Below are 95,372 nucleotides of genomic sequence, written 5' to 3' on the forward strand. Positions count from 1 at the left end.
GTATATTCGATCGAAGAACTCATCAGGCGGACGCCGCAATTGATATCATACCCGATGCCGCCGGGAGAGATCACGCCATGCGGAAAGGCCGTTGCCGCGACGCCCCCAATGGGAAAACCATATCCCTGATGGACATCCGGCATGACCACCACCGGCCCGACCAGACCGGGCAAGGTCGTCACATTGACGGCCTGTTCAAGCGACAGGTCATCCAACGCAGCTTCCAGCAAGAGCTCGGAGGCGAACAAATGCACGGCCACCCGCATATCGCTGCGATAGGTTTTCGGAATTTCCCATTCGTACTGGCTGAGCTTCTTGAAGGTCTTTTTTAACATTCCACCGGCTCCCTTCGCGAATGGCCAGGTCATCCCTAGACATCAAAAACGATTTTGACTTTCCAGCCATCTTCCGCCTGCAAAATCGCCAGGTCATGATAAGTTACGGCCTTGACCAATCGGGCTTGGGCAACCAACGGCTTTTCTTCGAATTGCGCTTGAAGAGATAAGCCGTTGCATTGCAGTATAATGCGATCGAAGGCCACTCGCCGGGTTTCGGCCCGGAAGAGCAGCTCGGACAGAAATGCCACCAACAGGCTTTCCGGATCGGCGCTTGAGACTTCCAACTGCCGGCTTACCCCGGGGGCATCCGCCAGGCGCACGCCCATCAATCGATACAGCCCCAGGGCCGCCTGGGTGAACAGCCCTTCCAGGTCCGGTGCCCAGACTTCCATGGCCCAATCCGCGGTGTGTTCCACCTCGCGAAATCCTGAACTATTTTTCTTTTCCATATTCGCTTTATAATTATAAGGTATGAGATCAACTCTTGAACAAATCGAACGTAGTCTGAAAACCATCATCGAAGCCAGCGCCGGCCTTTTCGGACACGCCAACCGCCAGGAGCAACTGGCCCGGCAATTAGCCACAGCATTGTACGAGCAACTTCCCGAGCAACTGAACGGGAAGGCAACTGCTCCCGATCAATTTACGATCTACCTGAATCCCGAGAATATCGCCGTCTGGCAGCAACCGCAATGGACGGAATGGCTCAACCAGGTCATTTGTAATGCGCTTCAAGACTCCGGCTACGACTCTGCACCCCGCCCCAGCATCCAGCTCGCCGCGGAAGCCGACTTGCCCATTGACCGCCTGCGCGTGACGGCCGTTCATTCTACAGACCAGCTCGGCTCCACGGCCGCCATGCCGGTGACGACCGATCCGCATTCCAGGGTCGATTCGGTCGATAACCTGCCCGCCAATGCGTATCTGATCGTCCAGGGGACGCAGACGGTGATCCTGGATCGACAGATCTTCAATATCGGCCGCCGCACGGATAACGACCTGGTCCTCGACGACCCGCACGTCTCACGCACCCATCTTCAAATTCGCGCTATCCGGGGACGCTTCGTCCTATTCGATTTGAACTCCACCGGCGGCACACTGGTCAACGGTTCTCCAATTCGCGAGCATTTGCTGGCCGCGGGCGATGTCATCCTGATCGGAAGCATTTCTCTGATCTATGGCGAAGACTCGCCGGCCTGGCCGGATGATCCCAGTCAATCCACCTCCCCGATCGAAGCTTGAGCCTATGAGTGCATTTATCGTTCTCTTCCTCCGCTTGGTGCTGGCAATCAGCCTGTATGTATTCTTGATCTGGGCGCTGTATACGCTTTGGCGTGATTTTAGAGCCCAGACACAACTGGTCACCAGCCGAGAAATTCCAGCCTTGGTCCTGGCGCTCGATCAGGACGAAATCACGATCGATGAAAAATTTACCCAACCCGAAGTCATCATCGGCCGGGACCCGGCGACTACTTTTCCGATCAATGACGAAACCGTATCTGCGCACCATGCCCGAATGAGTTATTATAAGAAACAGTGGTGGCTGGAAGACTTGCATTCGACCAACGGCTCCTTTCTCAATGATGAGCGGGTAATTTCACCCGTGGTGGTCACTTCCGGCGATATCGTGCGCTGCGGTCAGGCCGAGGTGTTGGTCACAATTTTGTACAAATCCTGAATGCGATTCCGCAAAGAGAAGGTGGGACATCCATGAACAATCGACCCATTCTAGGCATCATCGGCGGCTCTGGACTATACGAATTTACAGCCCTCAAAGACGTCGAAACCATCGAAATTGACACCCCTTTTGGAAAACCCAGTTCCCCGATCGTCATCGGAACCCTTTCCGGAAATAAAGTCGCGTTTCTGGCGCGCCACGGCATCGGGCATTTCCTTTCCCCGACCGAAGTCAACTACCGCGCCAACATCTTTGCCTTCAAGAAGCTGGGAATTCAATGCCTGATCGGCATCAGCGCCTGCGGATCGCTGCGTGAAGATTACGCGCCCGGCCATATCGTCGTTCCGGATCAATTGGTGGACAACACCAAAGACCGCGCCCGGACCTTCTTTACGGATGGGCTGGTGGTGCATGTGGGCGTCGCCGAACCCTTCTGTCCTGAGCTTTCCAGGCTGCTCTATTCCGCCGTTGCCGAAGCCGGCGCGACGGTCCATTCGGGTGGCACTTTGATCACCATCGAGGGACCTCGTTTCTCGACGAAGGCCGAATCGAATATGTACCGCTCCGAAGGGATCTCATTGGTCGGAATGACAGCCTGCCCCGAAGCCTTTCTGGCGCGCGAAGCGGAACTCTGCTACACGACCATGGCGCATGTCACCGATTACGACGTCTGGCATGTGACCGAGGAGCCCGTCAGCGTCGACATGGTGGTGCGAACGCTGGCGAAGAACACGCAAATGGCCCAGCTTGCCATTCAAAAGTTGGTCGAGATCATGCCCGAAGAAATGACCTGCAGCTGCTCGAACGCGCTGGCCAACGCCATTATCACTCGACCTGAATGCGTGCCGCCCGAGACCTGCGAGCGGGTCAAACTACTGATTGGTAAATACCTGGAGTCGTGAACCTCCTTTTTCCTGTTTCTCCTTTGCAAAAAGACCGCGTCCAAAGCCGGCTGTTTTCGATTGCAGCGCTGGTTTTGATTGCCTATGCGGCTGCGCTGACCCTTTCGCCGGCCGTCCGGCTGCATAGCTGGGCGGTTTCGTATCGCTGGCAACACTGGGCAGGCGTCGTCGTCTGGCTGGCTGGCTTCTCACTCCTGCACCGCATCCTGATGCGGCGAGCTCCGGACCGCGATCCGTATATCGTTCCCATTGCCAGCGTGCTGGTCGGACTGGGCATTCTGACGATCTGGCGGCTCAACATCAATCTGGGCGAACGCCAGACGGTCTGGTTGGGGTTGGCCATCCTCGGTTTCGCGATCGGCCTGCGTTACCCGCAAATCTTGAGCCTGCTACGAAAGTACAAGTATCTCTGGGCAGTGGGCGGGCTGATCATCACCGGCCTGACATTTTTCTTCGGCACCTATCCGGGCGGCGTCGGTCCGCGCCTCTGGTTGGGATGCTGCGGCGTCTATTTCCAACCCTCTGAAGTCCTCAAGCTGTTTCTCATCGTTTATCTGGCCGCTTATCTGGCCGATCGCACGACTTTCGATCAGGGATTACTCCAACTTCTGGCCCCAACCCTGATCGTGGCCAGCGCGGCATTGATTCTGCTGGTTGCCCAGCGCGACCTTGGAACGGCATCGCTGTTCATCGTTCTGTATACCCTGATGGTTTACCTGACCTCCAGCCGGAAACGCGTGCTCATCATCGGGGCCGTCCTGCTGGCATTTGCCGGCATTATGGGGTATCTCACCATTAGCGTAATTCACGTCCGCGTGGACGCCTGGCTAAACCCGTGGCTCGATCCATCCGGCAAATCGTTCCAGATCGTTCAATCCTTGATTTCCGTTGCCGCCGGCGGCGTTTTTGGTCGCGGACCGGGCCTGGGAAGCCCCAGTGTGGTGCCGGTGGCATTCTCCGATTTCATCTTCACCGCCATCGGTGAGGAATTGGGCCTGACCGGCACCCTGGCGATCCTGATGCTGGTGGGACTGCTCACCATTCGCGGTCTGCTCATTTCGATTCACGCTTCCAATAATTACCAGCGCTTTCTCGCCGCAGGGATCTCCTTTTACCTGGCTTTACAGACGATCCTGATCGTCGGCGGGAATATCCGGTTGCTGCCGTTGACCGGCGTGACACTGCCTTTCACCTCCTATGGCGGATCTTCACTGCTCACATCCTTCCTGGCGTTGTTATTGCTGACCCTGATCAGCAACCAGCCCGATGAAGAGATTTCTCCATCTTTTTCCTCGAAGGCTTACCTGGTTACCTCGGATTTCCTGCTGATCAGCCTGCTGGTGTTGGGTCTGGGAAATGGTTACTGGTCCTTCATCAAATCTGGCGATCTTCAGACTCGAGCCGACAACCCTCGTCCGGCGATCAACGATCGGTATGCCCTGCGCGGCAGCCTGTTGGACCGGCACAACGAACCCCTGGCGGTCACACAGGGCGAACCCGGCAGCCTGACTCGCCGGCTGTTGTACCCCGACCTGGGGCCGACCATTGGATACAACGACCCCCTTTACGGCCAGAGCGGTCTGGAAGCCAGCCTGGATGATTACCTGCGCGGCATCGACGGCACACCCGCCTCCATGGTATGGGCTTCGCAACTTCTGTCCGGCCAGCCGCCCAAAGGTCTGGATGTGCGCCTGAGCCTGGACGCGAGCATTCAATCGACCGCCGACCGGCTGCTGACCGATAATAAAGGCGCGCTGGTCCTCATCAACTCCTCGACCGGAGAAATCCTGGCCCTTTCCTCCCATCCTGGGTTCGACCCCAATACGCTGGAAGAACACTGGACTGAATTGAACGCGGATCCCTCGGCGCCTTTCGTAAACCGTGTCACCCAGGGCGTCTACCCGCCCGGTACAGCACTGGGGCCTTTCCTGTTGGCGAACCGGTTGAATAAAAGCTCCCTCCCTGCGGTGCCCACCGAGCTATCGGTCGGTTCTTCTCTATGCGCCACCAACCCCGGCGCGACGCTTACATGGGGGTCGATCATCCGCAGCGGCTGTCCGGCCGGGATGCTCACCCTGCTCAATCAATCTTCGTCTGCCCAAACGATCGAACTGTACGATAAACTACGCTTTTCCGTCCAACCCGAAATTCCGCTGCCGGTCAGCCCGGCCGCCTCGCTGCCCACCGCTGCGACTCTGGAGGCAAATCCGCTCAACCCCGCAGGCTGGCAGATTACGCCCCTCCAGATGGCTCTGGCGGCGGCTACCCTGAGTTCAGGGGGAAAACTACCCGCGCCCCGATTGGCGAGCGCTGTGGACACCCCAAGCCAGGGGTGGGTCATTCTTACGGCCGGCGCAGCAACCAATGCACTGGCTTCACCCGGCACGGTTCAGGCCGCCGAACAACTGGCCCGCAACGACAGCCCCGTCTGGGAGGCCTACGGAATCGGAAGCAATGACACATCCACGGCCAGTTGGTATCTCGCCGGTACGCTGCCGGATTGGCAGGGAACACCGCTTACCCTGGTGGTCGTGTTGGAAGGGGAAGATTCCAAAGCCGCCGGCGAAATCGGTTTTACCGTATTACAGGCCGCGATGCAGCCCGATTAGCGGCCAAACAGGTCTTCCAGAGCGGGCCGCAGGCTGGCATGGTGAAAAGAATAGCCTGCTTCGAGCAGCCGGGCCGGGAACACGCGTTGGCCTTCCAGGACGACCGTCGCCATTTCGCCAAAGAGCAGCCTTAAGAAAAAAGCCGGAACCGGCATCCAGTACGGCCGTCTCAGGACTTCGGCAATCGTTTTGCCAAATTCAGCATTGGTTAATGGTTGCGGAGCGGTCAGATTGTAAACGCCGCCGGCGTTCTCCGATTTCAGCAGGAAGAGCATCCCATCGACGATATCCCGCCGCGAAATCCAGGAGATCCATTGTTTGCCGCCTCCAACCGGGCCGCCGACAAACAGACGAAATGGCAACAGCATGCGCGGCAGGGCCCCTTCGCGATCATCGAGAACGATTCCCTGTCGGGCGATGATGCGCCTGACGCCCAGTTCATCGACCGGTTGAATGGCATTCTCCCATTCCACGACCAATTGAGAAAGCCGATCCAGACCAGGGGACGATTTTTCGTCCAGTACCTGATCCTCGGCAATGCCGTAATAACCCACCGCAGAGGATTGCAGCAAGACAGTCGGACGGTGGGAAGCTTCGCGAATGGCCTGCAGGATGGCCTGCGCCGGCTCGATCCGGCTTGAACGCAGCAAGGCCATCCGTCTTTTCGTCCAACGGCTGGCGCCGAGGTTTTCGCCGGTCAAATTGATAATCGCATCTGCCTGTTCCACCAAAGGCTGCCACCCCGCGGAAGTCTTCCCATCCCATTTTACAACCCTCACCTGGGTAGGGAATTTGGCCTTTCCGGGGTTTCGACTGAGCACCCACACCTGGTGATCCTCTTCGAGCAAACGGCTCACCAGCAGCCGCCCAATCAATCCTGTTCCGCCAGCAATGATCAATTTCATGGTTACCTCGCTAACGGGCAAATGAATTGTTGACTGATGCGCTTTTTTTCATCCTCATGCTATAATTTCATCAATGTCAACGTTGGTTTTGGTGCTCAATTTGAATTATGAGCCGATCAATGTCTGCAATTTACAGCGAGCAATCGGCCTGATGGTCTCTCGCAGGGCTTCGTTGGTCAGTAACGGCCGCGGTGAGATCCATTCGGCTTCGGCTGTATTCCCGATCCCATCCGTCATTCGCCTGGAGAATCTCGTTTACCGTCCGCGGCCGCGCGTCAAATTAACTCGCCGCGAAATCTTCCGTCGAGATAATTATACATGCCAGTATTGCGGTCGGCGCGCCCTATCGCTGACTGTCGATCACGTCGTTCCACGCCATCTGGGTGGGGCTGAAACCTGGACGAACCTGGTGACCGCCTGCAGCGCCTGCAACCACCAGAAAGGCGGCCATACGCTCGACGAAGCGCATATGAAACTGCTGCGTCCCCCCAAAGAGCCGCCCGCATCCAACCTGTATATCTTCGGACGCCACCTGAATGACAACCAGGAATGGTTGCCATACTTATCCGGCTGGTAAACGCACCCCTTTATGAAATTCAGATCTCAGTGCGTTGGTAATCCGTGGCCAACGACACGGGGCCATCGAAAGCCTCTTTCGCTTCCCGAAGCCATTTTTCGCTGTCCGCATTCGTCGGGTAGTGGATGAGAGACAGCGTTTTTGCCCCGGCCATTTGAGCCACCTCGCCCGCCTGTCTCGGCAGGCTGTGCCCGAAAGATGAGCCGGTCGCTTCGTGAATCAGCAGATCGGCCTGTTGGGCCAGATCGATCACGCTCTGGCAGGGTTCGGTATCGCTCGAAAAGGCCATGACCTTGCCGGTGCGTTGGAATTCCACCCGAATTCCCAGGGTCGGGATCAGGTGTTTGACCGGAGATGCCGTGATCGCGAAATCTTCATCCCGGAGAACGGCTACCTGATCTTCCTCCGGGAGCGGATGGTAGAGGATCGAGAAGAAATTCGGCCAGTCGCGCCAATCATATAAATCCATCATCGATTTCATACGGGTGACCGTATCGGCCAGACCATGGATGGTGATGGATTTTCTCCGCCCGAGCAGCCACAGGTCCATCAGTAGCAGGGGGACGCCTGAGACGTGATCGGGGTGAAAATGGGTCAGGATGATATCCGTCAGGGCATCCGGGCTCACCCCGGTGCGGTTGAGTTCCGCGATCGGATTTCCCGTACAATCAACGAGAACGGCGCGGTCGCCTTCCTGAATCAATAGGTGGGTATTCTCATGATACTGGTCAGGTACCGCATTCGCTGAACCCAAGATCACAATCGTTCCCATTCTTCCCTCCCTGATTTTGTTATGAATGCGATCAATGCAGCAAGAGTAGGGCAATTCGGGGGGTTACCCAGGCTTCCACTGCTGCGCCGACCAGCAACAAAGGGATAACGAGTCCTACCATGATTTTAGCCCAATCTGCCAGAGCCGAAATCGAAACCTCGCCAATGGTTTTTTCGGGATTGTTGGTGGCCAGCAAAACTCCGAACTGGAAAATCGCCGCCGTCGCCAGGATCAATGCGGGTATTTCAAACAGGCTGTGGGGCAGAAAAAATCCGACGATCGCTGGCAGAAGCGGCACGCCGTTTTGATACAGGACGCCAACCAGATAGCCACTGATCCCCAGCCCCGCCAGGATGGGCATAAAACCCAGGATGCCGAATGAAAATACCCCCAGCACCAATCCAATGAACTGAACGCGGATGTTCTGTGCCCAGATTGCGAGCAATGAGTTGGCCGAAAAGGCCGGCAGAAGAGTCGTTATCTGATCGAGGCGTGCGCCGAAATCGATACCGCTCAAATCGAGTGGAAAGCGCTGAAACTGGGCTGCGCCGATCCACACTGAGATCAACGCAAAGCCGGTCGTCAACAGCACCGCTTTTCCCATTTTTCGCACGGCAGCGGGAACGACCTTCAGATACCAGGCCGGCACATTGCTGGCGCCGCCGCTGAACTGGCTGCGAAAAACGCGCCAGCCCCAGCAGAAATTAAGGACGTCGATTTCACGCCCCAGCAGCTCTTCACGCCGGAAGTGCGCCAGGCCGACCCGGACCAGCAAGACCGACAGCACCAGCAGGCCAAAAACGGCCCACCAGAGGGTCGCATATGTACCCCAAAACATCATGATGCTCTCGCCTTGGATGAGCAGCGCAATGGGAATGATGATGAAGCTGGAGAGTAAATTGGATGCCCGCACGGAGGTTGCCTGGCTGGAAACCACCACCGCCCCGCTGACCATCACAACCGCCTGAACGCTCGTCAGGACGATGATCAACACCGTCAACTGGATTTCGGGCAGGGGCACGCTCTGCAGGGCCAGGCCGCTCAGGTACACGCCCATCCCCAGATAGCTGCCGGCCAGGCAGGGCACAATTGCGGCCAATAGTTTTCCGAGATAAAGCTGCCAGTCCTGGAGAGGTGTATTCAACAGCGGCTCGATACTGCCGCGCTCCTTCTCGCCCACGAAAGTATCCAGTGCAATCACCAGCGAGCCAGAGAGCGGGAAGAAACCGACGATCATCATCAAAAACGGCACCATGCGTTCACCAACGATGTTCGCGCCGTACCCTCTTACGAAATCCAGAATTTGCTGGGCAGTAAAATTCATCAAGAACGGAAAGAGCACGGTCAGGCCGACGATGGGGAAGATGATTCGCCAATCGCGGAAAAGATCGCGAACTTCGCGTTTTGCGATAATCCAAACCGGCCGCAGCGCTTCAGGCATGTCGAACCTCACCATTCGGGTGATTTACCGCTTCCAGATACGCCGATTCGAGGCTGCGGCCGACTTCGCGCAGGGTCACAACCGGCAGGCCGTTGTCCATCAGGGATCGCAGTAGAAGCGGATTCTGAACAAACGGGTCCGGCGACCGGAATCGCACCCAGTCGCAGCCGCGTTCGCTGATGGCCAGGTCCGGCGGAAAACCAGAAAAATCCTGGATGGGCGATGCAAACCGGATTTCGTATTCCGGAACGCCCAGATATTGTTCTTCGAGTTCGGCCAACGTACCGTAGGAAATGATCTTTCCACGCCGGATGATGGCAATCTGGTCGGCCAGCTCTTCGGCTTCGCTCAAATTATGGGTGCACAGGACGATCGTCCGATCCCGCGAGCGCAACGAAAGAATGGCATCGCGCACCATGCGCGCCGATTCAGGATCCATGGCCGAAGTTGGTTCATCCAGAAGGAGCACGGGAGGATTGTGGATCATCGCGCGCACCAGGGCCAACTTTTGGCGCATGCCTTTCGAATACTCTCCCAGCCTGCGCCGGGCGGCATCTGCCAGGCCGAACATCTCCATCAAATCCGCGGCGCGTCTGCGGCGCTCGCTGGCCGGCATGCCGTACAATTCGCCAAAGAAATCCAGATACTCCAGCGCATTCATACGCCGGTACAGGCCGTGACTTTCGGTGAGCACGCCCACGGATGCGCGCACTTTATCCGCCTGGCTGACGACGTCGAAACCGGCCACTTTTGCCGTACCGCAGGTCGGGGTCAGCACCGACGTCAACATGCGCACCGTGGTGGTTTTTCCGGCGCCGTTCGGGCCCAGCAGAGTCAAAATCTGGCCGGAGGCGACGTCGAGATCGACGCCGTCAACGGCCAGCAGATCGTTGAATTTTTTGGTCAGGTTCCGAGTAAAAATCATCGCTGCCCTGATTTTACTCCCCCGGTATGTACGGCTTGCCTAAGCTTTCAAATCTGAAGAGTCGGGGCCTTCATTCTCGGAGGATGAATGATCTGCGCCAGGTTCCGGCTCGCTGGATTCATCCGGAACTTCTCCGGCTTCCGCAACCGCGGCGGTCCGGGCGCCAAAACGGTGGCGCAAGATCAAAGCAATCGCAGCACCCACGGCAATGACTGCCATGAGGGTCTGGTTGGCATTGATGCCTGCGATCGGAGAAGGATCCAGACGCAAGAACTCGAGGAAGAATCGCCCAACCGGATAGATGATCAGGTACGTCAGGAAGATATCGCCGTCTTTCAGGCGGTTGGCAAAGCGCTTCCCGATCCACAACAAAATGCCCATGTTCAGTAGGTTGTAGAGGAACTCATAGAAAAATAGCGGGTGGTAATAAGCCACATCCGCGTATTCCGGCAACCGGTGAGCGGGAGAGATAAATAATTTCCAGGGCAGATCGGTGGGCGCGCCGTAGACTTCCTGGTTGAAGAAATTACCCCACCGCCCCACGGCCTGAGCCAGCGCCAGTCCGGGAGCGATGATATCGACGAAGACGGGGAAGCTGATTTTGTGTCTCCGGGCATACACATAAAGGGCAATCGCCCCGCCGATGACTGCGCCGGGAATGCCCAGGCCGCCGTTGCGAATCTTCAACATGTCCAACGGGTGAGTCAGATAGTAATACGTCGTAATTCCCTGTTCCACCATCGAAGCCGGCGGCGTGAGGATATGCCAGATACGCGCGCCGACGATCCCGGCGATCAACAACCAGGGCAACATATCCCAGATCAAATCCGAATCCAGGCCTCTCTTCCTGGCCCGGACGGATGCCAGCCAGGCTGCCATTAACGCACCGCTAAGGATGATCAAGGCGTAAAAATAGATCTTGAAGGTGCCGATATAAAATCCATCTGGGATCATAATTGCTCCTGAGTACGGGTTCGAATTTGTCTCATTTTACTCGAAACCGGTTAATTATTTATGAACCGCGTTCTGTTCATAAGCCTGTTTTCGAACCGCCAGAATTCGCTGAAAGGCCGTGATGTTGGCAAATACCGCCAAAATGACGATGGCCACCTTGGGAATGTTGAAGATCAAACAGGGCGCCATGATCAGGTAACGTTCGACCCGCGTCAGCAGCCCGACCTTGGCTTCGAAATTCAACGCTTCGGCACGAGCCTTGACATACGAGACCAGCACCGAGCCGGCCGCCGCCAGATAAATCAACCCGGCGAACAACGCGTCACCGGCCCGCAAATAATATACCAGCAGGCCCAGCAGGATGACCAGCTCGGAATATCGATCGGTGACCGAATCCACGAACGCCCCGAACCGCGAGGGTTGGCCGCGCAGGCGGGCCATGGTGCCGTCCAGTGCATCGATCGGCCCCATCAACAACACGACAATCCCACCCCAGGTGATATGCCCCATGGCAAGCAAATAGGCCGCGCCGATATTTCCGACCAGCCCCATGATGGTCATGACATTTGGCATCAAACCCAAACTGTTGAGAAACCGTCCGATGGGATCCAGGACGCCTTTGAAACGAACGCGTAAAAAATCTGTAAATGTCGCAGGCTGCTGCTTGGCTGATTCTTCCACTGGTCACCTGTATTATCGCATTGGGGGGATACTTGCTGGCGAAAAAGGAAAGCTGGGAGATTAAATTTCCTTATTATAGTCCTGCATGCCCTCTTCGTCATCTTCTTCATCATCGTCATTTGGCAGCAAGACTTCGCGATCCTTGCCGCTGCCGACCGATGGCCCGACCACACCGGCCGCTTCCAATTCATCCAGCAAGCGAGCCGCGCGCGGATAACCGATTCGCAGCCGGCGTTGCAAAAGGGATGCGCTGGCGCGCTGGGTGCGCTTGACCAATTGGATGGCCTGGTCCAGCATCTCATCCGATTTATCGCCCTCGATCGCCACCAGTTCTTCCCAGGGAGCCGCCTCGGCAGGACCCTGTACGGCCGACTTTTGCCAGAAGGTTACCAGTTTTTCAACCTCAGCGTCCGTCACCAGGACACCCTGAGCGCGTTGCGGGGAACCCACCTCAGGGTCGATAAAAAGCATATCTCCGTGCCCCAACAGGGTCTCCGCGCCGCCCGTGTCCAGAATAACGCGCGAATCAACCGACGAAGCGACGGCAAACGAAACGCGAGCCGGGAAATTGGCCTTGATCAGGCCGGTGACCACATCCGTGCTGGGACGCTGGGTGGCCACGACCAGGTGAATCCCGGTCGCGCGAGCCAATTGGGCCAGTCGAACCAGGCTGTGTTCGGTCTGTTCCGGAGAGGTCATCATCAAGTCGGCCAACTCATCGATGATCAGGACAATCCGCGGCAGGGTGGGCAGTTTTTTGCGCTCCTGTTTGCGGTTGAAGGTCACCAGATCGCGGGCATGCGCTTCTTCCAGCAGGCGATACCGGTTGTCCATTTCCATGAGCGCCCACTTGAGCACACCCAGCATGCGCTCCTGCTCGGTTTCGACCTTCCCCAACAGGTGGGGCACGCCGTTGAAGCGCACCAATTCCACCATCTTGGGGTCGAGCATGGCAATGCGAAGCTGCTGGGGCGTGTTATTCATGAGCAGGCAGGTCGTCAGGGCGGTGATGCAGACTGATTTGCCGGATCCGGTCGTCCCGGCGATCAACAGATGCGGCATGCGAGCCAAATCCGCCACCATGGGTTGGCCCGAGACGTCTTTTCCCAGGGCGATCGCCAGCGGTGATGTAAGTTTTTGAAAAGTCTCACTTTCCAACACCGGGCGCAACCGCACCAGCGAGGTATGCGGATTGGGGACCTCGATGCCAACATACGACCGCCCCGGCACCGGGGCTTCGATGCGCAGGCGGGACGCCGAAAGCGCCAGCGCCAGGTCACGCGCCAGGGCGGAAATTTGTGAAACACGAACTTTCTGGTGAACCAGATTGCCGTCCGGGCCGGTTTTTTCAACGAAGCCGGGTTCGATGGCGTACTGGGTCACGGTCGGGCCCACCCGATAACCCACCACGCGCGCCGGGATACCGAATTCCGCCAGCGTTTGCTCGATGAGCATGGCCGTATCATGAATCACCGCCTCATCCGGGTGGGCTGAGGTTTCATTGGATAACAAATTGAAGGGCGGTAACACCGGATTGCGAACCGGAGGCGTGGAAAGCCCGCTGAGCGAATCCGCTTTCGTGTCCGGTCCGGCGGTTTGAGTTGCGGGAATGGTCTCCTCCGAAAGCGGCTTTTCATCCGGCTCCTCGGAGATCGAATTTTCCTCACCCTCCGAAGCCAGGATTTGCTTCTCAATCCACCGCCCCAGCCAGTTCGTCAACCCTAACCCGATGGCCAGCAGCAGTAATGTAATTAATAAAAGGAGGACCGTGCTCCACGGCGGCGGCAACAACAACCCGACCAAGTATGCCATTCCCCATCCGATGATTCCGCCATCCAGACCGGCCTCGGCGCGGGAGAGCAGGTTGCCGCCAAAATAGGCCATCAGGGCCAACAGGGAAAAATATGCACCTTCCAGGGCGAGCAGATGTCCCAACGGGATCCGCATCGGGCGAACGGTGCGGCGCTGCAAGGCCAGAAAACCACCGTAGGCAATCGCCAGAACGGCTACATAGCTTCCCCAGCCCAGCCAACGTGTGAGGAAGGTAATCCACGGCGATAGAACCGCGCCCTGAAAAGGCGCCCAACTCTTACCGACCAATCCCAGCAACGATATGAGAGCCAACGCCAGCAGGAAGATGCCAGCCACGTCCCAGCCGAAACGATCGAAGTGCAGCCAGTAATTGGCCAGCCGTTCCAACCAGGAAGGTGATGCGGGCAGGTCTGACGATTCAGGAATGCTGTCAGGCGGGGCGGATCGCTTGCGGGAAGGACAGCCGCTCATTCAACCTGCACTAGACCCAATCCGAGACGGCGGCGTTCTGCATCGATGTGAAGGATTCTTACCTGAACCGGTTGACCGATTTGTATAATGTTGGCAATATTTTTCTGTCCGGGCGGGAATGGAATGGATGAAATATGAATTAACCCCTCGACCCCTTCTTCCAGCCGCGCGAAGGCGCCAAACTTCATGATCGAAGTAATTTGGGCCTGCACAACGTCGCCCGGTTTGTGCGCTTCCATTAATGTCGCCCAGGGGTTTGCCTGGAGTTGTTTCAGGCTTAGCGCAATGCGTGACGTTTCTTCAGAAACTTGTAGCACCATCACCTGAATACATTGCCCGACCTTGACGACATCCGCCGGATGCTGCACCCGGCCCCACGAAAGCTCAGAAACGTGTATCAGCCCCTCGACCCCGCCGAGATCGACGAAGACGCCAAAATCGGTGACATTCGTGACCGATCCGGTTACGAGACTGCCTTCTTTTAAAGTGGTAAAGAGGTGTTTCCGGCGACCTTCGCCTGCCAGAGCCGCCCGTTCAGAAAAAACAATGCGCTCCTGAGAAGGTTCGCATTCGATGACTTTTACCTGGATGGATCGACCGACATATTCGGTCAGGATTCGGCGTCGATCCTCCTCATCCACCTCGCATGGCATATCGATGAGATGCGATACTGGAACAAAACCCTGCACGCCATCGCCCGCGACCAATAAACCACCGCGGTTGAACCCCTGCACGGATAATTCCAATACTTCATCCTGGTCGTAGCAGGCCTGGACTTTATCCCAATCGACGTTTCCTAAACCGGGCTGATTTCCAACCTTTGGAGGGTTATCGTGAACGACGGATTGATAAGCATCTTCGTCAGCCAATACTGCTGACCACCAGCCCTCATCCAGCTCTGGGATACCTTCTCCATCCAGCTCAGGCTCAGTTGAATTATTCAGCATGCACGCGCCTCCCTTACATAAAGGTTGGATACAGATAAATCGTTGAATATTAAATATACACAAGAATTAAAAAAACGCATAGGCGCTAATGGTCCAGACTTTCGTGATAAGTTTCCTGTTCCATATCTTGAATGGTCCTGGCGACCGCTTCGATGGCGATGCGCTGCTTTCGATATAGATCTGCTTCGCTCATCGAAAGGCGGCTGGCAATTTCACGCACCTTTTTTCCCTCCACAAACTTCATATCCAGAATATTGTAGAGGATCCATTCGCCGGTAAATCGCCTTTCGCCTTCGGGACGATTGCGTTCGATGGCGGCGCGAAGAATGGCTCGCACCCCATTCGCCGTGCTGCCTTCATGATTTTCGATCGCATCCTTTACGACCCGTAAATTGGCAAGCGGGCTATCGGTCAACTTGGGCCCGCCCCAGTAATGGGTAAGGGCATCCCGAACCCACTGAGTCAGGTCGCCATTCAGGTTGGAACTCTCCTCCAGGACATTGCTCTGGTCGTAACTGCCAGCCGCGCGCAGGCGTTGGATATACTCAACCTGGGGTGAAAGGCTTTCAAGGGATTTGAAGACCTGCTCCTGCAAATGCCAATCGCGCAGCGCCAGTTTGGCGCGCTCCGTGAGCAGAGTCAAGGCTGCGGATTGCTCCTCATCCGCGGGCAGCTTGGCCATTTGAGAAACACCCAGCAGGCCCAACAATTGGAATTTTCCCTCTTCCTCGCCGTTCGTTATGGGCACCAACAGATCATCACCCCATTGGAAAAGCTGGGGGAAATCCTCTTTCTGAGCCATCAAAGCCGAGAGCGCATTCGAGACCTGTTTCCCCTCGAAACGGGTTTTTCCGATCGTGACCACCAGTTCCATCTGGTCGCCGTTCAATGAGGCCAGGTAAGCACCCGGCGCCTGAAGCTGATCGCACACGGCAGCCAGCACGGTTTCAAGAAATTGTCGTAAATCATCGCGCGACAGCATGCGATCCTGCAGCAGATGAAGCAATTCCATGGATTCGCTGTCCCGTCCGTAAAACAGGAAGCGTTCTGCAAGCGGCCCGAACACGGTAATCAGGTGTTCGAATAACAGCACCGTACCCACCATCACAATGGGGACGGCAGCCGTGTAAGTGGCGTTCCCGTACATTTCACCGGCGCGCCGGACCAGGGTGGCAAAGGTCAATGTAAAGCTTGCGGTCACCGGGCCGCGCATGATCCACTTGAACAGGCGCGCTCGCACCACCCGGTCAGGCCATGAAACGCCAAAGAACGCCACCGCGTACGCCATCACAATGATCAGAGTGCCGACCAACAGGCTCGTCAATACCGACACCGACCAGAACAGTAGCGGGTGTTGGGCCGCGATCTCTGAACCGTACAACAGATATGGGAAACCGCCCAGCGCGGGCGCAGCCGCGCCAAAGAGCAGATAAATCATCCTGCGCCGGCTGGTGGGTGTCACCGTCCGTCGTAGGGCTCGCATGAACGTGAACCAGGCCAGCGCCATTACCACCAGATAGAAGATCGTGAACAAATCGGTCAGGAAGGAGATGGTAAAATGCGGCGCCGGTGGCCGATCGGTGACCAGGTATCCGAAGATGCTCGGGAATGGTAGCGCAGCCAGAAAGACCAGGGACGCCAGGAAAGTCAGGCGAACGGCCCACCGGCGCCGCCACCGACTCACCTTGCCCGTGGTCGATAAAACGGTATCAGAAAATTGCAGATACGAAGGCGGCAAGAGAACGATACCGACCCATTCCACCCGGCCCCAAAAATCCAACACGGCAATTTGCGTGGATATACTGGAGATCGCCTCGGACGTAAAAATGATCACCACGCACAGCATGATGACGGCGAACGACCGCGCAACCTGATCGCGCAGGTTAAACGTCAGGGCATACAACAAGAGCGAAAAGGCGGTAATCGCGATTCCGGCGGTAAGGATTTGGCTGGTCGTTTTCAGGATCAGCAAAAGGCTATCCTGCCAGGTTATTCCCATACACGAATCCTAACGCAAATAGGAGGCAAAAAACAAGGCGATATCCTGATTCGAGTAATAATGATCGCTATAACCGCCGAATTCGAAACCCAATTTCATCGCCAGGCGTATGGCGGCGTGATTTTTGGACTGCATTTCCAGGATCATCCGGTGCAAACCGCGCTGGATCGCCCATTCCTGTGAGGCCAGCACCAACGCCGAAGCAATGCCCTTGCGCCGCGCCTCTGAATGGACCGCCAGGTCGGTCACCCACGCGGTGGACGGAGCCTGCTGGTCAGAAAGGGCAATATATCCGACCGGCGCGCCGGCCATGACCGCCACCAGGATTTGCGAACGCGATTTCCATTGATCCAGGAGAAAACGAGCAGAGCGCGGATAATCAATCCTCACCGCCCGTGGCAGGCGAATTTCGCGAAAATGAATATCGATTTCACCTTCATTGATGACGCGGTCCATTTGCCAGACGTAATTGGATTGGATCTGGTGTTCGATTTCGGCCAGGACCGGGATATCCTGTGCAACGGCAGGGCGAATTTCGATTTCAGGCATTGGGCTGCTCCATCAATTACCGATGATCCGAATTGCTATGGTACAGGCCGGGAACGTGTTATTCGCGTTATCCGTGACCACCAGACGGAGTTGATAATCGCCCGGGATCAAGGATTCGGTATTCCAGGCATGTTGAGGTTCGGCGTCCGGTTCAGGTGTACTCGCCACAGGCACATCGTCCGCGGCGATCGTAACCCATTCGGTGCTGCCGGCCTGCACATACTCATATTTGTAAAATCCGAGGTTGGTGACATTGACGAGAAAAACGAGATTGACTGTTCCCTGAATCTCATCCCCATTTTGTGGATAGATCCATTCGATGCTTCCCGGTACGCAACCCTCGGCTGTGACTGCCAGCGGCGTCGCCTGAACGGATTCGGACGTAGGCGTTACCCCAACTCCAGAGACCGGTAATGTCGCGGTCGGCGTGGAAATCAAATCCAGCGTAGGAGTGGCTAAAATCCTCTGGTTGGGCATAGCCGGAGCCACGAACGACACCAGAATAAACTCCGCCAGCATCAATAAGCCAAAGATTACGACCAGGGTCAGGGCGAAACTGATCTTGCGTTGGGCGACGATTCTTTCGAAACCAAATTGGGCAGATCGCCATTCTCGTGCTGCCAACGCCAGTCTGCGCAAATAAAACAATAACGCCAATCCTAACAGGGCATAGATCCAGATCTCGTAAGTCTCCAGAACTGGGAATAAGTCCCTCATAGGCAGCGTTACAGACCTCTCAAGACAATAAACCTACGTGATTCTGTGCAATTCTCATTCCAGACTGCGCAGAATACCCAGAATCAACGTTTTTAATTTGGGAACAATCAACTGGCCGGCCTGTAACACCTCTTCGTGGGATGTAGTTGTAGAACCGTCCAGATTGGCTTTATTGCTGATCCCTGAAAAACCGACCACACGGGTCTTGCCGTGCCGGGCAACGATCACCTCGGGAACCGTCGACATGCCCACCGCGTCTGCGCCAATGGTGCGCAGGAAGCGCAGGTCGGCCGGTGATTCGAATGAAGGGCCAGCCAGACAGGCATACACCCCTTCGCGCAGATGGATGTCCTGGTGGGCAGCAATCGCGCGAACCTGTTCGATCAGTTTTCGATCATATGCCTGACTCATGTCCGGGAAGCGTTCGCCCATCTCATCCAGGTTCGGGCCCCGCAGAGGGCTGAGGCCGGCCATGCCGATCATATTGATCTGATCCGTAATCAGCATCACATCCCCGGGCAGGTAATCGGGGTGAATCGCGCCGGCTGCATTCGTTATGATGATCAATTCGACGCCTAGGCGTTGCATGGCTCGGACCGGCAGGGTAATCTCCTGCATGGAGTAACCTTCATAATAATGCACGCGTCCCTGCATGACGATCACCGGTTGATTTTCCAACAAGCCAATCACCAATCTTCCAGCGTGACCGGGAACCGTCGATACAGGCCAGTAGGGTAAATCCTCATATGGAATGACATCCGCCTTCGTCACTGCATTGGCCAGATCGCCCAACCCAGATCCCAGAATGAGTCCGACGCGGGGTCTATATTGCGTCCGGCTGCGAATTGCATCAGCGACCTGGTCGATTTCTGGAAGTGTAAAAAATTCCTTACCTGCCATTTTTCCTCCCAAGTATAAAATCCAAGAAAATAGGCGGCACGAATAATGGATCTACAGTACCGAATCAAATTATAACATTAGATCGTTTTTCACATTGAAAACCTATACGAATTTGCGCAAACCTTATAGTTGGTTTACAATCTTTCAGGTGCCGGATTGTTTTCCGAAATCACTGGTAAAATAAAAAATGACTCATTATCTGAAAGATATATTTTTGATCGAGTGAGTTCTTTGTCGTTTCAACTCCGCAACCAACTCGTAAATCAAAAGGAGATCTCTCCACTTGCCTTAGGGGGGTACGGTGCATGAATCTCATCGATCCACGTCTGTATTTACAACGGCTTCATCGCTTTATATTAGGTCCCACTCGTAATCGAAATAAATTTTCCGATTTTTATCTTATGTTGGAAGATCAGCAAAGATTAGCTCTTCCCGCGATTCTACTGGCATTGATCCTCTGCCTGTTCCTACTGCTCTCGGCGATCTGGTCGACCCAACCCTTGATCTACCGCCAGGTCAACACAGGCATCGGTTTGTCTGGATTTCTATATCTCGTCCTGGTCTTCTTCATCATTCTCCCCCATTATGGAAGCGCGAGTCGGGGCTTGCGGCCTTTGTTTGTGATCGTCAATTCTGGGTTGATCATCATCGCAAGCATTTTCCAGTCGTATCTTTTCAATGGCTTTACCTCGATCATCATTATTCTAATCATGGTCACCAGCGCCGTCCTGACCGGCCGCTATCCGACGTATCTATTTGTTGTTCTGACAATCGGTATTCAGATTGCGTTGGAAGAAAAATTCCATATTGTAAGTTTCGATAACTCCCGGCTGATCCATCTTTTTATTTTGATATTTACCATCCTGGTTACCGAAACCATTACGATGATGCGCCGGACGATCACATTTCAATATCATCGCCTCGAGATTCTGAACCAGATTGCCCACAACCTGTCATCCTCGCTCGAAATGCACCAGGTGATTGGCCTGGTCAGCAACGCCATTCAGACGACGCTGGACGCAGATACGTATTACCTGGGACTCTTGCACGGCAATATTCTCGGATTGGAACTGCTGTATGATGACGGGGAATTCTTCCCGAACGTCGAGATCCGAATCGAAAATTCTCTGGCCGGTTGGGTTATCTCGAATAAAAGACCTCTGCTGCTCCGAAACGTCACCACAGAGGCCCGAGAAAAATATGGCATCCGTTTATCCACCGTGGGTAAACCCATTCCCAGCAATTCCTGGATGGGGGTTCCGTTGGAAACCAACGGGCGGATTTTTGGAATTGTTGCGGTCGCTTCTTACATGAAGAATCAGTTTAACCAAAGCGATCTGGAGTTATTACAGAATGTTACCCAACAGGCCGCCATGGCCCTGGATAACGCGGCTCATCACGCCGAAGTGGAAGACCAGTCCCGAAAAGATACCCTGACCGGGACGCTCAATCACGGTGCATTTCTCAAATCGCTGGCGCGAGAAACGTTCGAAGCAAGATCCAGCAATCAATCCTTGAGCCTGATCATGCTGGATATCGATAAGTTCAAGGAATATAACGATCATTATGGTCATCTGGTTGGCGATCAGGTCTTGGTGGCCATCTGTGATACCATCCGGCGACACATCAAAAATAGCGACCTCATCGGGCGCTGGGGCGGCGAGGAATTTGTCATTGCCCTGCCCAATGCCAGTTGCGCCCAGGCGACTCAGATTGCCAACCGAATCCGGCGCGCGATGATGGAAATTTCCCTCTTCAGTCGGGATCAGAAGCCAATTCACGCACCCACGATATCACAGGGCATCGCCGTGTTCCCGGGGGATGCCGGTGAAACCAGTGAGTTGATCGATCTGGCGGACCAGCGACTCTACAAGGCGAAGGAACGCGGCCGGAATCAAATCGAGCCCGATAATATCGACGCCATGCTCTCGAGTGACGCCTATTTCGGAACAAAAAACTGACCGTTGGTCAGTTTTTTGTTGAGCGTTCAAAGAATTTCGTGAAATGCCTGGATGGTTTTTTCGACAGCCATGTCGTCGATCCAGTAATGTGTCACCATGCGCAGGCCGCGTTCGGACACCACCCCAACCTGAATGCCTTTCTCTTTCAAGCGTCCGGCGACCTCGGCGGCGGTAAAGGGTGCTTCATTCTTGAGTGATGGAAAAACCATGTTCGTCGTGGGTTGGCCCATTTCAAAGGCAATGCCCGGTATTCCCGCGAGGCCTTCGGCCAGACGGCGGGCATGCTGGTGATCCTCGACCAACCGCCGGGTCATGTGCTCCAGTGCGTAGATACCGGCCGCCGCCAGGATGCCCGCCTGGCGCATACCGCCGCCCAACTGTTTGCGAATTCGGCGGGCGCGCTGGATCACGGCCGGACTTCCGCACAGCACCGAACCGACCGGAGCGCACAACCCCTTGCTCAGGCAGAAGGTAACCGTATCGGCCGGCGCGGCCAGTTCAGCAGGCGTGACCTGCAGGGCGGCCGCGGCATTGAAGATGCGCGCGCCGTCGATGTGCAGCAACAGGCCCTTGCTGTGCGCGAACTCGCCCACAGACCGCGTGTATTCGACGCTCAACGGCACTCCGCCGCAACGGTTTTGGGTGTTCTCCAGGATCACCATTTTATTGATCGGATGGTGAATATCATCCGGCCGGATGGCGGAACGGATATCTTCCAGTAAAAGCGTCCCGTCGGCCTGGTTGGTCAGCGTGTGCGGGAAGACGCCACCCAACGCGGAGATACCCCCGGCCTCGAACAGAAAGGTATGACCCAGGGTTCCCATGATCGCTTCATCGCCGCGTTCGCACTGTGCAAGCACCGCAATCAGATTTCCCATCGTGCCCGAGGTGACGAATAATCCGGCTTCTTTTCCCATTTTGGCGGCCGCCATTTCCTGCAGACGGTTGATGGTCGGATCTTCACCATAAACATCATCCCCCACCTCGGCAGCCGCCATGCTGGCGCGCATCTCAGGGGTCGGAAGAGTCACCGTGTCGGAACGCAAATCAATCCAGGACGCCATATCTACCTCCAAAAATTTTTAATGATTCGATCGTAGATCATTCAATATTTCTGTCAATTCCGGCGGCAGCGCAGCCTCGAAAGTGCGCGCTTTTTCTTCGCCCGGCAGTTGGATCGTCAAGCGGGCGGCATGCAAGAAATGGCGCGGTAAATCGATGGATGATTTGCGATGGCCGTAGATCGTATCCCCGACAATGGGGCAGCCCAAAAATGCCAGGTGCAGACGAATCTGGTGGGTGCGCCCGGTGAGCGGATGGGCTTCGATCAGTGAGTGGCGCGCGAAAGTCTCGACCGTGAAATATTCGGTCACCGCTGAGCGCCCTTTTTGTTCGGAGACGATCGCCATTTTCTTACGGTGGCTGGGATCCCGGCCAATATAGGCCTCGATGCGCCCGCTCGGCGTCGGCGGAAAGCCGTCCACCAATGCCAGATAGATCTTTTTTACCTTGCGGGATTTGAACTGGTCCTGCAGCCAGTGGTGGGCGTGATCGTTCTTGGCAATCAGGATGAGGCCGCTGGTATCCTTATCCAATCGATGAACGATGCCCGGTCGGCGTTCGCCGCCTACGCCCTCCAATTCAGGAGCATGTGCCAGCGCAGCGTGGACCAACGTTCCAGTACCGTGTCCGGCGGAGGGATGCACCACCATGCCAGCCGGCTTGTTGATGACCATGACGTCTTGATTCTCGAAGAGGATATCCAGTGGAATTTCTTCCGGAACCAGGTCGCTGGGCGCCGGCGCGGGAAGGCGGATTATCACCTTTTGATTGGCCGCCAGAAGCATCCCGGTCTTGGTGACCACCCGGTCGTCCACACTGACAAACCCATCCCGAATGAGCGCCTGCAAACGCGAGCGGGAAAATTCGCTCAGATGGGCCACCAGAAATTTATCCAACCGGTCCGCGGTCGCGGCGGTGATGGTAAACGTCATGATCGATTCGCTCAAGGCTTTTCCTCGCCATCTGCCGGTGAAACCGGATGATCCTTTTCAGCCTGTTTCCGGTCGCGGCGTTCTTGCAGCCACACCCCCAGAATAAGCACACCCACGCCGCAAGTAATCGACATATCCGCTACATTGAACACCGCAAATGAACCAATCGAGATGAAGTCGGTGACATGGCCGATCGTCACCCGATCGATCAGGTTCCCCAATGCGCCGGCCAGCATCATGGCGGTGGCCAGACGCACGATGTGCTCTTCGCGCGGAATACGCGGATAGACGACGAAAATGGCGATCGAAACAATGGCGGCCAGGATCGAGAAGATCAAATTCCCATTTTGGAACATACCAAAGGCGACCCCGGTGTTGTACCAGTGGACGATTCGCGCATACGGCGCCAACCAGATCCACGGCATCCAGGTTTCCTGCAAAGCCAGGTTATTTCGAATGATCGATTTCGTAAATTGGTCTACTAAGATGATCAAACCCGCAATCAGAACCAGGGGGATGTAATCCCGTAGTGCTTTTTTCAAGCGCTCCTCCATGCCCAAAAAACGTCCTCTCATTTTACCCTAAATGGGAAAGGTCTGCAGCCGAACGATGCGGGTCCCGCATTCGAAAAGGCGAAATACAATCGCTCCCTGCGAGAGTGACCCGCAGGGAGCGATACGGTTTCATTTCGAACAGTTATGCTTTCACCAGCCCGACGGTCACCGTTTCGCCGTCGAAACCGTCCGCCACCTGCGGCCAATCTTCCGGCACCGCTGTATCCGCCAACTCGACGGTCAGAGTCTCGTTGGTGATGTACTCCTTGAAGGTCTGCACGGCTTCGGCCAGAGCCGGCGTCGCCTGATAATATACGCGGATGCGATCGGCGATATCCAGGTCGGCCGTCTTGCGCAGATCCTGAACGCGGCGAACGAATTCGCGCGCCAGGCCTTCCTTCACCAGTTCAGGCGTCAGGTCGGTGACCAACGCGGCCAGGTAGGCGCCCTCGGAAGCCACGGAAAACCCGGCTTTGGCCTGCGCGCGCACCTCGACCTCTTCGGGCAGGACCTCCAGGGTTTCGCCCTCGATTTCCACCTTTACGGGTTGTCCGGCCAACAATGCACGCGCTGGAGCCTCCGCGTCCATCGCCAGCAGGGCCTTGCGGATGGCCGGGAACCGGCTGCCGTATTTCTGCCCCAGTTGTTTGGGGAGCGGGTTCAGGCTATATGCAACTGCTTCGCTGGCGGCATCCAACGCGCGGACGTGTTTGACGTTCAGTTCATCCTCGATCAGTTCAGCGTAGTTCTGCATCGCTTTGCGTTCTTCGATGCTGCCCACCGAGAAAGCGGCTTCGGACAGAGGTTGGCGTACCTTTCGGTTGGCTTTGTTGCGGGCGGCATGTCCGACCGAGACCAGCTTCATCACCACGGCCATATCGCGGTTCAAATTCTCATCGATGACGGCCGGATCGAATTCAGGCCAATCACACAAATGCACCGAATCGGGCGCCTCCGAATTTACGGAACGGACCAGGTTTTGATAAAGCTCATCCGCCATAAACGGCATGGTTGGCGCCAGCAATTTGCTCAATGTCACCAGAGCTTCGTACAACGTGGCGTAGGCGGCCTGCTTGTCCTGGTCGGATTCGCTCTTCCAGAAACGACGCCGCGAACGGCGCAGATACCAGTTGGAAAGGTCTTCGACGAAGGATTGGATGGGGCGGGTCGCGCCGAGCACATCGTAATTTTCCAACGCCTGGGTGACATTCCGAACCAGCTCATGCAGGGAGGAACGCAGCCAGCGGTCCAGTGGACTGTAAGCAGGTTGGACACCGGGTTCGGGCTTCCAGCCATCCAGGTTGGCGTAGGTGACGAAGAAGGAGTAAGTGTTCCACAGGGTGAGTGTGAAGGTGCGCACCACATCCGCCACCAGGTCCGCCGAGAAGCGGCGTTCCTGCCCGGCCGGGCTGGCCGTGTAGAGGTACCAGCGGGTCGCGTCGGCGCCGTTTTGGTTGAGCACGTCCCACGGATTGACGACATTCCCGCGCGATTTGGACATCTTTTGGCCGTTGCCATCCAGGATCAGGCCCAGGCAAATGACGTTCTTATAAGCGACCTGGTTATTCAACAGGGTGCTGATGGCGTGCAATGAATAGAACCAACCGCGGGTCTGATCGACGGCCTCACAGATGAAATCGGCCGGATATTGCTCCTTGAATTTCTCCTGGTTTTCGAATGGATAATGCCATTGGGCATACGGCATGGAGCCGGAATCGAACCAGACATCGATCAGTTCAGGCACGCGGTGCATCGTTCCACCGCAATCATGCTGCCAGACCACTTCATCCACGTACGGGCGGTGCAAATCCGACTCCGACATATCCCGGCCGGCCTTTTCGGAAAGCTCTTGCACCGATCCCACACACACCTGAGTGTGGCAGCGGTCACATTCCCAAACCGGCAGCGGCGTGCCCCAGTAACGTTCGCGACCCAGGGCCCAATCGATGTTGTTCTCCAACCAGTTGCCAAAACGGCCGTTCTTGATGTGCGCCGGATACCAGTTGATCTGCTGGTTCAACTCCACCAGCTGATCCTTAAACTGGCTGGTGCGGATGTACCAGGTCCGGCGAGCGTAGTATAGCAGCGGAGTTCCGCAACGCCAGCAGAATGGATAGGTGTGCGTAATTGTCCCGGAGCGGAACAGCAGCCCGCGGGCTTCCAGGTCTTGCATGATGAAAGGATCGGCATCCTTGACGAATTTGCCCGCCCACGGGCGCACTTCCGAGATGAACGTGCCATCCGGAGCCACCGTCATCAGGATCGGTAGATCCTCTTCCATCGAGACATTCATATCTTCGGCGCCAAAGGCCGGCGCGATGTGCACCAGACCGGTGCCATCGTCGGTGGTCACGTAATTGGCGTTCACCACACGATAGGCCGGTTTGTCGGTCGGCAGGAAGGTGAACAACGGCCGGTAGCGTTTTCCTTTCAACTGCTTGCCGGAATAGCGCTCGACCACGCGGACCGGTTCGTCGGTAAAAATCTTCCCGACGAGAGGCGCCGCCAGGATGAGATACTCTTTGCCGCCGTCCGGCAGCGCGCGTTCGATTTTGACATACTCCACGTCCGGGTGCGCGGCCACAGCCACATTCGACGGCAGCGTCCAGGGTGTGGTCGTCCACACCAGCAGTGAAGTATCCGGCTGGTCGACCAGGGGCAGGCGAATGTAGACGGAAGGATCGGTCGCCTCGTCGTAGCCCTGCGCCACTTCATGGTCCGAAAGTGGCGTGCCGCAGCGCGGGCAGTAGGGAACCACCTTGAAGTTCTGGTAAAGCAGATTGCGATCCCAGTAATTCTTGAGGATGTTCCAGACCGATTCGATGTATTCGTTCTTGTAGGTCACGTAGGCCGTATCGAGATCCACCCAGTAACCGATGCGGTCGGTCAGCTTTTCCCATTCCTGGATATAGGTGAAAGCCGATTCGCGGCACAGCGCGTTGAACTTACCGATGCCGTAATCTTCGATCTGCTGCTTGTTCTTAAAGCCAAGTTTTTTCTCGACTTCGATTTCGACGGGCAAACCATGCGTATCCCAACCACCCCGCCGGCTGACGTGATAACCGCACATGGTCTTGTAGCGCGGGAAGATATCCTTGAAGGCGCGCGCCAGCACATGATGAATGCCGGGCCGGCCGTTGGCGGTGGGTGGTCCTTCGAAGAAGACGTATTCGCGCCTGCCCTCGCGTTGTTTGAGTGAGCGGTGGAAGACATCGTGACTCTTCCAATTGCGCAGCACGCCTTCTTCCATGATTGTGACATTAAGTTTAGGACTGACGGGTCTAAACATTCGACCTCCACGAACGAAATGTAGATTTGCAGAAATACAAAAGCTCCCATCCCCTCAGGGACGAGAGCTTGTTCTCGCGGTACCACCCTGCTTCCTCTCAGGATGAGAGGCGCTCAGCCAGGCACGCTCTGGAAGATAATGCCCGCACCCGCAATAACGGTGGGTGAGCCCGGCGCACCTACTGGCAGTCTCCTGCGTTCAGGTTGCCGCTTCGGAAGGATTTTCAGTTTCGGTATCTGCCCCGGCTTTCACCTCACCCGGGTTCGCTGTCAGAGACCACGAAACTTACTCGTTTCCATCAACGCGTTTATCTAAAAATTATGCCACAAACGAACTCTTTCGTCAATGAGCAGTCAACGACCAACGTGAACATTCGTCGATATCGGATGTCCAACGGGTTGGCGGCAAAGGCGTACAATTGCCGCCTTAATCGACATCGATTCCGACACAACTCGAAGAAAAAACGTACCGCGCAAGCACTTCTTGATTAAGAACGGATTTGTATGGATCGAAAACATACACGATCTGCAATTCATGCAAGCCGGCTTGGTCCGGAAGGGTGATATCGTCATCCACGATGACCTCCTGTTGACCATCGAAGTGAGCTATGAAGAGGTCTCTGCCCACAAAATCGACCTGGTGGAAATCGAAGAACCGCATCAGGCCATAGTCGACCACTGCATCCGGTAATTCATAATTCGAGAGCCAAAGCTGGTAGGGAAAGGTTCGTGAAGCCTTGCCGGTCTGGATGAAGCTCATCTGCCTTTTGGATGGATGCGACTTGTCCAATATAGACGCCGGGGAATTTGCAAACATGACCCGCAACCCGAAATCCACCTCAGCCGGTTGGGAAACACCCTGAACGTCTGGAGTCACGTCCTTGAACGGCAGATCGTTATCATCGATGATGATCACAGCGCGTTTGCCCGTGACAATGCACCCCTGCCCCAAATCTCGTTCGTTTTCATCCCAACGATCGCGGTTATACGGATCGCGAAAAGCCATAATGATGAAATCGTGCGCGCCCGAACCGCTGATGTCGATTTGGAGAGGTACGTAAAGCGCACCTTCATTTTTTATGCTTACTTCATGCAGCAGCCCGAACTTCTCATCCAACATAAATGGAACCTGTTTGTAATCAACAATGGCCGTTATTAGAAAAGTCGATTCCTGCGCCGCATTGATCACCAGATCGACTTTCAAGGGTTCACCAGAATCGAGACGGAGCTCATCGTTCTGAGAAAGGCGGGATGGCTGCGTATGTCGATCCTCTGGCCTGACAAAACCGATTCCTGCCTGTGATGAATCATAGATGCGGACGCCGCCTTCATCGATACTCCACTCGATGGTCTCCACCTGATCCGAAAACGATCCGTGGGTAATGACATCCTGAATGCGCTCACCCGGCGCGGCGGTTGTAACTGGCGCCTGGTTGCTGGAACAACCGCAGAGCAAGGTCAAGACTAGGAAAAGAAAAATGACGCAGGACAATACTTTAGATTTTTTACTCGTAGAGGGTTTATTCAAGTCCATGTCGAATCCTTATCCAATTTAATGTGGTTTCATCAGCACAATGGCCAGAGTGGATTAATTCCACTCTGGCTGGTTCGAATCCAATTCGACAGCATCATCCAGGCAGGTAATTACGGATTTAAAGTCTTTTCCGTAATCAGGGTTTGATCTCCATAACCGGTTTCGTGGAAGAAACTCCACGATTTTGCGGTGAAAGTATATTTCCATTGATACGTTTTACTTGTAAAACAATGGGCATTGTAACCTACGGTATGATTAGCGCAGGAATCGACCACTCCGGCCGTTCCTACCTTTAGGGTGCCATCCGCCCAAATATCATCCTCGTTGAGGTCAGATTGACTATTGTGGCTCCCGTTATGCTCCCATTTCGCAGGCAAAGGAGTAGGATAATATACGTACGTCGCGTCTGTCCAGCCAGCCCGGTACACAGTCGCAAGCGATGCGAGAAGATTGTTACCGACAGGTATGGCGGGTACGCGATCCACGACCGGGCCACCTTGCCGAATTACGATCGGCCCTGTATCTTGTTGAAAATTGGTTTCATCATTGGCATACACGACATTGGTGACTGCCATTGATAAAAACAGAGCCAATCCCAAAGCAATCGATATACATTTCTGAAGGAACAGTGATCTCATTTTGGAATCCTCCTTTTTGAATCGTGCATTTGGTCTCACAGAATGTAATTTCTATAGCCGTATCTTTTTCGATCTTTTGAAAATGAGTTTTTTGTATCGCTACTTTTATTTTTCTCCTCACCTCCTTTTTATAAATTAAAATTATTACAACTACTATTAAAATTATAATTATTTATTTTCGCAATCAATTGACAATTATCTTAAAATTTCCAAAAAAAAATTTAAGAGGCAGATCGAAAACAAGAGATCCGGTCAGGCTAAACCGGATCTCCTGTATTTAATCCAATCAGTATTCCAGAGAATTGGCGAGTTAAAAAATGGGGTGAACAACCGAGTGGGGTTGCATTAACTCCCGATTACGTCGTAGAACAGCGGCAACGCCGGGGCGGGTTCTGTGCTCCACTGGTGCGCGGCCAACAGGCGCTCCTTCGCGGCGGCCAGTTTGGCGGCGTTGTTGGCGTGGATGGTAAATAGATCTTCACCCCCTTCGACGAAATCCCCGACCTTATGGTGAATCACGATGCCCACCGCGTGGTCGATGGAATCCTCTTTGCGCGCCCGGCCGGCGCCCAGTTCCACCGAGGTCTCGCCCACCTCGCGGGCATTGATTCCCAGCAGGTAACCGGCCCGCGGCGCCGTGACCGTCTCGATCAGCGGCGCGGCCGGCAGGCGGTCCGGTTCATCCACGTAGCGTACATCCCCACCCTGAGCCTGCACCAACCGGCGGAAGCTTGCCAGCGCTCGGCTGCTTTCCAGGGCTGCCTCGGCCATGGTGCGCGCTGATTCAAGGTTGGCGGCTTTGCGTCCGATCACCAGCATGTACGAAGCCGCCACCAGGCAGTGCTCGCGGAAATCTTCAGGCCCATTACCGCGCAGCGTATCCAGAGCCTCGCGCAATTCGAGCGCGTTTCCGACCGCATTGCCGAGGGGTTGATTCATGTCCGAAAGCAGGGCAATCACTTTCCGCCCGCTCAAGGCGCCGATCGCGACCATCAGATGGGCCAATTTGCGACCCTCGCCCAGGTCCGCCATGAACGCGCCCAGGCCGATCTTCACGTCCAACACGATGGCCTGCGCGCCGCCGGCAATTTTTTTGCTCATGATGGAAGAGGCGATCAGGGGAATCGACGGCACGGTGCCGGTGACATCCCGCAGGGCATATAGCTTTCCGTCGGCCGGCGCCAGATCACCGCTCTGGCCGGTCAGCACCAGGCCTTCTTTACGCAGTTGTGCGATGAACTCTTCACGGCTCAGGTTGGTGCGGTAGCCGGGGATGGATTCCATTTTATCGAGCGTACCGCCCGAAAACCCCAGCCCGCGCCCTGACATCTTTCCAACCGGCAGCCCGCAGGCTGCCACGATGGGCTCCACCACCAGCGTGGTCTTATCGCCAACGCCCCCGGTGGAATGTTTATCGACGGCGATCGGCACCACGCCAGTCAAATCCAGCATCTCGCCGGAATGCGCCATGGCCATCGTCAAATCTGTGGTCTCGCGCTCGTTCATTCCGCGCAGCATCACCGCCATCGCCCAGGCAGACGCCTGATAATCAGGGATTTCACCGCGGGTATACCCGTCGATGAAGAATTCGATTTCTTCGCGTGAGAGTTCTTCTCCGTCGCGTTTCCGGATAATAATATCTACAGCCCGCATCGGAACTCCTATCTCTTTCCCTTTCCGAACCAGGGAAAATTTATTTGCAACTTATTCATTTTACTCTTTCAGCCTTCAGCCTGGAAGAGTGTGCCAATTTCCGGAGGAGCAAACGAATCAAAAAGGCGTTTCTTTCGAGTGATCTCGAAAGAAACGCCTTTTCCTGCGGGATGTGATTATCCCTGTTTCTTCAAAATGATGGTCACTTTGCGGTTGGGCTCTTCGCCGGTGCTTTCAGTGGTCACCAACGGGTGATCGCGCAATTCGAGATGAATGACGCGGCGTTCGTTGGCAGGCATCGGTTCCAGCACCTGGCGGCGGCCGGTATGCACAGCCTGTTCGGCCATGCGGCGCGCCATCTGGCGCAGTTGGCGTTCGCGGCGTTGGCGGTACCCTTGAATGTCGATCGTCATGGGGACCCAATGGCCGACCTCTTTGCAGACGATCAGGCTGGCGATGTACTGCAACGCGTTGAGCGTTTCAGATCGCCTCCCAATCAGAATGCTCAGGTCATTTCCCTGAACTTCCACCAACACCATCGGATTCTCTTCATCCTCTTCATTTTGAACGTAGCTGGCGTTTACAGTGGCTTTCATGCTCATCTTATCGAGCAGCTCACCCACTACGGCGCTGGCTGATTTCAAAATTTGAGGGTCGCCCGCCACAGATACTTCGGCTTCTTTGGCCGGTGCGGCGGGTGTGCTAACCGGAACAACGGGAGCTTCGCTGCTTGGGGGTTGGGCAACCGGGTGTGATTCGGTGGATTTGAATTTCAAACGAATCCGGGCCTGCCGGCTGCCAAGGCCAAACAGGCCGCGGCTGCCGGTATCCAGCACTTCCACATCCACCATCTCACGCGAAATGCCCAACTGGTTCAAGCCGCGAGCAACCGCTTCGTCAACGGTCGGTGCAATGATTTCCAGCGTGGTCTTTTCCTGACTCATACACAGCCTCGATGATCGTAGAGTCTATTTCTTGCCTTTGGGTTTATTCGTTACCGGTTTCTTGCTCACCGGTTTATAACTTACCATTTTTGGGGGTTCTTCCTTCTTCCCCGGCAGAAGGTTTTTGATATTCAGTTGTCCCAACAACGCATACTGGGCAATACCGATCAGGTTCGATACGAGGAAGTAGACCGCCAGGCCGGATGCCAGCGTCAAAGCCATGTATCCCATCAGGAAAGGCATGTACAGGTTCATCATCCGGGTCATCATGGCAGCCTGGTTGTTGGGATCGCTCGGGTTGGCGGTTTGCGCCGGCGTCATCAACTTGGACTGCAGGTAGGTGCTTGCGGCAACCACAACCGCCAGGATCGGAATTCCAAAGGGAATGCCGGGAATATTCAAGCGCTCCGGTTGGCCCAATTCCATCCACAGGAAATGGCTGTTGAGTGGAATCAACGCCGAAACTTTGAGCAGGCTGGGGTAAATATGCCGCGTCAGGTTCATCATTTCGAGCGGGGTCGCAGCCATGGCCTGGATCACAGCCTGGTAGAGGCCAATGATGATCGGGAATTGGATCAGGGTGGGCAAACAGGAGGAAAACGGGTTAATTCCCAATTCCTTCATCAATTTCTGCTGCTCGACGGCCTGTTTTTCCTTGTCATCCTTGTATTTTGTCATGATCTCGACATAGCGCGGATCCTGCTGCAGGGTCGTCATCGCCTTGCTGCCCTTGATCTGCCTTGCCATCAAGGGATGGGTGACCAGGCGAATCAGGATGGTAAACAGGATGATCGCAATGCCGAAGTTCCCTACCAGATTATAGATGAACAGCAAAGCATTGATGAAAGGGGTGATAATCAGTGCATCCCACATAATTTCCTACCTATTCCTGGGGTGGATACGACCATTTTTGGTTGCCGTTCAGGTCAAAAGCAACCAGGGTGACCTTGCCTTTGGTCACGCCCACCAACATCGTATCACCGGCCAGAACAACGCCGGAATAAAGTTTACCTTCGACGGTTCGAGTCCATTGTTGGACGCCGTTGAAATCAACTGAAATAATATTGCCCGTTTCGGATGAAAACACGAGGCTGGTGTCCAACAGTGCCGGTGTTCCAACCAGGACATCATTCTCCAACGTCTGCTTCCATTTCTGCGTCCCGGTCGCAACGTCCACCGCGTACACATTCCCCTTGACATCCCCCAGATAGATCAGACCCTCACGAAGGATAGGCGTCATCCAGACCGCGTTATCGGTCTTAAAACGCCAGAGGATTTCACCCGTTTCGGAATTGAGCGCAACCAATTCATTGGCAATGGTCGCCTGATAAAGCACGCCATCCCCAACGGCTGCCGGATAAACCATCGCGCCATTCAGATCGGTCTTCCATTGCAGACTTCCATCCGCCGGATCGATCGCATAGAGCCAGTGATCCATGCCGGCGACGAATGCGAGCTTTCCATCGCTGGCCGGCTGCGCCCAAAATGCATCCGTGGAACCAAATTTCCAGAGCTGTTTACCGGTCAGGTCGAAGCCGTAGACGGTCTTATTGGCATTCGGAGCAATGATGACATCCCCAACGACCAACGGACTGGCCACCCAACGCCCGGCCTGATCGAAAGACCATTGCTGTATCCCGAGTTTTGGATCCAGGCCGTGCAGCGTCGTCGAGTAGTCTCCGGCCAGCAAACGATCGCCAGCGATTACCGGTGCGGCGAAATAATACCGGCCAGCTTCGGCTTTTTCAGCAGGATATTTCCAATCCAGGACGCCATCAGCCAGGCGAATGGCGAAAACCTGGCCTGAATTGGCCAGATAAGCTACATCACCGCTGGTAGAAACGCCGGGAAAAGAATTAGCAGGGATTGCGCCCCCGCATGCGGTGAGCAGCATGGCTGCGATCACCAGCACAAATAGCAATGAAGTGTACTTAGCTTTCATGGATTCTCATTGGGGAAAAAATCCCGTCGGGAACCGGGGCCCGATTATGGCACAGGGTCATAACCACCGGCGTTAAACGGGTTGCACCGTACCAACCGGCTGATTGCCAACCACGTTCCCCGGATGGCGCCGTGTTTGTAAATCGCCTGGTAGCCATAATGGGAACAGGTGGGATAGAACCGGCAGGTGTCCGGTGGAAGCGTTCGTGCAATGGTCAACTGATACAACCGGATCAAGAGCAGTAGAATCCAGCGCGGGAAATTTCGAAGTGTGAAGGGTAAATCGCGCAACCGCGGCTCATTGGGATGTTCACGGACGATCATCTGAGCCCTTGCCTTGCTGCAATAAACCAGCGCGTTCCAGCAACTTTTTCGAGGCCGCCTGAATTTCGATATAACTGGCGGTTGAGATGGCTGACCGCGCCAAGAAGATCAGGTCTTTTCCAGGTTTCAGAGTTGGGAGCAGACCATCGATCGCTGCTCGTAAGCGTCGTTTTGCCCGATTCCGCAAGACAGCATTGCCAACGGTCCGGCCTGCAGATACGCCGATGCGCAGTCCGCCCTCCGGATTCGGGTCGACTACCAACACAACAAGCGGGTGCGCATAAGACTTGCCTATACGCCGCACCCGCTTGAAATCGGTTGACCGGGATAATCGAAACCTTCTTCTCACTCATTTACCAGCCCACGTTTGTAAATCGCGGCCGATCCTTCGTCCCTGGCCCAACCAGTGTTGTTCTCCTGGTAAGACCAGGCGTTTCCCTACCACTGAATCCGTTTGACGTGATTGTTCATGCTGACGGTCAATTTGTGACGACCTTTGGCGCGGCGGCGCTTCAGGACTTCGCGGCCATCGGCCGTAGCCATGCGAGAACGAAAGCCGTGCACGCGCAGGCGGCGATGGATCTTCGGTTGATATGTCCGCTTGGTAGACATTACGCTTTCCTTTCAACATCCATTAGAGTTCGGGCAAAATGCCGAATTGGAATTATACCGTATTCATGGCAAAGGGTCAAACAACTGAGCCACAAATTCATCCGGGAAAAAAGATTCCCGGGTTAAATTTTATCAGGGGTGAATAATTCAGCCAACTCGGCCGCCCCTTCGGGGTCGGTAATGGCCAAAATTTCGTCTCCCGCTTCAATCACCGTAATACCCCTTGGAACGATCACCTCGCCTTTTCGAATAATGGTGGCGATCACACACCGTTCCGGCAGGCTTAGGTCTTTGATCATTTTGCCGATTGCGCGAGCCTGATCCGGGATCTTCTCTTCCACCAGAGAATAATTACCACGGCGCAGCTTTAACAGGGTCATCATGTCGCCCATCGACATCTCTTCCTGAATCAGGTTGGAAAGGATATCCGCCTGATTGACAGCCACGTCCACATCGAACTTCTGATCGAAAAGCCACGCATCGCGTGGATTATTCACCCGGGCGATCGTCCGTTTGGTATGATAGCGATTGCGCGCCAGATAACACAATACCAGGTTGATCTCATCGCTGGTCGTGCAGGCTGCCAGTACATTGGCATGTTCGATTCCGGCCTGTTCGAGCACGAGCGGATCCACCGGATTGCCTTCGAAGATGATCTCCGTCGGCAATTCGCGGTGCAGCCGGCCGAGGACATCTTTGCGACTCTCGATGATATGGACTTCGTGTTCCTGCTTGATCAACAGGCGCGCCAGTTGTGTTCCAGTTCGGCCGCCACCCGCAATTAAAACATACATGGTTTACTCCCTCTCTACTCTTCGGCGCGCGATTTGCGAACCTTCTGGCGCAGCGCGGTAATCCCATCCAGAGTTGCGCTGATATGAACGATGTCATTTTCCTGTAAAACCATATCCGATGTTGCCAGCACAGATGCACCGGCCCGGGTGAGCGATACAGGTACGGTCTCAGTGCCCTCCAGCAGGCTTTGCAGTGTCGTTCCTTGCAAATCAGCCGGTACTTTCAACTCGTAAATTTCAACTTCGCCATTGCCTGCTGAAAATACGGTCCGAATTTCGGAGTGGTAAATCATCTCTTCCAAACGTTGGGCTGCCCAACCGGTCGCGCTGATGACTTGAATATTGAAAGCCTCATACAGCTCCCGACAATTCGGGTCATAATTGCGCGCCACCACGTTTTTCACATTAAAGGCTGTCTTGGCGGTGTTCGCAATCACCAGGTTAAGCGCATCCGAATTGGTCACGGCTGCCAGCGCGTCGCAATGCTCGATGCCGGCCCGATGCAGCACATCGTAACTGAGCGTATCGCCCTCATAAAAACGGCCCTGGAAATCGGCGGGCAGATGATTGAACGCGGTCGTGCTGGCATCGATAACCGCAACGTCGTGTCCGCGCTGGTAGAGTCGGTAAGCCAGTTCAGCTCCCAATCTTCCGCATCCAACGACAATGATCTTCATTGATTACCTCGTTTACAAAAATCAATCCAGATGATAGGGAATTTCGTTGATCACAATTCCCTTTCGATTTAACAGGACATTTCGTAACGTATCCGCCGTTCGCATGTGCAATACGTTGGTCACCAGGTTGGGGGTGACGAACTGGGGCACCACCACCGTAATAATATCATTCATCTGGCGCTGCGAATCGATATCATCGATATATTCCAGCAAAGGCTCCAGGAACAACCGGTAAGGCGAATCCAGAATCACCAGACGAATGCCGTCCCCCCAGGTTTCCCATTTTTGTTTGATCTTTTCAGCTTCCACGGGATCGATGGAAACGTGGACGGCGGTAATATCGTTCGACAGCGTGCGCGCGTAGCGCAGCGCCGCCAGGGTGCCGCGATGAACGCCGGCGACGGTTAGAATGACGCGATTACGCGAGATTTGAGGAGGCGCGCCATAATGATCCAACGAGAGGACCTTCGCCACCGATCGGTAATGGCGGTGGATGGCCAGGAAGATCAACACCAACACCGGAATCAGGCTAATCACGATATACGCGCCGCTGACGAATTTGGTGATGGCGAATACCAGCGTTACCACCAGCGTAACCGATGCGCCCAGGCCGTTGATGACCATTTTGACCCACCAATGCGGGTCGTGGTGCAGTTTGGAGCCGCGCTCGGCAACTTCCTCGCCGGGCTTCAACCTTCCGGATTTGTACCAGCGGTACGCCATACCGGATTGGGATAACGTGAACGAGAGGAACACACCAATCGCATACAGCGGGATCAGGCGGGTGACATTGGCCTGGAAGATGATGATCAACAACACCGCGACCCCGGCCAGCATGGCGATGCCGCGTGAATAAACCAGGCGGCTGCCGCGGTAGGTAAGCTGTCGCGGCAAATAGCCATCCGCCGCGGTCAGGGCGGCCAACCAGGGGAAACCGGCGAAAGCCGTGTTGGCGGCCATCATCAAAATGACCGTTGTCGAAGTAATTGCCGCCAGATAGAAAACTCCGCGGCTATCGAAAACCGTCCGCGCCAACTGCGAGATGACCGTCTCCTCTTCGGAAGGCATCACGCCCACCTGATGGGAGAGGAATGTGATCCCCAACATCAAGGAGCCGAGGATGCAGGCCATCATGATTAAAGTGGCGCCGGCATTCTTGGCGCGCGGCTCCTTGAAGGCTGTGATACCGTTGGAAATGGCTTCCACCCCGGTCAGGGCTGTCGTGCCGCTTGAAAAAGCTCTGAGAATCAAGAAAATGGTGACCGGTTGAACAATATCGAACGCCAGATCCTGAGGCGGATCGATCACATGACCCAGCGATCCCAGCGCCAAATACCGGACCAGGCCTACGCCGACCGTCAAAACCATCATGATAATGAAGAAATAGGAAGGGATGGCGAACGCGCTGCCCGATTCCTTTATGCCGCGCAAATTGACAACCATGATAAAGATCACCATTGCCACTGCCAGCAGCACCCGATAAGGAACCAGGACGGGCGCAGCGGAAACCAGTTGGGCCACACCGGACGAAATCGATACGGCCACGGTCAGTGCGTAATCGGTTAACAGGGCTGCTGCGGCAACCAGCGCAGGAATCTCTCCCAAATTATCGCGGGATACGATATACGCGCCGCCCCCATTTTGGTAGGTGTGGATGGTTTGTTCGTAAGATAACGTGAGAATGGCCAGCAGGATCACGATGGCGATGGCCAGCGGAATGGAGATGCCATAACCGGCCACGCCGGCTGCCGCCAGAACGATCAGCATTTCCTGCGGCGCATAGGCAACCGACGACATCGCATCCGAAGAAAAGACAGCCAGACCGATGAACTTTCCAATCGTTTGCTGAGCTGAATCCGCCGTTTGCAGGGGTCTGCCGACAAGCCAGGTGCTGAAGGACGGTTTAGGTTTATAGTCCCCCACCCTGCGTACGACGGTCGTCCCATTGTGATCTTCAATATTCATGCATTCTCACATCAATACGGTGATGCTGCCATCCAAGAAAATATTGAGACAAGGCGATGGATTATACTGATGATCCATCCCAGGGTCAAGGATTATCCATTGACCCTTTCCTTTGAATGAAAGATGCGTGGATAACAAAACCGGGGAACGACCGATCCGGTACCCTCCATTATAGTCAAAAATAATCCAGCAAATATGGATATCGTGCCGGATCGCGTATAATGAAAATCAGTATTTCTATAAAGGAGGATTTCATGACTCACATACACGGTCACCCTACCCGTGTGGCCATCATTGGCGCTGGAAATGTTGGCGCCACATTTGCTTATGCTTTATTGCTGAGCGGCCTCTCCAGCGAAATCGTCCTGATCGATGCCAATCAGGCCAAAGCGGAAGGCGAGGCCATGGATCTGATGCATGCCGTACCGCTCGGACCTCCTACTCGAGTTTTGGCGGGCGGTTATGAAGATTGCGCCGGGGCGGCGGTAACGGTGGTGACTGCCGGCAGCGCGCAGCGCCCGGGAGAAACGCGCCTGGATCTGGCGGCGCGAAATACGGAAATTTTCCGACAGATCATACCCAATATCGTTCGGAATAACCCGGACGGGATTCTGGTGATTGCCACCAACCCGGTGGATGTATTAACTTTCGCTTCACAGAAATTCTCAGGTCTGCCCTTCGAGCGGGTGATTGGTTCGGGGACCATTTTGGATACGGCACGCTTCAGATACCTGCTCAGTCAGCATTTCGGGGTCGATCCACGCTCGGTGCACGCCTTTATCATCGGTGAGCACGGCGACAGCGAAGTGCCGGTCTGGTCGCTGGCCAACCTGGCCGGAATGCGCCTGCCGGTATATTGCGCCGCAAACGGCATGCACTGCACCCCGGAAACGCTGACCGACATCTTCCAACAGACCCGGGACGCCGCCTATCACATCATCGAACGCAAGGGCGCCACTTTCTATGCCATTGCCAGCGGGTTGACGCGCCTGGTCGAAGCCATCGTCCGCGACCAGAGCACAGTGATGTCCGTGTCAAGCCGTATTCAGAATTATTACGGCATCAGCGACGTCTGTTTCAGCCTGCCCACCGTGATCGACGGCGGCGGCGTGGAACGCGTCATTCAATTGGAACTGGATACCGAGGAATTGGACGGCTTGAAGAAATCAGCCGAAGTATTGAAAAACACCATCCATCATTTGAAACTGGATTAGGGTAGCCGTCTTGAACACCAAGCAGAGCTTTGGCTCTGCTTTTCTTATCTACGAAATTCGTAACACCGCTTCGCCGTTGAACCGGCTGTGTTTCAAATCGATCAGGGCCCGGTTCGCATCCGCCAGATCGTAGTTCTGCACTGTTGAGTGAATGTCAATCGCCTGCGCCAGGGTCATGAATTCGGCGGCATCCTAGCGGGTGACATTGGCCACCGAACGCAGGGTGCGTTCTCCATAGATCAATGCGTAGGGCAGCGCCGGAATGGGGCTCATATGGACCGCGTTGATGGCGACCGTTCCGCCCGGGCGCACGGCCCTCAATGCCTGCGGAACCAGTTCTCCGGCCGGCGCGAAAAGGATGGCCCGATCCAGTAGATTGGGTGGGGTCTGTTCGGCGGTACCAACCCAACCTGCCCCAAGTTCCAATGCGTGCTGCTGGTGAGCCTTTGAACGTGTGAAAACGCTCACTTCACATTTCCAGTGCCGGGCCACCTGCAGAGCCAGGTGCGCGCTGGCCCCAAACCCAAACAGTCCAAGCCGCTCTCCGGGTTTCAGGTCACTCAATTTCAACGCTCGATATCCGATGATACCGGCGCATAGCAGCGGAGCCGCCTGTTCGTCGATCATATTGTCCGGGATGGGCACCATAAACCGCGCGTCGGCCAACAGGAAATCAGCATATCCACCCGGGACTTGATAGCCGGTAAACAGGGCCGTTGGACATAAGTTTTCCAATCCGCGCCGGCAGCATTCACAATGCCCGCAAGCTGAATGCAGCCAGTAGACTCCCACGCGCTGGCCCAGGAACGATTTTTCGACGCCCGCGCCGGCCTTGACCACGAGTCCGACCACCTGATGGCCCGGAGTGAGCGGATACTGCGGCGGGATCAGTTCGCCTTCCACCAGGTGCAAATCGGTATGGCAGACGCCGCAACAGCGCACCTGAATCAGAACCTGGTTTTCACCCGGTTCAGGGATTTCGACCTCCTGCAGTCGTAGGGGCAGGCTCTCTGCCGGACCCGAGGCGTTCAATTGCATCGCGCGCATGGACCTTACTCCTGGATGACTCCCAACAGACCGTCTTCGGTCAATTCCGTCAGGCGAACGCGATCAAACCGGTTCCAAAGGCGTTCCGGCGAATAGGCCCTGACCTTGAGGTAATGGTCAGTCAGCCCGTGCAGCCGCCACCCCTGTGGTCCGGTCGAATCGGTCGATTCCCACAGGACGGTCACTTCTTTCCCCAGTTGGTTCTTGCGGAATGCCAGATTGCTGCGGGCAATGGCCTCCCGCAGCCTGGCGCCGCGTTCCCTGCGTTCCGCATATGGCACGGCGTTGGGTAAACGTACAGCCGGCGTTCCGGGGCGTTCCGAATAGGCAAAGACGTGCCCGCCGGCGAACTGCATCTGCTCGACAAAGCGCAGCCCTTCTTCGAACTCCGGTCCGGTCTCACCAGGAAATCCGGCGATTAAATCGGTCGTGATCGCCATTTCCGGGGCGGCCCTGCGCGCCAATTCGACCAGACGGCTGAAACTTTCGGGGGTCGTCTTGCGCGCCATGCGCTGCAAAGTGGCGGCCGATCCGGACTGGAGGGGTAAGTGCAAATGCCGGCACATGCGGGGATTCTCCCACAGGCCGAAGAATTCTTCGTGTAAATCCCAGGGTTCCAGCGAGGACAGGCGCAGCCGTGGAACATCGGTTTCCTTTAAAATCGCTTCGATCAAGTGATAAAGATGCACCGGTTTCGGAAAATCGCTTCCCCACGAGCCCAGATGCACCCCGGAAAGCACCACTTCATTGACGCCGCCTTCCTGGGCCGCCTGGACTTCAGCGATGACCTGCGAAACCGGCACGCTGCGGCCCGCGCCGCGGGCGATGCGCGTGATGCAGTACGTGCAGTGATTATCACAGCCATCCTGTACTTTAAGGAAAGCCCGCGTGCGCAGGTGCAGTCCGGGCAAGGGTTCGCGTGCCAGCGGTTCGAGATCGAAACGCTCTTCGGGCAAATTCAAATAGCCAGACACCAGGTGGTCTTTGTCATCGTTGGGTACCAGCCGGCGGACGCCTGGCAGCGCCAGCGCCGCCTGCGGTTCGAGGGTCGACCAGCAGCCGGTGACCAGAATTTCTGCCTTCCCGGCGCGCGCGGCCTGGCGAATCTTCTGGCGAGAATCGGATGCGGCCTGCGAGGTCACGGTGCAGGTATTCACCACCACAACATCCGCCTTGCCCGCCGAATCGACAATTTCATGCCCGGCGGACCGGAATTGGCGGGCGAACTGTTCGATCTCGCTTTGGTTAAGGCGACATCCAATCGTATCGAGGTAGACTTTCATACCCCGCTATTTTACCCGTTTATGCGGTCGAATGAAAATCGATTACGGTTTCAGCGCTGCAAAATTATCGAAGAACACTTCAACGCCAGCGGTATCATAAGCCCCGGCGATTACGCCCACGTCGCCGGAGGTGAAATCTTCATCCGTCACTTCGAACAGCTTGATTCCGTTGACAGAAAAAGTCAAAATGGAACCGTTGCAAATCGCCTGCAAGCGGTTCTTATCGCTGCCGCGGTGAATCGCTTCGGAATATTGAAGCATATCCCCACTGAGGACCTGATATTCCCCGTTTTTCACCTTGATGATGCCGGCGTATCCATCCGAACTGATCACGAAGGCGTAGAAATTATTCTCGTCCTGGTAGCGGCAAATTAAACCGTAATCGTTATCGTCCGGGCCAGCTCCCTTTTTGATATCCGACTCGAGATGCACGTTATCGTAGTTCTTACCGGCTACCGACCAGTAATCGAACTGTGATTTATTTACGAAGATGCGCAAGGCTCCATCCGTATAATCGATGGAGGATCCATCCTCGCCCACCCAAACCTTCCAACCGCTCATTGGATCGGTGAAGTTATCGACCATCAGAACGTTATCGGATTTCTGGCCGCCAAAGATCTGTTCCACAACGTCATTAAACGAACAGCCCGTCAGGAAAATGATCAAAATGAGTACCGTCAGGATCGTACCTGCCAACCGCCGCATGCACTACCCTCCTGCATTCGATTATTGAAGCGGATAATATTGCCGGATAAGCCGTTCGGCCAACCTGCCCACTGCGGTTTCAGGGGATGAACGCAGCGCCTCATCCAGATAAGGCCGGGCAGCTTCCAAATTTCCGGATGCGAGGTACACCTGTCCAAGATGCAATTGCGCTTCCGAGTTATCGGCGTCCTGCTGGAGGGATTGTTGCAAGAAACGTTCCGCGCTGGCCAGATCATTTTGTGTTAAGAATAAAGCCCCCAAAATATCCAGGGCCTGAGGGTCTTTCGGCGCCAGCAGGACTGCCTGGCGCGCGGCGGGCAATCCAAGCCTGGCGGGTTCGATGCCGTAATTCAGGCTGAAGCGGGCCAATTCCACCCAGTTCTGGGCGTTCTTCGGTTCGAGTTCGGTGGCCCTGTCAAAATACGGCAGGGCATCCTGATAATCATTGAGTTCGCAGAGCGTCTTGCCCAGCTCGACCTGCCAGTAGGTAGAATCGGGTTCCTGAGCGGCCGCCGCGTGCAGATAAATCAAGGCGATTTCGGGCTTTCCAAGCCGCCGGTAATAAAACGCCGCCAGCGCCTGCACGGTATTCGAACCCGGCGCCAGAGCCAAAGCGTGTTCGATCTCCATTTCGGCCGATTTTCCCTGATTCTGTTTTGCTTCCGCCAAAAATGCCCAGGCGTCCGCCATGTCGGGTTGCGCATCGACTGCCTTCTGGAATGCCATTTCTGCAGCCTGCCACTCTCCCATTTCAACCAGGCCCTGCCCGATTTCCAATTCTGCCAGGCCGGTCGTTTCCTTTTGCGCGGCCGCGTCGAGGCTTTCGAGCAATCGAGCGGCGGATGCCTGAACGCGCTCGTCTTTCCGGCCGGCCTGTTCCAACGCGATCACGGCCTGCGCGGAATTTATCGGCGCCAGGTAAACGCCCTTGATGTAAAGCGCGCGGGCGTTGGTCGGATCTTTCTCCAACCAGGCGTCCATTCGCGCCAGAATCTCTTCCGGATCGGCTATTTTTTTCAGTAGAACCACGACCTGGGAAAAGGTCGCATCATCGAGCTCTTTTGAGGTCAATAACTCGCCCACCAAATCACGCGCCTGAGACGAATTGCCAGTTTCGCTTTGAAGCTGCGCCAGCCGGAGGACGCCCTCTGAATCGAGCGCTTTTGCATGGTAGGCTTCCTGGTAGGCGGATATGGCTGCGTCGCGATTTCCGGTTTCGATTTGAAGTTTGCCGATTCCTTCATACAGATCCGTGCGCCAGGGCTGAAGCTCGAGCAATTGCCGCAAAGCCTGGATGGCTTCTTCGGGTTGGTTTTGGAATTGCGCCAGATTCGCCTGCCCCAGTAACCGGGTGGCTTCCGCCTGCCAGGATCGAGGAGTCGATGTTGTCAGCCCCGATAGAAACAGGAGAAATAGGATCATCAAGCCTACGAATCGAATTTGGCGCATACGGTTATTATAAAGCCGCCTTTGAATTGGTTTCCTGCTTCCTTTGATTCAATTTGGCTATGCGCAGGAAAACGAATTTGCACATCCGTTAACAACGAAATAGACCATCTTGACAGCCAATTTAAATCATGATAACCTTCAGCCTGTTGGAAAGACGCATCGGATTGCCCCCACTGAATCTCGCTCTATTTTAAACTTTGGGCGAACGGGCGTCTAATTTTTTCTCAAACAATATTTAGATGGAGTAAAGCAAGCATGTCAGAACGTTTCGTTGGGACCGTTAAGTGGTTCAACCCCGCTAAGGGTTATGGTTTCATTGGCCGCGAAGACGGCGAGGATGTTTTCGTTCACTTCTCCGCTATCGAAATGCAGGGCTATCGCCAATTAAAAGAAGGCCAGAAGGTCGAATTCTCTGTCGAGAAGGGTCCCAAGGGCCTGCAGGCTGCGAACGTAACTCCCGTAGAAGAGTAGTTCCGCTCACACGCACATTTCAATCCCCCGCCATCCGGCGGGGGATTGTATTTAATCGCCCTGAATTCCAAACATCATCGCGGCCAGCTTGGCATATTCGCTCAAGGTAACCTGCCAGCCCCGTGGATGGAAGAACCAGGTCATGGACCGGTACCAATGATCGCGGACCGGGCGAATCGAAACCCGCGTACTGCTGCCAGAAAAGACAGTCTGAAAGATCCATTGCGTGCGGCGCGTGTGATACGGGTCGGTAACGACGACGATCGAATCCAACCCTTCGCGCTCGCAAAATTCGCGCACGGCGGCCGCTTCATCTCGCGTGCTGGATGATTTGCCCAGGGTCGTCCAGATGTCACCCGCCGCAACCCCCTCTGTCACCGCCTGGCGCTGAAGCAGCGTGCTTGCGCGCGGACCGCCCCCTTTCGGGATCGTCCCGGTTTCGGTGATCAACAAATGCTGCGCCAGACCGGCCTGGTAGATACGCACGGCCTCTCCCAGGCGGGCATCATCGCCGCCGCTCAACAACACAACCGCATCCGACTGCCGGAGCCGATCACCAACGACCAAAAAACCACCCAGCGCCCACAGCAGGATGAACGCCAGAACCGGCGCGGCAGCCACAAACAGCCAACAGCCGTATTTTCTTCTCCTCCGGGTCGGATCGATCGGATGAAGGGCTGCCATAACCTCAGGATTGGACCGGTTGCTTCAACTGCTCCAAAGCCTGTTTCATTCGCTGCAGAGCATCCTCGAGCATCGACCGCGGGCAGCCAAAATTCAAGCGCACAAATCCTTCAGCGCCCCTGCCGAATGCTTTCCCATCATTCAACGCCACTTTCGCGTTTTGCAGGAAAAATTCATACGGGCTCCCCTGGATGCCGGCATCATTACAGTCCAGCCACCCCAGGTAAGTGCCCTCCGGCTTTGCCATTCTTACGCCTGACAGGTGCTGGTTGACGAAATCAAAAAGAAAATCCCGGTTTCCTTCCAGGTACTTCATCAGATCGCTCAACCAGTCCTGGCCATCCTGATAGGCCGCTTTTCCCGCCACCAGCCCCATCAGGTTGACCCAACTGTTCATGCCCTCTCCAGCTTTCTCGAAACGTTCGCGGAGTTCGGGGTTGGGAATGACAGCGAAGGAGCATTCCAGGCCCGGAATATTGTAGGTCTTGCTCGGCGCCATCAGGGTGATGGTGTTATGCGCGATTTCCGGCTGCAATGTGGCGATTGGGACATGGTGGTAGCCTGAAAAGATCAAATCGCAATGGATTTCATCTGAACAGATCAGAATATTATGACGCAGGCAAATCTCGGCCAATCGTTCAAGTTCGTCTCTGCGGTAGACTCTACCGACCGGATTGTGGGGATTGCACAGCATGAACACGCGCGTCCGATCCGTGATCGCGGCTTCGAATGCCTCGAAATCGATATCATAGCTGCCATCCGGCTGGTGGATCATTTCGACGTCCACGCGGCTCAGGCCGGCGTTTCCCGGCGCGCTCAGGAACGGCGGATAAATAGGGATTTGCACCAGGGCTTCGCCGCCGACTTTCGAGAACAGATGAGCCACCATATTCAGGCCGGTGACAACCCCGGAAATCAACACAACATCTTCGGGGCGGATCACCCAATGGTAGAGCTCCGCCATGCGCTTTACGATAACATCCTTGAGCTCATCGCTGCCATCCGGGTAACCGAAGACCCCCAGATCCACTTCTTTTTGCAACGCGCGAAGCACTGCTTCCGGTGAGCGAAAATCCATATCGGCAACCCACATGGGAAGCACGTCCGGTTTATAAACGCTCCATTTGACACTGTTGGTATTCTTACGGTCGGGCAAAATATCAAAACGCGGATCCATAGTACCCTCAGAAAAATAAATGTGGTTAGATTATACTTTCATCCATCATATTCCCTGGAACTCAAAACTGGTATACTCAAATCATACTTGGCTGGCAAGGGATGTAAATGACTTCATCGATAATCCCCACGTTGACGATTCTGACGGCTCCGGATTGGCAGGATTATGAATTACTGGATAGCGGTTACGGCCAGAAACTGGAACGCTACGGCGCTTACCGTTTGCTGCGTCCCGAGCCCGAGGCCGTTTGGAAACCCGCTCTGCCTGAAAAACAGTGGAGAGATATACACGCGCGCTTCATTCCATCTCCCGAAGAGAACGGGGGGCACTGGGAAGCGCTGAAGCCGCTGCCGGATCGCTGGCAGATGGGTTATAAAGGATTGAAGTTCTGGGTCCAGACCACTGCATCCCGCCACCTGGGTGTTTTTCCCGAGCAGGCCTGCCAGTGGGACTGGACGGAACAGCAGATCAAAGCCGCCGACCGGCCGCTGAAAGTGTTGAACCTGTTTGGGTATACCGGCCTGGCCAGCCTGGCAGCCGCGCGCGCCGGCGCCTTCGTAACCCACCTGGATGCCTCGCGTAAAGTGGTGACCTGGGCACGCGAAAACCAACAAACCTCCGGCATCTCTGAAACCAGCATTCGCTGGATCATCGACGACGCGCTCAAGTTCGTCGAGCGCGAAGCGCGCCGCAATTCAAAATACGACGGTTTGATCCTCGACCCGCCGAAGTTCGGCCGCGGCCCCAAGGGAGAGGTGTGGGAATTTTACAAGCTGCTCCCCAATTTGTTGGCCGCCTGTCGGGACATTCTCAGTGAAGAACCGCAGTTCATCGTGATGACCGCGTATGCTGTAAAAGCGTCCAGCGTCACCCTGCATTATGCTTTACAGGAAATCACCAATCACTTGAACGGCCAGGTGACCGCCGGTGAAGTAGCCCTGCAGGAAAAAAGCGCCGGACGTATTCTTTCCACCGCAATTTACGCCCGTTGGAGCGCAAATTCGAATCCGAAATCCAGGTAAGGGTGAAATTAATTTATGGACACAACTCAACCTACCATTGCTTTGATCGGCCACGGAATTATGGGTGAAGCGATCTTAAGCGGCTTGATCCGGGATGGGTTGACCCCGGCCGACCACATCCTGGCGGCCGGCCCGCGCGTCGACCGCGGTGAAGAACTCCGCGATCGGTACGGCATCCGTCCGTTTACCGACAACCGCGCCGCCGCCGAACAGGCGGATGTGGTGATCCTGTCCGTAAAACCGCAGCGGCTGGACCGTGTGCTGGAAAACCTGCGCGGGCATATTCAGCCGGATGCGCTCATCATCTCCATCGTCGCTGGCGCGTCCATCGAGAAAATCGCCACTCAACTCGGCCATTCCTGTATCGTCCGTTCGATGCCCAACACCCCGGGGCAGATCGGCGAGGGCATCACCGTTTGGGTGCCATCCCCCAGCGTCAATGAAGAACAAAAAAAGACCGTTCGCCAGATCCTGGGCGCGCTCGGGCAGGAAATTTTCGTCGAAGAAGAAAATTACCTGGATATGGCCACCGCCCTATCCGGCACCGGTCCGGCCTACGTTTTCCTATTTCTGGAAGCGTTGATCGACGCCGGCGTTCACCTGGGTTTTCCACGCCGCATTGCCGAGCAACTCGTCCTGCAAACCGTCAGCGGATCGGTCGATTATTATCGCCGCAAGAAAGCTCACCCGGCGGCGTTGCGTAACGAGGTCACGTCACCCGGCGGGACTTCGGCCGAGGCTATCTATTATCTCGAAAAAGCCGGATTCCGCACAGCCATTTCACGCGCCATCTGGGCAGCTTATGAACGTTCACAGGAACTTGGGAAAGATAAACCAACCGGGCAATTGAAAGAGAATTCCTGAATCTGCAAACTCTTCACAGGGAGGTAACCATGAACCGCTTTTCCAGAAGTTGGGCGCTCATCAAGGCGAGCGCGCGCGTCCTTGCAGCCGATAAAGAGCTGCTGGTGTTTCCCATCCTTTCTTCCATTGCGACGCTGATCGTCACCCTCACTTTTGCCGTGCCGCTCCTACTGAGCGGCGGGTTGTCCTCGGTTTCACAGAACCGGTTTCCCGCCATCTACTACCTGGTGCTGTTCCTGTTCTACATCGTGCAATATTTCGTCATTTTCTTTGCCAATACCGCCCTGGTTGGAGCAGCCACCATCCGCTTGAAGGGCGGCGATCCGACCGTCGGTGACGGTTTTCGCATCGCATTCAGCCATTTCGGCCCCATCCTGGGCTATTCGGTCATCGCCGCCACGGTGGGGATGCTGCTGCGGATGGTTTCAGAACGCAGCCGCGGACTGGGAAGAATTCTAATCTCCCTGATTGGCTTCGCCTGGAATGTCGCAACATTTCTGGTGGTGCCCATCCTGGCTGTCGAAGGAATCGGTCCCATCCAGGCGATCCAGCGCAGCGTAGCGCTGCTCAAGAAGACCTGGGGTGAGCAGATCATCGGTAATTTTGGAGTGGGCGTCATTTTCGGCCTGATCATTTTCGGTTTGATCCTGATCAGCCTGCCAATCTTCTATTTGTTGATCACCGCAAAGCTCATCATGGGGGTGGTTGCCCTGGTGGTGATCCTGGTTCTGCTGTTCATCCTCATCGGACTGGTGCAATCGGCGCTGAACGGCATCTATACAGCCGCCATCTATCAGTTCGCGGTCGACGAGCGCACCGTTTTTTTCGACGAAAGCATGATTCGGGATGCGTTCGTGGAACGCAGGTGATCACAGGATTGTAGAAATTCGCGCGCAATAAGTAAAATCGGGAACGACTGACGTCGTTCCCGATTTTTGATTCCATCCTGCAAGAGGTCAATCTAGCGGCGGTCGGCTTCTTTGACGAGGGCGCGGGCCAGCTCGAGGAACTCCACCCATTCTTCAGTAAAGAAGTGCATGGTCACGTTATTGAGTTCCAGGTGATAGGTTGTTTCGCCATCGGGTTCATCCGCTTTCCACGCCAAATAATTGTCGGTTTCGGCGATTGTATCGGTCTTGGGTTCAGCCGGGTTGCTCATTTGAATTCTCCTTTTCGTAAGCTTGGTCTTATTATCTCATACTTACCGTGGATCGGGGAGAAACCCCTTTGAAGACCTTTCGACATTCACGCGCTGTTCTTCTTGAACCGCCGGAAGAAACGATCGATCTTCCTCAGGAAGGGCTGGATCGGCAGATTGGGAGCCCGCGATCGGGTCCTCAGTCCTTCCCAGGGATCCATGTCGAACAGCTTGCGGATCGCGTAGTTCAGGATCAACATGAAGGTGGCCAGCACAGGAGCCGCCAGCAGGAGGCCAACGATCCCGAACAGATTGGCGGCAATCAGGGCAAAAATCATCACCGCGGCCGGATGAATGTTCAGGGCGTCGCCGGTCATGCGCGGCACGACGAAATTGTCCATGATGATATCCGTCAACCAGGCGACCCCGACCACCAGCAGAGCATAGGCAAAGGGCTGCAAGCCAAAAATCGTGGTTCCCTGTAAGAAGCTGACCGTTCCATAGGTCACCCAGGCGACGAAAGGCCCGACATACGGCACGAATCGCGCCAGCCCGGCCACCAATGCCAACCCAAAGGAGTAATTGACTCCCAGGGCACCCAGAAGAATGTTATAGATCGCCACGGTGAGCAGGAAGATGATCATCTGGTTGCGCAGAAAGGCCTTCCAGATGCGGTTCAATTCTCTTCCCATGATCCGCGTATCTTCGTGGTAACCCGGGATCTCCAGGTGGATCATGCCATTTTTCATGCCGCCGCTGTCGGCCACAACGAAATAAGACACCAATAAGGCAAACAGGACCCAGCCGACGGTGGACACAGCCCCGGTGGCGATGGCGCCAACCAGGCCGCCCAGTTTGGTCAAGATGGGCTCCACCCACCCCAGAACCTGTTGGCCAATCGAAGCAGTATCCAATTGGGAAAGATCGAAGGTAAACGGGCCAATCAGGATGGCCTGGTGAGACAGGTCATCGATTAATTTGGGTAAATTGGCCACCTGCTTTTGAATAAAGACGATCAGGTTCTGCACCTGCTCGACCAGGGCTATCCCGCCCAGGGTAATCGCGCCCAGGAAAAGGATGATGATGATCAAATAAAGCAAGGTGACCGAAAGCCTCCAGGGGGCGTGCAATCCCTTGCTGATAAGATCAGCGAGAGGATGGATCAAATAAGCAATGATCACCGCGATCAGAAGAGGGCTGATAAATGCACGGAAACGGGTAACCAGGCCTACCACAATCAATAACAACACCAATGAAATGATCAGCTTCGTCGTACCGTTCCAATGCGGCGAAGAACTTTCGGATATCTGTTTCTGCGGTTCGGGAATGCTCATCATCCACCCTCGATTAAGACTCGGAATGCATCCATACAATAACACCGTTCTATCGATAATTTATCAGAAACGGGCAGGAAATCTGCCCGTTTCGAATTCCTAGCGGCAATATCCTGGCACAAAAACGTTCACCAATTTCGGAAACACGCTGCAGTACAGGTTCAACGCGTCGACCACAACAAAGATCAAACACAGAAAAACCAAGGCAGCCACCACGATGATGGTGATCAAAGCCCAATTGGGCAGCTTCCGTTTGAACAGGGAAGGCGCCGGCGCGGCCGGTTGCTGCGGAATTTGGCCGGAATAATCTCCGCTCTCCGGGATAGGAGCTTGTTGTTGGTAGAGATTCGGATTGCCCGATTCTGCCTGGTCCAGCCACGAACCCTGATCGGGTGGGAGGACGGGTTCGTACACATTGGCGGGTTGCGCCGGCTGGTACTCCGGCGTCGAAAACGGCGGAGGTGGGGGCGGAATATGCGCGGCCGGGGCGACAGGCGGCTGTTCCTGGCGGGGCTGCGCCGCCAGCGATACCACCGTCGCGTCGGTGTCCACGACTTCGTAGGCGAAATTAATCCTTTCCCCCAGGGTCAGGAATTCACCCGATTGAAGATTGAACGGTCCGGCCAGACGCTGGCCATTGACAAAGGATCCATTCGTCGAACCCAGATCCTCAGCGCAATATTGATTGCCCTGCAAGAATAAGCGTAAATGGCGGCGCGAAACTTCTGGATCGTTGACAATGATATCATTTGCCAGGTCACGTCCGATAAAAACCTCATTTTTCTCAAGAGAATATACCTGCCCGGCGTTTGGCCCAGATCGCATCACCAACCGGTACACAATCATTGGTTGCCTCCTTAAGGGTGACTCTATAAAAGTTTACTAATATTGAGGATGGCTGTCAATGTAGAGTTGGCTATGCCTTAAACACAGCGCCCAACACCACAACCCATGCCAGGATTCCAACCACCAGAGGAAGTCGCATGGCACCCTCAAGAATTTCAATGAAATAGGCTTAAAAAATAGTAAACGATCCGGGAAAATAGATGTGTGACTTAACTCACAATAGAAATCAGAATTGTTGCCATCGCCAGTTTTTAATAACAAAGACCCCGCCGTGTCGTGTGCTGCATAGTTTTGAACCTGCTAACGCAGGCCGGGAACCTCCACGGGGGATCTGCCTTGGCCGAAGCCTAACGCATCACAACCGTGATCATGGATCCCATTTAAAAAGTGTTGGCTCAAAACCGGTCTTGCCGCAGCACGAGCACAGCAGGGCAATTCCCTTATACCACATTTCAAACCAAATGAAAAGTACCCCCGGGACCGAAGATGCCTGCAAGTTTTGCTTGACATGCCTCCTTCGTGTTGTATACTGATTCTTGTTCCGGGGGTTTAATTTTTGTTCTAATCCATTTACTAAAACGAATGGGGTGCGCTGAGAAAAAGGTTCGGATTGTCCTTTGTTCGATCGTTGCGTATTGCGCGCCTGACGGAACAAATTCCTGGAACCACACCAGACCATTTCCGCAGAAAAATCCAAACGCCAGCCGTATCAGCAGGGGAAATCATGACAGCTATTCGTTCTTTCATTGCCATTGACCTGAATGCCGAAGTTCAACATCAACTGGGGGATGTCATCCGACAGTTCAAACCGCTGGCGGCCAATGTGGTCCGTTGGGTGCCGGAGAATAATATCCACATCACGTTAAAATTCCTGGGAGATACCTCGCCGACCAATCTGGAAATCCTGAAGAAGATCGTTGCCGTCGAGGCCAGTCGGGTTCATCCGTTTGATCTGAAAATCGAAGGCCTGGGCGCCTTCCCGTCCCTCCGGCGGCCGCATGTCATCTGGGTGGGCGTCGAAACACCCCCACTGCTGTTCAATCTTCAGCGCGCGATCGATACCGAAACTCAGCGTCTGGGCTATGCTACTGAGGATCGCCCCTTTTCGCCCCATCTCACCCTGGGCCGTCTGGCCCACAATGCGACCCCCGAGGAAATTCGTCAGGTAGGCGACCTGCTGGCCGGGAGTAAAGTCAATCTTTCGGTCAGCGTACATGTAAAAACTGTCGTCCTCTTTCGAAGTGATTTGCAGCCTGGCGGTGCGGTGTACACCCCCATTCTGGTCGCTTCGCTGAAGGAATGAGGACAACCACGAACGCCAGGCGGATCCCGGGATCCCCAGGTTGCCATCGGCCGGCTTTTTATGCTAGAATTGGCAAAATTCATACCGATTCCGGCATATGAGGTGAAATCTGAACACAATCGAAGTTGCTCGTTCCGTCGTGGATATCCTGGAGGATAAGAAGGGCGAAAATATTGTCCTGGTGGATGTTCACGAGTTCTCCAGTTTTACCGATTATTTCGTCTTCGTTACCGGCACCAGCGACCGCATGCTGGATGCACTGGCCAAGGCAGTTTCAGAAGGCATTGATCAGCAATACGATATCAATAGCAAGATCGAGGGCTCCTCGCAAACCGGCTGGATCGTCGTCGACATCGGGGATACCGTGGTCCACCTGCTGACGCAACAACAGCGCGATTATTACCGCATCGAAGAGTTATGGAGCCAGGGCAAGACCCTGCTCCGTTTGCAGTAGCAGATTCTTAAACGCCAATCGACAGGCAACCGCACATCCACCGGCGGTTGCCTTTCTGTTAAATCCGGCTGAACAGCGCGTCAATCATCATGGCCAGGAAGATAAAGGCCAGATACATGCTCGAATAACGGTACATCAGATGTGCGTTCTTGTTCCCGCCAGAACGAAGGACACGATAGGCCGCGTGCAGCAGCCACAATCCCAGGACTCCCGCCGATATCAAGAATACACTTCCGGTGATTTTAAAAAGCGGCATCAACAAGGTCAGGCCGACCAGTTCGAGCGTGTAAATGAAGATCTGCCTGCGCGTCTCATGCTCGCCGCGCACCACCGGCAGCATCGGGACCCCACCGCGGGCGTAATCTTTCTGGCGAACCAGCGCCAACGCCCAGAAATGCGCCGGGGTCCACAGGAAGACCAGGGCGAACAGGAAAAAGGACGGCACGTTCAGTCCGCCGGTCGCTGCCGCCCAGCCCACCAGGGGTGGGATCGCGCCGGCCCCACCGCCGATGACGATGTTTTGAACCGTGGCGTGTTTGAGCCAGATGCTGTAGATCAGCACGTAATAGATCATTCCGGTCAGTGAAAGCAGTGCAGCCAGAAGGTTCACAAAACCAGCCAACAGAAAAAAGGAAAGCAGGCAGGCGCCCAGGCCATAGGCCAGGCCTTCGGCAGGCAGCAGGCGGCCGGCTGGCAGTGGACGTTTGGCCGTGCGCTGCATTTTCTTATCCAGCTCGCGGTCGATATATTGGTTCAGGGCGCTCGAACCGCCGGCTGCCAGCGCGCCGCCAAGCATCGTCCATGCCGTCAACGCCAGTCCCGGAACCGCTTTACGTCCCACCACCATACCCGCGTAGGTTGTGACGAGCAGCAAGGCCACAATGATGGGTTTGTTCAGCAGGAAGAAATCCCACGCCCGGGTTCTGAAAGCGGCCAAGGGAAGAGCCACCTCTGCCTGCGCGTCTGCCATCGACCGCTCTGAAAAGACAGCCGCGGCCGTCAGGACGACCTGTACGCCCAACAATCCCGCCGCGCTGGCCGCATGCAAACCAATCAGGTCTGCCGGAAACCCGCGGGTGACCTTCAACGCCCCGACCAGCACCTGGCCGAGCAATAGAATCATGACCCCGGTCGCCGCGTTGAGTTCCACGGGCTGACTGCGCTGCCCGCGCCAGGCTTTAAAAAACTGGATCGTGATGAGAATACCGGCCGCCAGGGTGATCAGACGGTGCCCCATTGCCAACCATCCGGCGCCCGTGACCGGCAGCCCGCCGGAACACAGAGGCCAACCGCCGCACGCCGAACCGATTCCGCCAGCGCTGAGCAGCGCGCCGCTTACCAGCAGGGCAAAGATCACCGCCGTCGTCGCCAGTGCCAACCAGCTGAACGGCGCGATCGTCCGTGCGGGTCGGGTATCCATATTTGAAGGCAGGCGGAATGCCGCCAGCAGTCCGACCAGCGTGAGTGAGAAGGCCAGCAGGGCCAGCATCAAGTGCAGCCCGCCGAGCGCCGGAGTCGCCTCTCCGAGGGTCACACCCGCTCCGAGCACGGTTTGTACCAGCAGCAGGATAACGGATGCTGCCAGGAGCCGGGTCAACCGGGTTTGATCCGCATGCCAGGCCCGGGTCAGTCCCCAGGCCAATCCGGTTGCCAGCAGCCCAGCCGCCGAGAGGAGGCGATGCAGCACCGCGATTTGCCCGCCCAGATTGGACGGGAAGGTTAACTGGCCAAAACAGGTCGGCCAATCCGGACAGGCCGCAGCTGAGCTGCTGACCCGATTGATATTTCCAACGATGATCGCCAGGAATAGCAGAATGGCCGCCGACAGAATCCAATACCGGCTGCGGGCGACGTCTCTTTTCCCGGTTACCAATGGATAGTGGTCCATAATAAACTCCCCGGTTTAGATCGATTCATTTCCTGCGACCCGATTCTCGGCCAGTTTCGTGGACCGCATTAATTGTTTACGTACGAAGAAGGGATAACCCAGCCCGAGCGTCGCCGCGAAGGTGAACCATTGCATTGCATACCCCATATGCGGCCCTTCGCTGATCTCGGGCATCACCATTTGCCGAACGGGCACCCCGCTCCAGGAAGGATCCGGCCCCTGCACGATGTAAACGGGTAGAAGGGGTTCGGCAACCTGCAGCCGGATTCTGTCCAGATTGACGATGTTCCAGGCATCCAGGCGGGTCTCTCCGGGCGCCAGGGTTGGGTCGGGGACGCCGCCGAAATCCGGGTGGGTCTGCGGTCGGCGAATGACGCCCCTCACGACCACCTGGCCCGGCTCCTGGAATTGGGCGCGCAGTTCAGGGGCAGCTTGATCGAAGGGAATCCAGCCTCGATCCACCAGCACGGATTGATCTGAATTGGCTATACGCAGAGGGGTCAGAACGTGAAAACCGAGCTGCCCGCCGTAATCCTGGTTGCGCAGCAGAACCTCCTGGCTGAAATCATATTCTCCGCGCACGACAACGCTGCGGTATTCCATATCATAGAGCTGCCTGCCCAGGTCGACGTTTTGAGTCAAATCCAGTTCACTGGCCTGAAGCTGCGCCGTGACCCGTTCATTGAAAACGCGCCGCTGCGCCAGGCGGTCCAACTGCCAGATGCCCAGGCGAATCAGAACCCCTACGCCTGCGATGGCGAGCAGAGTGGTCAGTATCCAACGCACGGACCAGAAACCAACCGGTTTCACTTCCGCTGTCCCTCCTCTGCGGCGGCGGAAGGCAGCGGTGAAATCACGATCAGATACAACCAGACCAGCACGCTGGTTGGCGCGGCCACTGCCAGCAATCCCTGAAAACGGATTCCGGCCGTCAAACGCGGGCGCACCTCCAATCCAAGGCGCTGACTGGGTTGGAATGAGCAGGATAAGGTATACGTGTTGGGTTTTTCCAACACCAATCGGCCGGTGGATCCGGCTGGCACCCAGATGGGGCCCAACTGGTGGCTGACCGAATCTTCGTTCTTCACCACAATGACATCCCCCTCCACGAAGGTCATATCCTGGGGCAGGCTGGGCACCGCCAGGCCGGCCTGAATGCGATCTGCCGTGCCGGGCGGTACAACCAGGTCGAATTCGTCCGGTTTGCGATCCAGTTGGGTGCGCTGAAGGTAAAACGAGCCTTCCGACACGATCACCCCCAACAGCAGCGCGATCCCCACTGAGATCAATGTCCGCCACAGGATTGCCCTGCCAAAAGGGGTCACGTCATTTCTCCCGCAGCAGATAACGGAGATCGGACACGATATCCTCTGCCGTTGTGCCAAACGCATAGGTCGCCCGTAAATTGCCCTGCTTGTCGATGAGGTATATCCGGCTGGTGTGGTCGACCGAATAAGTTTCCGGTGTGCTTCCCGGTACGATCTGTCGGTAGACTCCATAGGCCTGCCAGACGGTGGAAAGTTCGCTTTCGTTGCCGGTCAACCCGATCACTCCATCATCGAAACCTTTCAGATATGCGGCCATTTTTTCAGCCGTGTCGCGCTGAGGATCGACGGTGATGAACAGAAAATCCACGCCTTCGGCTGAACTGCCCAGATCCGCGCGCGCTTGTTTGAACACCGCCATCGTCGCCGGGCAAACGTCCGGACAACTGGTGTAGCCGAAGAAAATGATGACCGGGCGGCCGGCGCGGGCGCTCAATTGATAGCTGCCGCCATCCGCTCGCGGCAATTCGATCTCAGGAGCAGGCCCGGCCGGACTCAGTTCCGATCCGCGCAGCGTATACGGCCGCGCGGATACCACGCTCCACACGCTGACAATGCCAATCAGCGCAAACGCTGCCAGCCAGGCCAGATTGTGCTTCATCTTTTTTCTCCTATAGCGTTCCGATCAGGTAGAGCGCCGGGTAGAAGAAGATCCAAACCACGTCCACATAGTGCCAGTAATTGGCGGCTGCTTCCACCGCCCAGTGCCGCTCGGGCGAGTAACGCCCTTTCAGGCCGTTGCGGAGAATGACCATCAGGAACAACACACCGGTCAGCACGTGGAAGGCGTGCATGCCCGTCATCATGTAGAAAACCGCGCCCTCAGCGCCGTCTGACGGGCCGAACGGGGCAGTTCGCCATTCCACGCCCACCACGCCGGCCAGGAAGACGAGTCCCAGCAGCAGGGTGATGAAGGTGCTAACCACAAATCCCTTTCGATCGCCGTTGGATATGGAGACTTCCGCCCGGTTCATAAAGAAACTGCTGATCAATAACACCGAGGTAACGATCAAGCCCAGGGTGGTGTTCAACTCGGGACGCCGGCTGCCCAGCAAATAAAAACGGGCAACCAACAGGCCGCCGAACATGAACGTGTCCGAAAGAAGGAAAAGCCACAATCCGAGACGGTTGGTTGCCAGTTTTTGTCGATCGTCCGACAGCGAATGAGCTGCGCTTTCCATCAATGCCCTCCTTCGTCCGTCCCAAACAATCTGGAAATGTGCATGAAAAAGTCGATGACCAGGCCGGCCTTCGAAATGGCCAGGATCCATAGGACCGCTGAAGGCACACCCATTCGCGCCAGGATGTATTCGAGCGCCGTCACCCCGGCCAACGCCAGGAACACGAACACGCCGCGCCGGAGAGCCGGATCTTTTTGGGAGGTTTTTCCGCTATTCATGCATCCACCTTTTTGTCTCAATCATCGCTGGAGGGTTGCGGAAGGAGTTCGACGAATTGCGAATCCGCCAGGCCATAATCATAGGGATCGCCCACGACTTGAAAATCCCGTTCGTAGTTGTGCGCCGGCGCCGGCGAGGGCAAAATTGCCCATTCCGGAGAGCGCGATTCCCAGATGTTGCCTACCGCCGCTTCGCCGCGCCTGGCGCTGCGGATGAGATTGATAAACAGGAACAACACCGAGAGCGTGACCAGGAAACCGGCGATGGTGATGACCATCTGGGTTGGGCCAAACCCCTGAGCCGGATCATAATCGGCAATCCGGCGGCGCATCCCCAGCATGCCGATGCGCATTTGACCCAAAGTCATGGCCAGGAACGCGGGCGTCATCAGGTAAAAATGCAGTTTTCCCAACGTCTCATTCAATTTCCGGCCGGTCACCTTGGGATACCAGTAATAGATGGCGGCAAACAGCGGGAAGATATACCCGCCAAACATGGTGTCATGAAAATGGCCGACCACGAAGTAGGTATCGTGCAGGTGAAGGTCCGTGGAAACCGTGCCGTTCGGCGGCCCGGTCAACCCGCCCAGCAGAAAGACGACGATACCGCCCAGTACGAACAACATCGGCACCGGGAAACGGATGCGGCCCTGCCACAATGTTGCTATCCAACTGAAGAACTTGACGCCGGTCGGCACGGCCACCAGCAGCGTGCTGTACATAAAGGGCACGCGCAGGTAGTCTTCGATACCGGCGGTGAACATGTGGTGTCCCCAGACAAGGAAACCGGTCAGGGCAATGCCCAGCGAGGACATGGCCACCCACTTATAGCCAAACAACGGCTTGCGCACGAAAACGGGCAGCAATTCGCTGATAATTCCAAGCCCGGGCAGTACAAAGACGTATACCGCCGGATGCGAATAGAACCAGAATAAATGCTGGAAAAGAATGGGATTGCCCCCGTTATTCGCATCGAAAAAGGGCATGCCCAACAGGCGCTCGAACAACACCAACTGGAAGGACAGCCCGATCAGTTGGGTGGCGGTCATGGCGATGATCGAGGTCGCCAGGACGCCCCAGACAAAAATGGGCATACGGAACATCCCCATGCCTTTGGCCCGCTTGCGCAGAATGGTCGCAATCAAATTAAGGGCGCCCAAAATCGACGACCACCCGTTGAAGAATACGCCGACGAAGAACATCTGCATGCCTAGCGGCGCGCGCAGGCTCAAGGGTGGATAACCGGTCCAGCCGGTGTCGAAACCGCCCACGAGAATGGCGCTTAACAGCACCAGCGAACCCGGCACGGCGATCCAGAAGCCAAAAGCATTCAACCGCGGGAAGGCCATGTCCCTGGCTCCCACCAGCAGCGGCACCAGGTAATTCGCCATCCCGGCGATGCCGAGCAGGATCGAGATGATCAGGACCATGCCGTGCATGCCAACCAGGGTGTTGAACAATTGGAAAGTCAGGAATTGCATCCCGGAGGAGGCCAGTTCGGTCCGAAAGGCGAGCGCAAACGAGCCGCCAAATGCCATCAGGATCAGGCTGGTGACGATATATTGGATGCCGATTACTTTGTGATCGAGGGATACCCCGAAGTAGCGGCGTGTTCCCGGCGTCTCCTGAAAATCCTCCGCCTCGCTGGTCTCCTCTCCTTTGGCCCATTTCCACCAGTCTGTAACCACGCCGACGGCAATCAGGAATCCAAACACCCCGAAGAAGGCGCCCAGTACCGCGGCTGGTTCAGCCTTCCATCCCAATCCCATCGCTGTGCGGATGGCGGTCATTAACCCAATGCCTGCCGCCGTGCCGAGAATTTGCCCGAGCACACCTCGCACCAGACCGATCGAAAGAACTTTTTTCATGGGTTCACTCCATTTTTTCGGCTGAACTCACTGGAGAGTCTTGATGAAGGCGATGATGTCGGCGATATCTTTATCCGAGAGGGTCCCCAGATACGTCTGAGGCATCACCCCGGCTGGATAACCTTCGACCACCTGCACATTCGGCTTCAGAATGGAATTCTTCAAATACACCTCATCAGCGGTTACGGTTGTCCCATCCGTCAGAACGCGTTGTGAGTCAAACAGGCCCTTCCAGGTTGGCCCTACCAGGCGGCTGCCGTCCACCGAATGGCAGGCGGTGCAGCCGTTCTGCTTGACCAATTCCTTGCCGCGCGTGACCGGATCCGCGTTCAACAACTTGACCTGTTCATCGACCCAGGCCTGAAAATCGGCTTGGCTCACCACCACCACCGGGCTTTCCATATAGGCATGCAGCGTCCCGCACAATTCCGCGCACCGGACCTTGTAGGTGCCAATGACGGTCGGGGTAATTCGCAACTCCTTGACCAGATTTTCACCCGGCAGTAAATCCTGCTTGACCCGAAATTCAGGCACCCAGAAGGAATGAATCACGTCCTGGGAGGTCAATTTCAATAGAACCTGCCGGTCGACCGGAAGTTGCAGGGTGTCGGAGGTAATGCCGTACTCTGGATATTCGAAAGTCCACGACCACTGGCGGCCGGTCACCTTGACCTCAAGCGCCTGCGGATCGACTTTACGTGTCTCGGCCAGTGAAAGAGAGCCGATATAGGAAAAATAAATCACTGCTGCCAGCGGCAGGATCGTCCATGCCACTTCCAGCTTGTTGGAACTCTTGAAGAATTTGCCCGCGATCTTTTCTTTTCCACGCTGCCGGAAGACGATCAGGCTGTAAACCAGAAACACCGTGATCAGTGAGAACAGAAATGAAATCATCAGAAAATGGTCGTTGAACAGGCGGTCGATGATGACGGCCTGCGTACTGGCCTCGATGGGCAGCAGGCCAACCCGTCGCAGGGTAAAGTCAACCAGCACCGTAAGAACTGCCACGAACCCGGCCACGATGACAAAATGCTTCATATTCTCGCTCCTCCGTGGGCCTGCTTTCGTCGGCTGGGGGGCCGAAGCCGCCGGGATATGCAACCAATCCTGCGCCTGATCCGGAGACAGCGCGCGCCGGTCATAGACCACGGCCGCGCCGCTGGCAGTCAGAGAAACCAGCATGACCTGCATCGGACGCTCTCCGGAGATGAACTGGTTTAGAAATCGAGTCCGGTCGATGCTCTGATCGTCATAATCGAGGATGACCAGGTCGGGTTTCCATTCCTCGAGCAGATCCAGTGTGGTTTGGGTCGCCGTGGTGATGCGAATTTCCAGCCGCTGCCCGCCAGTCTGTTTCGCAAGAAGCTTTTCCAACCCTCTGCCATATAAAGGATTGGCGGAAGCGATCAGAATTCGTCGCGTCTCACCTGACGATGGATTTTTCATCTTCCCTTTGAATTACAACTCACCCAAGGCGGTTCAACCGATCTACGCATCCTTAATTTACAAAAATAAGCCCTTCAGGTCCATCCACCCGACCGGGCTACTAGGGTTATTCTTCACCGCAAAAAGGGTGATTCCCACCTCACCCAAAACAAAAACCCGGCATGGATCATGCCGGGCGTTTCAAGAAAGAAATATTTGGAATGCTTTATTGCATGGGATGGATCAATCTCATTTTGATTGCTTTGCCAACCGCCTCGATTCGATTCTCGGCTTCGAGTTTCTCAAGAATGTGACGGACATGTGTCTTGACGGTGTTTTCCGAGATGAATAATCCCTGGCTGATTTGATGGGTGGTCTGTCCGGCCGCCAGACAGCGCAGCACTTCCATTTCCCGTTCGCTCAACAAGGGTTGCGCTTCCCGGTTGGGTCGAACCACGGCTCGCATCACGGCGCCGGTGACCTCGGGTGAAAGAACGCCCTGCCCTTCGGCTGTTTTCAACAGCGCCTTGCGCAGGTCATCCGGTTCGATGTTTTTCAACAAATAACCATCCGCGCCGGCGCGAATAGCGCCCATTAAATCTTCTTCCGTTTTCGAGATCGTCAGCATCAAAACGCGGGTATTGATTTTCCGGGCACGCAGCGCCTGAACCGTCTCGACCCCATCCATGCGGGGCATATTCACGTCCAGCAGGACCAGGTCTGGCTTTTGAGCCGCGATCACATCCAGGGCCTCCACCCCGTCCCCCGCCTCACCGACGACTTGAAATTCAGGCATATCCTCCAGCAACCCCACCAATCCCCGCCGGAAGAGGGCATGGTCGTCAACCACCACCAGACGCAGACAAACCGGGCTCAAGATATCACCTCCTGGAGCGGAATGGGAAGTTGCAATCGAACCGTCGTCCCCTGGCCGGGCTGGCTGAGCACCTGAAAATCGGCTCCAACGGCTTCCGCGCGCTCGCGCATGCCGCGCAATCCAAAGCGGGAAATCTCGGGCACTTCGGCGGGAGAAAAACCGCAGCCGTCATCCTGAATTTCGATAATCAGATCTTCTTTTTGAGAATGGGCTCTGATATCGACATGCCTGGCATCGGCGTGCTTGCGGACGTTATTGAGCGCCTCCTGAATGATGCGCATGATTTGAATTTCAATTTCGGGATTAAGGGCCGGCATTTCCTGCGTGACATCCATTTGGATCGGGATGGAAAAATCGCGCTCGTAATCCTTGCTGAGACGCGATAGCCAGTTGAAAAGGCCTTCCCTGGGGGCCAGGCGCAGATCCTCGATCGATTTGCGCGTGTCAATATACGCCTCACTCAAAGCCTGGTAGCTTTGCTTGATGGCCTGATTCAGGCGAGGATAATCCCCCTGGCCCAGATAATTCTGCATTTGCGCGGTTGTCAGTTTGAGAAAAGCCAGTGTCTGGGCCAGGTTATCGTGAATTTCCCGCGCCAGGCGGATGCGTTCCTGAACGACGGTCTCGAATTTGATCGACTTGCGGAAACGTTCCATTTCCAAAAGCAGGCCCACCTGGTGAGCAATGACCTCGATTAAAGAACTCTGGCACTCGCCAGATTCAGCCCCATCCCGGAGCCAGATCCATAATTCGCCGACCGAAGAGCCGTCCGGGAGCATCAGAGAATTCACCTGCAGCCTTCCCGGTCCCTTCGCTTCGACCGCTTCCGTCACTCCCACAACCTGAGCGGATTGTCGCGCCGAATTTTCCAAAACGGCCAGTCCTGAAGACGTGCCGAAAGTCAGCCGCAATAAGCCTCCCGATAAATCCGGCGATTGGACCCGTAAAATGGCCGCTTCCGCCTCCAGGAGGGGTAACAAATCCTCGATCAAACCCCCAAACTGGCTGCCCAGGTCCGGACTCTCACGCTCATCCTGTTGATAATAGCGCAGAGTATTCAATTCGCGGGATCGTTGTCTTAAGGTCTCCACTCCCTGGCCAATTTCAACCAAAATTTGTTCCAAAAAAGCCCTCAGGCTGGCGTCCAGCTTTTGAGATGGCAGGAGGTAGAGATTGAGCATGCCCAGCATCAATTCATTCCGTTGCATCGGCAGACAATAGACATCCACCGCACTGTAAGGCCCTTCCAACAGCGGACATTTTTCACCTGCTTCAGCGTGCAAGCGCTGGCATTGGTGGCATATTTTGCGCACGCGCAGGGCCGTCAGATGTTCCGCCCAGGAAGTCAACATGGGCTGGGGTAGTTTTCCAAGACTATAGGCCGGAAGCGGAATTCCCCACTCATCCATGGGAACCAGTGAAACCGCCGTCGCCCCGCTGATGTCCAGAATCATGTTCAGCGCACCCTCCACCAGTTGCTTTTCGTCCTGGGCGGTCGTCAGAATGCGGTTGATCCACTGGACGCCTTTCAGTTCGCGTTCCATTGAAATCATTTTTTGTTCGTTATCGGCCAATTCCATCCGGATGAGACGTTGCTGGCGAACCAGACCCAACGCCAGCGCCGCCAGCAATCCCAAACCCATCAATTCAAGCCCGGACACGAGCCGGAAGTCGACGGACAGAAAAGAATTCGGGGTTTGCAGATTCCAGTCCAGGCCGATCCCGATCAGGGATAGTGCAATACCGATTACACCGGTCAGCAGCAATTTTCGTGGAATGGACCGTATCGATGTTCGCATGGATTAATTTTACCTGAAATCGATTCTTTTTTCTCTCTGTTCAAGCCTCAACCATAGGATCGGTGACAAAAAAAATCCCCTGCTCATCCAACGCAGGGGACGAGATTCAAAAGCATCCGGTTATTTAAAATTCATCTCCATGTAGGTGATGACATTCCAGATATCATTTTCACTGAGCGTACCTTTCCAGGAAGGCATCGAAGAATTAAACGGCGACATGCCACCCCCTTCGGAAATGCGCCAGAACATATAGGCTTCGCTGGCTTCAGCGACCGTTTTCTTCAGATCAGCCGGTTTGGGATCCAACGCCGCTCCGGCCGGCCCATCCCCGGCGCCGCCTGTTCCATGGCATGAAGCGCAGTTGGCTTCATATACCGTTTTCCCGGCATCCGAGGCATCCGTCTTCCCCGCAAACGGATTGGTCTTATTGGCATATTCTGAGGGAGGCTCAGGTCGGGTGGACGTTTTCGCGGCGCTCCCGCCGCATGCCGATAACAGAATTGCGCTCAACACCAGGATGACCGTAAGGAAAAAGATCGTTTTCTTCATAGGAGATCTCCTTTGTGGAAAATGGATGCGACGATAAAATTATATACTTTTTTGATTGCAATTGGAACAGTATTTTCAGGCTTCGTCATTTCTTTATCAAATAGATCATATATTAGATCATACACATAAGATTAACAGGATATTTGTCACTTTCGATGTCAACAATGTTCGGTTAAATTTGTTCCTGTAAACCCATCACAAACCCAATTAGAGGTGAATAATGTTTCGAATTAGTCGTCGTTTAGATTATGGTGTTCAGCTCATGGTGGCACTGGCAGCTGAAGAAGAGAATCATCCCATCCCCACCGCAGCCCTCGCCGAAAAACTGGAAATCCCCCTGCCCTTCCTGCATCAGATTGCGCACACGCTCATGCAGGCCGGCCTGATCAAGGCTTCGCCAGGCCCACGGGGTGGTTTGCGCCTCAGCCAGTCTCCCGCTTCCATCAGCCTGTTGCGCATTTCCGAAACCCTGGAAGGCCCCATTTGCCTCAATCCCTGCCTGGAATGCGGTGAAGAGTGCCCTCGCCAGGAAAGCTGCACGGCTATGCCCGTCTGGAACAGCCTGCAGGATTTGATCGTTCGTAATCTGGATAGCGTCCACCTGGATATGCTGCTCACCTCCTCTGACGCGCTTCAGAATCTCTTCAAAGTCAAAGAAATGGCCGGAAAACTAAACTAAGAATCCAATAAAGTTTAGCGAACAGAGTTATTTGGCTTTGCAATCCAAAGGATATAAAAACTGCCAGCCCAATCGAGCTGGCAGTTTTTGAATTCTCCATTTACCTACGGGAAAAATCGATTGAATTTACTTCAAGGCCGCCAGAACCTCGACACTGTGGCCGTCGGGTTTGACGTTCTCGAAGACTCGCAGGATTTTTCCATCTGAACTGATGAGGAAGGTGGTGCGAAAAACACCATCGTATTCGCGGCCCATCATTTTCTTGCGTCCCCATACGCCGTAGAGTTCACAAACCGCGTGGTTTTCGTCCGCCAGCAGGGTGAACGGTAGTTTGTATTTCGACTTAAACCTGGCGTGTGAACTGACCTTATCCGGGCTGACGCCTACCACGGTGACGCCCGCCTGGGTGTATTCGCTGTACGCATCGCGAAAAGCACAGGCTTCGGTGGTGCAACCCGGGGTGTCATCCTTCGGGTAAAAATAGAGTACCACCGGTTGGCCGCGAAAATCCGAAAGATGACGCTCGACTCCGGCATCGTCCTTCAAAGTAAAATCAGGAGCAGGTATATTGGCTGAGATAGGCATCATAACCTCCTTTAGGCTATTCCCTATTTTACGCAATCGGGCGTCCAATATCCAGTCTAAATCGATCTGAATTATTCGGAACAGGCCTGGACGATTTTGCCCATTTGACTTAAGTCATATCCGGGCAAAGCGGCGACAGCCTTTCGGAAGCTCGCATCGGTCATCAATTCGAATAACGGCGCGAGCAGGTCGCCCTCCAGATATTTGCAGGGAATGATCAGATCGTAGCGTTCCTGAAAGAGCGGAATGAAGTCCAAATCCAACGCCTGGGCTGAAGCGGTCACCGCCAGGCCACAGTCCGCCCGACCGGATGCCACCGCCGCGGCCACCGCTAGGTGAGTGTATTCTTCCTGATCATAGCCCTGAACATCGGCAGGCGAAATTCCCAACCGGCCGAGATGGTAATCCAGTAGCACGCGCGTTCCAGCGCCGCGCTGTCGGTTGACAAAGCGGACATCGGGACGCGCCAGATCGGCCAATCCTTTGATTCCCTTGGGGTTCCCGCGCAGCGTCAGCAATCCCTGTTCGCGCCCCACCCAGGTGACCACTTCCACCGGGGTATCGGGTAAATATTGCTTTAGGTACGGCAGGTTATATTCACCCGTTTGAGGGTCGAGTAAATGCGAGCCGGCCAGATGGGCCTCTCCACGCCGCAGCGCGACCAGCCCACCCTGGCTGCCGACGTTGGCTGAGATCAGACGCCGCTGGCGTTCCGCCAGAAACTGGGCCACGATATCCAGCGTCATGTCATGCGAGCCAATGGCAAAGATGGTTTGCTCGAGCTCATGCGATGGCCGGTACAGGCGTACTTTCACCGGCGTACCGGGCTCCAGCCCCTGGACGCCGCGCGGTAGAATGCTGATGCCATCCGCCTTGACCAGCGAGGTGATCACGCCCGCGCCGCGCGAAAGTGGCGCCGCCAGCAGACGGTCGCCCACCTTCCCGACCACCATGCGAACATAGTCGTCATCCCCGGCCGGCGATGTAATCTTACGCGTCAACGCCGCAGTCACTTCCTCGGGATGAAACGGCTGGCGCCCCTGCCAGACAGCCAGCAATGGCTCGACAAATATCTCACCGGTCAGGGCGGCGGACACCGGATAACCCGGCGCCCCGATGATCGGCGTGACACCCGAGCCGTCCGAACGCCGGATCAGTCCGAGGATCACCGGGTGGCCGGGGCGAACGGCGACGCCGTGCACCAGCAGCGTACCCAGTTCTTCCACCACGCGCGAAGAAAAATCCTCGCTGCCCGCCGATGATCCCGCGTTCAGCAAAACCAGATCATGGCCGTCGGCGGCCGCCTGCACCCGCGAACGGATCAACGCGAAATCGTCGATCGAAATCGGATATCGTTCGACCTCCGCGCCCCACGAACGCGCCTGAGCGCCCAGTACGATCGAGTTGTACTCGATGATGTCGCCCCGCTTGACCGATGTTCCCACCGGCACCAATTCCGTACCGGTGGGCAGGATCGCCACGCGAGGTTTCCGGCTGACCCGCAGGTGCGTGTGCCCGCTGGCGGCAGCCGCACCCAAATCGACCGGGCGAAGAATCTGCCCGGCCGGCAGGACCAGTTGGGTGGCGACGATATCCTCACCCATCGGGCGCACGTGACTCCAGGGAGTGAGCGCCGCGCGGATCCGGATCAGGTCCGGGTGGCGCGAATCATCCGCCGGGTTGGCATCGAAATTGAGCGCCTCGACGTTTTCGATCGGAACGACCGCATTGGCCCAATCCGGCAGTGGATCGCCGGTATCGACATACTGGGCCTGTGGGCCAATCTCCAGCGTCACGGGCGCCGTGGGCATGGCGCCGACGGTTTTTTCCGCGCGCAGCGCAAAGCCATCCATCGCCGAGGCATGGTAATGCGGCGAAGAGATTTTTGCCCAAACCGGTTCGGCGGTGACCCTTCCGACCGCTTTTTCATCCAGCGGGATTTCTTCCATCCCAAGGATCTTCCAGAGTCCGGCCTCTTTCAGCGCCTGTTGAAGTCGTTTCTGTGCATCCGCCAGGGGAATATCATGCAAATATACCGACATAGGAACGCTCCCTTACCCTAAATCAATCTTACATCCACGCTTGCGTTTACCGGCAGGCCGGTGGCATCCGCCGGGATGTGCACCAGGCCGTCCGCGCGCGCCAGGGAAAAAATCAAATTGCTTTTATAGAAAATCGGATCCGCCACCATGCCTTGATCCGTTTGCACCAGCCGCACCGGCACAAAATCCTCCCGCCCTGCCTGAGAAGCCAGATTGATGCTCAATCGCGCTGAAACGGTCGCCTCCGGGCGATTGGATTGCAGCCCAAGCAGGTGGTCGATGACCGGCGAAACGAACAAACCGGCGATAACCATCGCACTGACCGGATTGCCGGGGAGGCCAATCACGGGCTTCCCATCGCAAACGCCCAAAATGGTCGGCTTTCCGGGTTTGACATTTACACCGTGCACCAGCACACCGGGCGCGCCCATCTGTTGAATGGTCTGGGCCGTCAGGTCGCGTGTACTTGCGGATGAGCCGGCCGTCATCACAACCAGATCGCACTCCTGTAATGCTTTTCGCAGGTGGGTTTCAAATGCGGCCGCCTGGTCGGGAATGATGCCGCGCATATCTGGCATGCCGCCGCGCCGCGTGACAAGCGCGGCCAGCGAATAAGAATTCACATCTCGAATCTGCCCGTATTGGGGTCGGACGTCCGGAGGCACGACCTCATCCCCGGAAGAGAGAATGCCCACCCGCGGCTTGCAGGCCACATCAACCCGGGTGATCCCCAACGCAGACAACCCGCCGATCTCGGCCGGACGCAGACGCGTCCCCCCTGCCAGAATGAGCTCTCCAACCGCGACATCTTCGCCGGCGTGTAGCACATTCTCGTTTTGCGCCACCGACCGCAGCACCTCGATCTCACCGGGCCGGGCGACCTGCGAATTTTCCAGCATCAGCACAGCATCAGCGCCGGCCGGCAGCATGCCGCCGGTATGGATCAACCCAGTTTCACCTGGAAGAAGATCGAATTCCGGTTTTGCACCCATGGGTACTTCACCCACCTGGCGCAGATACGCCGGCAGCGTTTCACTGGCCCCGAAGGTATCCGCGGCCCGCACGGCATAACCGTCCACCGTACTGCGATCAAACGGCGGCAACGCATCCGGGGAATGAATATCCTGAGCGATAACCCGATCGACGGCTGCCCCGATATCCAGGCCTTCAACCGGCGGCTTTCTGTGCGGTAAAGCCCCCAATAAAACCTTTAATGCCTCCCCGGGAGGGAGAAGTTCGAGAAATTCCGGCATGATTTCATCCTATCCATAAGGCAAAGGCGATCAAATAAGCCATGATCCCCAGGGTCGCCAGAGCGGTGATTTGCAACAGGCGCCAGCGCGGTTTTTGGCCGTTATTGATTTGCCATATTTGCCAGATTTGAAACAATCCAACCGGTAAGGTCGCCAACATCGGCCAGGTTAGAGGCCAGGGTAAACGCAGTACGGCCGCCAATCCAATGAGCAAATAACTCACAAGGATCAGGATATTATGCAGATTCATTCCGCGTTGCCAACCGACAGCGACCATTAAGGTTTTGCGGCCTTCTTTGATATCCGAATAATACGTCTCCAACTCGATGGCCAGTTCCGCCGCGATGAACATGGCTGTAAATGGAAAGGTCAGCAGGATCAACAGGCGATGGGCCTCGCCCGTTTGAAACGTGAACGCCAGGGCCGGGGTAATGCCGGTGATAAATAATGCCGTTACCAGCTCGCCGTAACCGCTTTTCGCCAGGCGCAGCGGCGGCACCGCGTAGAAGAATTCCAAAAGAAAGCCAATTCCCAGATAAATAACAACCGCCGGTCCACGCACGCCCTGGCTGAACAGCATCACCGTGAGGACGGCGCCGGCGGTCAGCGCAACGGCCGCAGCCTGAATCAATGCATTGCGCAGGCGAAAGAATTCGTCGGTAGACCGATTTGGATTGCGCCTCAGAATCGGGTACTCGAGCATCGAGAAATATTCATTCAGGTAGGAAGCGCTGAAGGCCAGTAATAACACGCAGACCTGCCCGATCAAATAAATCGACAGATCGATCGGCCTGCCAAGAAAATGCGCGATACCGGCCCCAATGGCATAGAAAATCAGGCAGCCCAGTAATACCCAGGGCCGCGCGATTCGCAGCAATTGTTTCCAGGGCGATGCGTTCATGTTGTCCGTCTCCTCATATCAGAGCATACCCCCCGTCCACCAGTAGAATTTCGCCGGTAATATAGTCATTCTGAATCAGGGTGATGACGGCTTGAGCGACAGCTTCTGGCGTTCCGGCTGATTGGAGCGGCAGCCGTTTGACAAGGCGCGCCCATTCTTCCGCCGTCAGGTTTTCCGATGGAAGAATCAACCCCGGCGCGACGGCGTTGACGCGCACCGCCGGCGCAAGTTGGCGCGCCAACAGGCGCGTCAAAGTTTCCAGGGCCGATTTACTGATTGTATAAGCGGGATAACCCGTCCAGGTCTTTCGCGCGCCGACGTCCGTGATATTGATGATAACGCCGCCCTGTGGCCCCATGCAGGCAGCCGCTTCACGCGCGCACAACCAGGGCGCGCGTAGGTTCAGCGCCAGTGTGCCGTCCCAATCCGCGACCGTCATGGTCGCGAGATCGCCGGACAGCATGACGGCCGCCGAATTGACCCACACCCCCAGGCGCTTCGAAACCGATCGAATTTGGCCGAACAAGGCTTTGATCTGTTGGGGATCCGTCAAATCGGCCGACATCAGTATCGCCGTACCGCCGATCGAACGGATCTCCTCGGCGGTTTCACGTGCGGCGTGTTCCGAATTGTGGTAATGCACCCCAACCGGGTAACCGTGCCTGGCCAGTTCTAACGCGATGCTTCGTCCCAGACGCACCGCCGCACCCGTAACCACTGCTAATGGAAGCTCTTTTTTCGGTTCCATATTCGCTCAGCGCCGAAAGAAATTCGAGATGAAAAACCACATATTTGCCGGTCGTTCAGCCAACCGACGCATGAAATAGGGATACCAATGCGTCCCATATGGAACATATACCCGCACCGGGAATCCCGCGCCAACCAATGCCTCCTGTAAATCCCGGCGAATGCCGTACAGCATTTGAAATTCGATGGCCTGTTTCGGTAATCCGTATTGTACCTGTAAATCCCTGGCGGTTTGGATGCGTTTCGGATCATGGGTGGCGATGGCCGGGATTGGCGGGACAAGGCCATTTTCATTGGCCGTCGGGTTGGCATGTTGTTTCGCCCCGGCGATCAAGAGCCCGGCCAGCCGATCGAAGGCTTGATCCACGTCCGCTTTGTCGGGATAAGCGATCTCTGCGGGTTCGCGGTAAGCCCCTTTGACGAGGCGCACCGGGACGCCCTCGGTGATCAATTCCTGGATGTCGTTTTGACTGCGATGCAAATACGACTGAAGGACGATTCCAACGTTCTCAAACCCCTGAGTGCGCGCCCAACGCAAACAAGCCAGCGTCTTTTCGGTCAACGAGGAATCTTCCATGTCGATCCGAATGAAATTCTGCGTCTGGCGCGCCTTTTGGAGGATGCGCTGTAAGTTATCCTGGCATAGGCCGGCATCCAGCAACAAACCGATTTGAGATAATTTTATGGACATGTTCGAGCGCACGCCGGAAGCCCGAATCCGATCGAGCATCTGCAGGATTTCATCCGTGGCCTGGCGGGCTTCGGCGGCCGTGGAAGTATTTTCGCCGAGGTGGTCCAGTGTGGCTAAAATTCCGGCCTCATTCAGGTGTTGGATAACCCGGATTGCCTCTTCGCCTGATTCTCCAGCGATGAAGCGGGATGCTGCGCGTCGGGCGATCCCCCAATGCGTTACCAGCCGCTGCGCCCAGGCTGCTCTCGAGAGAAAGATAATAAATGCTCTCAGCCTTTCACCTCATGATGTCGTTCCAGGGGGCCATCTTGGATTTTTTAATTCTAACATAAGAAGTCCAATTCCTGACCCGGCTTATTTCTACGCGCAATTCGGTAAAGTGTTATACAATTCATGCATGGGGAAACTCAGCCTTCGCAATCTCTTCAAACCGCCCTGGAACCGGCCGTTTTGGATCGGGGCGATTGCTTTGATTGTGTATCTCTATCTGAACCGCGGAACTCTCAATGAAGCCACGTTCGTATTGGATACGGCGCTCATTGGGTTGGGGCTTCTCATCTGGCTGGCGTTTTTCTCCCAGTTCACCCTACCTGTGAAGACGATCCATGAACGACTGGAAGTATTCCGCCGGTTACTACTCTATCCACTGGGAATGCATGGCCCGGCGATCTCGATCGTCGACGGTGAAATCCAAAAACGCAAAGGCGAAGAACTGAGAACCGGCCCCGGCGTCATTCTGCTGGATACGGCCAGCGCAGCCGTGTTGAAACGGCCGACCCGTTTCGTGCGTGCAATCGGGCCGGGCGTGGTTTTTACAAAACGGGGTGAGTTCGTTTCTCCCGATTCGGTTGTAGACCTGCACCTACACAAGCAAACCATCGGGCCCTCGCCCAACAACCCCATCTCACCCTTTGCCGAAAAAGGTAAGAAGGAAACCGCCGCGGAATATCAAACCCGCCAGCGCGATCGAAACGACACGCGCGCACTCACTCGCGACGGAATCGAAATTGTCTCGACCATCAGTGTCTATTTCCGCCTCGAAGCCAACCTGGGCGAAGGCAATACCCAGTTTGGATTCCGGCCTTCTTCCATCGAGAAGGCAATCCTTGGGCAAAATATCGATCTCAATCTGCCGATCGATGCCGCAGATCGCATCCGGCGCTGGGATTGGCTGCCGGCTTATCTGGCTGCGGATGTGTGGCGCGAGTTTCTGAGTAAATTTACGCTGGATGAGCTGTTTCAACGCTCCGCCAACCAGAATGGCGCCATGAAGACCATCCTCAACGTCGTCCGGAGCCGGCTCACGTCCGAAAGGACGCCGATTTTGAACAATTTCGGCGCCGAAACGGACGAAAACGAAGAGAGCCGCGAATACCAACTCCTGAAAAAGCGCGGCATTCAGGTGACGCGGGTTGAGATTTACAATTTGATGCTGCCGGATGAAATCGAAACCCAACTCGTTCGCCGCTGGAATACCACCTGGTTGAACCGCGCCCGCAAGGACCGCATCCTCGTGGATCACCAGCGCGACTATGTCGTCCAGCAGGGCCAGGAAGACGCCCACATTCGCGTCGCCGAGAGCGCCAGCCAGCCCTTTGCCGCCCTCCAGGCTGACGAACTCCTCTCCGGGCGAGAGGTGCTCAAGCGACTCTTGCGCGGAAATATGGACCAGTGCGAGCGGGATTCCTCCCTGCACAGCCTGACCGCGGATGAAATTAACCAACTCCAGGAACTCATCGATTGGGTGGAAAAGCAGCCTGATCTATGACCAACGAAAACGACTCGATTCCTTCCACCTCCACCCCGGATTCCGCGCATTCAGATTCGGTCGCCCAGGCGTTCGAACTGGCAATCACCCGGATCTTTGCCCTGAATCAGGCCGGCGGCCAATTCCGCGGCGCCGTTTTTAGCATCCTGGTCGTGGCCACCTGGATCATTACAGCCTTCTGGTATCACTCCTGGAGCGATGATTCGGTGCGTTTGCTACACCTGGCCCTGGATCCAGCTTCCTCGCCTGCCGCGCTGCTGCTGGTTTCCATCGACCACTTTCTGGGATTTTTCCTGGCCCGTGAAACGGTCAGCCGGTTGATCACGCTTTTCCTGCCGGTCTGGCTCGCCCATGAAATCGCCGCCATTTACCTGATGGACATCTTCGAACTGCCCAACTCCTCCATCGGGCGGGAGTTTATCAGCCGCACCGCGTTTGCCTCGTCGGAAATGCACACGTTGGTCATCGACAGTGAAGCGCTCACGGTCAAGCAGGAAAATTCGCCAGCCATTCGCATCGGGGGCCCCTGCCGGGTGCAGGTGAATGTCGAATTTGCGGCCGTCTTCGAGAAAATCAACGGCGCTTTTCACCCCATCAGTCCCAATCTTCGCATCCAATGGCATTCGAAATCCTTCCGGCAGCGTTTCACGGAATTTCTGGCGCGCTATTTTCCGTCTCTCCTCGGCGCCTCGCCTGAAACCGCCAAAAAGCTGCTGGGACCCAACGGCACACTTGGAACACCCGAATATCTGCCCGCAGTGAGCACGCTGGAGGGTTTCGAACGCTTGCGGCGAATCATCGATCTACGCGATCAAACCGCGCATTTCGACGTCGACGCCCGGACCAGCGATGGCATTCACATCAGCGTCAAAGGCCTGCGCCTGATTTTCAGCGTCTGGCGCGGCGTCGACCAGGGGACCCTTGGCCGGCCTTATCCGTTCCGCCGCCAGGCTGTCTACTGGTTGACGTATCAGACCGTCGGAGGCGAACGTTGGTCGCTGGCCATGCAGAATCTCGTTCGGGAGGAACTCATCCGCTATATCAGCGAACGTACCCTGGGTGAGCTGCTGGCGGCTATTGGAGAACCTGAGATTCAGCGCCAGTTGGCCCTGGAAGGCGCCGTGCAACGCCGGATCTGGTCGCACCGGCGCCGGGCGCGCTCTCTGCGCATGGGCCAGAAGCCGCAATTGCCGCGCCGCCCCCAAAATTATCATAAGCCGATTCCCCTGCCTTATCGCGAGCATAAACACGCTCGCCGGCCGCGTTTCCAGCACTTTTTCTCACCCATTTCAGGGCAGTTGCCCGTTGCTCCGAATTTCGTTCCCCGGCCCCAACTGAGCAACTTCTTCCGGGAGTTTGCCAGCGGATTTCCGGCAAGGGCCCGAATGCACGGCGTGCGTCTGGAATGGATCGATATCGGTTCGTTCACGACCAACGAGCAGGTCATTCTCAACCAGCACGTCGAAGCCTGGCGCATGACCGCCGAAAATCTGACGCGCAGCAGCAGCCGCGTGCTGGCTGAACTCCACCGCCAGAGTTGTAATCAGGAAATCTCCCGTCTGCTCCAGTCCAAGCCAATCCTGAGCTTCATTCAACTTCAGGAACAGAAGGTCTCGGCAGACGATACGATCTTCGAATTGATCGGCATGTATTCGGCCGTGTTGAAATCCGCTCGCGAGAATTTGCTCAAAAAAAGAAAGCCGATCCCAGCCAGCCTTGAGAATGCGTTGTCGATCATCCGGCGCTATCAGGCAGAAGAATATAAAAGCAAACGCGGGCATACCATTTCATGATGCCAGCTCATACCTGAAAGCAACCGCGGCCGATCGATTTCTGGCTTTGGCTCGCTTCAGGTAGCCCTGCGGGAGATGGCCCCAATTCCTGGCCCAGACCACACGTCAAGGCGTCGGTGTCATCGTCGGTGCGCGGGTGTTCGTGGGTGTGACCGGCGTTGAAGTCCAGGTCGGCGCGTGTGTCGAGGTTCGCGTCGGTGTCAGCGAAGGAGCCAGGGTACGGGTGATCGTGGGCGTGAGAGACGGCCGCGGCGTACGCGTGGAGGTGCGCGTTGGAGATGGGCCGGGAGTGATCGTCGCCGTTCGAGTCGGGGTTGGCGTCATGGTCGGCACGGGTGTCGGCGGATTTCCGGTTACCGTGAAGCGGCCGGATACCTGCCACTGCATGCCTAAAAAGACCTGCACTTCATACTCGCCCGGCAGCCAATCCGATGATATCGGCTCGCACTCGGTATAACCGTAACCACCGGTGCCGCCATTCCAGGCCTGAGTCTCATAGCAAATCAACTTCAGATCCTGCACCCGATACCACAACGCTGTCCACTGGGATCCATCCAGCATGTTGTTGTAACTGAATGTGGCATAGAGCTTTCCAACCGGGTTGGCAAATTCAGTGGCCGGGTTCACGGCCAGGCGGCTTTCATCGATGGCTTTGGAGAACTGCAGGGTGCTAAAAACAGACTCCGGATTCGGGGTGACGATGCCCAGAAATTGGGTTGCAATCTCCTCGGGCATCATCGGAGTCGGCGTGATCGAGGGCGTATTGGTGATGGTCGGCGTCAGCGTGATCGTTGGCGTCAGCGTGATCGTCGGGGTCAAAGTAATGGTCGGCGTCAGGGTGATGGTGGGTGAAGGCGGAAATACCTTATACGCCGTGGGCTCGCCAAATTTGCCGATGAAGAAAGCGCAGGCGACCAGTAACACTGATAACACAATTCTTCGCCAGCCGCGCATCAACAGGTCCTGGCGTTTCCGGAAGAAGGGCAACCTCTGACCGGAGCGAATCGTTCGAATACCGATGAGAAATACCAGTAGACCGCCCCCCGCGGCCATGACGATCAATGTTAATACGGCAGTTTTAATATCAAGTTTCATAGATGTGACGACATGCAAGGATAACCTGATCTGGCGTGATTATAGCACGTAAAGAAACTATCTCTTTTGAAATGTGTCCTCCACCGGGCGAAAAGCGAAGGCTGTTAGGTTAAAATTCGATTGCGTGTTCTTCAAGACAAGGGTAAAATCATTGTACTAAATCGCTGGATGGGTTTAATGCCGCTTGCCCCTGGTACGCTATTAAACGAAAGATATCGCATCGTCTCCATCCTCGGGCAGGGAGGGATGGGCGCTGTTTATCGTGCCACAGATGAAAACCTTGGCATTCCGGTTGCAGTTAAGGAAAATCTTTTCCTGACCGATGAATACGCCCGCCAATTCCAACGTGAAGCCAGTATATTAGCCAGTTTACGCCATCCCACCCTGCCGCGTGTCGGGGACTATTTTCAGATGGGTGATCAAGGCCAATACTTGATCATGGATTTCATCGACGGCGAGGATCTGCGACAGCGTATCGAGCGCGTAGGCACATTGAGTGAGCAGGAAGTGGTGTTGATCGGCGTTTCGATTTGCGATGCGCTGACCTACATGCACACGCGGACGCCAACGGTTCTTCACCGGGATATCAAACCCGGCAATATTAAAATTACTCCCGGCGGGGAAGTCCTGCTGGTGGATTTTGGACTTGCCAAGGTCGTTCAGGGCGAACAGGCCACCACGACCGGGGCCCGCGCGATGACGCCGGGTTATTCACCACCCGAACAGTATGGAACTGCGCGCACAGATGAACGCACGGATATCTATTCGCTGGGCGCAACCCTTTACGCCGGGTTGACCGGCGTGATTCCGGAAGACAGCCTGGCGCGCGCCACGGGCAAAGCCGAATTGACCCCCATCCGGGAATTGATGCCGCGTGTCAATCGCAAACTGGCCAGCGCCATCGAAAAAGCGTTGGAAGTCGACCCGGACGATCGCTATCAAACGGCCGCGGATTTCAAGCTGGCGTTGGCCGAAGCAGCCAACCTGCATGAGCTCACTCAAAAAAGGCCCATGGTTTCGCCGCCCCCACCACCTCCGGATGATGGCGACGGGAACGACAATGGAAATGGCGGCGACGCCGGCGGAGATGCTGCACCTGCAGTCGGTCTTCCACGTCGGAAATCCATCAGCCGCAAGCGGCGGGAATCGCCGATCCTGCGGATTCTGGCGATCGCCCTGATGGTTGTTTTGGGTTCGGGACTCGGTTTGATGATTGCCTATCCGGATCTTCCCAAAGCGGCTTTAGCCAACCTGGGGGGTACGGCTGGCGGAAACTCACCGGGGGCATTCGAACCGACCCAAACGATCCCGGTCATTCCCACCGAAACGCTGCATCCCACCGGTGAGGAAAACCTGACTCAGGCAGCCATCGGATCGAATGACTCATTCACGGCCACTCCAACGACCGGTACCGCCACGGAGACTGTGGCGATCACCCCATCGGCTACTCCGTTGGGCGGCGGCATGGGCCAGATCGCGTTTGTGTCCGACCGCACCGGAATCATGCAAATCTGGCTGATGAACAGCGACGGCAGCAATCAGGTTCAGCTCACCAGTGAAAACGAAGGCGCCTGCCAGCCGAACTGGTCGGCGGACGGGACGAAGCTGGCCTATATATCTCCCTGCCGGCGGAAAGAGGGCACCTACCCGGGCGCCAAGATTTTCATCCTCGATCTGGCGAGCGACAGCCAGCCCGTTCCCTTACCCGTCCCGCCGAGCCCGGCCGGGGATTTCGATCCCGCCTGGGCGCCGGACGGCAAGCGAATTGCATTTACTTCGCTGCGAACCGGCCGGCCGCACATTTTTGTCTACAACCTCGAAACCAGCAACCTACAGGAGTTGTCGGCGACGCGCTATTTCGATCGCCAGCCTTCCTGGTCTCCCAGCGGTATGCAAATTGCTTTCGTCCGCACGGTGGTTTTCGATCAGATCTGGATTATGACCGATACGGGCACCTTGAACGAACAATTTACGGTTTCGGGAGATATCAACAACCAGATGCCCACCTGGTCGCCGGATGGACAAATCATTTACTATTCCCAGGTAAGCGATAATAATGTCAAAACCTGGTTGACAGCCCTGCGGTATGAAGATCGAAAAACCTTCAAAGAATTCCGCATCCCGGCCGAAAACGTCGGCGCATATGGGCCGAAGTATAAACCGAGCATTTCATCGGATGGTTACTACATTACCTTCGAATGCTGGCCGGATGGAAATAATCACGACATCTACCGCATGGCCGTCAATGGATCCGATCTGGTCCGCCTGACAACCGATCCGGGCAATGATTTCAGCCCGGCCTGGCGGCCGTCCGGAAATTGATCCGGTCTCAGGATTGAGTCAATTGCGCCCGGTAGCCATCGGCAAAAAGAGCCGGTGTGCCGCCCGTGTGCCAGAAGAGCACGCTTTCATCCGGTTTGAAAAATCCCTTGCGGATCAAATCGATCAGCCCGGCAGCCGCCCGCCCGGTGTAAACCGGATCCAGCAGCAGCCCTTCATAGCGCGCGAATAACCGGATGGCCTCGACCTCGGCATCCCCCAGAACGGCATAACCGCCGCCCAGATAATCTGCGTTGGCGAGCACATCGGCCGGCCGGAGGATTTGCTTTTCACCCAGCAGGATGGATGCTTCACTGGCCAGATTGGCTACGGTTTGCTGCAGCTCGCCAACCGGCTGATCGATGCTGATGCCCAGCACTTTTCCGCCCCAGTTGGCCAGCTTCGCGCCCAGAACCAGTCCGGCCTGGGTTCCGCCGGAGGAAGACGCCACGACCATCCAATCCGGTCGAACGACATCCTGCTGCAAACATTCTTCGAAGGCGGCCGCATAGCCCAATGCGCCCAGCGGAGTCGAAGCGCCCAACGGCACCAGGTAGGGCCGCTTTCCCTCTTCCCAGGCGTGTTGAAATGTAGTCTGCAGGGCAGCTTCGCGCTGTTCGCGGCTCGTCCAGACGATGTCGGCTCCGAAGAATTGGTCCAAAAGCAGGTTGCCGGAAGGGGCCTGATTGGGGTCGCCGTTCAAGACCAGGATACAGTCCAGGTTGAACCGCGCCGCCAGGGCGGCCGTCTGCCGGCAGTGATTGGACTGCACGCCGCCCACGGTGATGAGGGTCTGCGCGCCGTTGGCCTGCGCTTCCGCCAGGACGAATTCCAGCTTGCGGGTCTTGTTTCCGCCAAACGCCAGCCCGGTCTGGTCATCCCGCTTGACCCACAGGCGCGGGCCGCCCAGGTGAGCGCTCAAACGCGGCAGCGGTTCGATCGGGGTCGGCAGGTGAGCCAGGCGGATGCGGGGGATTTGCTTCACAGACTGACCTCCTGGCGGGTATGTTGTTTTCCGCGCCGGCGCATCCAATCCAGGATTTTGGGCAGCGCCTGCATATATAACCTGTACCACCCGGGGCGGGTGGGAAAATCCCAGGCGCCCAACGACCGGAGGACCCGGCCGCCCAGTCCTTCTTTGAAACGGTAGACCCCCCACATCGAATCGCTTTCATCGAAGACTTCCGGAGCGCCCCACAGGTCATAGGCCTGACAACCTTTTTCCTTCGCCAGGCGCATGGCCTCCCACTGCAGCAAATAGTTGGGCATTTTATCGCGATGGATATCGCGCGACATGCCGTACAGGTACCAGGCCCGCGCGCCAAACCAAAATACGAACACAGCCGCCACCGCTTCGCCATCCACTTCGGCGATCAATGGGCAGGCCATATTCCGCTCCATGAATTGCTTCCAGACCATTTCATAATAAGACTGCGGGCGAATGACAAATCCATCCCGAACGGAGGTTTCTGCGTACATGCGATATAAAAAATCGAAATCAGCGCAGGTCCCACGGCGCACGCTCACCCCTTTGCGCTGCGCCAGGCGCAGGTTATAGCGCGTCTTTTGCTTCATGCGCGTCAGCCAGTCCTCTTCGCTGCCGTTCAGATCCAGGAGTACAGTGTTGCGAAATTGGATTTGCTCGGTCGAAAATCGCCAACCGCGTTGAGACAGCTCGGCCTCGATTTCACGCCCCAGGGATGTATTGTGTTCTTCCGGCGTGCCGGGCTGTCCCCAGCCCAGCGCTATTTCAGGGTCCAGCTTGATAAACATCGCCCCGGATCGAGATGCGTAGGACTCCAGATCGGAAAAAACACGCCTCCGCAGATCGACGTCCTCCCAATCCAGCAACGGACCGCGTGGGATGTATAATACTTTCAGACGAGCGGAAAAACCGCCCAGGCGCAATTCCCGCTGCAAGATCAGGGCAGCAGCGCAGACCTGGTTTTGATCGTTTCGCCAGACGCGCGGATCGGTTTTCCAACCGACCTGCTCCTTCACCTGCCCCCATTCCCGGGTTTGCAGCACGTGCGCGTTCGGCAGGCCGGCGATGAGTCGATCCCATTCATCGAGGTTGACAGCTTCAGGGTTCATCGATCGTCGCCCCCGATATCTCCAGGCGCCCCGTCTGCCAATCCAGGATGGCGCTGGCGTGCCCTGCGCCTGCCATGGGCCGGGGCAACTGTTCGCGTGTAAAAAAGCCCGCCTCACGGGTTTCCGGGGTCAGGCTTAGCTCGCCATCCCGGATCCGGCATTCATAAACCAGCAGAAAACCATTTCCGCGCGGATCGTCATCGAAATAATACCCACCCAGCAGGCGTCCGGCTCGCACAACCAGACCGGTTTCTTCCAGCACTTCGCGTTGAGCCGCTTCGGACGGATCTTCATCGGCCTCGACGTAACCGGCGGGCAAATACCAGCAATCCTTCCAGGGCTCGAAAGCGCGCCGCACCAGCAACAGGCGATCGTTTTTCAGAATCAAACCGGCCGCGCTGAGCTTGAGCTGCGGATAATAAACCCAACCGCACTGTGGACAGGCTTCCCGTTCGCGTTCATTCCAGGTGGTTTGCAATTCAGCGCCGCACTGCAGACAATGATGCGCCATTCTCCTACTCCTCCCCACGCCGCCGCAGGATGGCCTGATAAGCCTTGTAAAGCACCGGCTGGTACACCCGGTCCCAGGCCTGGGCGGAACGCATCAACCGGCCGCCAAATCCGCGTTTGAAGCGATAGACACCCCACAGGCCGTCCGATCGCGCTTCGAATTGTTCTTCCAGCGTCACTTCGTCCTCATCCGGCACGCCCCACAGATCATAACTCTGGCAACCATGGGCGGCCGCCCAGCGCATGGCCTCCCATTGCAACACGTAGGTTGGCATGCGGTTGCGCTCCTCGTCCGAACTGGCACCGTACAAATACCAGGCGCGTTCGCCTGAGGTAAAGGCCATCAACGCGGCCAGCCCCCGCCCCTGATATTCAGCAATCAGCAACGCGACCTTTCCGGTAGCGGAGAACAACTCGTAAGCGCGCTGGTAATAGTCCCGAGAATGAACACCGAATCCATCCCGCGTCCCGGTGGTTTGCATCAGGCGTTGAAATTCAGCCAGATCGGCGCTCTCGCGAACGACGATCTCCTTCTTTTGCGCCAGGCGGATGTTGTAACGGGTTTTTTGTTTCATCCGCGCCAGCCAATCTTCCTCGCGGCCGGATAGATCGATCCATATCGTGCGTCGGGGTTGGATCGTCCTGGCCGGTATAAATTCATTCAACTGGCCGGAATAATTGTCTTCCTGTTCACTCCATGCGTCAGGCTCGACTTTCAGAAAAATCGAGTGGCGCTGGCGGCAGAGACGGTCGATTTCAGGCCAAAGGGATGCCCAATTCTTCCCCAGAGGCCCCTTGGGAATATATGCGATGGTGAATCCAAGCGGAAGCCGGCGGAACAAAATCTGGGCGCCGTTATCACCGACCTGAATTCTCTCCGGAGACCATCCGAAAGGGATCTTCAATTCTCCCCATGCGCTGGTCTGTAATAAATGCACCTGTGGAAAATGGGTTAGAAATTCATCCCATTCGGAACGCGTCAATATCGTCATCAGTCGATCGCTGTCAATTCTGGCGGTGGCGTACAGCGGATCTCGGAGCCCGGAATTAGGTCGTCCAACATGCGAACGACAGAGGTCGCGTCGCCTTCGCGCGCCAGGCGGCCGAGTTCTTCCACCGCCCGCCGCAGCTTCTCGCCATGCAGTTCTTCCTGGGCGTCCAGGCGGAAAATATCCGGGTGCGGGGTGGGCTGGAAGGTGCAGCCTTCATCCCATAAATCTTCGCTGAGTTTTTCACCCGGGCGCACGCCGGTAAAGACGATTTCGATATCCCGGCCCGGGGTCAAACCGGATAACCGGATCAGATCTTCGGCCAGGTCGAGAATACGAATTTGCTGCCCCATGTTGAGCACGTAAGTCTCACCGCCCTGCCCCAGACTGGCGGATTGGAGCACGAGATACACCGCTTCCGGAATGGTCATGAAATAACGCCGCATATCCGGATGCGTGATGGTAATCGGCCCACCTCTGGCAATCTGACGCTTGAAAATGGGCACCACGCTGCCGCGACTGCCCAACACGTTGCCAAAACGGACGACCGAATAAGCCAGGCCGGAACGGGCGGCTGCATCCAGAACGATCATCTCGCCGATCCGTTTGGTTCCGCCCATCACGTTGACGGGACGAATGGCTTTGTCGGTGGAAATCATCACCAATCGTTCGACGCCATGGGAAACTGATAGGTCGACCAGATTTCGCGTCCCCAGGATGTTATTGGATACAGCTTCTTCGATGTTTTTTTCCATCATGGGCACGTGTTTGTGCGCCGCCGCATGGAAGACCACCTGCGGCTGATATTTATTCATCAAATTTTCCAGCCGGTCGCGGTCGCGCACATCACAAATCAACGGCTGGATTGGCAGACCCGGGAAGCTCTCCTGAAGATCAAGCAGTGTTTCGAAAATACTGTTCTCGCCATGTCCCAGCATCAGCAGTTCAGCCGGCCCCCAGCGAGCGATTTGACGGCACAACTCGCGGCCGATCGAACCGCCGGCGCCGGTCACCATCACCACCCGCCCATTCAGCGTCTCGCCGATTTCTTCATCCCGGATGCGGGCTGGCTCGCGCCGCAGCAGGTCGGTGATATCCACATCCCGCAGGCGGCTGACACTGACCTTTCCACCCAGCAGTTCATAGATGCCGGGCATGGTGCGGAAGGGAATGCCCTTCAGGCGGCAAATATCCGAAACCATACGAATGATCCGGCCGGGAGCGCTGGGAATGGCAATGATCACTTCATCGATATGCTGGTTGTCCAGCACGTGCGCCAGATCTGTGATCGTACCGACCACGGGAATGCCATAAATTTGCTGGCGCTGCTTGGTGGGATTGTCATCCAAAAAACCGGCGGCAGTCAGGTTGATTTGCGAGCTTCGCTGCAACTCGCGCACCACCAGCGCGCCTGCATCGCCTGCGCCAACGATCAACGCGCGTTTCGCCTGCGATTTATTGACATTCAGTGAGGCGTTTTCAGCCAGTACGCGCAAGGCCAATCGGAAACCGCCGCATAGAAGGATCGTCAGCAACCAATCGATCGCCAGCGCGGAGCGCGAAAGGCCGGCGAATACGCCCAGGCTGTGCAGGCTGATCAGCAAAACCGACACCACCAGGCTGGAAGTCGTCACCGCAAAAACGATCAGGGTCAATTCGCGCACGCTGGCGTATTTCCACATACGCCTGTACAGGCCAAAATATTGAAAGAAAAGAGGCTTGATAATGACAGATACGCCGATCAACCAGTATATGGTGGGGAGATATTGCAGGAATGCAGCGCCTAATTCAAGGCGAAGGGCATAACTGCCCATCGCCGATGCGACGATCAGCAAAATATCTCCCAACAGGATATACCGGCTACGAATCGTGGGTTTTGCCTTCATTCTTTATTGCCCTTTTAACCCAATAACGGTGCTGACCGTACGGATGAGGATCAGGATATCCAGCAATAAGGTTCGGTGCTTGATGTAGTAGAGGTCGTATTCCTGTTTGATGGTATTGGTCGGGACGTCCCAGGCATATCCGAAGTTCACTTGAGCCCATCCGGTCAGGCCGGGCTTGACGAACAGACGCGCCCGGTAAAATGGAATGTCGAGCTGGAATTTTTCGATCAATTCAGGTCGCTCAGATCGCGGCCCCACCAGGCTCATATCGCCTTTCAGAACATTAAAGAAGAACTGCGGCAATTCATCGAGATGGCTTCTTCGAAGGAACCGGCCGACGTTCGTCACGCGTTCGTCATTTTCAACGGCTGGCCGTGCGTGGCCATCTTTTTCAGCGTTCTGAACCATGGTGCGAAATTTGTAAATCTTGAACGGTTTCCCGTACATGCCCAGGCGCTCCTGGGTGTAGAAAAGCGGAAATCCGCTGTCAATCAAAGTGGCCAGCGCCACAAATGGCAAAATGAGCAGCATCCCCGCGGTGCCGATCAAGCCGCCCAGGATATCGATCAGGCGTTTCGCCAGATCGAAAAAAGCATTGGCGTGCGCCTGGTCGACAAAAGAGCGCAAAATCCAATCGGATTGAAGCAGTGCAATCGGTACTCGCCCAAGCAGTTCTTCGTACACACTGCCGAAAGTGGAGACCTCGATGCCGCGTTCGCGCGCTTCCAACAATGCATTGAACATGGTCGAATTCATCTCGCCCGAAATGGCAAAAATCAAATCCGAAATGCATTCCCGGTCGATGATCTCGAGCAGATCGGATCCTCCGCCAATGACCTTGACCTTTTCCACATCCTCCCCAATTTTGGAGGGATCGTCATCGATAAAACCAACGACGAAGAAAGGCGGCGGCCAAATTTGGTGGATCTGTTCGACCAGGGTACTGCCAGCTCTGCCGGCGCCCACGATGAGGACGCGGCGCATGAATTGCGGGGCCGTAAAAATATTGATGTAGAGAGAACGCCATCCCAGCGTAAACAGAGAGGCGGCCAAAACAAACCCAGCTACGCCACGCCGCGGCAGCGGGTCCTTGGCGATAAAAAAGATGAGCAGGTAGATGGCCATGCCAATGCCGGCCGCCAGGGCGATACCCCGCAACGTTTCCCTGCGGCTGTTGGCGCGGCGCATATCGTAAAGTTCGATGAGCAGGATCAGCCAGAAGGCCGGCAATAAGATGAACCAGGTTGGAACCCGTTCATTCAGGAATTTCCAGGAAAATTTTAACCACGCATCGCCCTGCGCCCAGAAATATAAAGCGATCAACAGGGCAATCAGGGTCACCAGCAAATCACCGATAAATAATAGAACGCGCTTGTCCGTGGCGCGCATTCGCCAGAGTGGTTTTTGATGATTTTGTGAATAGGCCATGGCTTATGATTCTACCGCCGATCTGATCAGGCTCCAAAGGAATCCAAAACCCCAGGAAAAATGCATGACTGAAATGGCCAGCGGGACTCCCATTATATACCGAAGATCGCGCTTTCTACGTACCACCGGTACGGACCCGGCTATCAATGCCAGAAGATAAAATCCAAGTTCAAAAAGCAGCAGCCAGCGCGCCAGCGGCAAAAACAATCCCGCCAGGGCCAGGATCAAAATACTTGCCGCAAAAAGAGGCGGCAAAGCCTGTCGCCAGCGGATGGTCGCCGGGTAGCGTTTCAACATGCGCAACTTCCAATAGCCGTAGCGGAAATATTGTTTCGCCAATCCCGAAAAGGTTGGGCGGGAAAAATACACCGAGTGAATGTCCGGATCCAGAAAAACCCGGCCGCCCCGCAAACGAATGCGCGTGTTGAGTTCGTAGTCTTCGTTCGACAGCAGGGTTTCGTCATACCCGCCAATATTGGCCAGATATGCGCGGTAAAACGAACCGAAAGGCACGGTGTCCACCGGACCGGGTTTGCTGCCGTAGCGGTAAAGCGCGTCCCCAACCCCGAAGGGATGGGCAGCGGCCGCGGAAATCGCCCGCGCAGTAAATGTGGCGGCGCCGGGCTGAATCTCCCACACGCCGCCAACATTATCTCCGAATTTCGATTCAAGGTCTCTGACGCAGCGTTCCACATAATTCAACGCCGGGACAGAATGAGCATCCAATCGAATCACAATTTCACCCGTAGCGGCGGCCAGGGCAACATTCAAGCCAGCCGGTATGTGCCGCCTGGGGTTGCTGACCAGGCGAACTCTCAAGTCCGGATGATCCGACTGAAACTGTGCGATGGCTTCTCGGGTTCGATCGGTCGAAAGGCCATCCGCGATGACCACTTCCATCCGCGCACGCGGGTAGGTCTGGTCATACAATGCCTGCAGAAGCAGCGGGATGGTCGCCTGTTCGTTATAGCATGGAATAATGATGGAAACTTGGGTCATGACCCTGCGCGAGGGAGCTATTTCTCTTCAGCCGGGAGAGAGGCAACGGCCTCGATTTCGACGGCGCCGCCTTTGGGTAGCGCTGCAACCTGGATAGCGGATCGCGCCGGTGGATTTTCGGTGAAGAATTCAGCATAGACAGAATTCATGCGCGCAAAATCATTGATATCGCGCAGAAATACCGTCGTTTTCACGACATAGGCAAGCCCCGTGCCAGCCGCCTGCAAAATGTGGCTCAGATTGGTCAAAGCCTGGCGCGTTTCTGCCTCCACGCCCCCCTCGACCAGGGCGCCGGTAACCGGATCAAGACCCAATTGCCCGGATGTGAAAACAAACGGGCCTGCTTTAATGGCCATCGAATAAGGGCCAATCGCCTTGGGTGCATTTTCGGCAGCGATGACAGTACGGTCTTCACAGCAATGACTCATGATTTTTCCTCGTATTTTGATTTTCTTATGCTGATTTTACGACAACTTCACCAATTTCGGGAGCGAACGGAGGCGTAAAAAGGCGGGCAATTCGAATTGCCCGCCTGGATGGAAGGATCGCGATCCTAGTAATGCAATTCCTTCGGCTTTGAACTGACCCGCTTTCGGAAGACCCAGTACGTCCAGCCCTGATAGGCCAGTACGATCGGCACGAAGATCAACGCCACCGTGCTCATGACGGTCAGGGTATAGGGACTGGATGAAGCATTGTCAACCGTCAAACTAAAGGCCGGGTCGATGCTCGATATCAGGACCCGCGGGAACAGGAGCATGAATAAAGTCGTGACAGCCAGGGCGATGGACAGCGTCATGAATGTGAATGCCCAACCATCCTGTTTTTGACGGACGAACCAGCCCACGACCAGGAGCGCAATCACGGTAAAGATCGGAATGACCCCCGGATCGATCCCCAATTTGGTGAGGATATCGGTTTTGAAATACATGCCAACTGTGTAACCCACCAGGACGATCACGAGGGGCAGCCACACCCGGCCGGCGATCTTGCGGGCAGGCTCCGAAATCTCCGTATCGGTTTTCAACGTCAGGAAGATGGCGCCGTGTAAGGTGAAGGCCAACAACGAAACCAGTCCACCCAGCAGGGCATACGGATTGAGTAGATTCCAGAAACCGCCCACGTACTGCATATGGGCATCGATCGGCACCCCCAACACGAAGTTCGTGAAGGCCACCCCCCATAACAGGGCGGGCACCAGACTGCCGACAAAGATCGCCCAGTCCCACAGACTGCGCCAGCGCGGATTGTCGTCCTTGCCGCGAAATTCAAACGCCACACCCCGCACGATCAAGGCAATCAGCATCAGAAACAACGGCAGATAGAAGCCACTGAATAGCGTGGCGTACCATTGCGGGAAGGCTGCAAATGTGGCTCCGCCGGCGGTGAGCAACCAGACTTCATTGCCGTCCCAGTGCGGTCCTATGGTATTGATCATTACGCGCCGCTTGGTATCCGTTTTGCCGAGAAACGGCAGCAGGATTCCCACCCCAAAATCGAAACCTTCGAGCACAAAATAGCCGATATACAATATGGCAATCAATATAAACCAAAGGACGTTTAATTGCATGTCAGCCTCCTATTCCTGGTAAGCTTCTTCGATCGCGATGGGCTTGCCCTCATCCGCCAACGGTTCAGGCCCGGCCTTGGCATACTTGGCCAGCAAATAGACATCCGCGATGAGTAGAAGACCGTAGACCAGGGTAAAACCGATCAACGACGCCAGGACCATGCCAGTCGATAGATTTGGCGAAAAAGCATCTTCTGTCTTGAGCAAGCCGTAGACCACCCATGGCTGCCGGCCGATCTCGGTCAAGATCCAGCCGGTGGTGTTGGATAGATACGGCAAGGCGATGAAAAACGGGAACAGGTTGAGGAATTTGAATTTCTCAGCCGGCCGGTTTTTCAAAACATTGAAGAGGGCATAGGCAGCCACGGCAAACATGAGAAAGCCCAGGCCGACCATGACACGGAAGGACCAGTAATTGATAAAGATGATGGGCGTGTAGTTCCCGGCGCCGTAGGTCTGCTCGTAATCCGCCTGAAGCTCGTTGATGCCCATGACCCGGCCGTTCAGGCGGTTGTAGGAAAGCAGACTGAGCAGCCTCGGAATGCGAATATCGACGATATTGCTTTTATTGGCCTGGTCGACGATGGTAAACAGCGATAAGGCGGCCGGATCTTCGCTATTCCACAATGCTTCTGCCGCCGCCATTTTCATGGGTTGAGTCTGGACCATGTGCTGCGCCTGGCTGTGGCCCACCAGAATGACCAGCAGAACGGCCACGCTGCCGAAGACCGCCGCGGTCTGGAACGAGCGGCGGAACATTCCATCCTTCTTGCGCAGCAAATGATAGGCGCTGATGCTCATCACAAAAAAGGCTGCCGTCGTAAAGCCGGAGAAAATCACATGCGGGAATTGCACCCAGACATTCGGGTTCTGGAGGAGCGCCCCAAAATCGCTCATCACGGCCCGACCATTCTGGATGCTGTAACCAACCGGTTGCTGCATGAAGGAATTGGCGATCAAGATCCACAATGCGGATATGACCGTGCCAAATGCCACCAGCCAGATCGCGGTCAGGTGCAGTTTCTTGGAGACCCTTTCCCAGCTAAAAATCCAGAAACCCAGGAAAGTGGATTCCAGGAAGAATGCCAGCAGGGCCTCGATCGCCAGCGGCGCGCCAAAGATATCCCCGACGAACCGGGAATATTCCGACCAGTTCATTCCAAACTGGAATTCCTGCACAATACCGGTCACCACACCCATGGCGAAATTGATCAGGAACAGCTTTCCCCAAAATTTTGCCATGCGCTTGTAATCCTCGTTGTTGGTGCGCGCGTATTGAGTTTCCATGAGCGCAACCAGCACCGAGAGGCCGATCGTTAACGGTACGAAAAAGAAATGATATATGGTCGTAACGGCGAATTGGATCTGCGAAAGAGTCAGCACATTCATAAACAACTCCTCATCAATGAAGTTCATCGCGACGTTTTATTAACGGATCCCCTATTCATAACAGTCTAGCGATCCGAGTCCCAAAAGCCTATGGAAGGGTGTCATTCGGCCATCCTGAATAATTTCCCCATGAATTCATCCTCTGTCATCACCCAATGACTTCCGGGATTTTCCACAATTGTAGATGAGGTTGGATGAACGCGCAATCATAAATCCAAAAGAGTTATTTTACCTAAAAAGGCCGGTGAAGGATTCGCGATTGTACGTATAGAACCCGCCTTAAAGACTGGTATAATTATTAGCTTGGTGCACAAAATTTCAAAACCTTTGGATCCTTATGCTTGAAAAGCTTGCCTCAATCGAAGCCCATTATGACGAATTAAGCCATCTGCTCGAACAGAGTTCAGATGACTATCAGCGTATCGCTGAACTGGCGAAGGAACGCGCTGAAATCGAACCCATCGTCCTGAAATCCCGCGAATATAAAACGCTGCTCAAGCAGGTCGAAGAAGCGCGCGACCTGTTGAACAGCGATGACGCTGAACTCCACGAACTGGCCACTGCCGAATTGCAGGAAATCGAACCCCAGGTTGTTCAACTGGAAAAAGATCTCAAAGCCCTGTTGGTGCCCAAAGATCCGCGCGATCACCGTAACGTCATCTTCGAAATTCGGGCCGGCACAGGCGGCGATGAAGCAGCATTGTTCGCCGCCGATTTGTTCCGCATGTATTCGCACTATGCCGAACGAAGAAACTGGAAAGTGGAAATCCTCTCGCAGAGTGAAATTGGCCTGGGCGGTTTCAAAGAAATCGTCTTCAATATCAAAGGCAAGGGCGCTTATTCGCGTATGAAATACGAATCCGGCGTCCACCGCGTGCAACGCGTACCCATCACCGAAGCCGCCGGGCGTATTCACACCTCCACCGTCACGGTGGCCGTCCTGGCGGAAGTTGAAGATGTGGATATCCAGATTCCGGAAAAAGATATCCAGATCGAAGTCTATCGTTCGGCAGGCGCCGGCGGCCAGAACGTGCAGAAAAACTCAACGGCTGTCCGCCTTCTGCACCTGCCTACCGGCCTGGTGGTGACCTGCCAGGATGAACGCTCGCAGTTGCAGAATAAATTGCGCGCCATGAATATCCTGCGCGCGCGCCTGTACGACCTGGAACAGCAAAAACGCCAGCAGGAACTGGATGACTCGCGCCGCTCGCAAATTGGCACGGGAGAGCGCTCCGAAAAGATCCGCACGTACAATTACCCTCAAAACCGGGTGACGGATCACCGCATCAATATTTCCTCTTTCAATCTTCCCGCGGTCATGGATGGCGAACTGGATGAATTTATCGACGAGCTGTCCATCCGGGAGGAAAGCGAACGCCTTTCGACGACCGGCGAGGAAGATGGAGACGAATAGCTGCGGAGCCTGGTTGGCATATGCCCGCCGCCGCCTAGAAACGGCCAGCCCGGATGCCTGGTTGGAAGCCCAACTTCTGCTGGCTCATGGATTTAATCAGACCCGCACTTGGGTGTTGACCCACCCGGAAAAACCACTGGACGCAAAAAAGCTCGAACTGCTCGACGATCTGTTGGAGCAGCGCCTTCAGGGAGTCCCCTTGCCCTACCTGCTTGGGCATTGGGAATTCTTTGGCCTGGATTTCATCGTTTCGCCGGATGTGCTCATTCCCCGCCCGGAGACGGAATTACTCGTCGAACAGGCGTTGACATGGTTGAAGCAACACCCCGATCGACGTCGCGCCGCCGATGTCGGCACCGGATCGGGCTGCATCGCCGTCAGTCTGGCTTACCATCAGACCGATCTCAACCTGGTTGCAACCGACCAATCCCAACCGGCTCTCGACATCGCCGGACAAAACGCGGTCCGTCACGGCGTTTCCGACCGCATCCGCTGGCAGAAGACCAACCTGCTGGATGGTTTTACAGGCCAATTGGACCTGGTTGTGGCGAATTTACCGTACATTCCTTCCGCCACCCTCGAAGAACTGTTGGTGTCCAAATTCGAACCGCTCAGCGCCCTGGACGGCGGCCCGGACGGTCTGCTGCTAATCAGCGCCCTCCTGGAAGACGCGCCGCGTTGGTGGGCGCCGGGCGGCGTGATTCTACTGGAAATCGAAGCCGGCCAGGGAGAAAGTGCGCCCGCCCTGGCGCGCTCTTTGCTGCCGGTTGCTCCAATTAACCTGCTGCCCGATCTGGCCGGCAAACCGCGCCTGTTGAAGATCGAGAACGAAAAATGAACTCAAAAATCCTTTCGGTGGATGACCCGAAATCACTACCGCGCGCTTTGGAAATCCTTCAGGCCGGCGGCGTCATCGCCTTCCCGACCGATACGGTCTACGGATTGGGCTGCCGGGTCGATTTGAGCCAATCCATCGATCGCATTTATCAAATCAAGGAACGCGACCAAGCCAAAGCGATTCCCGTGTTGATCGGCGACGTCGCGCACCTGGCCCGCGTGTCGGCCGGTCTGGGAGATACCGCCCGCAAGCTGGCGGCGTGTTTCTGGCCGGGTGCGCTCACGCTGGTCGTCCCGCGCAATCCCGGGCTGCCCGCCAACCTCTCACAACTGCCCACCATCGGTGTGCGCATGCCCGACCATTCTTTTGCCCTGACCCTCTTGCGAAGCGCGGGCCCTCTGGCGACCACCTCGGCCAACCTTTCCGGGCTGCCCAGCCCGGTGACCGCTCAGGACGTCCTGAACCAGCTCGAAGACCGGCTGGATCTGATCATTGACGGCGGCCCCTGCCCGGGTGGAGTGCCTTCGACGGTGGTGGATTGCACAGGCGTCGATCCGCGCATTCTACGTGAAGGCGCGATCACCCATGAATTGCTGGCGCAGGCCCTGGGCCGCGATTTCTAATCTTCTCCTAAACTATCCCTCATATTCGCCTTATTCTGACGCTCTACGCTAAGATTGCATTCTCCTGTAAGCGCCGCCTCAGCGATCCGGGCAATTGCTGAGGCGGCGTTTTCGATTCCGGTGACAGGTTTACTGTTTGCGTTTACTGGCGCTGGCCAGGAAGACGATCAAGAGCAGTGGCAGCGCGATGGCTGTGCATAAAATGGGGCTATCCGCCGGCGGATTCTCGCTTCCGCTCGGAGTCGTCGGCGTCGGGGTGATTTGTTGCTGGGCAGGCTGCTGGATAACAATCGTCGGCGTCGACGGGGAGGGCAGCGTGACGGCTAGAGCGGGTTGGCCCGCGTCGATGATCTCATACGCCTGACCGTCCACCACAATCACCACCCGTTGCCCCAGCGCCAGCGCCGAACCAACGTCCGGGCGCGCATTGGCCAGCGCGAAATAATCCGTCGAGAGGAAGGAAATCTGCTGCGGCTTCATCAGCGCCGGGTCGAAAGCCGTATCGTACCAGACGTCCTCCTTGAGCACGAAGGTGCGCGAACCGGCCAGTTTGACGCTCTGGGCAGCTTCCCCGGAGATTTCCGGAGCCGCCGGTGCAGACGACAGGGCGCCTTCCTCGGCTGCCTTGTTGACCGCGCCAGCGCCGCTGGCCTGGGTCGGCATGGCCTGGAGCTGTTGGAGGCTCTGGTCGGCAAGATCGCGTTGATTGGCCGCTCCCAGAGGCATCTCTTCAGTGACCAGGTAGGAAGTATATGGGGTGACGATACCGTAGCGAATGCTCAAACGGACGATCTGATCGATGGATTCCGGATCGGGACCCTGCAACCGAATCTGGGTGAGCAGGGCGCCGATCTTGCGGGTGGCCCACAGGCGCGGCAGATTCGAAAGCGGTCCGGTCTCGCTGTGATTGTCGTCGACGAAATTCTGATCCGTGAAGCGCAAAGTCTGTTCTTCGCCGTTTACCCGGCCATGCAGGCTGAGATCGAACGCGCCGCCCTTGCGATAGCGCCCGGTCACGATGATCTGCCCGCCGGCAAACAGATCCGGCAACGTCTGTGGATAAATGTCATAAACGCTTTGGTCGCCAAAATCAATCTCCAGGTTGGTCAACACTGGCGAACTGATGCTCTCGTAGAAGCCCGACAGCGCCTCGTCCAGCGCCTCGCCGGGCAGGACATAGGTGGTCTTGCCCTGATGTTCCTGCGCCAGTGAGTCGAGAAGCAGGGTGTCCACGTCATAACCGACGCCAAAGGTGAACAGGCGCAGGTTGGCCGGCGCAGCCGCCATGAAATTATCCAGGATTTTCTGGCGGTCGATTTCGCCCTCGGTGGGCAGCCCATCGGTCAGGAAAATCAGATAGGTCGGGCGGTCGCTTTTGGCAACCGATGCCGCTTCGAGCAGGGCGCGGTTGATATCCGTGCTTCCCAACGCGCTCAAACCATCCACCCACTTCAAAGCCGAATCCGCGTCCGCTGCCGGGCTCAGATCGCCGGCATATTCCTGAAGGGTTGAACTGAACGAGGAAAGATAGAAACGGTCCCCCGGGTTCAGATTCTTCAGGATAAAGCGCAGCGCGGCCTGCGCCTGAGAGAACTTTTCGCCTTCCATGCTGCCCGAACGATCCAGCACCAGCAGCAAGTCCTTGGCGACCGTTTCAGATTTCATACCCGGCGGCGGCGCCAGCAGCAGCATAAAGAAACCATCCTTCTCCGTTGCATCTCCCGGATCCCGGTAGGTGAACAGGTGGAAGGCTTCGCTTTCGCCCACCGAATAATACAGGGCAAAATCCTGATCCGGTATCAGGTTACTGGCTTCGTAAGTCGCGGTCGCGTCGTTTTCACCACTGCGGGTGACCTCGACCTTATGGGATGGCGAATAAAGCGTGCGAATGGGCGGGTCGGAATGGATCGAGATGCTCACCCGGACACTCTCCAGGGGTTGAACGGAAAATTTCTCTGTGTTGAGGGGATAAACATAGCGCACCAGGCCGTTGTCGACCGTCAGCGCCTGGCTGTATTCGAGTTCGATGCGGCGTTCCCCTTTGGGAGGAATGGGATAGATGCTGGCCTGGACGGCTCCGCGCCCGGCATACTCCAGCAGGGCCGGGTCGCGCAATGTGCGCACGATATTCTCATAGGTCTGACGGGCCTGGGCGGCGTCCAACACCTGCCCCTGGACCGGTTTCCCATCCACCCATAGCGTAAACCGGGTCACAACTGCGCCCAACGGAAGTGGGAACAGGTAGGTGCCTTCCACCTGCCAGTCGTTTGGGTTGTAAAAAACCTGATCGACGTGCGTCACGGCAATCTGGTTTTCGATTTTAACATCCACGTGGTGATATTTGATGGCCAGTTGCGCTACCGGAATGACCGGTGGGCAGCCATCCGCCGGGCAGGGCTGCGGCGTTGGAATAATGATTCCATCTGCCTGCACCGGAGCTGTCGCCAGGAGCAGCATGCACATTCCCAACAAAACGGCGAACCAGCGGGTTTTCATCTTCTCCTCCCGGCAGGATGGGAATCGGGCGTATACCAGCCTGCCTGAGGCTAAGACGCAGCCGCCTCTGCTAAAGTTCCGGGAGTCAATTACTCGTCCGGCGGCAGGGCCTCATTCTGGATTCTCCACATTCGGGCGTACAGGCCGTCCAGTTTCATCAATTGGCGGTGCGTTCCCCGTTCGACAACCTGGCCGCGATCGAGAACGACGATCTCGTCCATCCACTCCATGCCCTTCAGGCTGTGGGTGGCCCATAAGACTGTCTGTTCCTTCAAAACGGCGTGCAGGGTATGGATGATCTCGCGTTCGGTCAGCGGATCGAGATGAGCGGTCGGCTCATCCAGCAGGACAACCGGTGCATTCTGGAGCAGGGCGCGCGCCAGGGATAGGCGCTGCCTTTCACCGCCGCTCATCTGCTGTCCGCGTTCGCCCAGCCAGGTATCCAGACCGTCCGGCTGCCGGACGAACCAATCCCGCAGCCCGGCCTGATCCAGGGCGCGTTCGAAATCGCCCGCGCCGGCATCGGGATTGGCCAGGCGCAGATTCTCGCGCAGGGTCGCCGTGAACAGATAGGTTGTCTGCGAGACCAGTGAAAACAGCCGCCGCGCATCCTCGCTGCGGTAGGAACGGATATCCTGTCCATCGATGAAGACCGTCCCGGCTGGCACATCCCAGAAACGCATCAGGAGCGCCAGCAGGGTCGATTTTCCGGCGCCGCTCGGCCCGACCAGTGCCACCTTGCGGCCCGGCGTCAATTCCAAATCGGCGCCTTGCAGCGCGGGAGCAAGACCGGCTTCATACCGAAAGGTCAGGCTGCGCACCGAAAGATCGGCGCTCACCGGAGGTTTCGACGGCGCATCCGGTTCCGACACGGCCGGTTCCGCATCCACCAGCTCGAACAGGCGGCGCGCGGAATCGAGGCTGGCTTCGAGCATCTGCGCGGCCTGGGGCAGCGGCGCGACCGCCTCGAAACTGGACAGCGTCACCAGCGAAACGACCGCCAGCAGAACGCCGTCCAATTTTCCGGCCCCGACCAGCGGAATGGCAACCAGCAGGATGATGAACAGGGTCAGGTTGGCAGTCAGG

88 protein-coding genes, 1 other RNA gene, 1 pseudogene and 1 other annotated feature (1 of these 91 only partly in view) are annotated in these 95,372 nt (G+C 56.0%); of the genes and pseudogenes, 20 read left to right on the forward strand and 70 right to left on the reverse strand.

The window, feature by feature from the left end; genetic code table 11:
* Together LARV_RS14615 and LARV_RS14620 are read right to left on the reverse strand one after the other, a co-directional pair.
* A protein-coding gene (locus tag LARV_RS14615; RefSeq protein ID WP_075075255.1) for an RtcB family protein crosses the window boundary here: on the reverse strand, positions 1 to 335 show its beginning. Its footprint begins 1,114 nt before the window's first position; 335 of the gene's 1,449 nt are visible here — the first part of the coding sequence; the start codon lies at positions 333 to 335; the stop codon falls past the left edge of the window.
* Positions 336 to 370: 35 nt separating this feature from the next.
* Entirely contained in the window at positions 371 to 787 is a 417-nt protein-coding gene (locus LARV_RS14620; protein WP_075074326.1) for an archease, read from the reverse strand.
* Positions 788 to 809: 22 nt separating this feature from the next.
* On the opposite strand from LARV_RS14620, the gene LARV_RS14625 reads away from it, so the two are divergent.
* The 4 genes from LARV_RS14625 to LARV_RS14640 are packed head-to-tail and all read left to right on the forward strand — an operon-like array spanning position 810 to position 5,527.
* Positions 810 to 1,580 carry an FHA domain-containing protein gene (locus LARV_RS14625; RefSeq protein WP_075074327.1) on the forward strand — a complete coding sequence of 257 codons (771 nt, stop codon included), beginning with the start codon at positions 810 to 812 and terminating at the stop codon, positions 1,578 to 1,580.
* Positions 1,581 to 1,584: 4 nt separating this feature from the next.
* Entirely contained in the window at positions 1,585 to 2,016 is a 432-nt protein-coding gene (locus LARV_RS14630; RefSeq protein WP_075074328.1) for an FHA domain-containing protein, read from the forward strand.
* A gap of 32 nt (positions 2,017 to 2,048) precedes the next feature.
* On the forward strand, positions 2,049 to 2,918 hold the full coding sequence (gene mtnP / locus LARV_RS14635; RefSeq protein WP_075074329.1) for an S-methyl-5'-thioadenosine phosphorylase: 870 nt from the start codon (positions 2,049 to 2,051) through the stop codon (positions 2,916 to 2,918).
* Positions 2,915 to 5,527, forward strand: coding sequence for an FtsW/RodA/SpoVE family cell cycle protein (locus LARV_RS14640; protein WP_152031811.1), 2,613 nt, complete (start codon positions 2,915 to 2,917; stop codon positions 5,525 to 5,527). The genes mtnP and LARV_RS14640 overlap by 4 nt, the downstream gene beginning before the upstream one ends.
* On the opposite strand, the gene LARV_RS14645 is transcribed toward LARV_RS14640, so the two are convergent.
* Positions 5,524 to 6,432, reverse strand: a complete 909-nt coding sequence (locus LARV_RS14645) for a TIGR01777 family oxidoreductase (RefSeq protein ID WP_075074331.1) — start codon at positions 6,430 to 6,432, stop codon at positions 5,524 to 5,526. The two genes, LARV_RS14640 and LARV_RS14645, sit on opposite strands and share 4 nt — an antisense overlap.
* A gap of 73 nt (positions 6,433 to 6,505) precedes the next feature.
* On the opposite strand from LARV_RS14645, the gene LARV_RS14650 reads away from it, so the two are divergent.
* On the forward strand, positions 6,506 to 7,009 hold the full coding sequence (locus LARV_RS14650; RefSeq protein WP_075074332.1) for an HNH endonuclease: 504 nt from the start codon (positions 6,506 to 6,508) through the stop codon (positions 7,007 to 7,009).
* Between the two features lie 19 nt (positions 7,010 to 7,028).
* Here the strand turns inward: LARV_RS14650 and LARV_RS14655 are convergent, their stop codons facing one another.
* The 11 genes from LARV_RS14655 to LARV_RS14705 all read right to left on the reverse strand — a co-directional run bounded on the left by LARV_RS14655 (position 7,029) and on the right by LARV_RS14705 (position 19,177).
* Positions 7,029 to 7,781, reverse strand: coding sequence for an MBL fold metallo-hydrolase (locus LARV_RS14655; protein WP_075074333.1), 753 nt, complete (start codon positions 7,779 to 7,781; stop codon positions 7,029 to 7,031).
* Positions 7,782 to 7,812: 31 nt separating this feature from the next.
* Entirely contained in the window at positions 7,813 to 9,222 is a 1,410-nt protein-coding gene (locus LARV_RS14660) for a stage II sporulation protein M (RefSeq protein WP_075074334.1), read from the reverse strand.
* Positions 9,215 to 10,147, reverse strand: a complete 933-nt coding sequence (locus LARV_RS14665; RefSeq protein ID WP_075074335.1) for an ABC transporter ATP-binding protein — start codon at positions 10,145 to 10,147, stop codon at positions 9,215 to 9,217. Before LARV_RS14665 ends, LARV_RS14660 begins: the two co-directional genes overlap by 8 nt.
* A gap of 39 nt (positions 10,148 to 10,186) precedes the next feature.
* Positions 10,187 to 11,101, reverse strand: a complete 915-nt coding sequence (gene lgt / locus LARV_RS14670) for a prolipoprotein diacylglyceryl transferase (RefSeq protein WP_075074336.1) — start codon at positions 11,099 to 11,101, stop codon at positions 10,187 to 10,189.
* A gap of 54 nt (positions 11,102 to 11,155) precedes the next feature.
* Positions 11,156 to 11,782 carry a CDP-alcohol phosphatidyltransferase family protein gene (locus LARV_RS14675; RefSeq protein WP_083522596.1) on the reverse strand — a complete coding sequence of 209 codons (627 nt, stop codon included), beginning with the start codon at positions 11,780 to 11,782 and terminating at the stop codon, positions 11,156 to 11,158.
* A 60-nt stretch (positions 11,783 to 11,842) separates the two neighbouring features.
* Positions 11,843 to 14,065 (reverse strand): DNA translocase FtsK, encoded by a 2,223-nt coding sequence (locus LARV_RS14680; RefSeq protein ID WP_075074337.1) that lies wholly within the window; start codon positions 14,063 to 14,065, stop codon positions 11,843 to 11,845.
* A complete protein-coding gene (locus LARV_RS14685; RefSeq protein ID WP_075074338.1) occupies positions 14,062 to 15,012 on the reverse strand; it encodes a 30S ribosomal protein S1 in 951 nt (316 codons plus the stop codon). The genes LARV_RS14680 and LARV_RS14685 overlap by 4 nt, the downstream gene beginning before the upstream one ends.
* Before the next feature lie 85 nt (positions 15,013 to 15,097).
* Complete coding sequence (locus tag LARV_RS14690; RefSeq protein WP_075074339.1) at positions 15,098 to 17,011, reverse strand: histidine kinase N-terminal 7TM domain-containing protein; 1,914 nt, start codon at positions 17,009 to 17,011, stop codon at positions 15,098 to 15,100.
* A gap of 9 nt (positions 17,012 to 17,020) precedes the next feature.
* Positions 17,021 to 17,560: a GNAT family N-acetyltransferase gene (locus tag LARV_RS14695; protein ID WP_075074340.1), complete on the reverse strand. Its 540-nt coding sequence runs from the start codon at positions 17,558 to 17,560 to the stop codon at positions 17,021 to 17,023.
* A gap of 12 nt (positions 17,561 to 17,572) precedes the next feature.
* Complete coding sequence (locus LARV_RS14700; RefSeq protein WP_075074341.1) at positions 17,573 to 18,277, reverse strand: hypothetical protein; 705 nt, start codon at positions 18,275 to 18,277, stop codon at positions 17,573 to 17,575.
* A 54-nt stretch (positions 18,278 to 18,331) separates the two neighbouring features.
* Positions 18,332 to 19,177 (reverse strand): purine-nucleoside phosphorylase, encoded by an 846-nt coding sequence (locus LARV_RS14705; RefSeq protein WP_075074342.1) that lies wholly within the window; start codon positions 19,175 to 19,177, stop codon positions 18,332 to 18,334.
* 401 nt (positions 19,178 to 19,578) lie between these two features.
* On the opposite strand from LARV_RS14705, the gene LARV_RS14710 reads away from it, so the two are divergent.
* The gene (locus tag LARV_RS14710; RefSeq protein ID WP_075074343.1) at positions 19,579 to 21,138 is read left to right on the forward strand and encodes a GGDEF domain-containing protein; all 1,560 of its coding nucleotides are present in this window, start codon (positions 19,579 to 19,581) and stop codon (positions 21,136 to 21,138) included.
* A 26-nt stretch (positions 21,139 to 21,164) separates the two neighbouring features.
* Here the strand turns inward: LARV_RS14710 and ltaE are convergent, their stop codons facing one another.
* From ltaE to LARV_RS14790, 16 genes are all read right to left on the reverse strand, one after another.
* Complete coding sequence (gene ltaE, locus LARV_RS14715) at positions 21,165 to 22,202, reverse strand: low-specificity L-threonine aldolase (protein ID WP_075074344.1); 1,038 nt, start codon at positions 22,200 to 22,202, stop codon at positions 21,165 to 21,167.
* Between the two features lie 18 nt (positions 22,203 to 22,220).
* Complete coding sequence (locus tag LARV_RS14720) at positions 22,221 to 23,147, reverse strand: RluA family pseudouridine synthase (protein ID WP_201785927.1); 927 nt, start codon at positions 23,145 to 23,147, stop codon at positions 22,221 to 22,223.
* Positions 23,144 to 23,674, reverse strand: coding sequence for a signal peptidase II (gene lspA / locus LARV_RS14725; protein WP_172797888.1), 531 nt, complete (start codon positions 23,672 to 23,674; stop codon positions 23,144 to 23,146). The genes LARV_RS14720 and lspA overlap by 4 nt, the downstream gene beginning before the upstream one ends.
* 154 nt (positions 23,675 to 23,828) lie before the next feature.
* Positions 23,829 to 26,975 carry an isoleucine--tRNA ligase gene (gene ileS, locus LARV_RS14730; RefSeq protein WP_075074346.1) on the reverse strand — a complete coding sequence of 1,049 codons (3,147 nt, stop codon included), beginning with the start codon at positions 26,973 to 26,975 and terminating at the stop codon, positions 23,829 to 23,831.
* A 53-nt stretch (positions 26,976 to 27,028) separates the two neighbouring features.
* Positions 27,029 to 27,286, reverse strand: a binding site (T-box leader).
* A gap of 115 nt (positions 27,287 to 27,401) precedes the next feature.
* Positions 27,402 to 28,508, reverse strand: coding sequence for a hypothetical protein (locus LARV_RS14735; protein WP_152031812.1), 1,107 nt, complete (start codon positions 28,506 to 28,508; stop codon positions 27,402 to 27,404).
* A gap of 110 nt (positions 28,509 to 28,618) precedes the next feature.
* Positions 28,619 to 29,146, reverse strand: a complete 528-nt coding sequence (locus LARV_RS14740) for a hypothetical protein (RefSeq protein WP_075074348.1) — start codon at positions 29,144 to 29,146, stop codon at positions 28,619 to 28,621.
* A gap of 345 nt (positions 29,147 to 29,491) precedes the next feature.
* On the reverse strand, positions 29,492 to 30,799 hold the full coding sequence (locus LARV_RS14745) for a thymidine phosphorylase (protein ID WP_075074349.1): 1,308 nt from the start codon (positions 30,797 to 30,799) through the stop codon (positions 29,492 to 29,494).
* Positions 30,800 to 30,975: 176 nt separating this feature from the next.
* Complete coding sequence (gene jag, locus LARV_RS14750; protein WP_075074350.1) at positions 30,976 to 31,743, reverse strand: RNA-binding cell elongation regulator Jag/EloR; 768 nt, start codon at positions 31,741 to 31,743, stop codon at positions 30,976 to 30,978.
* Between the two features lie 24 nt (positions 31,744 to 31,767).
* Positions 31,768 to 32,616 carry a YidC/Oxa1 family membrane protein insertase gene (locus LARV_RS14755; protein ID WP_075074351.1) on the reverse strand — a complete coding sequence of 283 codons (849 nt, stop codon included), beginning with the start codon at positions 32,614 to 32,616 and terminating at the stop codon, positions 31,768 to 31,770.
* A 10-nt stretch (positions 32,617 to 32,626) separates the two neighbouring features.
* Entirely contained in the window at positions 32,627 to 33,685 is a 1,059-nt protein-coding gene (locus tag LARV_RS14760; RefSeq protein WP_075074352.1) for a PQQ-binding-like beta-propeller repeat protein, read from the reverse strand.
* A gap of 44 nt (positions 33,686 to 33,729) precedes the next feature.
* Positions 33,730 to 33,975 carry a membrane protein insertion efficiency factor YidD gene (gene yidD / locus LARV_RS14765; protein ID WP_075075258.1) on the reverse strand — a complete coding sequence of 82 codons (246 nt, stop codon included), beginning with the start codon at positions 33,973 to 33,975 and terminating at the stop codon, positions 33,730 to 33,732.
* A 19-nt stretch (positions 33,976 to 33,994) separates the two neighbouring features.
* Positions 33,995 to 34,357, reverse strand: coding sequence for a ribonuclease P protein component (gene rnpA, locus LARV_RS20965; protein ID WP_075074353.1), 363 nt, complete (start codon positions 34,355 to 34,357; stop codon positions 33,995 to 33,997).
* Positions 34,358 to 34,446: 89 nt separating this feature from the next.
* The gene (gene rpmH, locus LARV_RS14775) at positions 34,447 to 34,620 is read right to left on the reverse strand and encodes a 50S ribosomal protein L34 (RefSeq protein ID WP_075074354.1); all 174 of its coding nucleotides are present in this window, start codon (positions 34,618 to 34,620) and stop codon (positions 34,447 to 34,449) included.
* A 122-nt stretch (positions 34,621 to 34,742) separates the two neighbouring features.
* Entirely contained in the window at positions 34,743 to 35,414 is a 672-nt protein-coding gene (locus tag LARV_RS14780; RefSeq protein ID WP_075074355.1) for a potassium channel family protein, read from the reverse strand.
* A 14-nt stretch (positions 35,415 to 35,428) separates the two neighbouring features.
* A complete protein-coding gene (locus LARV_RS14785) occupies positions 35,429 to 36,091 on the reverse strand; it encodes a potassium channel family protein (RefSeq protein ID WP_075074356.1) in 663 nt (220 codons plus the stop codon).
* Positions 36,092 to 36,112: 21 nt separating this feature from the next.
* The gene (locus LARV_RS14790; RefSeq protein ID WP_075074357.1) at positions 36,113 to 38,056 is read right to left on the reverse strand and encodes an APC family permease; all 1,944 of its coding nucleotides are present in this window, start codon (positions 38,054 to 38,056) and stop codon (positions 36,113 to 36,115) included.
* A gap of 254 nt (positions 38,057 to 38,310) precedes the next feature.
* Here LARV_RS14790 and LARV_RS14795 point away from each other — a divergent pair, with 254 nt between their 5' ends.
* A complete protein-coding gene (locus LARV_RS14795; RefSeq protein ID WP_075074358.1) occupies positions 38,311 to 39,270 on the forward strand; it encodes an L-lactate dehydrogenase in 960 nt (319 codons plus the stop codon).
* A 48-nt stretch (positions 39,271 to 39,318) separates the two neighbouring features.
* Here the strand turns inward: LARV_RS14795 and LARV_RS14800 are convergent.
* From LARV_RS14800 to LARV_RS14815, 4 genes and pseudogenes are all read right to left on the reverse strand, one after another.
* A pseudogene (locus tag LARV_RS14800) lies at positions 39,319 to 40,317 on the reverse strand (zinc-dependent alcohol dehydrogenase family protein).
* 5 nt (positions 40,318 to 40,322) lie between these two features.
* The gene (locus LARV_RS14805; RefSeq protein WP_075074359.1) at positions 40,323 to 41,600 is read right to left on the reverse strand and encodes a MiaB/RimO family radical SAM methylthiotransferase; all 1,278 of its coding nucleotides are present in this window, start codon (positions 41,598 to 41,600) and stop codon (positions 40,323 to 40,325) included.
* A gap of 42 nt (positions 41,601 to 41,642) precedes the next feature.
* Positions 41,643 to 42,305, reverse strand: coding sequence for a hypothetical protein (locus LARV_RS14810; RefSeq protein WP_075074360.1), 663 nt, complete (start codon positions 42,303 to 42,305; stop codon positions 41,643 to 41,645).
* A gap of 21 nt (positions 42,306 to 42,326) precedes the next feature.
* Positions 42,327 to 43,727, reverse strand: a complete 1,401-nt coding sequence (locus tag LARV_RS14815) for a tetratricopeptide repeat protein (RefSeq protein ID WP_236709985.1) — start codon at positions 43,725 to 43,727, stop codon at positions 42,327 to 42,329.
* A 282-nt stretch (positions 43,728 to 44,009) separates the two neighbouring features.
* Between LARV_RS14815 and LARV_RS14820 the strand changes: the two genes are divergently transcribed.
* Positions 44,010 to 44,225 carry a cold-shock protein gene (locus LARV_RS14820; protein WP_075074362.1) on the forward strand — a complete coding sequence of 72 codons (216 nt, stop codon included), beginning with the start codon at positions 44,010 to 44,012 and terminating at the stop codon, positions 44,223 to 44,225.
* 51 nt (positions 44,226 to 44,276) lie between these two features.
* Here LARV_RS14820 and LARV_RS14825 read toward each other — a convergent pair whose 3' ends face one another.
* Together LARV_RS14825 and LARV_RS14830 are read right to left on the reverse strand one after the other, a co-directional pair.
* Positions 44,277 to 44,909, reverse strand: a complete 633-nt coding sequence (locus LARV_RS14825) for a YdcF family protein (protein WP_083522601.1) — start codon at positions 44,907 to 44,909, stop codon at positions 44,277 to 44,279.
* Between the two features lie 4 nt (positions 44,910 to 44,913).
* On the reverse strand, positions 44,914 to 46,086 hold the full coding sequence (locus LARV_RS14830; protein ID WP_075074364.1) for a MalY/PatB family protein: 1,173 nt from the start codon (positions 46,084 to 46,086) through the stop codon (positions 44,914 to 44,916).
* Positions 46,087 to 46,193: 107 nt separating this feature from the next.
* Between LARV_RS14830 and LARV_RS14835 the strand changes: the two genes are divergently transcribed.
* Genes LARV_RS14835 through LARV_RS14845 form a run of 3 tightly spaced genes read left to right on the forward strand, consistent with a single transcriptional unit; the run spans position 46,194 to position 48,841 of the window.
* On the forward strand, positions 46,194 to 47,108 hold the full coding sequence (locus tag LARV_RS14835) for a class I SAM-dependent methyltransferase (RefSeq protein ID WP_083522602.1): 915 nt from the start codon (positions 46,194 to 46,196) through the stop codon (positions 47,106 to 47,108).
* 15 nt (positions 47,109 to 47,123) lie between these two features.
* A complete protein-coding gene (proC, locus tag LARV_RS14840) occupies positions 47,124 to 47,972 on the forward strand; it encodes a pyrroline-5-carboxylate reductase (RefSeq protein ID WP_075074365.1) in 849 nt (282 codons plus the stop codon).
* 29 nt (positions 47,973 to 48,001) lie between these two features.
* A complete protein-coding gene (locus LARV_RS14845) occupies positions 48,002 to 48,841 on the forward strand; it encodes a DUF6159 family protein (protein WP_075074366.1) in 840 nt (279 codons plus the stop codon).
* A 92-nt stretch (positions 48,842 to 48,933) separates the two neighbouring features.
* Here the strand turns inward: LARV_RS14845 and LARV_RS14850 are convergent, their stop codons facing one another.
* From LARV_RS14850 to ssrS, 4 genes are all read right to left on the reverse strand, one after another.
* Complete coding sequence (locus LARV_RS14850; RefSeq protein ID WP_075074367.1) at positions 48,934 to 49,131, reverse strand: hypothetical protein; 198 nt, start codon at positions 49,129 to 49,131, stop codon at positions 48,934 to 48,936.
* 86 nt (positions 49,132 to 49,217) lie between these two features.
* Entirely contained in the window at positions 49,218 to 50,444 is a 1,227-nt protein-coding gene (locus LARV_RS14855; protein ID WP_172797889.1) for an AI-2E family transporter, read from the reverse strand.
* Positions 50,445 to 50,543: 99 nt separating this feature from the next.
* Positions 50,544 to 51,290, reverse strand: coding sequence for an FHA domain-containing protein (locus LARV_RS14860; protein ID WP_075074369.1), 747 nt, complete (start codon positions 51,288 to 51,290; stop codon positions 50,544 to 50,546).
* Between the two features lie 259 nt (positions 51,291 to 51,549).
* Positions 51,550 to 51,726, reverse strand: a non-coding RNA gene (gene ssrS, locus LARV_RS14865) — 6S RNA.
* A gap of 288 nt (positions 51,727 to 52,014) precedes the next feature.
* On the opposite strand from ssrS, the gene thpR reads away from it, so the two are divergent.
* On the forward strand, positions 52,015 to 52,593 hold the full coding sequence (gene thpR / locus LARV_RS14870) for an RNA 2',3'-cyclic phosphodiesterase (protein ID WP_075074370.1): 579 nt from the start codon (positions 52,015 to 52,017) through the stop codon (positions 52,591 to 52,593).
* 139 nt (positions 52,594 to 52,732) lie between these two features.
* Positions 52,733 to 53,047: a ribosome silencing factor gene (rsfS, locus tag LARV_RS14875; protein ID WP_236709986.1), complete on the forward strand. Its 315-nt coding sequence runs from the start codon at positions 52,733 to 52,735 to the stop codon at positions 53,045 to 53,047.
* A gap of 58 nt (positions 53,048 to 53,105) precedes the next feature.
* Here the strand turns inward: rsfS and LARV_RS19920 are convergent, their stop codons facing one another.
* From LARV_RS19920 to LARV_RS14930, 11 genes are all read right to left on the reverse strand, one after another.
* Entirely contained in the window at positions 53,106 to 54,935 is a 1,830-nt protein-coding gene (locus LARV_RS19920) for a heme o synthase (protein ID WP_083522604.1), read from the reverse strand.
* A gap of 15 nt (positions 54,936 to 54,950) precedes the next feature.
* Positions 54,951 to 55,745: an SURF1 family protein gene (locus tag LARV_RS20405; RefSeq protein WP_075074372.1), complete on the reverse strand. Its 795-nt coding sequence runs from the start codon at positions 55,743 to 55,745 to the stop codon at positions 54,951 to 54,953.
* A complete protein-coding gene (locus LARV_RS20410) occupies positions 55,742 to 56,260 on the reverse strand; it encodes a cupredoxin domain-containing protein (RefSeq protein WP_075074373.1) in 519 nt (172 codons plus the stop codon). The genes LARV_RS20405 and LARV_RS20410 overlap by 4 nt, the downstream gene beginning before the upstream one ends.
* A 1-nt stretch (position 56,261) precedes the next feature.
* Positions 56,262 to 56,861: an SCO family protein gene (locus tag LARV_RS14895; protein WP_075074374.1), complete on the reverse strand. Its 600-nt coding sequence runs from the start codon at positions 56,859 to 56,861 to the stop codon at positions 56,262 to 56,264.
* A gap of 10 nt (positions 56,862 to 56,871) precedes the next feature.
* The gene (locus LARV_RS14900) at positions 56,872 to 57,441 is read right to left on the reverse strand and encodes a cytochrome c oxidase subunit 3 (RefSeq protein WP_075074375.1); all 570 of its coding nucleotides are present in this window, start codon (positions 57,439 to 57,441) and stop codon (positions 56,872 to 56,874) included.
* Positions 57,441 to 57,659 carry a cytochrome C oxidase subunit IV family protein gene (locus LARV_RS14905; RefSeq protein WP_075074376.1) on the reverse strand — a complete coding sequence of 73 codons (219 nt, stop codon included), beginning with the start codon at positions 57,657 to 57,659 and terminating at the stop codon, positions 57,441 to 57,443. The genes LARV_RS14900 and LARV_RS14905 overlap by 1 nt, the downstream gene beginning before the upstream one ends.
* A gap of 17 nt (positions 57,660 to 57,676) precedes the next feature.
* Positions 57,677 to 59,527 carry a cytochrome c oxidase subunit I gene (locus tag LARV_RS14910; protein WP_075074377.1) on the reverse strand — a complete coding sequence of 617 codons (1,851 nt, stop codon included), beginning with the start codon at positions 59,525 to 59,527 and terminating at the stop codon, positions 57,677 to 57,679.
* Positions 59,528 to 59,554: 27 nt separating this feature from the next.
* Entirely contained in the window at positions 59,555 to 60,973 is a 1,419-nt protein-coding gene (coxB, locus tag LARV_RS14915; protein WP_083522606.1) for a cytochrome c oxidase subunit II, read from the reverse strand.
* Positions 60,974 to 61,178: 205 nt separating this feature from the next.
* A complete protein-coding gene (locus LARV_RS14920; protein WP_083522607.1) occupies positions 61,179 to 61,829 on the reverse strand; it encodes a response regulator in 651 nt (216 codons plus the stop codon).
* Positions 61,826 to 63,628, reverse strand: coding sequence for a sensor histidine kinase (locus tag LARV_RS14925; RefSeq protein ID WP_083522608.1), 1,803 nt, complete (start codon positions 63,626 to 63,628; stop codon positions 61,826 to 61,828). Before LARV_RS14925 ends, LARV_RS14920 begins: the two co-directional genes overlap by 4 nt.
* 120 nt (positions 63,629 to 63,748) lie before the next feature.
* Positions 63,749 to 64,177 (reverse strand): c-type cytochrome, encoded by a 429-nt coding sequence (locus LARV_RS14930; RefSeq protein WP_075074380.1) that lies wholly within the window; start codon positions 64,175 to 64,177, stop codon positions 63,749 to 63,751.
* A gap of 220 nt (positions 64,178 to 64,397) precedes the next feature.
* On the opposite strand from LARV_RS14930, the gene LARV_RS14935 reads away from it, so the two are divergent.
* Entirely contained in the window at positions 64,398 to 64,856 is a 459-nt protein-coding gene (locus LARV_RS14935) for an RrF2 family transcriptional regulator (RefSeq protein ID WP_075074381.1), read from the forward strand.
* 126 nt (positions 64,857 to 64,982) lie between these two features.
* Here LARV_RS14935 and bcp read toward each other — a convergent pair whose 3' ends face one another.
* From bcp to LARV_RS14965, 6 genes are all read right to left on the reverse strand, one after another.
* Positions 64,983 to 65,441: a thioredoxin-dependent thiol peroxidase gene (gene bcp, locus LARV_RS14940; RefSeq protein WP_075074382.1), complete on the reverse strand. Its 459-nt coding sequence runs from the start codon at positions 65,439 to 65,441 to the stop codon at positions 64,983 to 64,985.
* A gap of 71 nt (positions 65,442 to 65,512) precedes the next feature.
* Positions 65,513 to 67,483 carry a molybdopterin biosynthesis protein gene (locus LARV_RS14945; protein WP_075074383.1) on the reverse strand — a complete coding sequence of 657 codons (1,971 nt, stop codon included), beginning with the start codon at positions 67,481 to 67,483 and terminating at the stop codon, positions 65,513 to 65,515.
* Positions 67,484 to 67,500: 17 nt separating this feature from the next.
* Positions 67,501 to 68,736, reverse strand: coding sequence for a molybdopterin-binding protein (locus LARV_RS14950; protein WP_075074384.1), 1,236 nt, complete (start codon positions 68,734 to 68,736; stop codon positions 67,501 to 67,503).
* 4 nt (positions 68,737 to 68,740) lie between these two features.
* Positions 68,741 to 69,637: a prenyltransferase gene (locus LARV_RS14955; RefSeq protein WP_075074385.1), complete on the reverse strand. Its 897-nt coding sequence runs from the start codon at positions 69,635 to 69,637 to the stop codon at positions 68,741 to 68,743.
* Between the two features lie 13 nt (positions 69,638 to 69,650).
* Positions 69,651 to 70,385 (reverse strand): SDR family NAD(P)-dependent oxidoreductase, encoded by a 735-nt coding sequence (locus LARV_RS14960; protein ID WP_075074386.1) that lies wholly within the window; start codon positions 70,383 to 70,385, stop codon positions 69,651 to 69,653.
* A gap of 6 nt (positions 70,386 to 70,391) precedes the next feature.
* Positions 70,392 to 71,348: a proline dehydrogenase family protein gene (locus tag LARV_RS14965; protein ID WP_075074387.1), complete on the reverse strand. Its 957-nt coding sequence runs from the start codon at positions 71,346 to 71,348 to the stop codon at positions 70,392 to 70,394.
* A gap of 124 nt (positions 71,349 to 71,472) precedes the next feature.
* Between LARV_RS14965 and LARV_RS14970 the strand changes: the two genes are divergently transcribed.
* Together LARV_RS14970 and LARV_RS14975 are read left to right on the forward strand one after the other, a co-directional pair.
* Positions 71,473 to 72,843, forward strand: a complete 1,371-nt coding sequence (locus LARV_RS14970; RefSeq protein ID WP_075074388.1) for an SPFH domain-containing protein — start codon at positions 71,473 to 71,475, stop codon at positions 72,841 to 72,843.
* On the forward strand, positions 72,840 to 74,636 hold the full coding sequence (locus LARV_RS14975; RefSeq protein WP_075074389.1) for a hypothetical protein: 1,797 nt from the start codon (positions 72,840 to 72,842) through the stop codon (positions 74,634 to 74,636). The genes LARV_RS14970 and LARV_RS14975 overlap by 4 nt, the downstream gene beginning before the upstream one ends.
* A gap of 105 nt (positions 74,637 to 74,741) precedes the next feature.
* Here the strand turns inward: LARV_RS14975 and LARV_RS20220 are convergent, their stop codons facing one another.
* Positions 74,742 to 75,731 (reverse strand): hypothetical protein, encoded by a 990-nt coding sequence (locus LARV_RS20220; protein ID WP_075074390.1) that lies wholly within the window; start codon positions 75,729 to 75,731, stop codon positions 74,742 to 74,744.
* A gap of 177 nt (positions 75,732 to 75,908) precedes the next feature.
* Between LARV_RS20220 and LARV_RS14985 the strand changes: the two genes are divergently transcribed.
* Positions 75,909 to 78,053, forward strand: coding sequence for a WD40 repeat domain-containing serine/threonine protein kinase (locus tag LARV_RS14985; RefSeq protein WP_075074391.1), 2,145 nt, complete (start codon positions 75,909 to 75,911; stop codon positions 78,051 to 78,053).
* Between the two features lie 7 nt (positions 78,054 to 78,060).
* Here LARV_RS14985 and LARV_RS14990 read toward each other — a convergent pair whose 3' ends face one another.
* From LARV_RS14990 to LARV_RS15035, 10 genes are all read right to left on the reverse strand, one after another.
* A complete protein-coding gene (locus LARV_RS14990; protein WP_083522612.1) occupies positions 78,061 to 79,035 on the reverse strand; it encodes a D-cysteine desulfhydrase family protein in 975 nt (324 codons plus the stop codon).
* Positions 79,032 to 80,144: a lipid II:glycine glycyltransferase FemX gene (locus LARV_RS14995; protein ID WP_075074393.1), complete on the reverse strand. Its 1,113-nt coding sequence runs from the start codon at positions 80,142 to 80,144 to the stop codon at positions 79,032 to 79,034. The genes LARV_RS14990 and LARV_RS14995 overlap by 4 nt, the downstream gene beginning before the upstream one ends.
* Positions 80,134 to 80,655 (reverse strand): NUDIX hydrolase, encoded by a 522-nt coding sequence (locus LARV_RS15000; protein ID WP_075074394.1) that lies wholly within the window; start codon positions 80,653 to 80,655, stop codon positions 80,134 to 80,136. The genes LARV_RS14995 and LARV_RS15000 overlap by 11 nt, the downstream gene beginning before the upstream one ends.
* A 4-nt stretch (positions 80,656 to 80,659) precedes the next feature.
* Positions 80,660 to 81,646, reverse strand: a complete 987-nt coding sequence (locus tag LARV_RS15005) for a lipid II:glycine glycyltransferase FemX (RefSeq protein WP_075074395.1) — start codon at positions 81,644 to 81,646, stop codon at positions 80,660 to 80,662.
* On the reverse strand, positions 81,646 to 83,529 hold the full coding sequence (locus LARV_RS15010; protein WP_075074396.1) for a polysaccharide biosynthesis protein: 1,884 nt from the start codon (positions 83,527 to 83,529) through the stop codon (positions 81,646 to 81,648). The genes LARV_RS15005 and LARV_RS15010 overlap by 1 nt, the downstream gene beginning before the upstream one ends.
* A 3-nt stretch (positions 83,530 to 83,532) precedes the next feature.
* Complete coding sequence (locus tag LARV_RS15015) at positions 83,533 to 84,957, reverse strand: sugar transferase (RefSeq protein ID WP_075074397.1); 1,425 nt, start codon at positions 84,955 to 84,957, stop codon at positions 83,533 to 83,535.
* 3 nt (positions 84,958 to 84,960) lie between these two features.
* Entirely contained in the window at positions 84,961 to 85,956 is a 996-nt protein-coding gene (locus LARV_RS15020; protein WP_075074398.1) for a glycosyltransferase family 2 protein, read from the reverse strand.
* A gap of 17 nt (positions 85,957 to 85,973) precedes the next feature.
* Positions 85,974 to 86,384 (reverse strand): RidA family protein, encoded by a 411-nt coding sequence (locus LARV_RS15025; protein ID WP_075074399.1) that lies wholly within the window; start codon positions 86,382 to 86,384, stop codon positions 85,974 to 85,976.
* Positions 86,385 to 86,509: 125 nt separating this feature from the next.
* Positions 86,510 to 87,526: a cytochrome d ubiquinol oxidase subunit II gene (cydB, locus tag LARV_RS15030; protein WP_075074400.1), complete on the reverse strand. Its 1,017-nt coding sequence runs from the start codon at positions 87,524 to 87,526 to the stop codon at positions 86,510 to 86,512.
* Between the two features lie 9 nt (positions 87,527 to 87,535).
* Complete coding sequence (locus LARV_RS15035) at positions 87,536 to 88,915, reverse strand: cytochrome ubiquinol oxidase subunit I (RefSeq protein ID WP_075074401.1); 1,380 nt, start codon at positions 88,913 to 88,915, stop codon at positions 87,536 to 87,538.
* 337 nt (positions 88,916 to 89,252) lie between these two features.
* Here LARV_RS15035 and prfA point away from each other — a divergent pair, with 337 nt between their 5' ends.
* The 3 genes from prfA to LARV_RS15050 are packed head-to-tail and all read left to right on the forward strand — an operon-like array spanning position 89,253 to position 91,790.
* Positions 89,253 to 90,329: a peptide chain release factor 1 gene (prfA, locus tag LARV_RS15040; RefSeq protein ID WP_075074402.1), complete on the forward strand. Its 1,077-nt coding sequence runs from the start codon at positions 89,253 to 89,255 to the stop codon at positions 90,327 to 90,329.
* Entirely contained in the window at positions 90,316 to 91,167 is an 852-nt protein-coding gene (gene prmC / locus LARV_RS15045) for a peptide chain release factor N(5)-glutamine methyltransferase (RefSeq protein WP_075074403.1), read from the forward strand. Before prfA ends, prmC begins: the two co-directional genes overlap by 14 nt.
* Positions 91,164 to 91,790, forward strand: a complete 627-nt coding sequence (locus tag LARV_RS15050; RefSeq protein ID WP_075074404.1) for an L-threonylcarbamoyladenylate synthase — start codon at positions 91,164 to 91,166, stop codon at positions 91,788 to 91,790. The genes prmC and LARV_RS15050 overlap by 4 nt, the downstream gene beginning before the upstream one ends.
* 129 nt (positions 91,791 to 91,919) lie before the next feature.
* Here the strand turns inward: LARV_RS15050 and LARV_RS15055 are convergent, their stop codons facing one another.
* Positions 91,920 to 94,286, reverse strand: a complete 2,367-nt coding sequence (locus tag LARV_RS15055) for a VIT domain-containing protein (protein WP_075074405.1) — start codon at positions 94,284 to 94,286, stop codon at positions 91,920 to 91,922.
* A gap of 89 nt (positions 94,287 to 94,375) precedes the next feature.
* The coding region (locus tag LARV_RS20415) for an amino acid ABC transporter ATP-binding/permease protein (protein ID WP_172797891.1) at positions 94,376 to 95,372 on the reverse strand (997 nt) is incomplete at its 5' end.

The organism is Longilinea arvoryzae (assembly GCF_001050235.1).
Classification (GTDB): Bacteria; Chloroflexota; Anaerolineae; order Anaerolineales; family Anaerolineaceae; genus Longilinea; species Longilinea arvoryzae.

What these genes read in the sequence shown, in the direction of transcription:
- LARV_RS14620 (WP_075074326.1), bottom strand. Translation starts at nt 787, where the DNA reads ATGGAAAAGAAAAATAGTTCAGGATTTCGCGAGGTGGAACACACCGCG.
- LARV_RS14625 (WP_075074327.1), top strand. Translation starts at nt 810, where the DNA reads ATGAGATCAACTCTTGAACAAATCGAACGTAGTCTGAAAACCATCATC.
- LARV_RS14630 (WP_075074328.1), top strand. Translation starts at nt 1,585, where the DNA reads ATGAGTGCATTTATCGTTCTCTTCCTCCGCTTGGTGCTGGCAATCAGC.
- mtnP (WP_075074329.1), top strand. Translation starts at nt 2,049, where the DNA reads ATGAACAATCGACCCATTCTAGGCATCATCGGCGGCTCTGGACTATAC.
- LARV_RS14645 (WP_075074331.1), bottom strand. Translation starts at nt 6,432, where the DNA reads ATGAAATTGATCATTGCTGGCGGAACAGGATTGATTGGGCGGCTGCTG.
- LARV_RS14650 (WP_075074332.1), top strand. Translation starts at nt 6,506, where the DNA reads ATGTCAACGTTGGTTTTGGTGCTCAATTTGAATTATGAGCCGATCAAT.
- LARV_RS14655 (WP_075074333.1), bottom strand. Translation starts at nt 7,781, where the DNA reads ATGGGAACGATTGTGATCTTGGGTTCAGCGAATGCGGTACCTGACCAG.
- LARV_RS14660 (WP_075074334.1), bottom strand. Translation starts at nt 9,222, where the DNA reads ATGCCTGAAGCGCTGCGGCCGGTTTGGATTATCGCAAAACGCGAAGTT.
- LARV_RS14665 (WP_075074335.1), bottom strand. Translation starts at nt 10,147, where the DNA reads ATGATTTTTACTCGGAACCTGACCAAAAAATTCAACGATCTGCTGGCC.
- lgt (WP_075074336.1), bottom strand. Translation starts at nt 11,101, where the DNA reads ATGATCCCAGATGGATTTTATATCGGCACCTTCAAGATCTATTTTTAC.
- LARV_RS14680 (WP_075074337.1), bottom strand. Translation starts at nt 14,065, where the DNA reads ATGAGCGGCTGTCCTTCCCGCAAGCGATCCGCCCCGCCTGACAGCATT.
- LARV_RS14685 (WP_075074338.1), bottom strand. Translation starts at nt 15,012, where the DNA reads ATGCTGAATAATTCAACTGAGCCTGAGCTGGATGGAGAAGGTATCCCA.
- LARV_RS14690 (WP_075074339.1), bottom strand. Translation starts at nt 17,011, where the DNA reads ATGGGAATAACCTGGCAGGATAGCCTTTTGCTGATCCTGAAAACGACC.
- LARV_RS14695 (WP_075074340.1), bottom strand. Translation starts at nt 17,560, where the DNA reads ATGCCTGAAATCGAAATTCGCCCTGCCGTTGCACAGGATATCCCGGTC.
- LARV_RS14700 (WP_075074341.1), bottom strand. Translation starts at nt 18,277, where the DNA reads ATGAGGGACTTATTCCCAGTTCTGGAGACTTACGAGATCTGGATCTAT.
- LARV_RS14705 (WP_075074342.1), bottom strand. Translation starts at nt 19,177, where the DNA reads ATGGCAGGTAAGGAATTTTTTACACTTCCAGAAATCGACCAGGTCGCT.
- LARV_RS14710 (WP_075074343.1), top strand. Translation starts at nt 19,579, where the DNA reads ATGTTGGAAGATCAGCAAAGATTAGCTCTTCCCGCGATTCTACTGGCA.
- ltaE (WP_075074344.1), bottom strand. Translation starts at nt 22,202, where the DNA reads ATGGCGTCCTGGATTGATTTGCGTTCCGACACGGTGACTCTTCCGACC.
- ileS (WP_075074346.1), bottom strand. Translation starts at nt 26,975, where the DNA reads ATGTTTAGACCCGTCAGTCCTAAACTTAATGTCACAATCATGGAAGAA.
- LARV_RS14735 (WP_152031812.1), bottom strand. Translation starts at nt 28,508, where the DNA reads ATGGACTTGAATAAACCCTCTACGAGTAAAAAATCTAAAGTATTGTCC.
- LARV_RS14740 (WP_075074348.1), bottom strand. Translation starts at nt 29,146, where the DNA reads ATGAGATCACTGTTCCTTCAGAAATGTATATCGATTGCTTTGGGATTG.
- LARV_RS14745 (WP_075074349.1), bottom strand. Translation starts at nt 30,799, where the DNA reads ATGCGGGCTGTAGATATTATTATCCGGAAACGCGACGGAGAAGAACTC.
- jag (WP_075074350.1), bottom strand. Translation starts at nt 31,743, where the DNA reads ATGAGTCAGGAAAAGACCACGCTGGAAATCATTGCACCGACCGTTGAC.
- LARV_RS14755 (WP_075074351.1), bottom strand. Translation starts at nt 32,616, where the DNA reads ATGTGGGATGCACTGATTATCACCCCTTTCATCAATGCTTTGCTGTTC.
- LARV_RS14760 (WP_075074352.1), bottom strand. Translation starts at nt 33,685, where the DNA reads ATGAAAGCTAAGTACACTTCATTGCTATTTGTGCTGGTGATCGCAGCC.
- rpmH (WP_075074354.1), bottom strand. Translation starts at nt 34,620, where the DNA reads ATGTCTACCAAGCGGACATATCAACCGAAGATCCATCGCCGCCTGCGC.
- LARV_RS14780 (WP_075074355.1), bottom strand. Translation starts at nt 35,414, where the DNA reads ATGTATGTTTTAATTGCGGGTGGCGGCCGAACTGGAACACAACTGGCG.
- LARV_RS14785 (WP_075074356.1), bottom strand. Translation starts at nt 36,091, where the DNA reads ATGAAGATCATTGTCGTTGGATGCGGAAGATTGGGAGCTGAACTGGCT.
- LARV_RS14790 (WP_075074357.1), bottom strand. Translation starts at nt 38,056, where the DNA reads ATGAATATTGAAGATCACAATGGGACGACCGTCGTACGCAGGGTGGGG.
- LARV_RS14795 (WP_075074358.1), top strand. Translation starts at nt 38,311, where the DNA reads ATGACTCACATACACGGTCACCCTACCCGTGTGGCCATCATTGGCGCT.
- LARV_RS14805 (WP_075074359.1), bottom strand. Translation starts at nt 41,600, where the DNA reads ATGAAAGTCTACCTCGATACGATTGGATGTCGCCTTAACCAAAGCGAG.
- LARV_RS14810 (WP_075074360.1), bottom strand. Translation starts at nt 42,305, where the DNA reads ATGCGGCGGTTGGCAGGTACGATCCTGACGGTACTCATTTTGATCATT.
- LARV_RS14815 (WP_236709985.1), bottom strand. Translation starts at nt 43,727, where the DNA reads ATGATCCTATTTCTCCTGTTTCTATCGGGGCTGACAACATCGACTCCT.
- LARV_RS14820 (WP_075074362.1), top strand. Translation starts at nt 44,010, where the DNA reads ATGTCAGAACGTTTCGTTGGGACCGTTAAGTGGTTCAACCCCGCTAAG.
- LARV_RS14825 (WP_083522601.1), bottom strand. Translation starts at nt 44,909, where the DNA reads ATGGCAGCCCTTCATCCGATCGATCCGACCCGGAGGAGAAGAAAATAC.
- LARV_RS14830 (WP_075074364.1), bottom strand. Translation starts at nt 46,086, where the DNA reads ATGGATCCGCGTTTTGATATTTTGCCCGACCGTAAGAATACCAACAGT.
- LARV_RS14835 (WP_083522602.1), top strand. Translation starts at nt 46,194, where the DNA reads ATGACTTCATCGATAATCCCCACGTTGACGATTCTGACGGCTCCGGAT.
- proC (WP_075074365.1), top strand. Translation starts at nt 47,124, where the DNA reads ATGGACACAACTCAACCTACCATTGCTTTGATCGGCCACGGAATTATG.
- LARV_RS14845 (WP_075074366.1), top strand. Translation starts at nt 48,002, where the DNA reads ATGAACCGCTTTTCCAGAAGTTGGGCGCTCATCAAGGCGAGCGCGCGC.
- LARV_RS14850 (WP_075074367.1), bottom strand. Translation starts at nt 49,131, where the DNA reads ATGAGCAACCCGGCTGAACCCAAGACCGATACAATCGCCGAAACCGAC.
- LARV_RS14855 (WP_172797889.1), bottom strand. Translation starts at nt 50,444, where the DNA reads ATGAGCATTCCCGAACCGCAGAAACAGATATCCGAAAGTTCTTCGCCG.
- LARV_RS14860 (WP_075074369.1), bottom strand. Translation starts at nt 51,290, where the DNA reads ATGATTGTGTACCGGTTGGTGATGCGATCTGGGCCAAACGCCGGGCAG.
- thpR (WP_075074370.1), top strand. Translation starts at nt 52,015, where the DNA reads ATGACAGCTATTCGTTCTTTCATTGCCATTGACCTGAATGCCGAAGTT.
- LARV_RS19920 (WP_083522604.1), bottom strand. Translation starts at nt 54,935, where the DNA reads ATGGACCACTATCCATTGGTAACCGGGAAAAGAGACGTCGCCCGCAGC.
- LARV_RS14895 (WP_075074374.1), bottom strand. Translation starts at nt 56,861, where the DNA reads ATGAAGCACAATCTGGCCTGGCTGGCAGCGTTTGCGCTGATTGGCATT.
- LARV_RS14900 (WP_075074375.1), bottom strand. Translation starts at nt 57,441, where the DNA reads ATGGAAAGCGCAGCTCATTCGCTGTCGGACGATCGACAAAAACTGGCA.
- LARV_RS14905 (WP_075074376.1), bottom strand. Translation starts at nt 57,659, where the DNA reads ATGAATAGCGGAAAAACCTCCCAAAAAGATCCGGCTCTCCGGCGCGGC.
- LARV_RS14910 (WP_075074377.1), bottom strand. Translation starts at nt 59,527, where the DNA reads ATGAAAAAAGTTCTTTCGATCGGTCTGGTGCGAGGTGTGCTCGGGCAA.
- coxB (WP_083522606.1), bottom strand. Translation starts at nt 60,973, where the DNA reads ATGAAAAATCCATCGTCAGGTGAGACGCGACGAATTCTGATCGCTTCC.
- LARV_RS14925 (WP_083522608.1), bottom strand. Translation starts at nt 63,628, where the DNA reads ATGCGAACATCGATACGGTCCATTCCACGAAAATTGCTGCTGACCGGT.
- LARV_RS14930 (WP_075074380.1), bottom strand. Translation starts at nt 64,177, where the DNA reads ATGAAGAAAACGATCTTTTTCCTTACGGTCATCCTGGTGTTGAGCGCA.
- LARV_RS14935 (WP_075074381.1), top strand. Translation starts at nt 64,398, where the DNA reads ATGTTTCGAATTAGTCGTCGTTTAGATTATGGTGTTCAGCTCATGGTG.
- bcp (WP_075074382.1), bottom strand. Translation starts at nt 65,441, where the DNA reads ATGCCTATCTCAGCCAATATACCTGCTCCTGATTTTACTTTGAAGGAC.
- LARV_RS14945 (WP_075074383.1), bottom strand. Translation starts at nt 67,483, where the DNA reads ATGTCGGTATATTTGCATGATATTCCCCTGGCGGATGCACAGAAACGA.
- LARV_RS14950 (WP_075074384.1), bottom strand. Translation starts at nt 68,736, where the DNA reads ATGCCGGAATTTCTCGAACTTCTCCCTCCCGGGGAGGCATTAAAGGTT.
- LARV_RS14955 (WP_075074385.1), bottom strand. Translation starts at nt 69,637, where the DNA reads ATGAACGCATCGCCCTGGAAACAATTGCTGCGAATCGCGCGGCCCTGG.
- LARV_RS14960 (WP_075074386.1), bottom strand. Translation starts at nt 70,385, where the DNA reads ATGGAACCGAAAAAAGAGCTTCCATTAGCAGTGGTTACGGGTGCGGCG.
- LARV_RS14970 (WP_075074388.1), top strand. Translation starts at nt 71,473, where the DNA reads ATGGGGAAACTCAGCCTTCGCAATCTCTTCAAACCGCCCTGGAACCGG.
- LARV_RS14975 (WP_075074389.1), top strand. Translation starts at nt 72,840, where the DNA reads ATGACCAACGAAAACGACTCGATTCCTTCCACCTCCACCCCGGATTCC.
- LARV_RS20220 (WP_075074390.1), bottom strand. Translation starts at nt 75,731, where the DNA reads ATGAAACTTGATATTAAAACTGCCGTATTAACATTGATCGTCATGGCC.
- LARV_RS14985 (WP_075074391.1), top strand. Translation starts at nt 75,909, where the DNA reads ATGCCGCTTGCCCCTGGTACGCTATTAAACGAAAGATATCGCATCGTC.
- LARV_RS14995 (WP_075074393.1), bottom strand. Translation starts at nt 80,144, where the DNA reads ATGAACCCTGAAGCTGTCAACCTCGATGAATGGGATCGACTCATCGCC.
- LARV_RS15000 (WP_075074394.1), bottom strand. Translation starts at nt 80,655, where the DNA reads ATGGCGCATCATTGTCTGCAGTGCGGCGCTGAATTGCAAACCACCTGG.
- LARV_RS15005 (WP_075074395.1), bottom strand. Translation starts at nt 81,646, where the DNA reads ATGACGATATTGACGCGTTCCGAATGGGATGAATTTCTAACCCATTTT.
- LARV_RS15010 (WP_075074396.1), bottom strand. Translation starts at nt 83,529, where the DNA reads ATGAAGGCAAAACCCACGATTCGTAGCCGGTATATCCTGTTGGGAGAT.
- LARV_RS15015 (WP_075074397.1), bottom strand. Translation starts at nt 84,957, where the DNA reads ATGGCCTATTCACAAAATCATCAAAAACCACTCTGGCGAATGCGCGCC.
- LARV_RS15020 (WP_075074398.1), bottom strand. Translation starts at nt 85,956, where the DNA reads ATGACCCAAGTTTCCATCATTATTCCATGCTATAACGAACAGGCGACC.
- LARV_RS15025 (WP_075074399.1), bottom strand. Translation starts at nt 86,384, where the DNA reads ATGAGTCATTGCTGTGAAGACCGTACTGTCATCGCTGCCGAAAATGCA.
- cydB (WP_075074400.1), bottom strand. Translation starts at nt 87,526, where the DNA reads ATGCAATTAAACGTCCTTTGGTTTATATTGATTGCCATATTGTATATC.
- LARV_RS15035 (WP_075074401.1), bottom strand. Translation starts at nt 88,915, where the DNA reads ATGAATGTGCTGACTCTTTCGCAGATCCAATTCGCCGTTACGACCATA.
- prfA (WP_075074402.1), top strand. Translation starts at nt 89,253, where the DNA reads ATGCTTGAAAAGCTTGCCTCAATCGAAGCCCATTATGACGAATTAAGC.
- prmC (WP_075074403.1), top strand. Translation starts at nt 90,316, where the DNA reads ATGGAGACGAATAGCTGCGGAGCCTGGTTGGCATATGCCCGCCGCCGC.
- LARV_RS15050 (WP_075074404.1), top strand. Translation starts at nt 91,164, where the DNA reads ATGAACTCAAAAATCCTTTCGGTGGATGACCCGAAATCACTACCGCGC.
- LARV_RS15055 (WP_075074405.1), bottom strand. Translation starts at nt 94,286, where the DNA reads ATGAAAACCCGCTGGTTCGCCGTTTTGTTGGGAATGTGCATGCTGCTC.